93 protein-coding genes and 1 pseudogene (1 of these 94 running past the window's edge) are annotated in these 115,343 nt (G+C 70.8%); 48 read left to right on the top strand and 46 right to left on the bottom strand.

Going from position 1 to position 115,343, the window contains the following annotated elements; genetic code table 11:
* Both ACWEIJ_RS23360 and ACWEIJ_RS23355 read left to right on the top strand, forming a co-directional pair.
* A protein-coding gene (locus tag ACWEIJ_RS23360) for a P-loop NTPase fold protein (RefSeq protein WP_449839328.1) crosses the window boundary here: on the top strand, positions 1-4,293 show its 3' portion. It extends 99 nt beyond the left edge of the window; only the last 4,293 of its 4,392 coding nucleotides appear in the window; its start codon lies off the left edge, out of view; the stop codon is at positions 4,291-4,293.
* A 125-nt stretch (positions 4,294-4,418) separates the two neighbouring features.
* A complete protein-coding gene (locus ACWEIJ_RS23355; protein ID WP_449839327.1) occupies positions 4,419-7,508 on the top strand; it encodes a M14 family zinc carboxypeptidase in 3,090 nt (1,029 codons plus the stop codon).
* A gap of 120 nt (positions 7,509-7,628) precedes the next feature.
* On the opposite strand, the gene ACWEIJ_RS23350 is transcribed toward ACWEIJ_RS23355, so the two are convergent.
* Positions 7,629-8,855, bottom strand: a complete 1,227-nt coding sequence (locus tag ACWEIJ_RS23350) for a glycosyltransferase 87 family protein (protein WP_449839326.1) — start codon at positions 8,853-8,855, stop codon at positions 7,629-7,631.
* Positions 8,856-9,007: 152 nt separating this feature from the next.
* Complete coding sequence (locus ACWEIJ_RS23345; protein WP_449839325.1) at positions 9,008-10,234, bottom strand: aspartate aminotransferase family protein; 1,227 nt, start codon at positions 10,232-10,234, stop codon at positions 9,008-9,010.
* 77 nt (positions 10,235-10,311) lie between these two features.
* Here ACWEIJ_RS23345 and ACWEIJ_RS23340 point away from each other — a divergent pair, with 77 nt between their 5' ends.
* The 4 genes from ACWEIJ_RS23340 to ACWEIJ_RS23325 all read left to right on the top strand — a co-directional run bounded on the left by ACWEIJ_RS23340 (position 10,312) and on the right by ACWEIJ_RS23325 (position 16,084).
* On the top strand, positions 10,312-11,169 hold the full coding sequence (locus ACWEIJ_RS23340; protein ID WP_449839324.1) for a LysR substrate-binding domain-containing protein: 858 nt from the start codon (positions 10,312-10,314) through the stop codon (positions 11,167-11,169).
* A complete protein-coding gene (locus ACWEIJ_RS23335) occupies positions 11,166-12,137 on the top strand; it encodes a LacI family DNA-binding transcriptional regulator (protein WP_449839323.1) in 972 nt (323 codons plus the stop codon). Before ACWEIJ_RS23340 ends, ACWEIJ_RS23335 begins: the two co-directional genes overlap by 4 nt.
* A 100-nt stretch (positions 12,138-12,237) precedes the next feature.
* Positions 12,238-15,036, top strand: a complete 2,799-nt coding sequence (locus ACWEIJ_RS23330) for a glycoside hydrolase family 2 TIM barrel-domain containing protein (protein ID WP_449839322.1) — start codon at positions 12,238-12,240, stop codon at positions 15,034-15,036.
* Positions 15,037-15,079: 43 nt separating this feature from the next.
* On the top strand, positions 15,080-16,084 hold the full coding sequence (locus ACWEIJ_RS23325) for an LLM class flavin-dependent oxidoreductase (RefSeq protein ID WP_449839321.1): 1,005 nt from the start codon (positions 15,080-15,082) through the stop codon (positions 16,082-16,084).
* Between the two features lie 9 nt (positions 16,085-16,093).
* Here the strand turns inward: ACWEIJ_RS23325 and ACWEIJ_RS23320 are convergent.
* From ACWEIJ_RS23320 to ACWEIJ_RS23305, 4 genes and pseudogenes are all read right to left on the bottom strand, one after another.
* Positions 16,094-16,973 (bottom strand): annotated as a pseudogene (locus tag ACWEIJ_RS23320) (IS5 family transposase).
* Between the two features lie 47 nt (positions 16,974-17,020).
* A complete protein-coding gene (locus tag ACWEIJ_RS23315; protein ID WP_449839320.1) occupies positions 17,021-18,289 on the bottom strand; it encodes a lanthionine synthetase LanC family protein in 1,269 nt (422 codons plus the stop codon).
* Positions 18,290-18,324: 35 nt separating this feature from the next.
* A complete protein-coding gene (locus ACWEIJ_RS23310; RefSeq protein WP_449839319.1) occupies positions 18,325-21,579 on the bottom strand; it encodes an NACHT domain-containing protein in 3,255 nt (1,084 codons plus the stop codon).
* Positions 21,580-21,631: 52 nt separating this feature from the next.
* Positions 21,632-22,009: a hypothetical protein gene (locus ACWEIJ_RS23305; RefSeq protein ID WP_449839318.1), complete on the bottom strand. Its 378-nt coding sequence runs from the start codon at positions 22,007-22,009 to the stop codon at positions 21,632-21,634.
* Between the two features lie 388 nt (positions 22,010-22,397).
* Here ACWEIJ_RS23305 and ACWEIJ_RS23300 point away from each other — a divergent pair, with 388 nt between their 5' ends.
* Positions 22,398-22,967, top strand: coding sequence for a zinc ribbon domain-containing protein (locus ACWEIJ_RS23300; protein ID WP_449839317.1), 570 nt, complete (start codon positions 22,398-22,400; stop codon positions 22,965-22,967).
* A gap of 13 nt (positions 22,968-22,980) precedes the next feature.
* Here ACWEIJ_RS23300 and ACWEIJ_RS23295 read toward each other — a convergent pair whose 3' ends face one another.
* Positions 22,981-23,490 carry a hypothetical protein gene (locus ACWEIJ_RS23295; RefSeq protein WP_449839316.1) on the bottom strand — a complete coding sequence of 170 codons (510 nt, stop codon included), beginning with the start codon at positions 23,488-23,490 and terminating at the stop codon, positions 22,981-22,983.
* 92 nt (positions 23,491-23,582) lie between these two features.
* Here ACWEIJ_RS23295 and ACWEIJ_RS23290 point away from each other — a divergent pair, with 92 nt between their 5' ends.
* The 3 genes from ACWEIJ_RS23290 to ACWEIJ_RS23280 are packed head-to-tail and all read left to right on the top strand — an operon-like array spanning position 23,583 to position 29,573.
* Positions 23,583-25,130 carry a hypothetical protein gene (locus ACWEIJ_RS23290; protein WP_449839315.1) on the top strand — a complete coding sequence of 516 codons (1,548 nt, stop codon included), beginning with the start codon at positions 23,583-23,585 and terminating at the stop codon, positions 25,128-25,130.
* Positions 25,127-27,925: an ATP-binding protein gene (locus ACWEIJ_RS23285; protein ID WP_449839314.1), complete on the top strand. Its 2,799-nt coding sequence runs from the start codon at positions 25,127-25,129 to the stop codon at positions 27,923-27,925. The genes ACWEIJ_RS23290 and ACWEIJ_RS23285 overlap by 4 nt, the downstream gene beginning before the upstream one ends.
* A complete protein-coding gene (locus ACWEIJ_RS23280; protein WP_449839313.1) occupies positions 27,918-29,573 on the top strand; it encodes a C39 family peptidase in 1,656 nt (551 codons plus the stop codon). Before ACWEIJ_RS23285 ends, ACWEIJ_RS23280 begins: the two co-directional genes overlap by 8 nt.
* Before the next feature lie 3 nt (positions 29,574-29,576).
* Here ACWEIJ_RS23280 and ACWEIJ_RS23275 read toward each other — a convergent pair whose 3' ends face one another.
* Genes ACWEIJ_RS23275 through ACWEIJ_RS23230 form a run of 10 tightly spaced genes read right to left on the bottom strand, consistent with a single transcriptional unit; the run spans position 29,577 to position 39,964 of the window.
* Positions 29,577-30,275, bottom strand: coding sequence for a protein DA1 (locus ACWEIJ_RS23275; protein WP_449839312.1), 699 nt, complete (start codon positions 30,273-30,275; stop codon positions 29,577-29,579).
* The gene (locus ACWEIJ_RS23270; RefSeq protein ID WP_449839311.1) at positions 30,272-31,261 is read right to left on the bottom strand and encodes a hypothetical protein; all 990 of its coding nucleotides are present in this window, start codon (positions 31,259-31,261) and stop codon (positions 30,272-30,274) included. The genes ACWEIJ_RS23275 and ACWEIJ_RS23270 overlap by 4 nt, the downstream gene beginning before the upstream one ends.
* Positions 31,240-32,214, bottom strand: coding sequence for a protein phosphatase 2C domain-containing protein (locus ACWEIJ_RS23265; RefSeq protein WP_449839310.1), 975 nt, complete (start codon positions 32,212-32,214; stop codon positions 31,240-31,242). Before ACWEIJ_RS23265 ends, ACWEIJ_RS23270 begins: the two co-directional genes overlap by 22 nt.
* A gap of 32 nt (positions 32,215-32,246) precedes the next feature.
* Positions 32,247-32,987: a vWA domain-containing protein gene (locus tag ACWEIJ_RS23260; protein ID WP_449839309.1), complete on the bottom strand. Its 741-nt coding sequence runs from the start codon at positions 32,985-32,987 to the stop codon at positions 32,247-32,249.
* Positions 32,984-33,880, bottom strand: coding sequence for a hypothetical protein (locus tag ACWEIJ_RS23255; RefSeq protein WP_449839308.1), 897 nt, complete (start codon positions 33,878-33,880; stop codon positions 32,984-32,986). Before ACWEIJ_RS23255 ends, ACWEIJ_RS23260 begins: the two co-directional genes overlap by 4 nt.
* Positions 33,877-34,584, bottom strand: a complete 708-nt coding sequence (locus tag ACWEIJ_RS23250; protein ID WP_449839307.1) for a vWA domain-containing protein — start codon at positions 34,582-34,584, stop codon at positions 33,877-33,879. Before ACWEIJ_RS23250 ends, ACWEIJ_RS23255 begins: the two co-directional genes overlap by 4 nt.
* Complete coding sequence (locus tag ACWEIJ_RS23245) at positions 34,550-36,256, bottom strand: Hsp70 family protein (RefSeq protein ID WP_449839306.1); 1,707 nt, start codon at positions 36,254-36,256, stop codon at positions 34,550-34,552. The genes ACWEIJ_RS23250 and ACWEIJ_RS23245 overlap by 35 nt, the downstream gene beginning before the upstream one ends.
* Entirely contained in the window at positions 36,253-36,753 is a 501-nt protein-coding gene (locus ACWEIJ_RS23240) for a hypothetical protein (protein ID WP_449839305.1), read from the bottom strand. The genes ACWEIJ_RS23245 and ACWEIJ_RS23240 overlap by 4 nt, the downstream gene beginning before the upstream one ends.
* A 13-nt stretch (positions 36,754-36,766) precedes the next feature.
* Positions 36,767-37,168 carry a hypothetical protein gene (locus ACWEIJ_RS23235; protein WP_449839304.1) on the bottom strand — a complete coding sequence of 134 codons (402 nt, stop codon included), beginning with the start codon at positions 37,166-37,168 and terminating at the stop codon, positions 36,767-36,769.
* Positions 37,169-37,180: 12 nt separating this feature from the next.
* Positions 37,181-39,964, bottom strand: a complete 2,784-nt coding sequence (locus tag ACWEIJ_RS23230) for a hypothetical protein (protein WP_449839303.1) — start codon at positions 39,962-39,964, stop codon at positions 37,181-37,183.
* 575 nt (positions 39,965-40,539) lie between these two features.
* On the opposite strand from ACWEIJ_RS23230, the gene ACWEIJ_RS23225 reads away from it, so the two are divergent.
* Positions 40,540-43,581, top strand: coding sequence for a BTAD domain-containing putative transcriptional regulator (locus ACWEIJ_RS23225; protein WP_449839302.1), 3,042 nt, complete (start codon positions 40,540-40,542; stop codon positions 43,579-43,581).
* A gap of 16 nt (positions 43,582-43,597) precedes the next feature.
* Here ACWEIJ_RS23225 and ACWEIJ_RS23220 read toward each other — a convergent pair whose 3' ends face one another.
* Both ACWEIJ_RS23220 and ACWEIJ_RS23215 read right to left on the bottom strand, forming a co-directional pair.
* On the bottom strand, positions 43,598-44,371 hold the full coding sequence (locus ACWEIJ_RS23220; protein WP_449839301.1) for an ABC transporter permease: 774 nt from the start codon (positions 44,369-44,371) through the stop codon (positions 43,598-43,600).
* Entirely contained in the window at positions 44,368-45,321 is a 954-nt protein-coding gene (locus ACWEIJ_RS23215; RefSeq protein WP_449839300.1) for an ATP-binding cassette domain-containing protein, read from the bottom strand. The genes ACWEIJ_RS23220 and ACWEIJ_RS23215 overlap by 4 nt, the downstream gene beginning before the upstream one ends.
* Positions 45,322-45,505: 184 nt before the next feature.
* Here ACWEIJ_RS23215 and ACWEIJ_RS23210 point away from each other — a divergent pair, with 184 nt between their 5' ends.
* A complete protein-coding gene (locus tag ACWEIJ_RS23210) occupies positions 45,506-46,339 on the top strand; it encodes an SCO6745 family protein (protein ID WP_449839529.1) in 834 nt (277 codons plus the stop codon).
* Between the two features lie 10 nt (positions 46,340-46,349).
* Here the strand turns inward: ACWEIJ_RS23210 and ACWEIJ_RS23205 are convergent, their stop codons facing one another.
* Positions 46,350-47,510 carry a beta-ketoacyl synthase N-terminal-like domain-containing protein gene (locus tag ACWEIJ_RS23205; protein WP_449839528.1) on the bottom strand — a complete coding sequence of 387 codons (1,161 nt, stop codon included), beginning with the start codon at positions 47,508-47,510 and terminating at the stop codon, positions 46,350-46,352.
* 202 nt (positions 47,511-47,712) lie between these two features.
* Here ACWEIJ_RS23205 and ACWEIJ_RS23200 point away from each other — a divergent pair, with 202 nt between their 5' ends.
* The gene (locus ACWEIJ_RS23200; protein ID WP_449839299.1) at positions 47,713-50,472 is read left to right on the top strand and encodes a sensor domain-containing protein; all 2,760 of its coding nucleotides are present in this window, start codon (positions 47,713-47,715) and stop codon (positions 50,470-50,472) included.
* The gene (locus tag ACWEIJ_RS23195; RefSeq protein ID WP_449839298.1) at positions 50,469-50,666 is read left to right on the top strand and encodes a hypothetical protein; all 198 of its coding nucleotides are present in this window, start codon (positions 50,469-50,471) and stop codon (positions 50,664-50,666) included. The genes ACWEIJ_RS23200 and ACWEIJ_RS23195 overlap by 4 nt, the downstream gene beginning before the upstream one ends.
* A 1-nt stretch (position 50,667) precedes the next feature.
* Here the strand turns inward: ACWEIJ_RS23195 and ACWEIJ_RS23190 are convergent, their stop codons facing one another.
* Positions 50,668-51,294 (bottom strand): TetR/AcrR family transcriptional regulator, encoded by a 627-nt coding sequence (locus ACWEIJ_RS23190; protein ID WP_449839297.1) that lies wholly within the window; start codon positions 51,292-51,294, stop codon positions 50,668-50,670.
* Positions 51,295-51,384: 90 nt separating this feature from the next.
* Between ACWEIJ_RS23190 and ACWEIJ_RS23185 the strand changes: the two genes are divergently transcribed.
* Both ACWEIJ_RS23185 and ACWEIJ_RS23180 read left to right on the top strand, forming a co-directional pair.
* Positions 51,385-52,152 carry an SDR family NAD(P)-dependent oxidoreductase gene (locus ACWEIJ_RS23185; RefSeq protein WP_449839296.1) on the top strand — a complete coding sequence of 256 codons (768 nt, stop codon included), beginning with the start codon at positions 51,385-51,387 and terminating at the stop codon, positions 52,150-52,152.
* A 29-nt stretch (positions 52,153-52,181) separates the two neighbouring features.
* The gene (locus tag ACWEIJ_RS23180; RefSeq protein ID WP_449839295.1) at positions 52,182-53,990 is read left to right on the top strand and encodes a flavin-containing monooxygenase; all 1,809 of its coding nucleotides are present in this window, start codon (positions 52,182-52,184) and stop codon (positions 53,988-53,990) included.
* A gap of 7 nt (positions 53,991-53,997) precedes the next feature.
* Here ACWEIJ_RS23180 and ACWEIJ_RS23175 read toward each other — a convergent pair whose 3' ends face one another.
* Complete coding sequence (locus ACWEIJ_RS23175; RefSeq protein WP_449839294.1) at positions 53,998-54,315, bottom strand: winged helix-turn-helix transcriptional regulator; 318 nt, start codon at positions 54,313-54,315, stop codon at positions 53,998-54,000.
* Positions 54,316-54,379: 64 nt separating this feature from the next.
* Here ACWEIJ_RS23175 and ACWEIJ_RS23170 point away from each other — a divergent pair, with 64 nt between their 5' ends.
* Genes ACWEIJ_RS23170 through ACWEIJ_RS23145 form a run of 6 tightly spaced genes read left to right on the top strand, consistent with a single transcriptional unit; the run spans position 54,380 to position 58,008 of the window.
* The gene (locus ACWEIJ_RS23170) at positions 54,380-54,853 is read left to right on the top strand and encodes a group II truncated hemoglobin (RefSeq protein WP_449839293.1); all 474 of its coding nucleotides are present in this window, start codon (positions 54,380-54,382) and stop codon (positions 54,851-54,853) included.
* 14 nt (positions 54,854-54,867) lie between these two features.
* Entirely contained in the window at positions 54,868-55,686 is an 819-nt protein-coding gene (locus tag ACWEIJ_RS23165; protein ID WP_449839292.1) for a lipoyl protein ligase domain-containing protein, read from the top strand.
* A gap of 28 nt (positions 55,687-55,714) precedes the next feature.
* A complete protein-coding gene (locus tag ACWEIJ_RS23160) occupies positions 55,715-56,143 on the top strand; it encodes a hypothetical protein (RefSeq protein WP_449839291.1) in 429 nt (142 codons plus the stop codon).
* Positions 56,140-57,369, top strand: coding sequence for an NRAMP family divalent metal transporter (locus ACWEIJ_RS23155; protein ID WP_449839290.1), 1,230 nt, complete (start codon positions 56,140-56,142; stop codon positions 57,367-57,369). The genes ACWEIJ_RS23160 and ACWEIJ_RS23155 overlap by 4 nt, the downstream gene beginning before the upstream one ends.
* Positions 57,366-57,755, top strand: coding sequence for a hypothetical protein (locus ACWEIJ_RS23150; protein ID WP_449839289.1), 390 nt, complete (start codon positions 57,366-57,368; stop codon positions 57,753-57,755). The genes ACWEIJ_RS23155 and ACWEIJ_RS23150 overlap by 4 nt, the downstream gene beginning before the upstream one ends.
* Positions 57,742-58,008, top strand: coding sequence for a PRC-barrel domain-containing protein (locus ACWEIJ_RS23145; protein ID WP_449839288.1), 267 nt, complete (start codon positions 57,742-57,744; stop codon positions 58,006-58,008). The genes ACWEIJ_RS23150 and ACWEIJ_RS23145 overlap by 14 nt, the downstream gene beginning before the upstream one ends.
* On the opposite strand, the gene ACWEIJ_RS23140 is transcribed toward ACWEIJ_RS23145, so the two are convergent.
* Positions 58,000-58,158 (bottom strand): hypothetical protein, encoded by a 159-nt coding sequence (locus ACWEIJ_RS23140; RefSeq protein WP_449839287.1) that lies wholly within the window; start codon positions 58,156-58,158, stop codon positions 58,000-58,002. The two genes, ACWEIJ_RS23145 and ACWEIJ_RS23140, sit on opposite strands and share 9 nt — an antisense overlap.
* Positions 58,159-58,296: 138 nt before the next feature.
* Between ACWEIJ_RS23140 and ACWEIJ_RS23135 the strand changes: the two genes are divergently transcribed.
* A complete protein-coding gene (locus tag ACWEIJ_RS23135; RefSeq protein WP_449839286.1) occupies positions 58,297-58,929 on the top strand; it encodes a transglycosylase SLT domain-containing protein in 633 nt (210 codons plus the stop codon).
* A gap of 47 nt (positions 58,930-58,976) precedes the next feature.
* On the opposite strand, the gene ACWEIJ_RS23130 is transcribed toward ACWEIJ_RS23135, so the two are convergent.
* From ACWEIJ_RS23130 to ACWEIJ_RS23120, 3 genes are read right to left on the bottom strand one after another with little or no spacing between them, the layout of a single operon-like run.
* A complete protein-coding gene (locus ACWEIJ_RS23130; protein ID WP_449839285.1) occupies positions 58,977-59,963 on the bottom strand; it encodes a sporulation protein in 987 nt (328 codons plus the stop codon).
* Between the two features lie 28 nt (positions 59,964-59,991).
* Complete coding sequence (locus tag ACWEIJ_RS23125) at positions 59,992-61,047, bottom strand: hemolysin family protein (protein ID WP_449839284.1); 1,056 nt, start codon at positions 61,045-61,047, stop codon at positions 59,992-59,994.
* Positions 61,044-62,342, bottom strand: a complete 1,299-nt coding sequence (locus ACWEIJ_RS23120; RefSeq protein WP_449839283.1) for a hemolysin family protein — start codon at positions 62,340-62,342, stop codon at positions 61,044-61,046. Before ACWEIJ_RS23120 ends, ACWEIJ_RS23125 begins: the two co-directional genes overlap by 4 nt.
* A gap of 131 nt (positions 62,343-62,473) precedes the next feature.
* Between ACWEIJ_RS23120 and ACWEIJ_RS23115 the strand changes: the two genes are divergently transcribed.
* From ACWEIJ_RS23115 to ACWEIJ_RS23105, 3 genes are all read left to right on the top strand, one after another.
* Entirely contained in the window at positions 62,474-62,872 is a 399-nt protein-coding gene (locus ACWEIJ_RS23115) for a MerR family transcriptional regulator (protein WP_449839282.1), read from the top strand.
* 79 nt (positions 62,873-62,951) lie between these two features.
* Positions 62,952-63,275: a YciI family protein gene (locus tag ACWEIJ_RS23110; RefSeq protein ID WP_449839281.1), complete on the top strand. Its 324-nt coding sequence runs from the start codon at positions 62,952-62,954 to the stop codon at positions 63,273-63,275.
* Positions 63,272-64,495: an RNA polymerase sigma factor gene (locus ACWEIJ_RS23105; protein ID WP_449839280.1), complete on the top strand. Its 1,224-nt coding sequence runs from the start codon at positions 63,272-63,274 to the stop codon at positions 64,493-64,495. Before ACWEIJ_RS23110 ends, ACWEIJ_RS23105 begins: the two co-directional genes overlap by 4 nt.
* Before the next feature lie 308 nt (positions 64,496-64,803).
* Here the strand turns inward: ACWEIJ_RS23105 and ACWEIJ_RS23100 are convergent, their stop codons facing one another.
* Positions 64,804-65,286, bottom strand: a complete 483-nt coding sequence (locus ACWEIJ_RS23100; protein WP_449839279.1) for a MarR family winged helix-turn-helix transcriptional regulator — start codon at positions 65,284-65,286, stop codon at positions 64,804-64,806.
* A 109-nt stretch (positions 65,287-65,395) separates the two neighbouring features.
* Between ACWEIJ_RS23100 and ACWEIJ_RS23095 the strand changes: the two genes are divergently transcribed.
* Positions 65,396-66,316, top strand: coding sequence for an MBL fold metallo-hydrolase (locus ACWEIJ_RS23095; RefSeq protein ID WP_449839278.1), 921 nt, complete (start codon positions 65,396-65,398; stop codon positions 66,314-66,316).
* A gap of 4 nt (positions 66,317-66,320) precedes the next feature.
* On the opposite strand, the gene ACWEIJ_RS23090 is transcribed toward ACWEIJ_RS23095, so the two are convergent.
* From ACWEIJ_RS23090 to ACWEIJ_RS23040, 11 genes are all read right to left on the bottom strand, one after another.
* Positions 66,321-67,658, bottom strand: a complete 1,338-nt coding sequence (locus ACWEIJ_RS23090) for an FAD-binding oxidoreductase (protein WP_449839277.1) — start codon at positions 67,656-67,658, stop codon at positions 66,321-66,323.
* A complete protein-coding gene (tsrT, locus tag ACWEIJ_RS23085; protein ID WP_449839276.1) occupies positions 67,655-69,340 on the bottom strand; it encodes a tryptophan 2-C-methyltransferase in 1,686 nt (561 codons plus the stop codon). Before tsrT ends, ACWEIJ_RS23090 begins: the two co-directional genes overlap by 4 nt.
* Before the next feature lie 23 nt (positions 69,341-69,363).
* The gene (locus ACWEIJ_RS23080; protein ID WP_449839527.1) at positions 69,364-70,557 is read right to left on the bottom strand and encodes an acyl-CoA dehydrogenase family protein; all 1,194 of its coding nucleotides are present in this window, start codon (positions 70,555-70,557) and stop codon (positions 69,364-69,366) included.
* Positions 70,558-70,575: 18 nt separating this feature from the next.
* Positions 70,576-71,775: an acyl-CoA dehydrogenase family protein gene (locus ACWEIJ_RS23075; RefSeq protein WP_449839275.1), complete on the bottom strand. Its 1,200-nt coding sequence runs from the start codon at positions 71,773-71,775 to the stop codon at positions 70,576-70,578.
* 180 nt (positions 71,776-71,955) lie between these two features.
* A complete protein-coding gene (locus tag ACWEIJ_RS23070; RefSeq protein ID WP_449839274.1) occupies positions 71,956-73,245 on the bottom strand; it encodes an ATP-grasp domain-containing protein in 1,290 nt (429 codons plus the stop codon).
* Positions 73,242-74,510 (bottom strand): lysine N(6)-hydroxylase/L-ornithine N(5)-oxygenase family protein, encoded by a 1,269-nt coding sequence (locus tag ACWEIJ_RS23065; protein WP_449839273.1) that lies wholly within the window; start codon positions 74,508-74,510, stop codon positions 73,242-73,244. Before ACWEIJ_RS23065 ends, ACWEIJ_RS23070 begins: the two co-directional genes overlap by 4 nt.
* A 90-nt stretch (positions 74,511-74,600) precedes the next feature.
* Positions 74,601-75,836, bottom strand: coding sequence for an ATP-grasp domain-containing protein (locus ACWEIJ_RS23060; protein ID WP_449839272.1), 1,236 nt, complete (start codon positions 75,834-75,836; stop codon positions 74,601-74,603).
* Positions 75,833-77,050: an MFS transporter gene (locus tag ACWEIJ_RS23055; RefSeq protein WP_449839271.1), complete on the bottom strand. Its 1,218-nt coding sequence runs from the start codon at positions 77,048-77,050 to the stop codon at positions 75,833-75,835. The genes ACWEIJ_RS23060 and ACWEIJ_RS23055 overlap by 4 nt, the downstream gene beginning before the upstream one ends.
* Positions 77,051-77,194: 144 nt before the next feature.
* A complete protein-coding gene (locus ACWEIJ_RS23050) occupies positions 77,195-78,238 on the bottom strand; it encodes an NAD(P)/FAD-dependent oxidoreductase (RefSeq protein ID WP_449839270.1) in 1,044 nt (347 codons plus the stop codon).
* On the bottom strand, positions 78,238-79,758 hold the full coding sequence (locus tag ACWEIJ_RS23045) for a class I tRNA ligase family protein (protein WP_449839269.1): 1,521 nt from the start codon (positions 79,756-79,758) through the stop codon (positions 78,238-78,240). Before ACWEIJ_RS23045 ends, ACWEIJ_RS23050 begins: the two co-directional genes overlap by 1 nt.
* Positions 79,758-81,038, bottom strand: coding sequence for a lysine N(6)-hydroxylase/L-ornithine N(5)-oxygenase family protein (locus tag ACWEIJ_RS23040; RefSeq protein WP_449839268.1), 1,281 nt, complete (start codon positions 81,036-81,038; stop codon positions 79,758-79,760). Before ACWEIJ_RS23040 ends, ACWEIJ_RS23045 begins: the two co-directional genes overlap by 1 nt.
* Before the next feature lie 496 nt (positions 81,039-81,534).
* Here ACWEIJ_RS23040 and ACWEIJ_RS23035 point away from each other — a divergent pair, with 496 nt between their 5' ends.
* From ACWEIJ_RS23035 to ACWEIJ_RS23025, 3 genes are all read left to right on the top strand, one after another.
* Positions 81,535-82,161 (top strand): response regulator, encoded by a 627-nt coding sequence (locus tag ACWEIJ_RS23035; protein WP_449839267.1) that lies wholly within the window; start codon positions 81,535-81,537, stop codon positions 82,159-82,161.
* A 92-nt stretch (positions 82,162-82,253) separates the two neighbouring features.
* Complete coding sequence (locus tag ACWEIJ_RS23030) at positions 82,254-82,631, top strand: cupin domain-containing protein (RefSeq protein ID WP_449839266.1); 378 nt, start codon at positions 82,254-82,256, stop codon at positions 82,629-82,631.
* The gene (locus ACWEIJ_RS23025; RefSeq protein WP_449839265.1) at positions 82,628-82,951 is read left to right on the top strand and encodes a hypothetical protein; all 324 of its coding nucleotides are present in this window, start codon (positions 82,628-82,630) and stop codon (positions 82,949-82,951) included. The genes ACWEIJ_RS23030 and ACWEIJ_RS23025 overlap by 4 nt, the downstream gene beginning before the upstream one ends.
* A 62-nt stretch (positions 82,952-83,013) precedes the next feature.
* Here the strand turns inward: ACWEIJ_RS23025 and ACWEIJ_RS23020 are convergent, their stop codons facing one another.
* Positions 83,014-83,451 carry a hypothetical protein gene (locus tag ACWEIJ_RS23020; RefSeq protein ID WP_449839264.1) on the bottom strand — a complete coding sequence of 146 codons (438 nt, stop codon included), beginning with the start codon at positions 83,449-83,451 and terminating at the stop codon, positions 83,014-83,016.
* Between the two features lie 140 nt (positions 83,452-83,591).
* Here ACWEIJ_RS23020 and ACWEIJ_RS23015 point away from each other — a divergent pair, with 140 nt between their 5' ends.
* From ACWEIJ_RS23015 to ACWEIJ_RS23005, 3 genes are all read left to right on the top strand, one after another.
* Positions 83,592-85,376 carry an MFS transporter gene (locus ACWEIJ_RS23015; RefSeq protein ID WP_449839263.1) on the top strand — a complete coding sequence of 595 codons (1,785 nt, stop codon included), beginning with the start codon at positions 83,592-83,594 and terminating at the stop codon, positions 85,374-85,376.
* A 73-nt stretch (positions 85,377-85,449) separates the two neighbouring features.
* Entirely contained in the window at positions 85,450-86,370 is a 921-nt protein-coding gene (locus ACWEIJ_RS23010; protein ID WP_449839262.1) for a hypothetical protein, read from the top strand.
* 126 nt (positions 86,371-86,496) lie between these two features.
* Entirely contained in the window at positions 86,497-90,783 is a 4,287-nt protein-coding gene (locus ACWEIJ_RS23005) for an OmpL47-type beta-barrel domain-containing protein (RefSeq protein WP_449839261.1), read from the top strand.
* Positions 90,784-90,820: 37 nt separating this feature from the next.
* Here the strand turns inward: ACWEIJ_RS23005 and ACWEIJ_RS23000 are convergent, their stop codons facing one another.
* Positions 90,821-91,819 (bottom strand): zinc-dependent alcohol dehydrogenase family protein, encoded by a 999-nt coding sequence (locus ACWEIJ_RS23000; RefSeq protein WP_449839260.1) that lies wholly within the window; start codon positions 91,817-91,819, stop codon positions 90,821-90,823.
* Between the two features lie 104 nt (positions 91,820-91,923).
* Between ACWEIJ_RS23000 and ACWEIJ_RS22995 the strand changes: the two genes are divergently transcribed.
* On the top strand, positions 91,924-92,724 hold the full coding sequence (locus tag ACWEIJ_RS22995; protein WP_449839259.1) for a helix-turn-helix domain-containing protein: 801 nt from the start codon (positions 91,924-91,926) through the stop codon (positions 92,722-92,724).
* 20 nt (positions 92,725-92,744) lie between these two features.
* Here ACWEIJ_RS22995 and ACWEIJ_RS22990 read toward each other — a convergent pair whose 3' ends face one another.
* The 4 genes from ACWEIJ_RS22990 to ACWEIJ_RS22975 are packed head-to-tail and all read right to left on the bottom strand — an operon-like array spanning position 92,745 to position 95,783.
* On the bottom strand, positions 92,745-93,236 hold the full coding sequence (locus ACWEIJ_RS22990) for a cupin domain-containing protein (RefSeq protein ID WP_449839258.1): 492 nt from the start codon (positions 93,234-93,236) through the stop codon (positions 92,745-92,747).
* 6 nt (positions 93,237-93,242) lie between these two features.
* Entirely contained in the window at positions 93,243-94,211 is a 969-nt protein-coding gene (gene cysK, locus ACWEIJ_RS22985) for a cysteine synthase A (RefSeq protein ID WP_449839257.1), read from the bottom strand.
* Between the two features lie 22 nt (positions 94,212-94,233).
* The gene (gene epsC, locus ACWEIJ_RS22980) at positions 94,234-94,875 is read right to left on the bottom strand and encodes a serine O-acetyltransferase EpsC (RefSeq protein WP_449839256.1); all 642 of its coding nucleotides are present in this window, start codon (positions 94,873-94,875) and stop codon (positions 94,234-94,236) included.
* Positions 94,872-95,783 (bottom strand): DMT family transporter, encoded by a 912-nt coding sequence (locus ACWEIJ_RS22975; protein WP_449839255.1) that lies wholly within the window; start codon positions 95,781-95,783, stop codon positions 94,872-94,874. Before ACWEIJ_RS22975 ends, epsC begins: the two co-directional genes overlap by 4 nt.
* A 126-nt stretch (positions 95,784-95,909) precedes the next feature.
* On the opposite strand from ACWEIJ_RS22975, the gene ACWEIJ_RS22970 reads away from it, so the two are divergent.
* Positions 95,910-96,425, top strand: coding sequence for a hypothetical protein (locus ACWEIJ_RS22970; protein WP_449839254.1), 516 nt, complete (start codon positions 95,910-95,912; stop codon positions 96,423-96,425).
* Here ACWEIJ_RS22970 and ACWEIJ_RS22965 read toward each other — a convergent pair.
* A complete protein-coding gene (locus tag ACWEIJ_RS22965; protein ID WP_449839253.1) occupies positions 96,422-99,241 on the bottom strand; it encodes a BTAD domain-containing putative transcriptional regulator in 2,820 nt (939 codons plus the stop codon). The genes ACWEIJ_RS22970 and ACWEIJ_RS22965 overlap by 4 nt on opposite strands.
* A gap of 75 nt (positions 99,242-99,316) precedes the next feature.
* On the opposite strand from ACWEIJ_RS22965, the gene ACWEIJ_RS22960 reads away from it, so the two are divergent.
* The 11 genes from ACWEIJ_RS22960 to ACWEIJ_RS22910 all read left to right on the top strand — a co-directional run bounded on the left by ACWEIJ_RS22960 (position 99,317) and on the right by ACWEIJ_RS22910 (position 110,308).
* Positions 99,317-99,685, top strand: coding sequence for a hypothetical protein (locus tag ACWEIJ_RS22960; protein ID WP_449839252.1), 369 nt, complete (start codon positions 99,317-99,319; stop codon positions 99,683-99,685).
* The gene (locus ACWEIJ_RS22955; protein ID WP_449839251.1) at positions 99,669-100,160 is read left to right on the top strand and encodes a Chromate resistance protein ChrB; all 492 of its coding nucleotides are present in this window, start codon (positions 99,669-99,671) and stop codon (positions 100,158-100,160) included. The genes ACWEIJ_RS22960 and ACWEIJ_RS22955 overlap by 17 nt, the downstream gene beginning before the upstream one ends.
* Positions 100,157-100,588, top strand: a complete 432-nt coding sequence (locus ACWEIJ_RS22950; RefSeq protein WP_449839250.1) for a chromate resistance protein ChrB domain-containing protein — start codon at positions 100,157-100,159, stop codon at positions 100,586-100,588. Before ACWEIJ_RS22955 ends, ACWEIJ_RS22950 begins: the two co-directional genes overlap by 4 nt.
* A 326-nt stretch (positions 100,589-100,914) precedes the next feature.
* Positions 100,915-102,267: an aminotransferase class V-fold PLP-dependent enzyme gene (locus tag ACWEIJ_RS22945; RefSeq protein WP_449839249.1), complete on the top strand. Its 1,353-nt coding sequence runs from the start codon at positions 100,915-100,917 to the stop codon at positions 102,265-102,267.
* Positions 102,268-102,286: 19 nt separating this feature from the next.
* Positions 102,287-103,435, top strand: a complete 1,149-nt coding sequence (locus tag ACWEIJ_RS22940) for a hypothetical protein (RefSeq protein WP_449839248.1) — start codon at positions 102,287-102,289, stop codon at positions 103,433-103,435.
* A complete protein-coding gene (locus ACWEIJ_RS22935) occupies positions 103,432-104,979 on the top strand; it encodes an MBOAT family O-acyltransferase (protein WP_449839247.1) in 1,548 nt (515 codons plus the stop codon). The genes ACWEIJ_RS22940 and ACWEIJ_RS22935 overlap by 4 nt, the downstream gene beginning before the upstream one ends.
* Before the next feature lie 13 nt (positions 104,980-104,992).
* Positions 104,993-105,223, top strand: a complete 231-nt coding sequence (locus ACWEIJ_RS22930; protein WP_449839246.1) for an acyl carrier protein — start codon at positions 104,993-104,995, stop codon at positions 105,221-105,223.
* A complete protein-coding gene (locus ACWEIJ_RS22925; protein WP_449839245.1) occupies positions 105,220-107,217 on the top strand; it encodes an amino acid adenylation domain-containing protein in 1,998 nt (665 codons plus the stop codon). Before ACWEIJ_RS22930 ends, ACWEIJ_RS22925 begins: the two co-directional genes overlap by 4 nt.
* A gap of 45 nt (positions 107,218-107,262) precedes the next feature.
* On the top strand, positions 107,263-108,018 hold the full coding sequence (locus ACWEIJ_RS22920; RefSeq protein ID WP_449839244.1) for an esterase/lipase family protein: 756 nt from the start codon (positions 107,263-107,265) through the stop codon (positions 108,016-108,018).
* A complete protein-coding gene (locus ACWEIJ_RS22915; protein ID WP_449839243.1) occupies positions 108,008-109,672 on the top strand; it encodes a RecQ family ATP-dependent DNA helicase in 1,665 nt (554 codons plus the stop codon). Before ACWEIJ_RS22920 ends, ACWEIJ_RS22915 begins: the two co-directional genes overlap by 11 nt.
* 117 nt (positions 109,673-109,789) lie before the next feature.
* Positions 109,790-110,308, top strand: a complete 519-nt coding sequence (locus ACWEIJ_RS22910) for an RICIN domain-containing protein (RefSeq protein WP_449839242.1) — start codon at positions 109,790-109,792, stop codon at positions 110,306-110,308.
* 50 nt (positions 110,309-110,358) lie between these two features.
* Here ACWEIJ_RS22910 and ACWEIJ_RS22905 read toward each other — a convergent pair whose 3' ends face one another.
* Positions 110,359-111,051 carry a S1 family peptidase gene (locus ACWEIJ_RS22905; RefSeq protein WP_449839241.1) on the bottom strand — a complete coding sequence of 231 codons (693 nt, stop codon included), beginning with the start codon at positions 111,049-111,051 and terminating at the stop codon, positions 110,359-110,361.
* Between the two features lie 178 nt (positions 111,052-111,229).
* Here ACWEIJ_RS22905 and ACWEIJ_RS22900 point away from each other — a divergent pair, with 178 nt between their 5' ends.
* Positions 111,230-112,498 (top strand): hypothetical protein, encoded by a 1,269-nt coding sequence (locus ACWEIJ_RS22900; protein WP_449839240.1) that lies wholly within the window; start codon positions 111,230-111,232, stop codon positions 112,496-112,498.
* Between the two features lie 96 nt (positions 112,499-112,594).
* Positions 112,595-115,303 carry a GH92 family glycosyl hydrolase gene (locus tag ACWEIJ_RS22895; RefSeq protein WP_449839239.1) on the top strand — a complete coding sequence of 903 codons (2,709 nt, stop codon included), beginning with the start codon at positions 112,595-112,597 and terminating at the stop codon, positions 115,301-115,303.
* Positions 115,304-115,343 lie beyond the last annotated feature (40 nt).

Raw genomic sequence — 115,343 nt, 5'->3', positions numbered from 1 at the left:
GGCGTGCTGCGGCAGTTCGGGTACGAGTGCCAGACGCACCTGAACTTCACGTCGCAGCGGATCCGCGACACCGTGCGGAGGTCCATCGAGAGCACCGAACCCGGCGACCTCCTGATCGTGCACATCCTTGCGCACGCCACCGTCGACGACGAGGGGACCGTGCTGATCATCGGCTCCGACGGGAAACCCGGGACCGAGGACCTGCAGGACTGGGCCATGAACCTGCAGCACCCCGATCACGCCGACGTCCTGTTCCTGCTCGACCTGGCGACGAAGGGCGAAGTCGTTCCGGCCCACGAGGACGAGGAGCCGTCCGGACGAGCCTTGATCATCGCTGCAGTGACCGAGGCGAGGGCGTTCCACGGCGACTTCAGTTCGGCGGCGGCCAACGTCTTCGACGAACTCACGACCGGCACGGTGACCGCCAGCCTGAGGAACATCCCCGTGTCCTTCGTGGTTCGCGAGATCCGGCGGTGGATGGACGACCGGAGCGCCGCACCTGCCCGGACGTTCGCGACGATCGCCGGCACCGAACTCGATCCACCGTTCTTCCCGAATCCGCAGTACGAGCCGCCACGACCGGGAAGCGCCTGGTCCATCGCCACGATCGAACTGGACGGGGCGGTCGCCTTCGCCGTCGGTACCGACGACGGAGTCGTTCTGTGCGATGTGGACGGTGGGCCGATCAACCGGATCAGCACGGTCGCCACACCTGCCCTGGCTCACATCCCCGGCCTGAACGCGATCTTGTGCGGTGGAGCTGACGGCAGTCTGACCATCCGGTCGCTGCCGGGGCTTTCCGCCCTGACGAGACTGGAGTCGCACAGCCCGCTGGTCTACGACGTCGCCGCGACCGCCGTGCCCGGTCGCTCCTTGGCGGCCTCCGTCGGCGACGACGACACCGTCCGGTTGTGGGAGTTGCGGCCCACCACCAGGTTGCTCCACACCTTCAGGCTGCGCACGGACTCCGCCATCACGTTCATCGGCGCCGAGGACGACCCACCGCTGCTGGTCTGCGGCAGCGATGCCGGCGAGCTGGTGGCGTGGGACGTCAACACCTTCGACGAGGTGTGGCGGATTTCGCTGGACGCACCGATCCACGACCTCGTGGCCGGATCCGCGCTCGGCCTGCAGGTGCTCGTGAGTGTCCTCGCGAACGGCTCACTGGTCGTGGTGGACCAGGAGACCAGGCGAATCCTCACCGCCACGTCCGTCATCGGCAACGCACCCCTCAGCGCGGCGATTGCGAACAGTGGAACCGCTGTCGTCGGGGACAACAGCGGTCACCTCCACCTCGTCGACCTGCGGACAGCGGAAGTCCGCCTGCTGGAGGTCTTCGACGCGAGCAGCATCCATGCTCTGGCGATGTACGGATCCACGATCGTCGCCGCCACCGACGCCGGTCTCAGGACCGTGCCGTTCAGGCCCAAGGCGGAGCCGGCGCCCAGGGGTTACGCCGGATTCGACGCGGACGTGGCGACCGGGGTGGACCGGCTGGGCATCACCGGCGAGGTCAACACGTTGTGCGACCTGGTGCTGGCGAAGGAGATCACGCCACCGCTGTCGATCGGGCTGTTCGGCGACTGGGGCACCGGCAAGTCGTTCTTCATGGGGCAGATGCGGGACCGCATCGGGCTGCTCGCCGCCGAGTCGCGGACCGCCGGTCTGGAGGGGCGCGAGTCGGCGTTGTGCTCGCACGTCTGCCAGATCGAGTTCAACGCCTGGCACTACATCGACGTCGACCTGTGGGCGAGTCTCGCCGCCACGATCTTCGACCGCCTCGCGGCCGCGGACCCGGCGACGGTTTCCCGTGCCGTGCTGGAGGACCTGCCGTCGGTGCGGCAGGCGCACGACGACCTCCGCGCGCGGCGCCAGGAGATCCACGACCTGCTCGACGCCGCCGGCGAGGAGCTGAAGCGCCAGAGCCCCATCGGGGTGCGGGACGTGCTCACCACCGACACCGTCCGCCAGGTGGCGGGCCAGGCGGCGAACCAGGTCGACCGGGCGCTGGAGAAGGCCGGTGTGCCGAAGGACAAGGTGGCCGAGCTCGACCTGCGCGAGGTCGCGAGCACCGCCGGGACGCTGTGGCAGAACCTGCGGTTCGTGTTCCAGCGGACCAAGTGGCACCTGAGGATCGTGGTCTTCCTGGCCACGCTGCTGGTGGTGGCCGGGCCGCCGGTCATCGGGGTTCTCCTCGGGGACCGGCTCAACCCGTTCGTCACGGCCATCGCCTCCTACGCCGTCTTCGGCGTGACCGCGTTGCTGGCGGGCAAGCCGTACCTGCGCCGCGCGAAACGGGCGGTCGACGCGGCGAAGGACCTCGTCACGAGCGTCGACGAGCGGCGGCGGGCGCCGGTGGAGGCCCGGCGGGAGACGTTGCGGCAGCGCATGGTCGAGATCGACCAGGAGATCCTCGGGCTGGACGCGAAGATCAGGGAACTTCGCCGCGGCACGAGCATCAGCGCGTTCGCCGTCGAGCGCAACGGTGCAGGCAACTACCGCCGCCACGAGGGCATGGTGGCCACCCTCCGGCGCGATTTGGAGGAGATGAGCCGTCGCCTCACCGCGACCAACGCCAACGGGCAGGCCGCCGATCTCGAACGGATCATCCTCTACATCGACGACCTCGACCGGTGCCCGCCCCGCCGGGTCGTCGAGGTGCTGCAGGCCATTCACCTCCTGCTGGCGTTCCCGCTGTTCGTCGTGGTGGTCGGGGTGGACTCGCGCTGGCTGCTGCGCTCGCTCGACATGTTCCTGCGGGAGAACGGCGGCGGGGAGGACCCGCGCACGGCGTCGACCCCGCAGAACTACCTGGAGAAGATCTTCCAGATCTCCCAGTGCCTGCGCCCGATGTCGTCCACCGGCTACGCCGACCTGATCAGCGCCACCGTCGGCCGCCTCGAACCGGATCCCCTCACCCAGCCGGCCGACGCGCCACCTGCCGCCACATCCGAGGAGGCCGTGCCGCGACCGGCCACCGCCCCGGCGGAGGCTCCGCCGGCACCGGTCCGCCGCCCCGCTCCCCCGCCCGTGGCGGGCCGCGAGATCAGGGCTTACCGCGATCGCGGCGAAGTCCTCCACCTGCGCTTCGACTCCGCGACGACGCTGGAATCGGTTGACACGACCGGGGTTCTGACCCGCAGGTGGATGATGGGCGCCGACCCGCGCGAAGACCGCGTCACGCTCGTGGACGAGGCGATCACCTGCGCGGTTCCCGTGTCCGACGACCGGTTGCTCGTGGTGGGAGCGTCCGGTGCCGTGCTCGTCGGTGACGAGAAGCAGACCGTCAAGGCGGGCAACGGTCGGGTGACCCGCGCCGTCGGCTCGGCGCAGACCGGCCGGGTGGCGCTGGAGACCAAATCCGGTTGGTACGTCAGCGACCTGACGAACGAGACCAAGTTGCCAGGGGAGAGCGAGGTGCTCGCGCTCTCCCGTTCCTGGACGGTCGGACGGGACAACGCCGGACCCGTCGTGGCCAGGAACGGGAGCACCGAAGTAACAGTCGAGGTCGGGGGCTCGGCCATCACCGCGCGTGTGGACCCGTCCGAACGCTGGCTCGCTGTGCGCGACAACAAATCCGGGCTCCGCCTGCGTGACCTGACCAACACCGACACCCCCGAGATCACGCTCGATCACAACGCGATGTTCCTGGAGTTCGGCCCGCACAACGTGATCGCGGCCTCGGACGGGAGCAAGGTGTCGATCTGGGACTGCGAAACCGGAACGCTCCGCGCCGAGGTACCTGCGAAAGGCTACATCTCGGCCCTGGCCTTCTCCCCCGACGGACGCAGGCTCGCCACCGGCAACCGCGACGGCCGGGTCAGAACCTGGGTCGTCCACGACCACAAGCCCGCCGTCGACCTCTCCGCGGGCGCGCTGCGGCTCACCCGGGCCGAACACGCGATGATCATCGCGGTCCGCCCGTTCATCGAGACACCGCGATCGGCGAAGCGCCTGATCAACACCTACCGCCTGCTGCGCGCCGCGCTGACCGAAGCCGACCTGGCCGCGTTGCGGGACGACGGGCACAAGCCGGTGCTGCTCCTGCTCAGCGTCCTGCTGGGCGAGCCGGAGGAGGCCACCGAGTTCATGCGCGACCTGCTCGGCGACCGGCCGCTGCCGCCGGCCTTCACGTCCCTGATCCGGCGGCGCGGCATCACCGCGCCACCGGCGGGGCTCGAAGCCAAGATCGCCGAGATCATCACCGCCACCGGGATCACCAACGACACCGCCGACTACCGGCGCTGGGCCAGGGTCGTGGCGCGCTACTCGTTCCGCACCCTCGATCTGTGATCACGCCATCACCTCGCGCGACCGTTGGGCCGAACGAGTAGGGCCGAAAGGCTCGACCATGTAACGGCTGATCGGCGTAACGTCGGCGCGTCTTGCGTCGACCACGCACGCCCCGGAGGAACGCGATGAAGCGGTCCACGACACTCCTGTCGGCATTGGCACTCGTCCTCGGCGGTGCAGCGGCGTCACCCGCCGCGGCCGCACCCGCTCCCGACCCGCTCGACGTCTACGTCGCCCAGGTGACCCCGAAACAGGCGGGTGACCTTTCCAGACAGGGCTTCGACGTCGCCGCGGCCAGAACGTCCGGCGACGGCGTCGAGGTCGAGCTCGTCCTCGACTCGGCCCAGCAGAAGGACCTCGCCCAGCGCGGGATGGCGGCGAAGCTCAAGAAGACCAAAGACGGCAAGAGCACCCGTCAGCTCGCCGCCGAGCAGGCCGCCCAGGGCTACACCGTCTGGCGGTCCTACGACCAGCCCGGCGGCATCCGCGACCAGCTGTACGCGTTGGCGCGCGACAACGTCAACCTCGTCAAGCTGGAGGTGCTCGGCAGGACCGGGCAGGGACGGGAGATCATCGCGCTCAAGGTCACGCAGGGCGCCAACGGGCTGCGCGACGGCAGCCGCCCGGCGGTGCTGTACTCCTCGACGCAGCACGCGCGCGAGTGGATCAGCACCGAGGTGAACCGCAGGCTGCTCAACCACTACGTGAACCGCTTCAAGGCGGGCGACAAGGAGATCAAGGACCTCCTCAAGGACACCGAGCTGTGGTTCGTGCTCGTCGCCAACCCGGACGGCTACCAGTACACGTTCGACGTGGAACGCCTGTGGCGCAAGAACCTGCGCGACAACGACGGCAACGGGCAGATCACCGTGGGCGACGGCGTCGACCCCAACCGCAACTTCGACGAGCACTTCAACTACGACAACGAGGGTTCGTCGACCGCGACCGCGAGCGACACCTACCGGGGTCCCGCCGCCGCCTCCGAACCGGAGACCAGGGCGATGCAGGGCCTGATCAACCGGATCAAGCCGAAGTTCCAGACCAACTGGCACTCCTACGCCCAGCAGATCCTCTACCCGCAGGGCTGGCAGACCGGCTCGCCGGAGGCCGACAACCCGGTGTACGTCGCGCTGGCCGGTACCGACGCCAAGCCCGCGATCCCCGGCTTCGACCCCGGCATCAGCTCCGACGAGCTGTACGTGACCAACGGTGAGACCACCGACTACGCCGATGCCCACGCCGGCACCGTGGCGTTCACCCCGGAGCTCAGCGAAGGCTGCGACGGCTGCGGCTTCGTCTTCCCGGACGACGAGACGCTCGTCGAGGCCGAGTTCCAGAAGACGCTGCCGTTCGCGCTGTCGCAGGCGCGCTCCGCGCTCGACCCGGCCAACCCCAAGTCCTCGGTCGGGATCTCGGTCGAGCCGTTCTACCTCGACCAGGCCGACATCGACCCGGAGAACGCGCCGCTGTCCATGTTGGACTTCACCTTCGACGTCTCCTACGGCGATCCGCAGGAGGTGCGGGTGCTGGCCAAGAAGTCGCTCGGCGCCGTCACCGCGAAGTGGCAGATCGGCAACGGGCCGGTGCACAGCACGCCGACCACCGAGTGGACCGGCGGTGAGCGGTACGGCATCGGCAACGCCAACTACTACCACGTCGTGCGCGGCACGGTGACCGGCACGAACCCCGGTGACCAGGTCAAGGTGTGGTTCGAGGGCGGCGGCAAGGCGAGCAGGTCGTTCACCTACCGGGCCGTGTCCGAGTCGAACGACAAGGTGCTCGTCCTGGCCGCCGAGGACTACACCGGCGCCTCGCCCAACCAGGGCGTGACCGCGCCGAAGTACCTCTCGTACTACACCGACGCGCTCACCGCCAACGGCATCGCGAGCGACGTGTACGACGTGGATGCCAACGGCCGCAAGGCACCTGACGCGCTCGGCGTGCTCAGCCACTACAAGGCCGTCATCTGGTACACGGGCGACGACGTCATCACGCGCGAACCGGGCTGGGGTCCCGGCAACGCGTCGAGCCTGGCGCAGACCGAGCTGTTCGAGATCCGCGACTACCTCAACGAGGGCGGAAAGGTGCTCTACACCGGCAAGTACGCCGGGCACCAGTACGCCACGGGTCACGGCACGCAGCTCTACGACCCGTTCGAGAACAAGCAGTGCAGCACGTTGCCGGACGCGGCGCAGCGGTGCCGTCCGCTCGCGGGCTCCGGCGACAACGTCAACGACGTCCTCGAGTACTGGTTCGGTGCCGCGATCGTCAACGAGGGCACCGGCCAGGACGACAACGGCGTCCCGTTCTCGGTCGACGGCGTCGCGGACCCGTTGACCGGCATCTCGTTGAGCCTCAACGGTGCTGACAGCGCCGGGAACCAGGACCACACGGCGTCGTTCCTGACGACGAGCGGACTGCTGCCGGTCGACCAGTACCCGCAGTTCGCGAGCAACGTGGCCGCGGCCTGGGACCGCCCCGGCGGCCCGTTCGCGCCGCACGCCGGTGACCACTACATGTACTCGCAGATCAGTGACGTGTCGTACAAGCGGCTGACGCGCACGATCACCGTGCGCGCGGGTGGTGCCCACCTGTCGTTCTGGACGTCGTACGACACCGAACCCGAGTGGGACCACGTGTTCGTCGAGGCCCGCACCGCCGGTGGCGGCAACTGGACGACGCTGCCGGACCTCAACGGGCACACCACGACGAGCACCGGCCAGAGCTGCCCGGCCGGGTGGCGCGACCTGCACCCGCAGCTCGACCACTACCAGACGCTCAACGCCGACGGCACCTGCTCGCCGACCGGGTCGACGGGCGCGTGGAACGCCGCGTCCGGCGGGTCCGGTGGCTGGCAGAACTGGGACGTCGACCTGTCCGCCTACGCGGGCGGCCAGGTCGAGGTCTCCATCGCCTACGCGAGCGACTGGGCCACGCAGGGGCTCGGGGTGTTCGTCGACGACGTCGCCGTCACGACCGGTGAGGGCACGACGTCGTTCGAGTCCGGTTTGGACGGATGGGCCGTGACCGGTCCGCCCGCCGGAAGTGCGCCCAACGGCAACAACTTCACCCGCACCACCGCCGCCGGGTTCCCCGAGGGCGCGGTGGTGAAGACCGCCGACACCCTGTATTTCGGGTTCGGCTTCGAGGGCATCACCAACGCCGACGCCCGCAACCTGGTGATGGCGCGGTCGATGCACTACCTGCTCGGCTGACCGCCGGTGGCGCGGTCTCCGAGCCGCGCCACCGCCTGATCAGGCCTAACATGGACCCATGGGTACCACCCTGGAGCTGACCGACGAGGAGCTCGTCCTCCTGCGGCACGCGCTGCGCCACTACCTGTCGGAGTTCGGCCACGAGGAGGCCGACATCCTGCGGAAGGCCCGCGCGTTGCTCGGCAAGCTGCCCGCGCCGGCCACCAAGTAGCCGTCGGGGTCGCGGACATCGCCGCTCGTCGGCGAGCGATGCCGCGTGGCCTGGACCGCGCACCAGCCCAGGAAGGCGAGCGCCAGCCACACGTACGCGTTGCCGATCAGGTGCTGCCACCACGTCCACGCGAGCTCCCGATCCTCGGTCGAGGGCAGCAGCCAGTGCGGGCCCACCGCGAACACCGCCGCGACCGCGATCCGCACCCAGCCCCCGAGCACCAACATGGCGGGCGCGATCCACACCCAGTGGTGCGACCAGGACACCGGTGAGACCAGCAGTCCCGCGGCGGCCACGGCCAGCAGCGCGGTGAGGTCGTCGCGCAGCCGTGGCAGCGCGACCACGGTCACCGCCAGCACGACCGCGCAGATCGCCATCCAGACGTGCTCGGACGCCCCGAGCCGGAACAGCATCCCGCGCAACGACTGGTTGCCGGCGAAGGCGAGCCCGCCGACGCGGCCGGGGTCGAGCATCGCCGTGAACCAGAACTGCTTCGACTGGGCCGGTGCGAGCACCCAGCCGAGGAGACCGGCGCCGGCGAACGTGCCGACGGCGATCAGCGCGGGCCGCCACCGCCGGCGCGCCAGGAAGAACAGCACGAAGATCGCCGGCGTCAGCTTGATCGCGGCCGCGAGGCCGACGAGCAGGCCCCGCGGCCACGGCGTGCGCGGCAGCAGGCAGTCGGCGGCGACGAGCCCGATCAGCACCATGTTGACCTGGCCGAGGTCGAGACTGCCGCGCAGCGGTTCGAGCAGCAGACACGCGGCCGCCACGCCGAAGCCCGCCCACGGCACGGCACTCCTGAGCGCCGCCACGTGACACGCGGCCGTGAACAGCGCGATCCCGGCCGCCGTGAACAGGACCGCGACGAGCGGCACCGGCAGCGGTGACAGCCCGCTGAAGAGCATCGCCGCGAACGGCGGGTAGGTGAACGGCAACCCGAAGGGCGCCTTGAAATCCGGACCGTAGAGATCGGTCCCCGACCACCACGCGTCGCCGCCCGCGAGGTAGACCCGCAGGTCTAGCAGGCCGTCGCCGAAGCCCTTCGCGCAGACCCAGACGAGCACGCCCGTCGCGACCACGGCCCAGACCCGGCGCAGGTCGACCTGCGTGACAAAACGATGTTGACGCAGCACAAGAGAATCCCGTCCCCCAAGACGCCCGTCCCCCAGACGTTCGATGAGAACGAGCCTACTGCGGTCGGGGACGGCGCCGGATCGGCCCCCGGGATGGGAGATCATGGTCCTTCGGCCGACAACCCTCGCCGGCCTCATCCTTTCGGCCGAGGTCAGGCGGCGCCGATCGCCTCGTCGAGGATGCTCAGCCCCAGCGCGAGCTCCTCCTCCGACGCCGTGAGCGGTGGCGCGATCCGGAACACCCCGCCCATCCCGGGGATCTGCACGATGTTCATGTGCAGCCCGAGCTCCAGGCACCGCTGGGTGATCGGCGCGCTCAGCGACTCGTCCGCGATCTCCAGCCCCACGAGCAGGCCCCGGCCGCGCACGTCCGAGACCAGCGAGTGGCGTGCGGCGATGTCGTCCAGGCCGTTGCGCAGGAACGTCCCCAGTTTCGCGGCCCGCTCGTCCAGCCGTTCCTCGGCCAGCACGTCCAGCACGGTGTTGCCGACGGCGGCGACCAGCGGGTCCGACACGTGCGTGGTGAAGAACAGGTAGTTGCGCGCGTGCGCCTCCTCCTCGATCTCCGCGGAGGTGATCACCGCGGCCAGCGGGAGCCCGGCGCCCAGGGTCTTCGACAGGGTCAGGACGTCCGGCACCACACCGTCGCGTTCGAACGCGTACCAGGTGCCCGTGCGGCAGAGCCCGGTCTGCGCCTCGTCCAGGATCAGCAGCATTCCGCGTTCGCGGCACTTGGCGGACAGCGCCGCGAAGTAGCCCGGCGGCGGCTCCAGAATCCCGCCGGAGCTGAGAATCGGCTCGACGATGCACGCGGCCAGCGACCCCACTGACTGCGCGTCGACCAGGTCGAACGCCAGGTCCAGCTGCGCCTGCCAGTCACCGGACGGCGCCGGGATCGCGAAGTTGCCGGGGACGGCCGGGCCGTAGCCCTTTCGGCCGGCGCTGTAGGTCGCGGCCGCGGCGGCCGCCGTCATGCCGTGCCACGAGCGGGCGAACGACACCACCTCGTGCTTGCCGGTCACGAGCTTGGCCATCCGCAACGCGGCCTCGTTCGCCTCGGCGCCGGTGGTGAGCAGCTGCACCTTCGACAGCGACGGCGGCAGCGTGGCGGCCAGCCGCCGGGCGAGATCGACGACCGGGCGGCTGAGCATGCCGCTGAACAGGTGGTCCAGGTTCGCGATCTGGCGCCGCACGGTCTCGACGATGCGCGGGTGCGAGTGCCCGAGGATCGCGCTCATCTGGCCGGACGTGAAGTCCAGGATCCGGCGGCCGTCCTCGGTGAACAGGAAGCTCCCCGACGCGCTGTCGATGATCGCGCGGGTGAACGTGCCGCCGTAGCGGACGAGGTGGCGGTCGACGTCGTCCCAGAAGGTGTCCATGCGTTCGAAGCTAGGACTCGCCGAGCATCAGGTCCATCTCACATTTCCGCGCTCGCTGTTCGGAAATACTGCACAGCATGACGCTGAACCCGTGGCGCCTGCGCCTGCTCAGCCAGCTCGACGCGCTGGGCACGGTGCGGGCGGTGGCCCAGGCCGCGAACCTGAGCCCGTCGAGCGTGTCGCAGCAGCTCGCGGTGCTGGAGAACGAGACGCGCACGCAGCTGATCGAACGGACCGGGCGGCGCGTCCGGCTCACGTCGGCCGGGCTGATCCTGGCGCGGCGGGCGCGGTCGATCCTCGACCAGATGGACGCCGTCGAGGCCGAGCTGCGCGCCCTGGGCGAGGAGCCGTCCGGACGGGTCCGGCTGGGCGCGTTCCAGAGCGCGATCCACACCCTGGCCGTGCCCGCGGTCGCGCGCCTGCGCCACCCGCGCCTGCAGGTGGAGCTCGTCGAGCTGGAGCCGCACGCCAGCATGCCCGCACTGCTCGCCGGCGAGGTCGACGTGATCATCACGACGACCGACTTCGTGGAGCTGCCGGTGCCGCCCGACATCGACGTCGTGCCGCTCGCCGAGGACCCGATCGTGCTGCTCAGCCCGCCCGGCCAGGCGAAGAACGACCTCAGGGCCTGCAAGGACGAGCCGTGGGCGTTCGACGTCCCCGGCTCGTACATGGCGAACCTGGCGACGCGGCTGTGCCGGCAGGCGGGGTTCGAGCCGAGGGTCGTCGGCCGGTTCAGCAACTACATGCTGACGCTCAAGCACGTCGAGGCCGGTCTGGCGGTCGCGGTGCTGCCCGCGCTGGCCGTCGACGCGAGGTTCGACGTGATCACGAAGGAGCTGCCGGTGACCAGGAGGATCACCGCGGCCGTCCGGCGGGATTCGCGCGCCGCGATCACCGCGGTGCTCGACGCCCTGCATACTCCCAGAGGATGAGCCAGAGGATCACGATCAACGACGTCGCGAGCGCCGCCGGGGTGTCGCGGCAGACCGTGTCGCGCGCGCTCAACGACAAGGGCGAGATCGACGGCGAGACCAAGCAGCGCGTGCTCGACGCCGCCCGCGAGCTGGGCTACCGGCCGAGCCGCTTCGCCCGCGGCCTCGTGCGCCCCGACACCACGTCGATCGGCCTGGTCATCCCCGACCTGCTCAACCCGTTCTTCACCGAGGTCGCCGCCGCCGCGCTGGAGGCCGCGCGCGCCCGCGGCTGGCACGTCGTCGTGTACGACACGGCCGGCAGCGTCACGGAGGAACGCGGGACGCTGCAGGTCATCGGCTCGCAGGTCGACGCGGTGGTGGGTTACCTCAGCCTCCCGGCGGCCGAGCTGGACCAGCACACGCGCGGCATGCCGGTGGTGCTGATCGGCCGCGAGCACCACTCACCGAGGTTCAGCTCCATCCGGATCGACGGCGCCCAGGGCGTCCGCGCGGCCGTCGACCACCTGGTCTCCACCGGTCACCGCCGCATCGGCATGCTCGACCAGGTGAACCGCACCGGCCGGAGCGACCGGTACAGCTGGTTCCACGACGCGATGGCGGCGCACGGACTCATCCCGGACGCGGTCGCGGGCGCCGCGCAGTCGGTCAACGGCGGCGCCGAGGCGTTGGCGGAGCTCCTCGACCACCGGCCGGACCTCACGGCGGTGTTCACGTTCAACGACGTCATCGCGATCGGTGCCCTGCGCGCCGCCCGCCGGCTCGGCCGGGAGCTGGCCGTGATCGGGTTCGACGGGCTGCAGCTCGGCACCGTGGTCGACCCCGAGCTGACCACCGTCGGGCTCGACACCCGCCGGATCGGCGCGCTCGTGGTCGAGCAGGCGGCCCGGCTGCTGGCGGGCGACGAGCCGTTGTCCGGCGACGACCTGGTCGTGCAGGCGGCGCTGCTGCTGCGCGAGTCTGCCTGACCAGCTGTTCCAGTGCCCGGGGGTTGACACTCCCGCTCGTTCCGCCTCATGCTCGCGACATCCCGTGAACGTTCACGGGAACGCTCACGGCTCTCGGAGGGTGACCACCTTGCTGTCGTACGTCGAAGACTTCGGTCCGGGCACCGGCGCGCTGCCACCACGCGCCTTCTTCACCTCCGACGCCGCTTCCCTGTCGCTCGACGGGACCTGGCGCTTCCGCCTCTCACCGCACGCCGGCGCACCGCTCGGGGCGGAGCACGACGACTTCGACGACAGCGACTGGGACACGATCACCGTCCCCGGCCACTGGCAGCTGCAGGGCCACGGCTGTCCCGCGTACACCAACGTGGTCTACCCGTTCCCGGTCGAGCCGCCGTTCGTGCCGTCGGAGAACCCGACGGGCGACCACCGGCTGGTGTTCGACCTGCCCGCGGACTGGCCCGCCGAGCCCGCCGTGCTGCGGTTCGACGGCATCGACTCGTGCGGACTCGTGTGGCTCAACGGCGTCGAGCTCGGCGTGACGCGCGGCAGCAGGCTGCCCACCGAGTTCGAGGTCGGCCACCTGCTGCGCGCGGAGGGCAACGTCCTGGTGGTGCGCGTGCACCAGTGGTCGTCCGGCAGTTATCTGGAAGACCAGGACATGTGGTGGATGTCGGGCATCTTCCGCTCGGTCGCGCTGCTGTCGCGGCCGCGCGGCGGTGTCGCGGACTACCAGGTGCACGCCTCCTACGACCACGTGTCCGGACTCGGCACCCTGTCGGTCGACGGCGCGATGGTCACCGTGCCGGAGCTGGGCGTCACCGATCTCCCGGCCGGACAGTCCGTCTCGGTGCCGGTCGAGCCGTGGAGCGCGGAGAGTCCCCGGCTGTACGACGGTGTCGTACACACCGACGCCGAACGGGTGCCGGTGCGGATCGGGTTCCGGACCGTCGCGATCACCGACGGCGTGCTCACGATCAACGGTGCCCGAGTGGTGTTCCGCGGCGTGAACCGGCACGAGCACCACCCGCGGTCCGGCCGCGCGGTGCCGCGTGAGACCGCGCTCGCCGACGTGCTGCTCATGAAGCGGCACAACGTCAACGCCGTGCGCACCAGCCACTACCCGCCGGACCCGTACTTCCTGTCGTTGTGCGACGAACACGGCCTGTGGGTGATCGACGAGTGCGACCTGGAGACGCACGGCTTCGGCGAGCTGCAGTGGGCGGGCAACCCCAGTGACGACCCGCGCTGGGCCGAGTCCTACCTGGACCGCATGCGCCGCATGGTCGAGCGGGACAAGAACCACCCGTCGATCGTGCTGTGGTCGCTGGGCAACGAGGCGCACACCGGCCGCAACCTCGCGGCGATGGCGTCGTGGACCCGCGACCGCGACCCGTCCCGTCCGGTGCACTACGAGGGCGACTTCGACTGCGAGTACGTCGACGTCTACAGCCGCATGTACGCCTCGCACGCCGAGGTCGAGCAGATCGGGCAGGAGAGGACGCACGGGATCCCGTTCATGTTGTGCGAGTTCGCGCATGCCATGGGCAACGGGCCGGGCGGGATGCTGGAGTACCGCGAGCTGTTCGAGCGGTACCCCACCGTGCACGGCGGGTTCATCTGGGAGTGGATCGACCACGGGCTGGAGCGCGACGGGTCGTTCGCGTACGGCGGTGACTTCGGCGAGACGATCCACGACGGCAACTTCGTGATCGACGGGCTGGTGTTCCCGGACCGCACGCCCTCGCCGGGGTTGCTGGAGTTCGCCAAGGTCTTCGAGCCGGTGCGGATCACGGCGGCCGGGTCCGGGATCCGGATCGCGAGCCTCTACGACCACGTGTCGCTCGACCACCTGCGGTTCGGCTGGGTGTACGAGGCCGACGGGATCGAGGTGGCGAGCGGTTCGCTGGAGGTGCCGCCGGTCCCCGCCGGGCAACACGGCGAGGTGCCGCTGCCGGAACTGCCCGCGGTCACCGGCGAAGGCCTGCTCACCGTCCGGGCCTCCCTCCGCACCGCCACGACCTGGGCCGACGCCGGGCACGTCCTCGCCTGGGGCCAGTTCCCCGTCACCGAGCCCAGGCCCGCGAACCCGATCAACGGCGTCGAGCTGGTCGGCATCGGCGACGTCCTCTGGCTCGGTCCCGGCGAGTTCGACCCGGCGACCGGCCTGCTGACCCGCCTCGGCGACCACCCGGTGCACGGCCCGCGCCTGGACCTCTGGCGCGCTCCCACCGACAACGACCGGGGCTCCGAGCACCCGGACGAGAAGGCCTGGCGGGACGCGGGCCTGCACCGCCTGCAGCACCGCGTCATCGACGTCGACACCAGCGAGACGGCACTGGTCGTCCGCACCCGCGTGGCGCCGCCGAGCCGGGGTTTCGGCATGTTCGCCGACTACACGTGGACCGCGGACGGCAACCGGCTGCGCCTCCAGCTCGACGTCACCCCCGACGGCGAGTGGCCGTGCACGCTCCCCCGCCTCGGCCTGCGGATGGCGCTGCCGGGAACCTTCGACACCGTCGAGTGGTTCGGCGCCGGTCCCGGCGAGGCGTACGCGGACAGCCGCCAGGCCGCCCGCACCGGCCGGTTCAAGTCCACAGTGGACGAACTGCAGACGCCGTACGTCTTCCCGCAGGAGAACGGCAACCGCGCGGACGCCCGCTGGCTGCGCATCGGCGGCCTCCTGGTCGACGGCGAGCCGGTGTTCGACTTCACCGCCCGCCGCTGGACCAGCGAGGACCTCGACGCCGCCCGGCACACGACCGACCTGAAACCGCGCGACCACGTCCACCTGAACCTCGACCTCGCCCAGCACGGCCTGGGCACGGCGTCGTGCGGGCCGGGGGTGCTGCCGCAGTACCGGCTGCACGCGCGGAAGGCGACGTTCGCCGTCACGTTCCAACATGTGGACTTCGGCTGAGGCGCGACTAGCCTCGGCAGGAGGTTGATCGAGGAGGCGTGCGGTGCCGCGGAAGTCAGAGCCGTTGCGGAAGCTGGGTTTTCTCACCATCGGGTTGTTCGACGAGCACGACCCGGCGGCCGGGCACCGGTCCACGCTGGAGATCATCGAACTGGGCGAGCAGCTGGGGTTCGACAGCGCGTGGGTGCGCCACCGGCACCTGCAGTTCGGCATCTCCTCGCCGGTCGCGTTCCTCGCCGCGGCCTCCCAGCGCACCAGCCGGATCAGCCTCGGCACCGCCGTGATCCCGCTGGGCTGGGAGAACCCGCTGCGGCTCGCCGAGGACCTGGCGACCGTCGACGTGCTGTCCGGCGGCCGGCTCAACCCCGGCGTGAGCGTCGGACCGCCGATGTACTACGACGACGTCAAGCACGCGCTGTACCCGGAGACCGCCGACGTCGAGAACTTCAGCTACGACCGGGTGCAGCGGCTGCTGGACTTCGTGCGCGGCGAGAAGGTCACGGAGTTCAGCGGCACCAGGGGCATCGAGGTGTTCTCGGATCGCGTGCAGCCGCACTCGGCCGGGCTCGCCGAACGGATGTGGTACGGCGGCGGCAGCCTGCGGTCGGCGCGCTGGGCGGGCGAGCACGGCCTGAACCTGCTGTGCAGCAACGTGGTCCAGGCCGAGGAGTCGGAGAACTTCGCCGAGATCCAGCTCTCGCACATCCGCGCGTTCCGCGAGCACGGCGGTGGCCGGGTCTCGCAGGGACTCGTGGTGATCCCCACCGACTCGGCCACCCCGGAGCAGCGCGCGAAGTACCAGGACTACGTGGACCAGCGCACGGCCCGCACCGCCGCCCCGGTCGGGCCGCGCCGGTTCATGTTCGCCCGCGACCTGGTCGGCACGTCCGCGGAGATCGCCGAGCAGCTCTACGCGCACCTCGCCTTCTCCGAGGTCGACGAGGTGGCGTTCGCGCTGCCGTTCAGCTTCGAGCACGAGGACTACGTGCAGATCCTCACCGACCTGGCCACGAAGCTGGGCCCGGAACTGGGCTGGCACCCGGCCTAGAGCCTGTCCTCAAAGCCAGAGTGTGAGGGTGGCCAGGTCGATCATGGCTTGGTAGGACAGTGCGGTCTTGTCGTAGCGGGTGGCGATCGCGCGGAACTGCTTGAGTCGGTTGAAGCAGCGTTCGACGACGTTGCGGCGCTTGTAGATCACGGGATCGAAGGCGGGTGGACGGCCTCCGGCCTGGCCGCGGCGGGCCCGGTTGGCGCGTTGGTCTCGGCGTTCGGGGATGGTGGCCCGGATACCGCGACGGCGCAGCTGAGCGCGAATGGACTTGCTGGAGTAGCCCTTGTCCGCGATCACCCGCGCCGGACGTGTGACACGCCGGCCCGGTCGTATCGGCGGGAACCACACACCGGCCAGTACAGTGTCGAACATCGTGCAGTCGTTGGTGTTCCCGCCGGTCAGCACGGTGGTCAGCGGGCGGCCGTGCCCGTCGCAGGCGAGATGGATCTTGGTGGAGGGGCCGCCGCGGGACCGGCCGATAGCATGATCATCTGGTTCGGTCTGCCCGCCACACGACCCGCTCACCCCCTGTGTGAGCGCTCCGGCGGCGAGCGCCGGCCGCGTGCTGATGGGCGCGCACGATGCTGGAGTCGACCGAGACCTCCCGGTCCAGCTCGTCGATCGCCTCCGCGATCACCCGCACCTTGGACACCAGCATGGTCAGGGTGCCGTTGCGCGACCAGCGCCAGAACCGGTTGTAGACCGTCTTCCACGGCCCGTACCGCTCTGGCAGATCACGCCACGACACCCCGGTCTTGGCCTTGAACAACATCCCATTGATCACACGCCGGTCATCCACCCGAGGACGCCCTTTCGCGCCCGAGACCGGCAACAACGGCTGCAACGCCTGCCACTGCTCATCAGTCAGCTCATGCCTGCGCGCCACAAACCAAGATCAAAGCAGATCAGCCACACGACCTTTGAGGACAGGCCCTAGAGCGCCCACCAGGTGTCGATGCGCGGCACCGCGGTCTTGTCCCCCTGGGCGAAGCGGCCCGCGTGGAACAGGAACCCGGCGATGCCCGCCGCACCCGCCATCCAGCCGACGCCGGCGGGCAGCAGCGGTTCGGGGTTGCGGTGCTCGACGAACCGCCAGCAGACGCCGGATCCGTCCGGGATCGCCCGCTGCACCACCACGTCCGCGAGGTGCAGCGCGAACTCGGTGTGCTCACCGGCGTCGAGCAGCCGGTCGCCCACGCCCGCGGTGCCGCAGCAGCGGCCGTCGTTGTCCCAGAAACCCGGATAACGGCGTTCGGGCAGACCGGAGACGCGGACGCTGTGCAGACACCGGGCGTGCCAGTCCACGACCGGCACTCCGGCCACCTCGGCGACGCCGGCCCGTCCGAGCGCGGGCCACAGCAACGAGGTCCCGGTCGGCCCGTGACACCAGCCGTAGCTGAACGGCTCCATGTCCTCCAACGCCGGAATGCGCAGCGGCGCCCGGAAACCACCGTCGCTCGTGTCACCGAGCGCCACGAGGTGCGCCGCACCCGCGGCGGCCGCCTCGACGAGGTCGGCGCGCGCGAACTCGGCACCGGCCAGGGCCAGCGCGGTCGCGATGCCCGACAGGCCGTGCGAGAAGTTCGGCATCTCCCGCTGCACGATGCACGAGCGTGCCGGCACCTGACGCCAGTTGAGCCCGGCCGGCACCTCTTCCCGATCCGCCAGCACGGCCTCGGCCGCCACCTTGGCGAGCTCGTCGGCTCCCGCGACACCGTGCCGCTGCGCCCACACCGCGCCCAGCAGCACACCCGCCGAACCGAGCGTGAGGTCGTGGCAGCGCGCGCCCTCCAGGAAGCGCGGCGGGCCGTACCACTCCAGCGGCCATCCGTCCGAAGTGGACAGTTCGAGGAGTCTCGTGACGGCGGCCTCGGCACCCGGCGCGTCCAGCGCGGTCAGCACACCGATGGCGCTGACCAGTCCGCCGAAGAACGTGTAGTCGACGGACGTGCCGATGCCCGCGCGGACCTGCTCGGCGACGAGGTCCGCGAGGCGCTGCTCCTCGGCGGTCCACTCCCTGCTCAACCGGATCTCGGCCAGCGTGTGCGCCAGGCCGCCGATGCCGGAGTACATGCCGTCGCGGTCTTCCGGGTCCAGTTCACCGTCCACGGATCGCGGGATCCACACCGCGTCGTCGTCATAACGGATCTGATCGAGCACCCACCGCCAGGCTGCCTCGGCGGTCCCCCAGTACGTTTCCATGAGGCGATCATCCCATCGTCGAGGTGCCGGCACGCTCACGGCGCCGCCGGAAGTGCTTCAGCGAGGCCGTCCTCGTACCTGGCCAGCGCATGGCGCGTCGCACGGGCGCACTCGCCCTGGAACTCCGCGCGGCTCTGCGGTGCCAGGCGAACGAGCGCGTGCCGCAGCGTGCCGCTCCAGACCGCCACGACCTCCCGGTCCGGTTCGCGCAGGGCCAGCAGGCAGCCGAGAAGGTGGCGCACCTTCTCCTCCGCGGGCAGGTCGTGTGCGCGCAGCGCCACCTCCATCGCCGGGTCCGAGGTGACCCTGGCGCAGGTCGCGATCGCGGCGAACACCTCGGGATCGACCGGTCTCGCGTGCACGAGCCCCCACGCCAGGCGGCGGAGGTTCGCCACCGGCAACGGCACGGTGCCGTCGAGACGGTCCGCGGCGGCGGACACGAACTGCTCGCCGGCGAGCACCGCGACGAGGCGGATGAGCTCGGGTTCCAGCACACCGTCGACGGCCCGCAACATGAGCTGGGACAACGCGGGCCGCACGGGTCCCTGGATCAGGCCGGGGTCGAGCTGGAGCATGTGCAGCACGGTGTTCGTCGACGGTCCGACATCGGTCAGCCTGGCCGCCAGCGCGTCCAGGTCGTCCAGGTCGGGCGCGGTCTCGTCGCGGTACAGCTCGTCGTGCACGGCTTCCACCGCCTGCCGGACCCACGGGACCTCAAGCCCGAGCTGCACCAGCTCCGACCGCGCGGCCACCCGGACGCGCCGGTCCTGGTCGTGCACCGCGATGGAGAGCAGTGCCGAGACACCCGCGTCGTCGAGCTCCACACCAAGGCAGGCGGCGAGACCGAGGACCGCTGCTCCCCGGTGCACCGCGTCACCGGCACCGAGTGCCTCGGTCAGGTCGGCCAGAGCCGACCGGGCCGCCGTCCAGCCGAGCACCTGAGCCGCCGAGACCGACGCCGGGTTGCGCCGCCGGGCCGCGCGCAGCAACTCGACGTCGTCCGGAGTCAGGTCACGCAGCACGACGTGGTCGGGCCGCACGACGTGCAGTCCACGCGCCAGGCGTTCCCGGACCGCCGGCGCCGCGAGCTCCGGAGCGACCCGGTGCAGCGCGGCTGCGGCGCCGTTCGCGGTCCGCCGGTACACGATCGCGGCTCGCAACGCCGCGTGGCCCGCCGGCCCGCACCACGCCAGCGCCTGCCAGGTCGACGAGCGGTAGCCGTGTTCGTCGGCGGCCGCCCGCACCAGTTCGGTCAGCTCGGCCGGGTCCGCGGACGGGGTCAGCGCGAGCACCCTGGCGAGGTGTTCCGCGGACAGGAAACCCGCGCCGTACAGGCGCCAGACCCGCTCGGTGACCTCGGTGCGGGCAGCGGAACCGGCGCGGAACCCGGCGCCGGCCGCGACGAAGGCGGTCGCGAACCAGCCGAGCCCGTCCGCACCACCACAGGCCAGCCGCCGGACGACCTCGGTGACCACCCCGCCGCCCGTGTCGCCCGCGGCTTCGAGACCGAGCGCGAAGTCCAGCACGTCCGTCCACTCGGGACACGCCCAGGCTCGTCCGGCGACCAGCACCTCGACGTCCGAGGGTGGCAACGTCACCAGTTTCTCGGCTACGACGAACTGGTGCACGCTGCGGTGAATCCAGCCGATCGGCGCCGCGTCGTCTCCTCCCCACGGCACCAGCAGGCCGAACGCCCGCGTCGCGGCGAAGACCCGGCTCCGCTGGGTGGGCACCGAGCCCAGCGCCCGGTCGAGCACCGACTCGCACTCGTCCACCGGCACCGCGTCGCACCAGGCCGGGCGGTCGGTCGCCATGTGCCAGCCGAGCTCGCGGAAGGCGGTGCGGAACCGCCCGCGCAGCCCGGCGTCCTGCCGCAGCGCCGGGAACGGCGAGGGCGAACCCCTCTTCCACTCCAGCCGGTGAAAGCGTTCGACGACCTGCCGGTACAGTCCGCTGCGGTTCGTGGTCACCTCCTCGGTCTCGGCGACCCAGGCACAAAAGGCGGCCACCAGCGGAATGCCCGCGGCGGCGCGGATCGCCGACAGGGGTGCGAGCACCGGGTCCAGCCGGGCCAGCGGCACCTCGGCCCCGTTCAGCTCGTACCACCTCTCCCACAACGCGCGCACCTGCCGTTCGCTGAGGACCCCCAGCTCGAAGAACAACGTGCCAGGTTCGTCGTCGTCCTGGCCGACAGCGGCGAACGGGTCGGAGAACCCGGCCGGGCGCGAGGTCAGGAGCACCGTCGGGCCCCCACGCCCGCGCACCAGTCCGGCGAGGTGGGCCAGCGCCTCGGCGACGGCATCCCGGGATCCGTCGTCGAACACCTCGTCGTAGGCGTCCACCAGCACGTGCGCCCTGGCCGAAGCCGAGCTCAAGCGGCCGGCGAGATGCGTGCGCAACCGCACGTTGTCGCGCAGTTCCGGTGACCACTGGAGAGCCGCACGGGCAACGGCTTCCGGCGACGGCGTCGAGCGCCAGGTCTCCGCGAGCTCGTGCGCGTGCGCGAACAACGGCACCTCGGCGTCGTCGAGCGGTGCGCCGGCGTCCAGCGCCGCCAAGGCGGTCTCGCACAGTTGCAGACCGTGCCTCCGCAGCAACCAGGTCTTGCCGAACCCGGCGTCCGCGAGCACGACGCCGAGCCTCACTCCGCGCACGGCGTCCCGCCACCGGACCTCACCCTCCACCACGGTCGGCCGGTGCTCCGGCACCTCGTCGTGGACCTCGACCCGCCTCTCGTGGAAGCCGTCTTCCAACGACCGGTACGGCAGCCAGTCGCCGACCCCGCGCAGCCGGTCGGCCAATGCGACGAGGTACTGGCGCAGGTCCCGTTCCGTGGCGGTCATCAGTGTGCCGACCTGGCGTGTGATCACCGCGAGGTCGTCCTCCGCGTTGCGGTGGCGCAGCCGGCAGTACTGCGCCGCCTCCAAGCCGCGCAAGTCCTCCGGCAGGCGTGCCGCGGCGAGCCGGGGAGTGCTGTCGAGGAACACCGGGATGACCGTGATTCCCAGACGTCGGGCCAGCACCAGCTCGCGGCGCACCCAGTCGTCGTCCAGGTCGAGCCGGGGCACCCCGTGTTCGTCGCACGCCTCCAGCCACCGGTTGCCGATCACGGCCAGCACGACGACGCAGTCCGCCAGCCTCGATTCGATTTCCTTATCAAAGTCCACACCAGGAGGAATTGAGCGCGAAGCGAGGAAAACGTGTTCGGAACCGAAGACCGCCGCCAGCTCACGATCAACCAGAACAGCCGCGAAGTCACCGTCACCGGTCCGGTAGTTGATGAAGATCATGACCACTTCCGCACCGGTCGGGCAAAGTTGACAAAGTGTGGATGAATTGTGGTCAGGCGCCCTTCAACCAATTGGCGGCCGACGACGCGTTGCTCAGCTTGCGGGCCAGCGTCGCCTCCTTGCGCCACGCGAGCTGGGCGTGTCCCATCACGCCGTACCGGGTGGTCCAGTGCGACGTCCAGATCGACACGCCGCACTGCGACGTCCCGTTCGGAGTGAAGCTGACCGAGACCGTGGGCGGCCACTTTCGCAGTCTGGGCTTGAAGTTCAGGTGCCCGGCCCCCTCCTCCCGAGTCCACAGGACACCGAAGTGTTCGGCCACCAGCGCAGCCGCCTGCTGCTCGCTCAGCGCGGTCGTCACGTCCAGCTGAGTGCGCGCCCGCACCTGGACGAAGATGTTCCAGCCGATGACGACCACAACCACCAGCACCCAAAATGCTTCCACAATTCTCGCCTCCCTGTGCAGAACCTGACTGGTGCATCGCGGCCACCGTCCACAACGTTGCACCCGAAAAGTGGACAGTTTTCTCGCATCGCTCGGGTAACGTCATCGCACCGGCTGAACGAAGTGAGAAGAGAGCGCACGACAATCACGTCGGCGGCCGACCGGAGAGGTGACCGGGTTGATCAACTGCATCAGTTGCGGCGGGACTCTTCGCACCGGGGTGAACTACTGCACGAAATGCGGCGTGCGCGTCCAGACCGCCACCGCCTCGGCGCCTCCGCGGCCGGTTCCTCCGCTCTCACCGGCGCCTCCGCCACCGCCACCGCCCCGTGTGACGCCCGTGCCGCCAGCCGGTCGTCAACCCGCGTGGGCGATGGCCGCGTTCGCGCTCGTGGTGGTGATGGGACTCGTCGTTCTCGTGTTCTCCGTGGCCGCGCAGAACGACACGACCGAGGGCGCCGCGACCACGCCGGTGGCCGGAGGCCGGCAAACCCCGCCCACGACCTGGCCAGCCACGACCCGGACCACCACGCCGGTCACGACGACGACGGTCGACTCCGCCGACGCGGCGAAGGCCGCACTGGAACGGCAGCTCGCCGCCGACCGACCCTCCGTCGAGGCCGCGGTCGGCGTCTGGATGCCACAGCTGTCGTCGAAGAAGCTCGGGCTCGTCGTGAACGGCCAGAGCTACGGGTACCTGGAGATCTGGGCCGACCACCAGGCCATCAGGAGCAGGTACCCGGACGCGCTGCTGCTCTGGTCGGGTGAGTTCACGAGCTACGACGGCAAGGACTTCTGGGTGACCGTCGTGCCGCGCCCGTTCCCGACCGGCGCCGACGCGAACGCGTGGTGCGACGGCCAGGGCATCGCCCAGGACGACTGCTATGCGAAGCGCCTGCTGCACACAGGCACCTCCGCCGGCACCACCGTGCTGAGGCGGTGACATGCCGACACTGTCACCGCCACTGCCACGACCCGAGCATCGCCCACCAGTGCCACCGGTACCCGGCGGCGCTCGCGCGTGGAACCCTCAGCTCCCCGTGCAGCTGAGTGCCGTGCGGCGCGTCCGCGACGAGCCGCGACACCCGCTCTCCCCCGTGAAGGTCGAGGTCGACGACGAACGCGGACCGGCCGCCCACCAGCACCTGGCGCGACTCGCTCAGCACTCCCCCGTACAGCGCGGGAAGGTCGCGGACGACCGCACCCGTCGCGTCGAACGCGCCCGCCTGTGGCCAGAACATCGCGGTGGGCAGGAACTTGGTGTGCGGGGCCACCAGCGCGGCGATCATCTGGACGGACCTGTCCGCACCGGACCCGTCGATCAGACCGGGACCGTCGTCAACCGGAGACCACGGCCACGGGTACCCGAACTTGCACACGCCGGGAACCTCGACCCAGCCCTCCTTGCGCAACACGTCCGGGATCGCCTGCCAGGCGCCGGAGTTGAAGAACCTGCCGAATCCCACGACGACCTCCTCGCAGCGGCACGCGAGAACGATAGGCCTCGCACACGCTGTTGTGAAAGAGGCTGCGGCACAACTACTTCCGGAGGGTCATCGTGACGTCGCCGAGGAACGGGCTCGTCGTCGGCTGGCATCCGATCGAGCTCGGGGACCCACCACTCAGCCCGTTGTTCGACCAGCCACCCCCTGCCGCGGGTGCGGATCCCGCGCAGGCGAACGCCTTGTGGCGCAAGGACGTCGAGGCCGACCAGCGCCGGCTCGCCCGGCTGCATCAGAGCAGGCCGGCGTGGTACCCGGTCGTCGCGTGGGAGGACGTGCAGGTGCTGCCGGTGTTCGGCGGCACCCCCGCGCTGTGGGCCAAGCTGCTCACCACGCTCGCCATGTCCTGGATCGGGCGCGTGCGCATGGTGAACCTCACCCAGTCCGACCTCTTCGGACCGTTGCGGAGCATGGCTTCGGCGAGCGGGATTCCGGACGTGCGCTCGGACGTGCTCTCCGCACGCGGATCCACTGTGGACGTTTTCGGCAGGAGGACGCCGGACGAGCTCGCCGCTCTCGTGACGGACGTGCTGCGGCCCGCCCCGGGTGGTCAGGGGCGCAACGAAGCGTTGCGCGCCAGGCAGGAACTCGTGCGGGTGCAGAAAATGCTGGCGGTGCAGAACGACCTCGCCAGGCTGCGGGACGCGATCGCACTGCTGCTCGGGCATCCGCAGCGGTCCATCACCTCGGTCTTCGACCCGCGTGAGCAGGCGGAGCTGCGCGACTACCGCGCGGACGTCGTCGACCAGAACCAGCACGTGTCGGCACGGTTGAACGACCTGCACGGTGACCTGGACGGCCTGCTCGGCTTCGCCAGGGATCCGGCAAGAGCGAGCAGGACCACCGGTGCGGGCCCGTTCCGCGTGCGCACCTACGAGGTGGAGCGAGCAGGCAGCACGCACGACGCGGAGCTGGCGCGCGAGCTGTTGTCCCGCACCGCGACGCTGGCGTTCGCGGCGCCGTACCAACATCCCGACCTGCTCGTCGTCGCCGGGGCCGAGGCGCTGGCGCCCGAGGTGCTCGACGTCCTCAAGGGCACCGCCCAGCGCCGCAACAAGCAGCTGGTCCTGTTGTGGGGCCGGATCACCGACGACGCGAAGACCACCATCGGGCTCGGCGGCGTGGACTGCGCGTTGTTCGCCAGGCTGCCGAACCGGCAGGACGCCGTGTACGCCGCCGAGCACTTCGGCAAGGAGTTCACCTTCGTGGTCAACGGTTTCTCCTTGTCCGAGAACGAGACCGAGCAGTGGAACGAGGCCCACACGAAGACCGTCGGGGTCACGACGGGTACGACCCACAGCTCCGGCCGCAGCAGCTCGACCGGGCTCAACGGCGCGCTCAGCTGGGGACGCAACTTCGGCACCAGCTTGTCGACCTCGCTCAGCGTCAGCAACGCCACGTCGCACGGGATCGGAGGATCGGTCGGGGTCACGCGCCAGAGCAGCATCGGGCGCGTGCAGGAGCACGTGGTGCAGCCGGAGGTGTTCCAGCAGCTCGACGACGGCATCGCGCTCTACCGCCGCGACGTCACCGTGATGGTGGCGGTGTGCGATCCCGCCATCGCGAGCTCCGGACGCACCTCCCCCGCACCGTTGGGGCCGTGACCGTGCCGCCCCGGGAAGTCTCCCTGCTGACCCATCAGGTCCTGTCCGTACCGCGGCTGGACGGAGGGTTGCCGGAGCTGCGCACCAGGTTGCTGCCCCAGCTGGCGCTCGCACACGCGGCGGGCGACACGGTCGCGTGCTGCTGGATCCGCGTCCGCCCGAACGGCCGGTTCGCGCTGCTGGTGGGCGGGATCGCGGACCCCGCCGCAGTGACGGTGCCGTTCCCGCCCGGCGCGCGAGGAGCACCGCTGCAACCAGCACAGGTGACGCGCGCGACCGGACGGCTGGCCTGCTGGCGGACGGCCGAGGTGGCCCTGGAATGCCTGCCAGGAGAGGAGGACGCGCAGGAACCCGCGACAGCCCTCGACGACCTGTTCGGGCTGCTGCCGGACCGGCCGGCCGCAGTGCTGGTCGTCGCCGAGCCGTTGCCGGCGACGGCGCTGGAGGCCCGCATCTCGGCGCTCTCGGACACGATCGGCGATCTGGAGCGGCGCCGTTCCGGGAGGGGGTCCGAACGCATCCGGCTCGCCAGGGCGGAGGCGGAACTGGCGCACTTCGACCGCGCCGCGACACTCGGGGCGTGGCGCCTTCGCGTGTGGACCGCCGGTGACGACGAGGCGGTGTGCGACGCGGTCGCCGCGATGACAGGTGCCGGTGCGGATGCCGGAGGTGGTCCGCTGCGGGTGCGTGCCGCGCGCAAATCGGCACCCCGCACCGACCTCGCCTGGGCCGAGACCTGCGACGCGGGCACGCCCGCGGTGACGGCGCTGTGGCGGCCGCCGGTCGGCGAGCTGCCGGGGATCAGGGTTACCACCACTCCGGCGTTCGACCGCACTCCCGAAGCTCCAGCGGAGCTAGTGATGGGTCGCGTGCTGGACGCGACAGACACGCCGTCACTGCCGTTCGGTGTCGCTTTGGACAGCGTGAACCGGCACGTCTTCGTCACCGGCGCCACCGGTGCGGGAAAGTCGCAGACGGTGCGCACGTTGCTGGAGGCCCTGTCCGGCAAAGGGATCCCGTGGCTCGTCGTCGAACCGGCCAAGGCCGAGTACGCGGCGATCGCGGGCCGGGTGGCACCTGCGGAGGTCCTGGTGATCCGGCCGGGCACGCCGGACGCCCCACCGGCGTCGCTCAATCCGCTGGAGCCGAGCTCGATGGTCGTCAACGGCCAACGGGTGTGCTTCCCGCTGCAGACGCACGTGGACATGGTGAGCGCGCTCTTCACCGCCTCCTTCGACGCTCAGGAGCCGTTCCCGCAGATTCTCGCCCGCGCCCTGACGCGTTGTTACACGGCGGTCGGCTGGAACCTGGCGCTCGGCGCATCGCTCACCGCTGCGGTGGGCGTGCTGCCGCGGTGGCCGACCCTCTCCGACCTCCAGCGCCACACGCTCGCCGCGGTGGACGACGTCGGCTACGGCCCTGAAGTGCGGCAGAACATGCGAGGGTTCGTCAGCGTCAGGATCGGCAGTCTCCGCTCAGGTACACCCGGCAGGTTCTTCGAGGGCGGCCATCCGCTCGACCTCGGCGCGCTGCTGACGCGCAACGTGGTCTTCGAGATCGAGGATCTCGGTGACGACAACGACAAGGCGTTCTTCATCGGCTGCGTGATGCTCCGGGTGTTCGAGCTGCTCCGGCTGCGCGAGCAACACGGCTTGACCGCGCCGGGACTCGCACACGTCACGGTGATCGAGGAGGCGCACCGGCTGCTGCGGCATGTCGAAACCGGTTCCGCGGCCGCCCAGGCCGTCGCCCTGTTCGCGAACCTCTTCGCCGAGGTCCGCGCCTACGGCGAGGGCATCGTCGTAGCGGAGCAGATCCCGGCGAAGCTGCTGCCCGACGTGGTGAAGAACAGCGCCGTCAAGCTCGTGCACCGCTTGCCGGCCAAGGACGACAGGGACTTCGTCGGCGCGACGATGAACGTCTCCGACGAGCAGTCGGAGCACGTCGTGTCGCTGCCTCCCGGGGTCGCCGCGGCTCACGCCGACGGGATGGACCGGCCGGTGCTGGTCGCCGTGGACGCCACCGGACGGACCAAGGAGTCCCGCAGCCCTGCCGTCCTCACTCCTCCGGTCGGCAGACGCGGCGCCGGCTGCCCTCCTCGATGCGGTGCGGCACCGTGCACGCTGGACCGGATCGTGCGCGCGGAACACCTGCCGGACGGGCCGTGGATCTCGCTGTGGGCGGAGGTCACCGTCCTCGCACACGTGCTGGGTCAACCGCTCGGGTCCCTGTCGGAGCCGTTCCGGTCCCGCCTGCTGGGGTTGCCGGACTCACTGCTCGACTGCGCTGTGGGAGCGGCCTGTGCCGCGTCCGTCGACCGCCGCGGCGTGCACATGTTGCGCTGGTACGACCCACGCGACCTCACCGGCCGGGTGGCCGGGGTGATGCGGCAACTGTTGTCCGGCGCGAACGTCGGCGTGCCGGAACCGCGCTGGCGCGTCGGCCACTACCGCTGGGCCTGGATCCTCCGCGCCCTGCACGCCACCCCACGCCCCGGCGACGACGTCGAACGCCCACACCCGCGCACCGCCGCGTGGGCCACCGCCGGCTTCTCCCTGCCCGGAACGACGTGGGCCGCACAACGCGCGGATGCCCTTGCCTTTGCCAGGAGAGACCTGGTCCCCCAGGAAGGAGTCCTCGGCGGCGACCCTCCGGTCATCGACGACCTGACCGGTGTCATCTCCCGCGGCACCTCACCCGCCGCGCGCCTCAACAACGCGTTGGCCGAGATGGGACTCGACGCGACCTGGCCTGCGTTCCGGCTCCGCCCCCTCTGGAGGTCTGACGATGAGTGAGAGGTTCTTCGACCGGCCCGGCGAGGTGCCGGAGTTCAAGCCCGCTTTCAACCTCGAGGCGGTCTCGCCACAGCGCCGCGACGAGATCGACGAACTCCTCGAACCGACGCCAGCCGTCGCCTGGGAACCCCCTTCGCCGGAGAAGTCGCGACAGCTCGAACTGGAGCCTGCGCCGCAGGGACCGGCAGCGGAACTCCACCTCCCACCCGCCTCCGCTCACTTCGACCGGCAGCCGGTGCCCGGAGCCCAGGCCGGGCCGCTCGGTCACACCATCCCACCACGCCAGGACTCCGCACCACGCGACCGAACCGAACAACCCGGCCACCCCACACCAGACCTGCCACCGGAAACCACCCAGCCACCCGCCCACCCACTCGGTCAGGCCGCGGTGGGCGAGACCGTCGGGCTCGACCCAGCGCCGGCCGACCGAACCGGGCACCTCAACCGGCCGTTCCGCCAGGCCGCGCTCACCGGCACGTCCCACCTCGACCACGCATCTCAGGACCAGCCCGTCCCGGCCGTGCAGACCGCATTCGCCGACGCCATGCGGCGCTCCCCGGAACCCACGCCGTGGGACGACGTCCCGCAACCCGGCGACCACCCGGACCGAACCGCGGTTGGTGACCCCGTCCACCCGGAGCAGCTCCCAGCACCACAGGATCACGCCGAGCAACCCGGCCGGCCGACTCAGGTCGCCCCCGAACGACTCGACGACCACCCCACCCGACCGGACCCGGCGAGCGACACCGAACGCGGGAACGCCGGGACACCTGAACAACTGCCCGGCACCCAGGCCTCTTCCGCTTCGGAGCTAGGCGACTTCCTCGAAGACGACGACATCGAGCAGCTGACGCAGGCCACCCCGGACGAACCGTGGCAGCCGAGCACCTCGGGGGAAGACGGGTACGAGCGGCTGGCCCGCCTGATCGTCGACGACGTTCCACCGGACAGCCCCGCGCAGGACGCTGCGGACGACACCCTTGTCCAGCAAAAGCGCGAGCAGGGACTGAGCCGGATCAAGGCGCTCAAGGAGATCCCGGACGTGGAGATCATCGGCGATCCCGAGAAGTCCATTCCGGGCTGGCTCCCGCAGGGCCACAACGACCGCGGTGTCAAGCGCACGTGCGGCGTGACCACCGTGGCGCAGCTCGCCCAGCAGCAGGGTGTCGAGACCTCCGAGTCCGAGGTCCTCGACGCGGCTGTCGAGAACGGCCAGTACGAGATGGACGAGAACGATCCGCAGTTCTGGGGTGGAGTCAAGGCCGAGCACCAGATCGAGCTGCTCGAGTCGCTCGGGCTGAAGGGCACGCACCTGCACGACATGACCGTGGAGGACATCGCGGACCTGGTCGAGCAGGGGCACGGCGTGGCCATCGAGGTGAACTCACGCGATTTCCGGGACAGGTACAGCCCGGACCGTCCGTCGGACATGTTCGTGCACGACGACAGCAACCTCACTCACGAGAACACCAACCACTCCGTCGTGGTGACAGGTGTCGTGAAGATCAACGGAGAGGTGAACACGATCATCGTGAACGATCCGACCGGCAAGCCGGGAGTCATGCTGCCGATCGACGTCCTGGACGGGGGCTGGCGGAACCTCGGCGGGCACATGCTCGTCGTGCGGCGGCCCGAAGCAATGCCTTGACGGTCACGGCAGTCCTCCGGTGCGTGCGAGAGATGACAGCACAGCCGCCATCCCGTGCATGCGCACGCTGCCGTGCACGAGCCGGAAGCCCGCGCCGTACACGGGGTTCGGGTTGTGCCGCATCCTGTCCCGCAACGCCAGCGCGAACGGCGTACCGGCCTTCTTGAGCCAGGCGTAGGCGATCAGCTCGCACACGCCTTCCTCCAGCGCTTCGGTCCTGAGGCGCACGCTGTTCTCCGCCAGCCAGGCGTGGCCGAGCTCGTGTGACACCGTGCCACCGAACAGGTCGTGCGGCTGGCCTCCCAGCACCCGGATCACCGTCGCGCCCATTTGGTCGCCGCTGACGGCGATCTCGGTGATTCCCAACGGGAGCAGCGCGCCGCCCACGGCCGACCTCAGCCGTTCCCCGTCGGCGAGGACCACGCGAACAGGAGTGCGCAGTGTGAAGCCCAGTTCCCCGGCAGTGCGGCGGATGCCGGGCAACACGCGGCGAACGTCGTGCTGGGTGTCGACGGCGTCCACAGCGCACTCGGGACACCTGATCACGCCCGCGCCGAGGTCCGGCCACCCCTGCTCGCCGACGGCACGCGGCCGGGCGCAGCCGACGCAGAGACCGGACTCGCCGTGCTCGTCGCAGATCACCTGACCGCGCAGGGAGACCGAGCAGGACACCGGCTGCCGGCCGCAGACCGCGCACCTCACCGCGCCGGCACCCACCTGCCGGTCGCGGGGTCCCGCCGCCATCCACTGGTCACCGGACGCTGCTCGGACAGGCGCGGCGCGACGACCGGGTCGACGGCGTTCGAACTGCGACGAGGTGTCCGGCGTGCCAGGTAGCTGTACCAGGCGGCCGCGGCCGGCCGGTCCTTCGCCCGCGCGGAGAGCGACCGGGCCAGCAGGTCGTACCCGTCGGCATCCAGCACGTGACGAAGCCGTGCGGGGTCGCGGGCCGTCGAGGACTGCGGGCCGGGGCTCAGCGCGCGCAGCACGAACAGTCCGAGCTTGTAGACGTCGGTGGCCTGGGTGAGCACGAGGCCCTCCGGCGGGTCCCAGTCCGGCGCGTTGAGCTGCCGCACGACCGCGGCGCTGCCGCGAATCCGGACGGCGTCGCAGTCGACGAGCATCACGGTCGGTTCCGGTGCGAGGCGGAACAGCTCGTTCTTCGCGTTGACGTCGCCGAAGACGATCCCCTTGTCGTGCAGGAACGACAGCGCGCCGGCCAGGTCCCTGCACACCGCGAGCCGGTCCGCACCGGTCAGCGCGGGCATGCCGAGCCGGCCGGCGAGATCCGGTGCCACGAACAGGTTCTGCGCCTCCCGCGGATCCCGGCTGGACACTCCGCTGGGCAGCCGTCGCTGCTGGAAGAACGAGTCCGGGATCAACGGCATCACCACGCCGCTGATGTGGCCCTCCGACCGCACGACGCGTGCGGGCCACGCCGCGATCGTGTCGAGCCGATGGCGGTCCTTGACGTCGAGCGCGCTGCGCACCCGCACGATCGCCCGGAAGCCGTGCGGGGCCGACTGCTGGCCGAGATATGCCTTGTACACCAGAGGGCCGGAGACGTCGGGCAGGGTCAGGCCCGGCACGAGGTACACGACCGCCTGCCCGCCCTTGCCGATCCGGTCGCCCAGCCGGCCCAACTCGGCCAGGTCGACCTCGTCGTTCACGACCGGCGCACCGGCCACACCGCAACCACGGTGCGGTCGTCGTCGAAGGAACGCCGGCCGAAGTTCACCTGCGACGCGAAGGTGAGTGCCTCCGGCGGCTCGCTCCAGCAGGACGTGAGGAAACGGCCGACCTCACCCTCGCCACTGCCGAGCGCGTCGCCGACGCCGTCGGTCATCAGCACGAGCGCCTCCCCGTCCGCGATCCACGTCTCGACCGACGCGGGCAGTCGTTGCGGCACCAGGGGAACCGCCGCGGTCGCGGACGAGGCGATGACGCTGCCCTCGTTCTTCACCGGCTGCAGCGGAGTCCAGGGTCTCTCCTGGTCCGGGCGCAGCAGCCACGCCGAGGAGTCGCCGAACTGCATGACGTGCACGGGCAGCGCCCCTGGTTCGTCCGGAGCGAGATCCACCACCGCGAACAGAGCGGTCGCGGCGAGCGTCGCGGCCACCTGTTCCCGATCGGCCAAGGCCAGCTCCGCGCGCCCGTAGGACTCCACCTCGTCGGCGAGCAGGTGCAGCACCGCCGTCCAGTCGATCTTCTCCGGCCCGTCGCGCTCCAGCCGTCGCTCCAGCTCGGCGCACCCCGATCTGGCCACGATCTTCGCGGCGATGTGCGAGTGCGTGCCCGCCGAGACGCCGTCGGACACCGCCATGACGAGCCAGCGTCCGTCCTCGGTGACGAGGAAGGCGTACTCGTCCTGGCAGACGCGTCCGTAGTAGCGGTTCTTGAGGCCTCTCGCGGCCGCGGCCCGCAGGTCGGCCGACGGCGCGTCCGGCACCGGTAGCCGCGTCCCGTCGACGACGAAGTCGCTGCGGAACCGGAATCTGGCGTCCCGTTGGGTCACCACGGCGGACACGGCTCTGCCCGGGTCACCGACGCTGCACGGCCTCGCGCCGTCGTTCCACTCGACCGGGACGTCGTCCGGGTCCGCCGCGGCAGGGGAACCCGCGGCGTGCTTGCCACGTGACATGGGAATCTCCTCGAAGAGCTGGGGGTCGCCGATCACAGGAAGTCGTCGTCGTCCGCGCTGTAGGTGCTGATCCCGGCCGGCAGCTGAGCCGTGGTCGGCAGGACGATGCCCGACGAGCCGCCCGCCATGCTGTTGCCCGAGTTCACCACGCTCGACACGAGGATCTCCGCCATCGCCCTGATCGCCTCGGCGGCCGTGTTCCCCTTGTCCATCATGAACATCCGCATCTGCTTGGTGCCCGTGGCGGGGTGGATCAGCTGCTGCAGGACGCGCGGGTCGGCCTGCGCGACGCCGAACGGGATGAAGTTCGGGTACATCGGGAAGCCGATGCCGCTCTGCCGGTCGTACGCGGTCAGCTCCGCGAATGCGTCGCGCCATTCCTGTTCCTGGTCGGAGGGAGCCCCGTCGCTGAGGAAGAACACGGCGGGACGGTGGACGCTGTAGCTGTCTCCCTTCAGCTGCGCGACGTCGTCCTCGATGGTCTTGCGCAGCAACCGGAAAGCCGCGGCGTACGACGTTCCTCCACGCACCGCCAGCCCCGGGATCGTGAGCGACGGCTCAAGGATGTCGCACAGCGGCAACAGGACCCTTGCGTCGTCGGAGAAGTCGACGAGGCAGAACCTGACCTTGTCGCTGAGGATGGGGTTCTGGGCGAGCGCGTCGAGCAGTGCGGGCATGATGTCGTTGGCCGCGGTGATGCTCTCGCCGTCCATCGAGTACGAGACGTCGATGACGACGTAGAACGGCAGGAGCTTGGCTTTGTCTTCGCTCATCGGATGTTCACGCCTTCCGGACGGGTGAGTGCGCTGAGTTCCTCCGCCCGGTGGAGCAGCAGCTCCGGCCAGGCCGAGATCGAGGGTCTGCTGCCGGGATCCGCGCACAGCGATGCCCGCAGCAGCGGCATCAGCCGGGGCCCGAGCACGGCCGCGGCGCGTTCGGGGTCCCTGGTGTGGAAGTTCCTCGCCACCGCGCGCAGGACGACCAGGGCGGTCTTGTACACGTCGGACTGCTGGTTCTGGGTGCCGGGGAACAACGGGTCGTCCCAGCCGGGCGAGTTCGGTTGCGGAGACACGGGATCCGCGCCGCCCAGCCGGAACCCGTCGCAGTCGACCAGGTATGCGGCGGGGTCCGGCCCGGCCCGCCAGAGCACGTTCTTCACCGACGTGTCACCGAGCACGACCCCGTGCCGGTGCAGCATCGCGGCCGCCTCCGCGCAGCGAGCGAGCACTCGCAGGGATGTGGTGGCGTCCTGCTCGGCGATGCCCCTCCGGCGCAAGGCCACCGAGTCCGCGATGAGGAACTGCAACTCTCGCAGCACCACCACGTGCCTGCCTTCCGGCATGCGCATGCCGAACGTGAAGTCCTCCGGCACGCGTGGGAGCAGTGCGCCGATCGCGCGGTCTCCGGACACCAGCACCGCGCGCGGCCAGCACGCCACCGCGTCCAGCGCCACTCTGTCCACTTCGGACATGGAGCGGCGCAGGGCGACGAGGCGGGTGAGCGAGGCCGGGTTGATCACGATCTCGTCGTGGTAGCGCTTGACCACGAGATCCCGCGCAGGCCGCCCGCCGAGCGCGATCACCTCGGTCACCCTGCCCTGCCCTCCCTCGCCGAGCAGCGTCCCTTCCGTCACGTCCGTCGCCCGCAACACCGCCGGCACGTTCACAGCAGGTCCACCTCGTCGAAGCCCGCGGGCGCCGACCGCGGCAGCACCGGTGCGCCCGCGGTACCGGAGGCGACGACGCTGCGGATCACCAGGTCGGCGATCCCCGAGATCGCCTGCTCGACCGCCTCGCCGGAGCGGGCGGCGAAGCAGCGCGTGGTCGCCACCTGTGCCAGGGTCGCGGGACTGGCGTCGCCGATCGCGAACGACACGATCTCCGGGTGCCACGGCGAGCCGCCGTGGACCAGTCGGTCGAGCTCGGCCGCCCACACCGCCCGGCTGTCGGTCGGCTCCCCGTCGCTGATGAAGAACACCATCGGCCGCCACACCGCGAACTCGTCCGCGGCGAGCTGGGCGACGTCGGCCTCGATCGTCTTCGCCAGCAGCCGGAACGCCGACGAGTAGCTGGTGAGACCCGCCGGTGTCAGTGCGGGGATCTCGTCGACCGCCGCGATGTCGCACAACGGCAGCACCACCCACGCCGAGCCCGCGAAACCGATCACACCCACTCGCGCGGCATCGCTCACCACCGGATTCGCCCAGATCGCGTCGCGCAGCGCGGTCACCGAGTCGCGCATGGCGGCCGCGCGGTCGCCCGCCGCCATCGACGCGGAGAGGTCGCACACCAGGTAGATCGGCAGGATCCGGCACTCGGCGTGGCCGGACGCCGGTTCAGACGAGGAGGTAGGCGTACGAGCGGAGCGCACTGGAGAGCGCCTCCTTGCACTCGTCGACACCGGCGCCGCCGGCGTTCTCCAGGTCCACGCAGATGGCCTCGATCCGGGACGCCTCGTCGTCGTCGACGAACGGGATGACCTTCGTCCGCGCCCGCGTGGTGAGCGCGGCGACCTCCGGGTCACCGTTTCGCGTGGCCGCAGGCTTGGCACCACCACCGTTCACCGCGCCGGTGCCGATCGTCGTGCTGACGCGTTTGGCCAGCTCGACCAGCTTCGACCGGTCCTTGGTCACGCCCCACGAGACGTCGTCGCGCAGCAGGACGTTGCCGGTCCTGACGTCCGCGACGACGATGTGCAGGATGCCGTCGACGTTGTACTCGTAGGTGATGGTGAAGCGGTTCTCGGCCTGGCTGAGGCCGGGGTCGACCGGAATGACCCACTCGCGCAGGATCACGTTGTCCTCGTGGTCGACGGCCTTCTCGGGGTCGCCCTCGATGACGCAGATGCGGACCTCGTCCTGCCCCTGCACAGCGGGCAGGTAGGTGTCCGTCGCCTTGGCCGGCAACTGGTGGTTGCGCGGGATGAGCACGCTGAACCGCGACCGTTGGTGGTCGTCGTGCACCACCGTCCCGAGTGCGTGCTCGGTGGCCACGAAGAAGTCCTTGTCCAGCTGTCCCAGCAGGATCGCCGACGCGATCGCGGCGCCCTGCGCCACCGCCGTCATCGGGTCGCACCCACCGGCGGGCTCCCGGCCGAGCATCTCCGACACCATGGTGCGCGCCGCGGGGATCTTGCTGCTGCCGCCCACCATGACCAGCTGGTCGATCGAGGCGGGGCTGATCGACAGGTCGGCCAGGCACTGCTCGATCGGGCGGCGCACCTCGTCGAGGTGCGAGCTGATCGCCTTGACGAACATCGCCCGCGTGACCGGGAAGTACCGGCCGTCGGGCAGTACCACGTTCACCTCGTCCTGGGTGGACAGAAGAATCTTGGCGCGCTCCACCTCCAGCCGGAACTGCGACTGCTGCACCGGGCTCCACGACGGCCGCACCGGCAGGGCGGCCAGCACGGCCTGGCCGAACGCCTCGTCGAGGTCGATGCCGCCACTGCGCGGAATGCCCTTGGACGCTCGCTCGATGAAGACTCCCTCGATCGTCTCCAGCACGGTGACGTCGAGCGTGCCTCCGCCCCAGTCGAAGACCAGGACGTTCTGGTCGCGCGTCGCGTCGACGGAATAGGCCATCGCGGCGGCGGTCGGTTCGTTCAGCAACGCCTGCACCTCGATTCCGCCCAAGCCCGCGCACAGCTTGGTGCGGAACCGGGCCAGCCCGCGGCTGTTCGCGGGGATGGTCACGACCGCGCGGTCCACCGTGATGCCCGCCGAGGCGCCGCGGATGTGCCCGAAGAGCAGTGCGGCCGCTTCCTCGACGGACACCGAGTGACCGCCGATCTCCACGAACTCCTCGGTCGCGAACAACCGCTTGACGGCTTCCAGCTTGCCGCTGTCCATCCTCTTGCCGTGCCAGCCGAACCTGGTCTCACCGGAGGGCTCGATCCCCAGCACCGACGGCATGACCTTGTCGAAGCCCATCTCCTTCCAGGCCCCTGGCGGGTCGTCGATCGGCAGCACGTCCACCGAACGGCCGTTCCACTGGGCCAGCACGGAGTTCGTCGTGCCGAAGTCGATTCCGAACGGGTTCACGACCGCACCTCTTCCTGATCGCCGACGTCCATGCGCCGATGCGCGCCCTCGTTCACGTCCGGCATGGACCGCACCCGTTCCGCCTGGCCCATGACGATCGGCCGGCCGGTGATCGCGTCCACGTAGCCGAACCGCAGCACGCGCAGCCCGTCGCCCTGCCCGCCGAGCACGTCGTAGTAGCGCTCGTCCGCGGCGTCCTGAACCTTGACCAGCCCCGCCTGGTCCATCCACTCGCGCACGAGGTCGGGCAGCGCCTCCAGGTGACCGATGTCGAGCGCCTCCGCGAACCGCGCCAGTTGGTGCAGGTGCGTCATGCGGCTGCCCGCGGCCGCCACCACCTGCTTGCGCAGCCCCTCGTACGCCTCGGCCGACAAGCCGGAGGACGGGTCGCGCACGATCGTGGCGACCTCGATCTTCTCGATCGACCGGCTGATGCCGTCGACGAGCTGCTCGAGCCGCTCCAGGCGCGCTGCGGCTTCCCTTGCCCTGCGAGTCATCGGTTTTCCTCTCCTACCGCGGATATCCGTCGTCGAACCGGGTCAGCCGGGGCGTGACCGCGCCCAACAGCTCCCAGAGGTCGTCGGCCAGCCATCCCTCGACGACGTCCACATCGGACTCGCCCACCTCGGTCCTGCGTGCGAGCGGTCGTGGGGCGGGTGCGAACATGCCGGTCCGCCCAGGCTGAAAGACGCCGGGGTTGGCCGGCACGCGGAACTGGTCCACCGCGTCGGCCGGGTCGTCGTCGCGCTGCTGGATCTCGTGCAGAGCGCGGTTGAGGTCTTCGATGCTGACCGCGGCGTCGCCACCGGCGCGGCGGATCCGCCTGGCCGCACGGGCGAACGACCGGCGGGCCGTCGCGGCGTCCGCGCCGTAGTCGACGCCGAGCAGCAGGTAGGGATTGGGACTGTCCACAGCCGGCACTCCTCAGTTGCCCAGCACCCGGCGGGCCTTGGTTTCGAGTTCTCGCACGTGGTCGAGCAGATCCATCAGCAGGCTGCGCACGTCCTCGTGGTTCGCCGCGCGCAGCCACGGCGTCAGCTGGTCACGGACCCTCGTGCACATCTCGACCGTCTCGGCCACCTCGTGCCGGGCGAGGAACCACGCGTTGCTGCCCATCTGCGCCCGATCGAGCAGGTCGAGTGCGGCGTTGTAGTTGTCGATGCGCTCCTGGACCTCACGGGACCGCGCCTTGTAGAGGTTGAACGCGATGCGCCGCTGCGCGAGATCCAGAAGGGAGGACACCTTTTCCTGGTCCTCGGCCGGCAGCCCGGGGGCTGACCGCGTTGCGGCCGTGTAGGCGTCGACCAGGGAGTTCGCGATCTCCTCCTCCCGGTGCGTCACGTGGTACGTCAGCGTCGCGACCCCCAGCAGCAGGAGGCAGACCTGGTCGAACCGGCTCACACCGTGCAGTCGCTGAGCGAGTGCGAGTGCGACCACACCGGCGACGTTGTCGGGGTCGTCGATGTGCTCGAGCAGGTATTCCTTGGTCTGCTGCACCAGATCGTCACGTTCCTGCCTGATCCATTCCGGTGCGGAGTCCCAGTCGGTGACGGTGGCGAGCACGTCGACGATCGCGGTGTACATCTGCTCGCTCGCCCTGGCGCGGTAGAACGACGCTTCGAGCGAGTCGCGGTGCGGTGAGGCGGCCAGGCTCTGCGGGGCCCGCAGCCACTCGGCGTCGAAACGGGCCAGCACACCGGCGACCTCGCGGAACTCGTCGAGCCCGATCGGCTGTGTGATGATCGTGCGCAGCGGCTCGCGCAACATCGACGGCAGCTTGTCCGCGGCGAGGTCCTCGCCTTCCCAGTTCTTCGAACCGTCGCCCTGCCACATCCGCAGCGCCCGCATCGCGGCGTTCGCCCGCATCACCTGGGAGGGCGCTTCGCGCACCACCCGGCTCAGGTGCCGGGCCGCGAGCTCGCGGTCGAGATGTGCCGCGACGACAGCGATGTTGGCCAGCAACGAGACCGAGTACTCACCCTCGATCGCGGTCTCCAGCTCGGCGAGCGCCGCACCGTGCTGCCCCAAGTGGTGCAGTGCACACGCGAGCAGGTTGTGCGCTTCGTCCCGCACCGCCTCATCGGTGGCGTGGGCGAGGCAGTCGCGGGCCTCCTGCGCCGCACCCGTCCAGTCCGCGACGAACAACCGTTCCCGAGCCGCGACCAGGGACAGCCAGTCCGCGAACGCCGGGAACCGCCGGCGGACCGCCTCACCACGCACCACCGCACCCGCACCCGCACCGAGCACGTTCGCCAGCGGCTGCCACGTCGTGCGGTCGGCCAGCACCACCTCGTCCAGCGCGTCGATCGGATCTCCGGACTCGCCGGCCCGGCGCAGTCCGGTGGCCAGCCGCCCGGCGGTGTCGGCGTGCTCGGGAAGCACGTCACCCAGCCGTACGTCGTCAAGGCGGTTGTGCGTGAGGTCGTCCAGCACGTGCAGATGCCGGGACATCGCGCTTTGCGGTGCCTGCTCCCCTGCGTCGGCCACACCGCGTTCGTGCGCGCGGCGGACCCGTTCGTCGGCGTGGTCGACTTGGACGACCTGGTCGTCCGTCAACTCCTCCGGACTGGTCCGCGCCAGCAGGTAGACGAGTTCGCCCGGTTCCCGGCGCAGTGCACGGATCTGGTGCGAGGTCAGGACTCCCGCGTCGACCAGTCCGTCCACGACCGCGAGCGGTGCCGCGTCGAGATCGCTGCCGACGACCAGCTCTTCCACGGCCCTGGGCGAGCCGTGCACGGCCGCCACCCGGCCGCGCGCCCCGAGCAGCCGCGCGTCCTCAGGCTGGATCTCCGTCAACGCCGCGGAGGCGAGAGCGAGGAGGGGTGGGGGCGCGTCGACCAGTCCGGCCAGCAACACGACGTCCGCACGCCGTTGCGCCGGAGTGCAGGCGACGATGCCCACCGCTCGTTGGACGAGGCAGGCCAACGGTTCGCTCGGTGCGAAGGCGGCCAGGGCAGGCGCCAGCCGTTCGGCCGCACCGCGCACGCGGCGCAACTGACCCGCGAACACCGCGAGAACCGCGACCTTCTGCCGATACCGGTCCACGGGCAACGCCACCGCCGCCTCGACGACGTCCGGGACGTCACCTCGCCGCGCCGCCGCGATGAGCCGCAGCCAGGACTGCTCGGACTCGCCGAGTCCGCAGTGGACCACCAGATCCACGTGGCCGAGCCGCACGGCGTCCAACGCGAGCCGGCGTCCGGCGCCGGGATGCGACCGCGCGTGCCCGAAGGCGTGGTCGAACAGGGTCTGGGACGCCCACGGCAGGTTCACCTCGCGCGACCCCGCGGCGAGTGCGAGACGCAGCACCGCCGCAGCCGGGCTGAGCCACTCGCCGCTGTCAGGAGCGAGCGGGATCGGCACGGGCTTCAGCGAACCCGGATCGCGCTGCTCGATCTTGCCGTCGTGCAGGAGGAAGAGCGGCCCCGTCTCGCTCGTCCCGATCCGCATGGCGCGGCGCTTGCGCAGCATGCTCCGGTACTCGTACAGCAGGCCGATCGGATCCTGTGGCGGCATGGCGAGCAGATCACGCGCGCTGCCGCACTGGGCACATGATTCGTCCTGGGTGTAGTCGGCACCGCACGCCGCGCACATGCGCGCTGACGTCGAGAGCATCGCCGCCAGATGTGTCTGCCCGGCCGTACCCGCCAGCCGGGTCATCTCGCCGATGTCCGGCCCCCTGCCCGGCTGCTGCCGAGCCACCGGCACCGGGGCTCCCTGCTGCGGCGCGCTCGCCGCCGGCGCGAGACCGGTCGGCAGCCCGCAGTTCCCGCAGAACCGGTCATCGATTTCCGCCGGAGCCGAGCAGCCACGACAAGAACTGCGCCGTGGCAGAACGTTCAGGCTTTCTCCGGGCACGGCTCATCCTCTCCACACTGCACGGCGATGCGTCGAACCACGACGGCGAGGACCTTCGTCCTCTATTTGTCCGAAAATCTCTCGAACGATGTCCACTTCTGCCGGAACAAAGCAGTTCAGGCCGTCGTGAACATTCCTTTGTCCATTTCACGGCGACCAGCCGACCGAGCACCCGGTAGCACTCGACAGCTTTTACCTCTGCCCTAGGCGTCAATGTGATCGAGCAGTTGTCGCCGAGCGTTACGGCGAGCTTCGACGAATTCCCCGCATCACCCATTCGGACCCGCACCGGCACGTGCGGATAGAAAATACAAATGGAATTCCTTGATCAGCTGGCATTGGCCGGCGCCCAGGGTCGCGACGCGACCAGATGATCGGTTCGGCGCAGCGTCCCCGAGCGCGTCTGGAAAGCTGGAGGTGTGCGCGTGGCATTGCTGGGCCCGACGGCGGTCGAGGCCGATGACGGCACACCGGTCGACATCGGTGGTGCCCGCGTCCGCATGCTCCTGGCCCGGCTCGCGCTCGACCCCGGCCGGCCGGTGCCGACGACGACGCTGATCGACGACCTGTGGGGTGAGCAGCCGCCCGCGGACGCCTCGAACGCCTTGCAGTCGCTCGTGTCGCGGCTGCGCAAGGTGTGCCCGGACGTCACGTTGGAGCCCGGCGGGTACCGGCTCGCGGTCGCGCGGGAGGACGTCGACGTCTTCCGGTTCGACCGGCTGCGCGCGGCCGGTCGGCTGGACGAGGCGCTCGCGTTGTGGCGTGGTGAGGCGCTGGCCGACGTGCGCGAGGCGCCGTTCGCCGCGGCGGCGGTCGTGCGGCTCGACGAGGCCCGGCTCGCCGCAGAGGAGGAGCGGTTCGCGACCGGTGAGCTCGACGTCGCCGCGTTGACGGCGGTGCACGAGAAGCACCCGTTGCGGGAGCGCACGGCAGGGCTGCTGATGCGGGCGTTGTGCGCGCAGGGCAGGCAGTCCGACGCGTTGCGCGTGTACGAGGAGGTTCGCGGGCGGCTCGCGGACGAACTGGGCGTCGACCCGTCGCAGGAGCTGCAGGACGTGCACCTCGCGGCGCTGCGCGGTGAGCTGAAGCCGCGCGCCGCGGTCGACCGGTTGCCGGTGCGGCTCACCAGCTTCGTCGGGCGCGACGAGGAGCTCGCCCAGATCGCCGCGCAGCTCGGCCAGGCCCGGCTCGTGACGCTGGTGGGGCCGGGCGGCGCGGGCAAGACGCGCCTCGCCACCGAGACCGCGGCACGGCATCCGTTGCACGCCAAGGGACGCGTCTGGTTCGCCGCGCTGGCCGGCGTGCGCGCCCAGGAGGACCTGGCCGGCGCGGTGCTCAGCGCGTTCGACGTGACGTTCGTCGGGGAACCGCTGCGGCGGCGGGCCGAGGGCATGGACCGGATCGCGGAGGTGCTGGGCGCGGGCGAGTCGTTGCTGGTGCTGGACAACTGCGAGCACCTGATCAGCGGGGCCGCCGAGTTCGCCGCCGACCTGCTGCGGCGGGTGCCGAACCTGCGCATCGTCGCGACCAGCCGGGAGCCTCTCGCGATCGACGGCGAGTCGCTGTGCCCGGTCGGGCCGCTCGCGGTGCCCAACGGGCAGGCCGACATCGGCGGGTTCGGCGCGGTGCGGCTGTTCCTGGACCGGGCGAGTGCCGTGCGGCCGGGGTTCGAGCTGGACGAGTCCACTGTGGATGACGTGAAGCAGATCTGCCGCCGGCTCGACGGCATGCCGCTCGCGCTGGAGCTGGCGGCCGCGCGGTTGCGGTCGATGACGATCCGGCAGATCACCCAGCGGCTGGACGACAGGTTCCGGCTGCTGACCTCGGGCAGCCGCACGGCGCTGCCCCGCCAGCGGACGTTGCGCGCGGTCGTCGAGTGGAGCTGGGACCTGCTGACCGATGAGGAACGGCAGCTCGCCCGCCGGTTGTCGGTGTTCCCGGCCGGCGCCGACCTGGCCGCGATCGAGCACGTCTGCCACGACGACGCGCTGTACGTGCTCACGTCACTCGTCGAGAAGTCCATTGTGGACGTTTTCGAGCTCGAAGGCGAGCCGCGGTACCGGATGCTGGAGACGATCCGGGTGTTCGCGGACGAGCAGCTCGACGCGTCCGGCGAGAAGACCGAGATCCTCGGCCGGTTCCGGCGGTACTACCGGGACCTGACCGTGACGTGGGAGCCGCTCACCCGCACCGCCCGCCAGCTCGAGGCGATCGCGATGTTCGAGGCCGAGCAGGACAACGTCGTCGCCGCGTTGCGCGGCGCGGTCGACGACCGCGACGTGGAGCTGGCGGCCGACCTGCTCGGCGGCGCCTTCTGGTACTGGCTGGTCAAGGGGGACAACGAACGCGCGCAGCTGTCGGTGCGCGAGGTCCTCGCCCTGGGCGACGAGCTGCCGTTGCCGGAGGACCTGGCCGCCACGTTCCGGGCGATGCAGCTCATCATGACCGCCATCCCCAACCTGCCGGAGACGAAGCTGGCCGCGACGGTCATCGACGACTGCGTGCGCACCGGCGCCACGAGCAAGTACCCGGCGCTGGCGATCGCGTTGCCGATGCTCGCGTTCCTCAGCCAGAACCACGAGATGGCCCGCCGGGAGGTGGCGCGGGCGGCGGCGAGCGACGACGCGTGGGCGCGGGCGGCGGCGGACTGGGCCCTGAGCTTCATCCTGGTCGACGAAGGCGATCTCGACGGCGCCGAAGTGGCGCGTGACCGGGCGTACGACCAGTTCGCGGCGGTCGGCGACCGGTGGGGTTCGGCGATGACGCTCGGCATGAAGGCCGCGTTGGTCTCCCAGACCGGCGACAACGAGGGCGCCATCGCGCTGTACCGGAAGGGTCTCGCGGTGGCGCAGGAGCTGCGCTCCGCCGACGACGCGGTGCAGCAACGATGGCGGCTCGCGGTCGAGTACGCCCGGCTCGGCGACCACGAGACCGCGGCGCGCGAAGTCGCCGAGGCCGAGAAGTACGTCAACGACATCGGCAACGACCAGCTGTCGGTCATGATCGGCTACGCGAAGGCCGAGGTCTGGCTGCGGTCGGGGCGGCTGGCGGAGGCACGCGCCCAGAGCACGCGGTTGAAGCGGTCCGCCGGCAGCTCGGCCGTGCTGGCCCCGTTCGTCCGGGAGTGGTCGGCGAACCTCGACGGCCGGCTCGCGGTCGCGGAGGGCAGGCCGGACGAGGCCGAGGCCTGCGTGGCGATCGCGATCGAGACGACGTCGGACCGCGGCGACATGCCGGACCTGGCGTCGGTGACCGAACTGCTCGCCATCGTGCGGCACCGGCAGGGTCGCGACGAGGTGGCCGCACGGGTGCTCGCCCTGGCGCAGAGGATCCGCGGACGGCTCGATCTCGGCGACCCGGACGTGCGCCGGCTGGTCGCCGAGATCGGTGAACCGGAACCCCTCGCGCTCACGAAGGCCGAGGCGCTGCGGGAGATCCGCGCGGAGGCGGGCGTCGGCAGCGGCTGACGCCCGCCCCTCGGGCTCAGACCCGCTTGCGGTAGGCCCAGGTGGCCAGCGGGAAGAACACCGCGACCGCCGCGACCATCCAGACCAGCGAACCGGTGAGCGGCCCGGCGATCGGACCGCCGTTGAGCAGCCCGCGCAACGCGTCCGCCATCAACGTGACCGGACTGATGTCCGCCCACGCCTTCAGCCAGCCCGGCATCGTCGAGGTGCCGACGAACACGTTGCTGCCGAACGTCAACGGCATGATCAGCACGAACATGATGCCCTGCACGGCCTGCGGCGTCTTGAGCAGCATGCCCACGAACACCGACGCCCAGCAGAAGCACAGCCCGAACACGATCGTCAGACCGGCCGCGACGAGCAGCTCCACCGGGCCGGTCTGCACCCGGAAGCCCATCACCGCGGCGACGACCAGCAGCACCACGATGCACACCACGTACCGCACGATGTCCGCGAGCACCGCCCCGATCAGCGGCGCGGACCGCGCGATCGGCATGGCGCGGAACCGGTCGAACACACCCTTGGACACGTCGGTGTTGAGCTGCACGCCCGCAGTCATGCTGGCCTGCAGGATGTTCATCACCATGATCCCCGGCACGAGCATCTGCAGGTAGCTGTCGGTGCTGCCCGCCAGCGCGCCGCCGAAGAGGTACGTGAACATCACCAGGAACACGATCGGCGCGATCGTCACGTCCGCGAGCTGCTCCGGGTTCTTGCGGATCTTCAGAATGCCGCGCCAGCCGAGCGAGAGCCCGTGCCGCACACCCCTGTCGAACGCGATGGCGGTCATGCCAGGCTCCTCTCGGGCTCGCGCTTGCCGGTCAGCGACAGGAACACCTCGTCGAGCGACGGCAGCCGCAGCGCCAGCTCGTCCGCGGTGATCCCGGCCTCGTCGAGCTTGCGGACCAGCGTGGACAGCAGCACCGGGTCACTGACCGGCGCGGTCAGCAGGCCGGTGTCGTCGTCCCGGTTCGGCCGCACGCCGGTGAGGTCGCCGAGAATCCGTTGCACCGCGTCGAGATCGCGCAACGACGTCGGCCGCACCTGCAGCGTCTGCCCGCCCACGCGCCGCTTCAGCTCGTCCGGCCGTCCCTCGGCCACCACGCGGCCGTGGTCGAACACCGTGATCGTGTCCGCGAGCTGGTCGGCCTCCTCCAGGTACTGCGTCGTGAGCAGCACCGTCACGCCGTTCGCGACGAGCTTGCGGACCACGGCCCACACCTCGTTGCGGGCGTGCGGGTCGAGCCCGGTGGTCGGCTCGTCCAGGTAGAGCACGGACGGGTTGCCGACCAGGCTCGCCGCGAGGTCGAGCCGCCGACGCATACCCCCTGAGTACGTCTTGGCGGCCCGCCCCGCGGCGTCGGTCAGCTCGAACTGCTCCAGCAGCTCGGCCGCCCGTGCCCGCGCCCCCGTGCGGCTGAAGTCGAGCAGCCGCGCGAGCAGCACGAGGTTCTCCGTCCCCGACAGGTCCTCGTCCACGCTCGCGTACTGCCCGGTCAGCCCGATCAACGACCGCACGGCCCTCGGGTCCTTCACCACGTCATGTCCCCCGACCGTGGCGTGTCCCGCGTCCGGGCGCAACAGCGTCGCCAGCACCCGCACCGCCGTGGTCTTGCCCGCGCCGTTCGGCCCGAGCACGCCCACGACCTTCCCCTCCGGCACCTCGAGGTCCACCCCGTCCAGGGCTTTCGTCTCCCCGTAGTGCTTGACCAGGCCTTCAGCCCTGATCGCCAGCGACATCGTTCCTCCCTGTGTCGGGAGAACCATGCGCCCGGCCGCTGGCAGCACGCGCACAGCCCGCTGTCAGCCGCTGGCAGCGGGCGAAATTCTGCAAATCGAGCACGGGACGCTGTCGGATCCGGTGCGTGCCGTTCGTGGAGTGGGTGAGCGGCCCGCACCGAGGGCCATGACCACAGGGGATCAGATGTCGCACCAGGAACCCGTCGCCCGCCGCATGTTCGACCTGATCGAGCCGATCGGCATGGTGCCCTTCATCGCCGACGAGTCGGACGAGGCCCTGATGGCGCTCGGCCTGCGCAACCCGTGGGACGCCTACTTCGCCGGCCGGGCGGCGCCGTTCGGGCCGACGGTGCCGGCCGAGGTGGTCCACGCCGTGTTCTACAACTTCGCGCCCGGCGAGGTGGCGCGCCACCTGCCGAAGATCTGGGACCTGACCACGCCGGAGGCGGCGCTGGAAGCCCGCGAACGGGGCTGCGTCGCGGGGATGCGGCGGATCCTCGGCGAGCTCGCCGACGACCCCGTCGTCGCGCCCGCCGGGGAGCTCCTGCTGCGCGCGGCGACCAGTGCGCCGGTCGAGGGGCGCGCTCTCTTCGCCGCCCTCCGCGCGGTTGCGGTGCCGGAGGAACCCGTGGCGCGGTTGTGGCACGCGGCGACCCTGCTCCGCGAGCACCGCGGTGACGGCCACACCGTCGCGTTGATGGCCGAGGGCATCGGCGGCACGGAGGCCCACGTGCTGCACGCCCTGTCCACCGACCTGCCCGCGCACGAGTTCGGCCGGGTGCACCACCTGCCTGCCGCGCAGCTCAACGCGGTCATCGACGGCATGCGCGCCCGAGGCCTGGTCGGGGCCGACGGCTGGCTCACCGCCGAGGGCCGGGCCGCGAAGGAACGCGTCGAGGGGCTCACCGACCGGCTCGCGGAGGCGCCGTACCGCGTCCTGAGCCCCGCCGAGCTCGACCTTCTCGTCACCGGCCTCGCACCCGTCTCGGCCGCCCTCAAGGCCGCGTTCCCCTGGTAGCGGCCCGGCGTCACGCCGGCGGTGCCAGCACGACCGCCGAGTTGTGGCCGCCCATGCCGAGCGACGACTTGATCGTCACGCCGTCGCCGACCGGGGTGAGCCCGTCGAGCAGTCCCGGATGCCCGGCCGCGACCACCGGCGGGGCCGGGATCACGCCGCGGTCGTAGGCCATCGCGGTCACCGCCACCTCGATCGCCGACGCCGCGCCCTGGCAGTGGGCGGTCAGCGGCTTCACCGAGTAGATCGCGGTGTCCGAACCGAACAGCTGCTCCAGCACGGCCGCCTCGGCGGCGTCACACTGCGCGGTGCCGGGGCCGTGCGCGTTGAAGTAGCGCACGTCGGCGGCGCTCACCGCGGCGTTGTCCAAGGCGTCGGTGAAGCACGCCATGATCTGGTCGAGCCGCGGGTCGATCGACGTCACGTGGTAGGCGTCGTGCGACATCGCGCCGCCGAGCGTGACTGCGTACGGATGCGTCGCACGGCGCGAAAGGACGAACGCCACGGACGCCTCCCCCATCACGAAACCTCTGCTGCCCTGCTGGAACGGACGGCAGGCGTCGAGCGGCTCGGCGTCGACGACCGCGACGCCGAGCCGGACGAAGTGGGCGATGTTCTCCAGCGTGAGGGAAAGATCCGTCGCGACGAACACGACGTCGTCGACGATTCCCGCGTCCAGCCAGGCTTTTGCCGTGATCAGGCCGGCATTGCCGGACGCGCACATCGCCGAAACGTTCATCGCGGGACCGTGGAAACCGTATTCCTGCATGAACGTCGACATCGGCGTGGACGGCATCAGCGCGAGGTAGTCGTGCACCGGCAGTTTTCCGCCGCGGGTGACGTAGAAGTCGCGCCACAGGTCCACTTCGCCCAGCACGACCGCGTGCAAAAGGCCGACCCGGCGACCCGGCAACCAGCCGCGGGTGCCCGCGTCCTCAATGGCCTCTCTGGCCGCGGCGCGCATCGCCTGCGCGAACCTGCTCGGTCCGTCCGCCGGATCACCGCCCTCCCCGACACAGGCCGCCCAGACGGTGTCACCGGGGAAACTGCCCAGCTCGGGGACGACCACGGCGGCGGGCTTGCCGCTCACCAGACCCTCCCAGAGCGACTCGCGGCGCCACCCGTACGCGCTCACCACGCCGATTCCGCAGATACCCACACCCCGCCCGACCATATGCAGCTCCCCCACACCGAGGGCCGACACCTCGCCTTCAGCGTAACTGGCTCAACCACCCCCGGTGGAGAAAAGATCTGTCTACAATGGACATTGGAGCTGGCCCCTGATCACTCGGCGGACCCGGCCACGGGATATAACGGCACATCATGTTCACGCCAGACGGATGCGGCTCTGGTCCAGTGTGTAGTAGGTATTCACGATGGCAACGCCACCGCGAATACGAGGAAACGTCGGTTCTGGGGGCCGCGACGTGAGCGAACTGATCGGCGACGCCGAGTTCGACCACGACGTGGTGGCGGATCTCGTGCTCGCGGTCGGCGCCGCCGTCGTGTGGTGGCTGGACCTCGGCACGGACCGGCTCGGCTGGATGCCGGGCCTCGACGCGGTGATCGGCCTGCCCGGTGCGGACGCCGACGCCGTGCGGGCCCGGCTGGCCGAACTGACCGCGCCGCTGACCGTGGCCGCCAGGGCGACGGCGACGTGGCAGGACTTCGAGCTGGAGCAGCCCCTGCAGACCCCGGCCGGGCTGCGCTGGCTGCAGTTCAGCGCCCGTGTCTCGACCCGCGGTTCCGCGCCGGCGCTCGTCGGCGTCGTCGCGGACGTGACGCGCCGGCACGCGCAACAGCAGGAGCTGGCGGACCTCGCCGACCGCTACCGGCTGCTGGTCGAGCTCTCGCCCGACGCGATCGTGGTGCACGAGGCAGGCCGGCTCGTGTACGCGAACGCGGCGGCGGTCCGGTTCGTGCGTGCCGGTTCCGACGCGGATCTCCTCGGGCGGCCGATCACCGACTTCGTGCACCCCGACTCGCAGCAGGACATGTTGCAGCGGATCGCGAAGCTGACCGAGCCGGGCGCGGCGAGCGACCCGGCGGACGCCGTGCTGGTCCGGTTCGACGGCGGCACCACCGACATCGAGTCGGTCTCCGTGCGCACGACGTGGGAAGGCAGACCGGCGTTCCAGGTGATCATGCGGGACGTCACCGAGCAGAAGGCGTCCGCGGCGGCGCTGTCGTACCAGGCGGCGCTCGTCGCGCACGTCAGCGACGCGCTCATCGCGACCACGTCCGACGGTGTCGTGACGAGCTGGAACCCCAGCGCCGAACACATCTACCGCCGCCGCGCGGCCGAGGCGATCGGGCAGCCCATCGGCCGGGTCGTGGGGGCGCCGCTGGACCCGGCGGCGGCGCTGGAGGCGGGCGGGGTGGTGCAGGCGGAGCACCGCAGGTCCGACGGCGAAGCCCTGGTGGTGCGGGTGTCGGTCGCCCCGATGGCCGGCGGGTACGTGCTGATCTGCGCGGACGAGACCGCGCGCAGGCGCGCCGAGCACCACTTCACCGCGGTGGTCGCCGCGATCGAGGAGGGCGTGCTCGTCGTCGGCGCGACAGGCCTCGTCGAGTCGGTCAACCCGGCGGCCGAGCGGATCCTCGGCGTGCGCGCGCGAGACGTGATCGGCAAGCCGACGTCGCTGACGAACCTGCACGACGAGGCCGGCCAGCCGCTTCCGCACGCGCAGTTCCCGTCGGCGATCACGAGGACCACGGGCCGGCCGCAGCACGGGCGGATCGTCGGCGCGCGCCGGCCGGACGGCAGCCGGGTCTGGTTGTCGTTGAGCGCCCGCGCCCTCACGCCGGACGGGAAGCTGCCGTCGGCGACGGTCGTGTCGTTCACCGACATCACCGAGCGGCGCATGATCGACAGCCGGCTGGAGCACGACGCGACGCACGACGCGCTGACCGGCCTGTGCAACCGCACGGTGACCATCAACCGGCTCAGCCCGGCCGCTCGGACGCACCGGTCGGGGCTCACCGCGGTGCTGTTCATCGACCTGGACAAGTTCAAGGTCATCAACGACTCGCTGGGCCACAGCACCGGCGACGAGGTGCTGCGCGTCGTCGGCGCACGGCTGAGCCGCAGCACCCGCCGCGGTGACGTCGTGGGCAGGCTCGGCGGCGACGAGTTCACCGTCATCGCCTACGGGGTGGCCGACGCGGAGGAGGCGACGGCGCTCGCCGACCACATCCGCGCAGAGCTCACCAGGCCGATCCCAGTGCGGGGCCGGCAGCTCCACGTCGACGCGAGCGTGGGCATCGTGATCGCCGAGCCCGGCGACCCCCGCGACGGCGCCGACCTGCTCCGCGACGCCGACCTCGCGATGTACCAGGCCAAGACCAGGGGCCGCGGCCGCATCGCGTTCTTCGACGTCGAGCTGCGCGAACGCATCCAGCGCCGGCTGCAGCTGGAGCAGGACCTGCGCACGGCACCGCTGGGCGGCCAGCTGTGGCTCGCCTACCAGCCGATCGTCGACCTCCGCACGGATCAGCGCACGGCCGTCGAGGGCCTGCTGCGCTGGACGCATCCCCGCTACGGCCACATCCTGCCGAGCGAGTTCATCACGCTCGCCGAGGAAAGCGACCTGATCAACATCGTCGGCGCGCACATGCTGCACACCGCCACCCGTGAGATCGCCGCGCACGCACCGGACCTGCGGCTGACCGTGAACCTGTCGGCCCGCCAGCTCGACGACCCGTGGCTCGTGTCCGCCGTCCGCAACGCCACCCACAAGGCCGGCCTCGCCCCGAGCTCGTTGTGCCTGGAGATCACCGAAAGCGCCCTCATGCGCGACCCGGCCCTCGCCGCGCGCACCCTCGCGGCGTTGCGCGACCTGGGCGTGGGGCTCGCGATCGACGACTTCGGCACCGGCCACTCATCGCTCGCCCAGCTGCTCACCCTGCCGCTGGACACGCTCAAGATCGACCGTTCCTTCACCGCGGGACTGGGCGCCTCCGACGAGGCCGAGGCGATCGTCACGAGCATCATCGCCATGGCGCACGCGGTCGACCTGACCGTGATCGCCGAGGGGGTGGAGCGGGTGGAGCAGATGGAGATCCTGCGGGTGCTCGGGTGCGACCAGGCACAGGGTTTCCACCTGGGCAAGCCGGTGCCGGTGGCCGAGCTGTGAGATCCGTCAGATCTTCGTTGCATCACGCCGACGAGGAGGCCATCGACCACGACCCCGTCGCCGGTGCCGTGCCCTGGGCCGTGGCAGCCGCGCGGGAGCAGTCGGGCGAACCGGTCCACTGGGTTATGCCGCGCGCGGACCTGGCGGCGCGGCGCTTCGACCGCGCGTGCACCAGCATCTTCCGCAACCCGTGAGCTACGCCGGGAGGCCCCGCGCGGCGATCAGCAGGGCGGCCGCGGTCGCCGAGCCGAGGGATTCCCGGGTGTCCGCGTCGCACGCGTAGTGCTCCACGGCGACCCGCAGCGCGCCGTTGATCATGGCCGCCTGGATGGCGGTGGTGAGGTCGGGTTCTGACAGGCCGGCGCGGTGGGCGAGCGCATCGGCGAATGCGGGCTCGGCCTCCCGGTGCGCCTCCAGCCAGACCGCGCGCAGGCCCGGTTCGGTCCGGGTCAGCCGGACCAGGTTCAGCATCGCCGCCGTCTCCTCCGGCTGCTGGACGTGCCCGGCGGTGAGCATGCCGACGAGGTCGGACACGTCCTGGCCGTGGCGCCACGACCGCAGCTGGGCCGCCGTCTGCTCGATTCCCCTGGTCAGCAGCGGCATGACGCAGCTCTCCTTGTTCGGGAAGTAGCGCCACAGCGTGCGCGCGGAGATGCCCGCCTCCGCCGCGATGTCCTCGGCCGAGGTGTCCGCGATGCCCTTGGCCAGGAACAGGCGCACGGCCGCGCGCGCCACCTCCAGCCTGGTCTCCGCCTTGCGCCGTTCGGTCAACGGCGGTCGTCCGGTCCTGCCTGACGCGCCGATCCGCTCATGTGCGGGCATGCCACCTCCGTCCGGGGTCTCGCCACATCCTACTTTTTGTCTTCATCTGACATTGTGGCACTCACTGCCAAAAAGTTGTACGGTGCATCTATGACCTCACACAGCAACCTGGACGGCCGCAGCGTCATCGTCACCGGAGCCGGATCGGGAATCGGGAGGGCCGCAGCCCTCCAGTTCGCCCAGGCGGGCGCGAAAGTGGTGGTGGCCGACGTCAACGGCGACGCCGCCAAGGCCGTCACCGAGGAGATCACCGCGGCCGGTGGCACGGCGGTGACCGCGGCGGGCGACCTGACCGATCCCGCCGTGGCCGACGAGGTGGTCGCGGCGGCCGTGGGCGCGTTCGGCGGCCTGGACGTCCTGGTGTGCAACGCCGGGATCATGGACTCGATGACCGCGGCGGCGGACGTCACGGACGCGGAGTGGGAGCGCGTGATCGGCGTCAACCTGACCGCGCCGTTCCGGCTCACCCGCGCCGCGTTGCCGCACCTGCTCGCCAAGGGCAAGGGCGCCATCGTCTACACAGCCTCGGAAGCGGCACTGCGCGGCAGTGCGGCCGGCGCCGCCTACACGGCGTCGAAGACCGGCCTCATCGGACTCACGCGCTCGGTCGCGGCGATGTACCGCGATTCCGGTGTCCGCGCCAACGCCATCGCTCCCGGCGCGACGAAGACCGGCATCTCCGTCACGCCCGACCCCGCCGGGCACGGACCGCAGGTCGTCGGCAGGTACCTGGCGAACATCGGCCGGGCCGCCGAGGCCGAGGAGCAGGCGAACGCCATCGTCTTCCTCGCCTCGGACGCCGCCTCGAACATCACCGGCGTCGTCCTCCCGGTCGACAACGGCTGGTCCGCGGTCTGACCACCTCCGCTGCCACGAAGGGAAGTCCTGTGCTCTCCGTTTCCGACGAGGTCCCGGAAGACCTCGGCTTCGACCCCGACGAGCTGCGCGCCAGGTACCGGGCCGAGCGGGACCGCCGCCTGCGCCCGGACGGCGCCGCGCAGTACCGCGACGCCGCGGGCGAGTTCGGCTACTACGCCGCCGACCCGCACGCCGAGCCCGGCTTCACGCGCGAACCGCTGCACGACGAGGTGGACGTCGTCGTGATCGGCGGCGGCCTCGGCGGCCTGCTCGCCGGCGCACGGCTGCGGCAGGCGGGCGTCGGGTCGATCCGGGTGGTGGAGAAGGGCGGGGACTTCGGCGGAACCTGGTACTGGAACCGCTACCCCGGCATCCACTGCGACATCGAGTCGTACGTCTACCTGCCGTTGCTGGACGAGCTCGGCCGCGTCCCGGAGTGGAAGTACTCGCCGGGCGAGGAGATCCGCCGGCACGCCCAGGAGATCGGCAGGCACTTCGACCTCTACCGCGACGCGTGCTTCCAGACCGCCGTCACCGAGCTGCGGTGGGACTGCGACGCGGCCGGGTGGATCGTGTCCACCGACCGCGGCGACCGGATGCGGGCGCGGTACGTGGTGGTGTCCAACGGGACGCTCGACCGCCCCAAGCTGCCCGGCATTCCCGGCATCGAGACCTTCACGGGCCACACCTTCCACACCAGCCGCTGGGACTACGGCTACACCGGCGGCGACGCGAGCGGCGGCCTGCACGGGCTCGCCGACAAGCGCGTGGCGCTGATCGGCACCGGTGCCACGGCGATCCAGGTCGTGCCCCACCTGGGCCGCGACGCGCAGCACCTGCACGTCTTCCAGCGCACACCCTCCACTGTGGACTACCGGGGGAACCGGCCGACCGACGCCGAGTGGGCCGCTGCCCTGCGACCGGGGTGGCAGCGGCAGCGGATGGAGAACTTCCTCCACATCGTCAGCGGCGGCGAGGCCGACGAGGACCTGGTGGGCGACGCCTGGACGGAAAGCGCCCGGCTGCTGCGGAAGCTGACCGCGGGCGGAACCCAGGACTCGCTGACGCCGGAGGAACGCGAGCGCGCCGAGGAGCTCCTCGACTTCCGCAAGATGAACCAGGTCCGCGCCCGCGTCGAGGGCATCGTGCGGGACGCCGACACCGCCGAGCTGCTCAAGCCCTGGTACCGCTACGCGTGCAAGCGGCCGACGTTCAGCGACGAGTACCTGCAGACCTTCAACCGCCCCAACGTGACCCTCGTCGACACCGCGGACCACGGCGGCGTCGAACGCGTCACGGAGCACGCGATCGTGGTCGGCGACCGCGAGTACGAGGTGGACTGCATCATCTTCGCGACCGGCTTCCAGGTGGGCAGGTCGGACATGATGACCGGACGGCTGCCGGTGTACGGGCGTGGCGGCACGAACCTGTTGCAGCACTGGAGCAACGGGCCGCGCACCCTGCACGGCTTCTACACCGACGGCTTCCCCAACCTGCTCGTCGTGGGAGCGGTGCAGAACGCCTCCTCGGTGAACTTCACGCACGTCCTGGACGAGCAGGCGAGCCACCTCGCGGCCGTCGTCGCCGAGGCGGGCAAGCGGGGTGCCCGGTGGGTCGAGCCGAGCGCGGAGGCCGTGGAGGCCTGGGTGTCGGCGCTCGGCCAGAACTCCGACGAGCTCTACCGGTTCCACCTCGAATGCACGCCCGGCTACTACAACAACGAGGGCAAGCCCGTGCCGCGCCGGGGTTTCGCCGAGGGCGCCGCCGCCTTCCACGCCCTGCTCGGGCAGTGGCGGGAGAACGGCGGTATGGACGACGTCATGGTGATGGCCGAGTGAGCTGCGGTCATGCCTCGGCGATGACCACACCGGTGCGGGCGGCACGCGCCACACCCCAGTCGTAGAGCGCCTGGAGCGCGGGTTCCAGGCTCCTGCCCTCCTCGGTGAGCGAGTACTCGACGCGCGGCGGCACCTCGGTCCGCGCGACGAGGCCCGCCTCCTGCAGTTCGCGGAGGCGTTGCACGAACATCTTCTCGCTGATGCCGGGCACCTTGCGGCGCAGCTCGCCGTAGTGGTGCGGGCGTTCCTTCAGGTGGGCGAGCACGACCGCCCGCCACTTGCCGCCGATGACGTCGAGGACGAGCTCGACCGGACAGTGGTACATCAGGCGCTCCTCACCAAAAGGTGCGTACTTGCCGGGTGTCGCGGGTGCTGCTGGAGTTGGCGTCGTGATCAACGACCAGTCAACACCCTCGCTCTACACCTGGGCAGGCGGCGCGGAGGCCCTGCTGCGGCTGACGGAGGCGTTCTACCGGCGCGTGGCCGAGGACGAGCTGCTCGCACCGGTGTTCGCCGGCATGGATCCCGGCCACGCGCGGCACGTGGCGCTGTGGCTGGGCGAGGTGTTCGGCGGGCCCGCGACCTACACCGCCGAACGGGGCGGTTACGAGTTCATGCTGTCCAAGCACCTCGGCCGGGCCATCACCGAGCAGCAGCGGCGGCGCTGGCTGAACCTCATGATGGACGCGGCGGACGAGGTGGCGCTGCCGGACGACCCGGAGTTCCGCGCCGCGTTCGTGTCCTATTTGGAGTGGGGCACCCGGTTGGCGGTGCACAACTCGGCGCCCGGCGCCACGCCGTTGCACGGGGCACCGGTGCCGAAGTGGGGCTGGGGCGTGGCGCCGCCGTATCTGAAGGGGTGACGGACAATCGTCGCGTGCCCAACGCGAGGAACCCCGACCGGCTGCTGGTCTCCGGAAACACCGTCGACGCGGTCACCGACCTGGTGATCCCGGCGCTGCTGCTGCGCGCGCCCGAGGCGGCGTGGTCGGAACTGGTCCACCTCTACGTGCCGTCCGGTCCCACGGTCGCGTTCAGCGGCCGTGACCTCCGTTCCCCCGGCATCGCCGCGGCCACCAGGGTGGCGCGTGCGGCGGGCTTCGAGCCGGTGGTCCGGTCGCCCGGTGGGCGGATGGTCGCCTACGACGACGGCGCCGTCGTGATCGACCACCTCGACCGCACCACGGACATCCGGCACGCGGGCAGCGCCACCTTCGCCGCGAACGCCGAGAGCCACGTGCGCGTGCTGCGCGGACTCGGCGACGTCGACGCCCGCGTCGGCGAGGTGGACGGCGAGTACTGCCCCGGCGAGTACAGCATCAACGTCGCGGGCACCGCGAAGGTCGTGGGCTCCGCGCAACGGGTCACCGCCACCGGTTCCCTGTTCAGCACGGTGGTGCAGGTCGTCGTCTCGGACCGGGTGCGCGCCGTGCTCACGGACGTGTCCGAGGCGCTCGGCTACGACCTGCGACCCAGCTCCATCGCGGGTCTCGCCGACTACGCCCCCGCGCTGACCGCCCACGAGGTCGCCGCGGCGCTCGCGTCCGACTACCGGCGCCGGCTCGGCCTGACCGACGGGCGGCTGCCGGCGGACGTGGTGGCGCACGCGTCGAGCGTCAAGGCGAGTGTCGACGGCGTGGCGCCGTTCCACGTGGACGACTGGACGCGAGCGCACCCCGCACCTCACCGGTTTTGAGAGCGCCCGCACCGGGTATGGCGTGATCGTGCGTGGCTGGATCGTGGCAGGGCTGGCAGCGGTAGCGGCGATCACCGCCGTGATCGTCGACCTCGTGCCGCCCACAGAGGACGGATACCGGTCGACGGTGCTCACCAGCGCCCGCGACGCCCGCTCCGCCGTGGTCACCGCGGCACAGCTCGGTGACGCCGCCCAACACGGCCGCGTCACCACGCTCTTCCTCGACTCCGCCGTCGAGGACGCCCGTGACGACGTGTCGGCGGCGATCAGCGACCTCGTCGACGCGGACGTGCCCGGACCGGGCTCGCGGGAGCTGCGCGACCGGGTGCTGCCGCTGCTGACCGAGTCCTCCGCCCGGATCAACGACGTCGCGACGGCCGGAGACGACCACGAAGCACTCGCCGCCGCCACGAACGACCTGCGGCGGCTGGCGGACGCGCTCGGCGGTGTGTCGTGAAGCGGCTGTTCTCCATCACGCTCGGCATCCTCACCGCGATCGGCGGGTTCGTCGACATCGGCGACCTGGTGGCGAACTCCGAGACCGGGGCGCGGTTCGGCATGCGGCTGGCCTGGGTCGTGGTCGTCGGTGTGATCGGCATCTGCGTGTACGCCGAGATGTGCGGACGGGTGGCGGCGGTCAGCAACCGGCCCGTGTTCGACCTCGTCCGCGAACGACTCGGGCCGCGCATCGCCCTGGTGAACCTCCTCGGCTCGTACCTGGTCACCCTGCTCACGCTGAGCGCGGAGATCGGCGGTGTCGCGCTCGCCGTCGAGCTCGCGACGAGTGTCCACTATCTCCTGTGGGTGCCGATTGCCGCCTTTGTGCTGTGGGTCGTGTTGTGGCGGGTCAAGTTCGAGATCATGGAACGCGTGTTCGGGCTCGCGGGGCTCGCGCTCGTCGTGTTCGTGGTCGCGTTGATCAGCCTGGATCCGCCGTGGGGCGACCTCGGCCGCCAGCTCACCGAGCTGAGCCCGCCCGGCGGCGAGAACTGGGCGACGTACGGGTTCTTCGCGGTCTCGTTGTTCGCCGCCGCGATGACGCCGTACGAGGTGTTCTTCTTCTCCAGCGGCGGTGTCGAGGAGAAGTGGACACGACGCGACCTGATCACCTCACGGCTCAACGTGTTCGTCGGGTTCCCGTTGGGCGGCCTGCTGTCGCTGGCGCTCATGGCGTGCGCGGCGGTGCTGTTCGAACCGGTCGGGGTGCGCGTCGACAGCATCAGCCAGACCGCGCTGCCGGTCGCGGTCGCGCTCGGCAAGCTCGGTCTCGCGGTCGTCATCCTCGGCATCTTCGCCGCGACGTTCGGCGCGGCGCTGGAAACCGGGCTGTCGGCCGGGTACACGATCGCGCAGTACTTCGGCTGGCAGTGGGGCAAGCTGGTGCGGCCGCGCGAGGCCGCCCGCTTCCACACCGTCGTGCTCGTCAGCATCCTGCTCGGCGTCGCGATCCTGCTGACGACCGCGGACCCGGTCACGGTCACCGAGATCTCGCTCGTGTTCAGCGCGGTGGCGCTGCCGCTGACCTACCTGCCGATCCTGGTGGTCGCCAACGACCGCGACTACCTCGGCGACCAGGTCAACGGCAGGCTGACCAACGCGCTGGGCGTGACCTACCTCGTGATCATCCTCGTCGCGGCGGTGGCCGCGGTCCCGCTCATGATCGTGACGGGGATGGGCGGATGACCCCTGACCCGCTGCGCGTCGACTTCCACCTGCTGGACCGGCAGGTGGTCGACCTCGACGGCCGCATGGTCGGCAAGGTCGACGACCTCGAACTGGCCGCCGGCGACGACGGTGTGCTGCGCGTCGTCGCGATCCACATAGGACACCACGCACTCGGCCTGCGGATCGGTGGCGTCGTCGGGCGCACGATGGCGGCCGTCGCACGCCGCCTGCACACCAGTGGTGACCCGCAGCCGTTGCGCATTCCCTACGAGGTGGTCAAGAACGTCGGCAGCGCCGTCGAGCTGTCGGTCCGCCACGAGCTGCTCGACACCCCCGCGCTGGAACTGTGGTTGCGGGACAACGTGATCGGCCGGATCCCCGGAGCGAACCATGCTGGCGAGTGACTACCTCGGCCGGGTCGTGCACGACGGCTCCGGCCGCGAGCTCGGCCGGGTCGCCGACCTCATCGCGCACGTCGGGCAGGACGGCGTGCCGCGCGTGACCGGCGTCCTGATCACCCCGCGGTGGCGCGGCCGCCTGCTCGGGTACGAACGCCCCGGCGTGCAGGGACCGTGGCTGCTGGAACGGCTCGCCCGGTGGCTGCACCGCGGCACGCGCGAGATCCCGTGGGACGAGATCCGCTGGCCGTCAGCGTGACCGGGTGAACCGGCGCGGCAGCGCACCGCGCCGGGTGGCCAGGTGGTCGTTGAGGCAGCCGATGAGCACGGTGGCGGCCAGCAGGGCGAGCACGTGGTCGCCACCGATGGCGCACAGGCACACCAGCGTCGACCACAGCAGTAACCTCATGTACTGAGGTTACGAGCCGCACCAACGCATTTACCCCCGGAGTTGGGCAAGGCTTGAGGTGCCCGTCACACGTTCGGCAGAGTCGCTACGATGGCGCCGGAGCTTCGAACGTCAGGAGTGCGTGATGGGCAAGCCGGCATGACCGCTCACGCCGGCCGGTTCGCGGTCCTGCTCGTCGCCGCGGCCGTCAGCGCCTGCACGGCGAGTCCGGCTCCCCCGGCGCCTCCGGTGACCACCACGTCGGCCCCGGCCCCGGTCACCTCGTCCTCGGCCGCCCCGGACGAACAGGACCCGAAGCGCTACGCGGCACAAGTCCGGCAACACGCCACGGCCGCGGGAGTGAGCGCGCAACTGCTGATGGCGATCCTCTACAACGAGTCGTACAAGCCGCACGACCCGGCGCTGGAACGGGCCTGGCAGAAGATGGACCCGGACGCGGCGTTCGGCGTGGCGAACATGCACAAGGCCGCGTTCGACGAGACCAAGCGGGGCCGCGACTTCGCTTCCCGCGACTGGCAGGAACTGCCGGACGACCCCGCCCTCGCGGTCGCCGCGGCGGCCTGGCACGTGCACGACCTCGCCGCGCAGCTGGCGCAGGCGAAGACCGAGGCCTACACCCACGAGGAACTGCTGGCACTCGGGTACAACGCGGGTGCGAGCACGATGCTGGCGGTCACGCGGGGCGCCGAGCCGAACGGCCAGGCGAAGTCCTATGTGGACAGGTTGCGGACGAACTGGACGAAGGCCGAGGAAGCGCTCCGCACCGGGTGAACGCCCGGCTCAGGGGGCACGTCCCCTGAGCCGGGCATCGGGTCACCTCACTCGTCGAAGGCGAAGTCCCCGCCGTCGTCCTCGAAGAACTCCTCGACGACCTCGCCGAGCACCATGCCGCCGACCACACCGGCCGCGCCCGCGGCGATCATGCCGCCGACGCCGGGACCGCCGCGGTGGTGACCGCCGTGGTGACCGTGCTGGTCGTAGCCGTGGTGACCGTAGGCCGGCTGGCCGCCGAACGCCGGGTTGTACCCCGCGTGGCCGCGCTGGGCGACCTGCGCGAGCCAGCCGTTGATCGCCGACGCCCAGTCGGTGGCCGGAGCCTCCTGGTGCGACACGCGGAAGTGCCCGAACGCGTCACCGCCCGAGCGGAACATGCCGCCGCGCTTGTCGGCCTCCAAGATCACGTACAGCTCGTGCGGGTTCGCCACGAAGGTCAGCTCGACCTCGTTGATCTGGCCGGCGTAGTGCGCCGGCGGGAAGAACTCGATCTCCTGGTAGAAACCGAGCTCCTGGGGCACGCCGTGCAGGCGGCCCGCCTCGACGTCGGCACTTCGGAACGTGAAACCGAGCTGCCCGAACGCGTTCAGCACCGCGTCCTGCGCGGGCAACGGGTGCACCAGGACCGGGTCGAGGTCGCCCTTGTCCGGGGCGCCCGCGATGACCAGCTCGGTGCGCACGCCGACGGTCATGCCGGGCAGCTGGCCGCCGCCGACCGCGGTGATCGGGGTCTCCCACGGGATCGGCAGCTGGAACGGAATCGCGAGGAACTGGCCCGCCGGGACGCGCACACCCTGCTGCACGATCATCCGGAAGAACTCGGAGACACCGCCGTACTCGTGGTCTCCGTGCTCCACCTCCACCCGCGTCACCAGCGACAGCACGACCTGGCCGATCTCAGCATCCGCGGTACCGCCCTGGATGCGCACCTGACCGGTGATCACCTGGCCGGGCACGGCGTGCGGCGAGTCCAGCACGGTGTCGACGGACGGTCCGCCGACACCGAACGCGCTGAGCATCCGCTTGAACAAGTCTCCTCCTGAGGGGACTGGGTGTGAGTTAGTTCTGGCGCACCGCAACGCGCGGTGCGTCGGTCTCGTCGTCGAAGTCGCCGATGAGCTCTTCGAGCAGGTCTTCCAGTGCGGCGATGCCGATCACGCGGTCGTCGGCGCCGGACACGAGTGCGAGCTGCGCGCGGTCGGCGCGCATCGCGGTGACCGCGGCGGCGACCGGCATCGAAGCGGACAACGTCAGCACCGGGCCCATGAGTTCCCGCGCCGCCGGATCGGTTCCGGCGGCCGTGGCGCGCATCGCCTCGCGGATGTGCACCAGGCCGACGAACTCGCCGCGCAGGTTCGTGACCGGGAAGCGCGACCGTCCACAGTGGAAACTGCGCCGTTCGATCGCGCGGGCGGTCGTGTGCTCGGTGACGGTCGAGGCCCGCGCGATCGGCACCATGACCTCGCGCAGCGTGGTCTGCTGGACCTGCAGCATGCGGGTGAGCAGGCGCTGCTGGTTCTCCGGGATGAGCCCGTGCTCGCCGGACTGGCGCACGAGCATCCGCAGGTCGTCCGGCCGGTGGGCCTGCGCCAGCTCGTCCTGCGGCTCGACCTTCATCAACCGCAGCAGGCCGTTCGTCGTCCGGTTCAGTCCACTAAGGAGCCAGCGGGCCGAGTGCGCGAACGCGCGGAACGGCAGCGCCAGCAGCAGCGCGGAGCGTTCCGGATGCGAGATGGCCCACGACTTCGGCGCCATCTCGCCGACCACCATGTGCAGGAACACCACCAGCACCAGGCTGATCGTGAACGCGATGCCGTACGCCACCGCGTCCGGCAGCCCGGCGAGCCTCAGCAGCGGCTCGAAGAGGTCGGCCACCGCCGGTTTCGCCAGTGCGCCCAGTCCGAGCGTGCACAGCGTGATGCCGAGCTGGGCACCCGCGAGCATCAACGACAGCTCGCGCACACCCGCGACGGCCGCGCGGGCCGCACGGGAGCTCTCCGCGTCCTGCTCCAGGCGGTGCCGCTTGGCCGCGATCAACGCGAACTCGGCGGCGACGAAGAAGGCGTTGAGCGCCAACAGGACCAGCGAGATCGCGAGAGACGTTCCGGTGCTCATCGGACCTCCTCCCGCACCCGTGCCGTCAGCACGACGGTGTCCGGCACGTTGCGCGTCACCGCGGCCACGAGCAGCGTGACGTCACCGGCCTCCACCTCGTCGCCCACCTCGGCGGTGCGGCCGAGCCGGTGCAGCACGAGGCCCGACACCGTGTCGTACGCGTCGTCGCCCGGCAGCGACACACCGGTCGCGTCCTCGATCTCGTCGAGCCGCATCCGGCCCGGCACCTGCCACTTCGTGTCGTCGACGCGTTCGATCGCGTCCTCGGTCAGGTCGTCCTCGTCGTGGATCTCGCCGACGAGCTCCTCCGCGAGGTCCTCCAGCGAGACGACCCCGGCGAACCCGCCGAACTCGTCCAGCACGCACGCGAGCTGGCGCCGCTCGGCCCGCAGCCGTTCCAGCACGGCCGGCAGCGGCAACGTCGCCGGGACGACGAGCGCGGAGGAGGCGATGTCACCGATCGGCGTGACCGGCCGTTGTTCCGGTGTCAGGGTCAGCACCTCGGCGAGTCCGACGACACCCCGGAGGTCGTCCAGGTCCCGGCCTGCCACGGGAAAGCGCGAGTGACCGGTGGCGAGCAGTTCCACCACGCGCGACGCGGGCTCGTCGAACCGCACCGACTCGACGTTCACCCGCGGCGTCATCGCCTGCTCGGCCACCAGCTCGCGGAAGTCCAGGCCGCGGTCGAGCAGCCGCGCCAGCTCGGGGTCCAGGTGCCCCTGCTCCCCCGCGTCGCCGACGATCTGCCTGAGGTCCTCGGGCGTCGCGCCCTGCGGCAGCTCCTCCACCGGTTCGATGCCGATGGCGCGCAACAGCCTGTTGGCCGCCGCGTCGAACAGGCGGATCACCGGGCCGGCGATCCTGAGGTAGACCAGCGTCGACGAGGCGAGCCACTTCGCGAGCGGCTCGGGCTTCGCGATCGCGAGGTTCTTCGGCAGCAGCTCGCCCAGCACCATCTGCACGACGGTCGCGAAGACCAGCGCCACGGCCATCGACAGCGGCACACCGACCGAGGCGGGCAACCCGAGCAGGTTCACCAGGCCCGTGCCCAGCAGCGGTTCCGCGACGTAACCGGCCAGCAGCGCGGTCACCGTGATGCCGAACTGCGCGCCGGACAGCATGAAGGACAGCTTCCGCGTCACCAGCAGCGCGCGGTCGGCGGCTTTGTCGCCGGACTCGGCCAGCTGCCGCAGCCGGCCCCGGTCGACCGCCATGTAGGCGAACTCCTGGGCCACGAAATAGCCGGTGGCGAGGGTCAGAGCCACGATCGCCAGCAGGCCGGAGAAGATCAACATGCCGCACCCGCGGCGGTGAGAACGTTCAGCCGGGCTCGCCCCGGCGTACTACTGCAGCCGTCTGTGTCGGCTTCGTCAGGCATGGACCAACAGTAGCACGTGGCACTGTATGGTTTACGGAGGAGGTGCACGTGACTGAAGCGTTGCTCAAGATCGGCGAACTGGCCGCGCGAGCCGGCGTCAGCATCCGCACCGTCGACTACTACACGACGCTGGGGCTGATCAGCCCGGCGCAGCGCACCGCGTCGAACTACCGTCTCTACTCCCCCGCCGACGTGGACCGGATCCACCTGGTTCAACGTCTGGAGGTCCACGGAGTTCCCCTGGAGGAGATCTCGACGGCGCTGAGCGCCCGGCAGGCCGACGTCGCGGCGATCCTCGGCCGCGTCGACACCGACCTGCAGTCCCTCCAGGCCGCCGCGGACGCCGCCTCGCCGGAGCTGCAGGGCCTGCTCGCGGTCATCGCGACGAGGGTGCACTCGTTGATCACCATCGCCCTGCAGATCTCGCCGGACACGCTGCTGCCCTGAAAGATCTTCGGCGGAGATTGTCGGATCGGGGGCGTGGTCTTCGTAGCAGTGGTGAACGACCACGAGAGAGGATCTGCGGATGCGCTACCTGGTTTCTGTGATCGACGACAACGAAAACCCCGGCAGGACGGACACCCAGCCCGCCATCAGCGAGTTCAACGAGAGGCTGATCGCCGAGGGCTACTGGGTCTTCGCGGGCGGGCTCGCGGACACCGCCACGGCCACGGTCGTCGACAACCGCGGCGAGCAGGCGGTGTTCAGCGACGGGCCGTTCGTGGAGTCCAAGGAGTACCTCGCCGGCGTGTGGGTGTGGGAGGCCCCTGACCTCGACGTGGCGCTCAAGCTCGCCGCCGAGGCGTCGAAGGTCTGTCAGCGCAAGATCGAGGTGCGGCCGTTCCTGTGATCGACGTCCGGGACGCGGTCGCCCTGGCCCACCGCGAGGAGTGGGCCAGGGTGGTCGCCGCGCTCACCAGGCGCTTCGGTGACCTCGACCTCGCCGAGGAGTCGGCGGCCGAGGCGTTCGCGACCGCCGTCGAGCGGTGGCCTGCCGACGGCGTGCCGCCCAACCCCGGTGCCTGGCTGACCACCACCGCCACCCGCAAGGCCATCGACCGGATCCGGCGCGAGAACAAGCGCGACGACAAGCAGAAGGAGGCCCGGATGGCGTACGACGACGACCCGCCCGAGCCTCTCGGCGTCATCGACGACGACCGGCTGCGGCTGATCTTCACGTGCTGCCACCCGGCGCTGGCGATGGAGTCGAGGCTGGCGTTGACGCTGCGGATGGTCGGCGGCCTGACCGTGCCCGAGATCGCCCGCGCGTTCCTGGTCGCCGAAGGTGCCGTGGGGCAGCGGATCACCCGCGCGAAGGCCAAGATCAAGGCGGCGCGCATCCCGTACCGGGTGCCGTCCGCCGAGGACCTCCCGGCCCGCGTCACCGGGGTGCTCGCCGCGCTCTTCCTCGTGTTCAACGAGGGCTACCTGGCCACCGGCCCGGACACCGATCCCGTGCGGCAGGACCTGACCACCGAGGCGATCCGGCTCACCCGGCTCATCCACGCGCTGCTGCCGGACGACGGCGAGGTGACCGGGCTGCTGGCGTTGATGCTGCTCACCGAGGCCCGGCGGCCCGCCCGCGTCTCGAACGGCGAACTGGTCGCCCTCGACGAGCAGGACCGCGGTGCCTGGGACACGGCGATGATCGCCGAGGGCCACCGGCTGGTGCGCGAACGCCTCGCCACCGGGGTGGCGCCGGGCCGCTACCAGGTGCTGGCCGCGATCAACGCCGTGCACACCTCCGCCCGCGACATCCGCGACACCGACTGGTCGCAGATCCTCGCGCTCTACGACCTGCTCGTCCGCCTCGACCCGTCCCCGATCGTGGCCCTCAACCGGGCCATCGCCCTCGCCGAGCTCGACGGCCCGGAGGTGGCGCTGGCCGCCGTAGACCGGCTGGCGGACCGGCTGGACGGCTACCACCCGTTCCACGTCACCCGCGCGGACCTGCTGCGGCGGCTCGGCCGCAGCGAGGAGTCGCGGGCGGCCTACGACCGGGCGATCGAGCTGGCGGGCAACACCGCGGAGACGGCCTACCTGGCCCGTCGCCGCGACCAGCTGCGGTGACGGGCCAGCCCCAGGTCATTTCGCCCATGGCGACCTTCGCGCCGATGATCATGCCGGTGGTCCGGGTAGCGCCTCGGTCAGGGCCGGGCCGTCCACAGCGGACGCCAGTTCCTCCTCGAAGGCGAGGAGGTGCTCGCGCGCGTTCGCGATGGCGGTGACGTCGGCCGGTGCGCCGGGCAGCCGGTGCCCCCCGCACGACCAGCTCCGGGCCGAGCGCCTCCACGGACGAGACCTCGCTTCAGGTCACGTCTGCCCCGCACAGGCGACTGTCTGACACAACAGCATCTTCCTGCGCGGGGTGTTCCCGGTCACGCCAGCAGGTCCCGTGCCGCGTGGCTGAGGATCCGCAGGTCCTCCGCGAACCGCTCGCGGTGCGCCTCCGGCACCGGTTCGACGAAGTAGCGCCTGATGTTCTCCAGATGCACCCGCGAGGCCCGCACCGCCGTCTCCTCCCCCGCCTCGGTCAGCCGGACGAGCCGCCCGCGCCGGTCGTCGGGGTCGGGGGTCCGTTCCACCAGCCCGGCCGCCTCCATCCGGTCCACCAGTCGCGTCACGCCGCCGCTGCTGAGCACCTGCTCCCGCGCGATCACGCCCATCGGCAGTCCCGGTTCGCCCGCGCGGCCGAGGATGAGCAGCACCTCGTACATCAGGTGGCTGATCCCGCACTCCGCCTCGATCGCCCGGCCCAGCACGTGTTCCAGCCGGGTGGCCGCGCCCTGCAGCCGGCCGAAGGACACGATCAGCTCGTGCCGGGCCGCCTCCGCCGCCGTCGAGATCGGAGCCTCGTCCACCACGCGCACCACCCGTTCGTCACCTCGCCGTCGCCGACTGGATCATCGTCGATGCGGCGGCCCCTGTCGCGTGGCCAGCGCGACCGGGCCGCCGGTTAGGTTGTGCGCCATGACCTCGCAACCCTCGCTGCAGGAAGTCGCACCCGGTGTGCACGCGTGGATCCAGCCGGACGGCACGTGGTGGATCAACAACGCGGGCGCCGTCCACTCCGGAGGCGAAGTCGTGCTCGTCGACACGTGCGCGACCGCCCGCCGCACGCGGCTCTTCCTCGACGCGGTCGACGCGGCCACGGGCGGGGCGCCCGTCCGCCTCGCGCTGAACACTCATCTGCACGGCGACCACGTGTACGGCAACGCGTTGCTGCCGGACTCCACCGTGATCGTGGCGCACGAGCACACCCGTCAGGGCATCCTGCAGGACTTCATCCTCGCCGCGACGCCGCCGGTGTGGTCGCCGGCGCCGCAGTGGGGTGTCGACGCGGTCCGCGCCCCGACGCTGTCGTTCCGCGACGAGGTCACGCTGTACGCGGGGACGAAGCCGGTCGTGGTGCGGCATCCCGGTCACGCCGCCCACACCGCCGGCGACGCGGTGGCCTGGCTGCCGGAGGAACGCGTGCTGTTCGCCGGTGACCTGGTGTTCCACCGGGTCACGCCGATGATCGCGATGGGCTCGCTGGACGGCGCGCTGCGATCGCTCGACTGGCTGGCCGCGTTCGAACCGGCCGTCGTGGTGCCCGGCCACGGGCCGATCGTGACCGGGGCGGACTTCGCCGCGGTGCTCGACGAGCACCGGCGGTACTACGGGTTCGTGCGCGACACGGCCGTGGCGGGACGGGAGAAGGGCTGGACGCCGCTGGAGGCGGCGCGGGAAGCCGATCTCGGCGAGTTCGCCGATCTGCCGGACGCCGAACGCCTGGTGCTCAACCTGCACCGCGCCTATGCCGACGCGGACGGGGTGGAGATCAACGTGACCGCCGCGCTCGGTGACGCCATCGCCTACCACGGCGGTCCGCTGGCGTGTTCGGTGTGAGCGCTCACACCGCCTGGGAGAACCGGAAGAACCGGTCCGGGTCGTAGCGGCGCTTCACCTCGGCCAGCCGGGCGAGGTTCGGTCCGTGGTAGGCCTGCCGCCAGTCGGCCAGGTCGGGGTCGGTGAAGTTCAGGTACGACGCGTTGTCGGTGTGCTCGGCGATGTCCTCGTGCAGCGCGGTCAGCCACTCCAGGTTGTCGCGCACCACCTGCGGGCTGTCCGACGACGTCCACGAGGTGTCCAGCGACACCAGGAACAACGCGTCGCGGTGCGGGAACGCGGTCTCCGTCACGCCGACCGCGTTGATCGCGCCGCCCCAGCCGAACAGGGCCGCGCCGCCGCCGTCGGGATTGCTGCTGCCCGGCCACTTCCCGACGGCCGTGACGAGCGTGCGCACCGCTTCTTCCGGCAGTGGCACGGAGGTCGTGCGGGTGCGGCCCGCGAACGCGCCACCGGCCGTCTCGTGGTGCACGTACTCCACGGCCTCCCAGTAAGTCCGGTCCTCGATGTCGCAGCGGAACGGGCGGGTCGCGGTCAACGGGGCGAGCAGCGTGCGCAGCTCGTCCGCCGAACCCAGGTGCCAGCCGATCACGGACACCATGCCGCCGCTGGTGAGGCCGATGCGCAACGACAGCGCGTCCGGGGCGGTGCGCTGGATCTCCTGCGCCACCAGCAGGACGTCGACCGCGTGGCCGAAGTCCCACAGCAGCAGGCAGGTCGCGCTGTCCACGACCGGACGGGCCTGGAACGTGAACGAGGTGTTGACGCCGAAGTTGCCGCCGCCACCGCCGCGGCACGCCCAGAACAGGCCGGGGTTCTCGGTGGCCGAACACGTCACCGTGCTGCCGTCGGCGAGCACGACGTCGGTGCTCACGAGCGCGTCGCAGGTCAGGCCGAACGCCCGTGACACCGCCGCCACTCCCCCGCCCAGGGTGAGGCCGCCGACGGCGACCTCGTCCGAGTTGCCCAGCGGGAACGCGATGTCGTGCGGCCGCAACGCCTCGTACAGCGCGCGCATCCGCGTTCCGCCGCCGACCGTGACCAGGGCCGTGTCCGGATCGACGTGGACGTCCGCGAGTCCGCGCAGGTCCAGGACCAGTCCGGTGTTGACGGACGTGCCGGCGTAGCTGTGGCCACCACCACGGGCCACGAGCGGCACGTCGTTCTCCCGTGCCCACCTGATGGCCGTGCCGACGTCGTCCGCGGCGGCGACGGACAGCACCGCCGCCGGGACGATGTCGGCGTAACGGTCGTTGAACGGCTTGCTGCCCGACGTGAAGCCGTCGTCGCCGGGCAGCAGCACCCGGCCGCGGACCTGGGCCGCGAGGCTGTCGAACGTCACCGGACGACCCCCGCCAGCAGGGCCTCGCGCAGGATCTCCTCGCGTTCCCGCCAGTGCGACCAGAACGCGCCCTTGTAGCCGAGGCTGGTCAGGCCGATGAGGAACGGGTTGTCGGCGTAGTTGTTCTCCGACTCGCTCATGCCCGCGAGCGTCGGCAGCATCACGCGGTGGTGGTCCGCCGGGTCGACGAGCGACCACAGGTACTCGACCGTGCGCGACCAGCGGCCGTTCGGATCGGTGTTGGTGCCCGCGTCCTCCAGCAGGTCCGGCGAGAAGTAGCAGACGAGCCGGAACTCGCCGCGCTCGTCGAACATGAACTGCCGCTCGTACTCGACCAGGTTCGCGCACATCGACAACGGCTTGAGGACGATCGGCCCGGTCGCGGTGTTCGACTGCAGGCCCGGCATCGTGCGGACACCGGCGCACTGCTCGGCGAGCGAGATGCCGAGCGGGTGGTGCGGGAAGAGCCGCAGCCCCAGCGAGAACGCGGTCACCGTCGCGTCCAGCGCCATGAACGCCCGCACGCAGTCGCGCATCGTGTCCCAGGTCTCGCCCGGCATCGCGAACAACGCCTCGACCATCGTCTTGATCCCGCGCTCACGGCACAGCCGCACGAGCCGTTCGGTGTCCTCGAACGTGTAGTACGTCGTGCCCTTGCCGGTGACCTTCCAGTTCGCCAGCACGTCCGCGCGGATGTGGTCGCTGCCGACGTTCACGCCCTGGCAGCCCGCCGCGGCCAGCAGATCCGCGAACTCCTCGTCGAACGGCGAAGGCTGGCAGTACACCCACAACCGCAGGTCGTTCAACGGGTTGGCGGCGCTGGCGTGCTTGCGGCGCACGATCTCGCGCAGCACGTTCTTGGCGTGCTGGATCGACAGGTTGAACTCGCTGTCGGTGGTGTGCTGGTCGAGAATCCCCTGCGCGGCGAGGGACTGCATCTCGTCCACGACGGCGGCGACGTCCCGGCGGGCCACGGCACCGCCCTTGGCGTCGGGCTCGACGCAGTGCGCGCACCGGTACACACAGCCGGACTTGGTCAGGATGCCCGCGAGACCACCGCGCCGGTAGTACTCGCCGTTGTCCACCTTGTACTTGTCGCCGGATCGCCTGACGTACGTGCCGGCACCGTCGACCTGCCACGTCTTGACCACGGTCGGCCCGACCAGCGGGCGCGGGGTGAGGATGCCGGACGTGCGGACGATCCCGTCCGGGGTGTTGCGGATCAGACCGTCCACAGTGGCCGGATCGCGGCCGGTGGCGAGTGCGTCGGCGAGGTCGACGACGATCACCTCGCCCGGCCCCTTCACGCCGAAGTCGACGCCGAAGTAGTCGACGAGTGCGAACGGCATCGTGGAGAAGCCGATGCCGCCGGCGACGAGCGGCGCGTCCGTCAGCCGGGTGATCTCGGTGATGATCTCCTTGTGCTCACCGACGAACGGGCGCTGCTCGAACGCGTACACGGTGTCGGTGTTGCGCACCGTGATGCCGACCAGCATCGGTTCGCGAGTGGTGAAGTACTCCGTCAGGAACGTCTTCCAGTCGTCGCGGTGGAACGTCAGGTCCACCACCTCCACCTCGAACCCGGCGCTCTCCAACGACGTGGTGAGCACGTCGAGCGCGTAAGGCGCGATCGGCGGATGCACCTTGTTCGGGTTGACCAGTGTTACCAGGCCTCTGCTCATCGGTTTTCCCCCGCTGGTCAGGACTAGACGATGCCGAGGGCGATGCCGAACTCGGGCTTGGCGTTCAACAGGTAGGCGCCGGCGGACTGGAGGATCCGGTCCTGCGCCGCGAGGTGCTGGCAGATCGTGGCCGTGTCGCGCAGCCAGCGGTCCATCGGCGACGACCGGTGGATCGACCACGTCTGCAGCAGGTCGAACAGGCGGTTCACGATCGAGCGCGACATGCGGAACGCGTGCACCCACGACAGCGGGCAGGCCGCGCGGTCGATCGGGTCGAGGTCGTCGAGCGTGCCACCGGCGGCGAGGACCTCCCACTGGCGTTCCAGCGCGCCGTAGACGCCCGCGCGGGTGGCGTTGAAGTCCGCCTCGCACTCCGCCAGCGTCACCTGCACGCGCCAGATGTCCGCCCAGTCCGTGCCCGTCATGCGGTCGACGCGCTTCAGCACGCATTCCCGGGCGTAGTCCAGTGCGGCTCGCGCGACGCCGAGCGAGACGCCGCACATCGTGCGGGTGAACGCGTCGGGCTGGGCGAGCGGCCCGCGGCGGCCGCGCACGTTGTCGAAGCTGAACGAGTGCTCCTCCGGCACGAAGACGTCGGTCATCGTGTAGTCGCAGCTGCCGCTGCCGCGCAGGCCGGTGGTGTCCCAGTTGTCGATCACCTCGACCTGGTCGCGCGGCACGAGGAACTGGCGCGACTCGTGCGGGTTGCTGCCGTCCGGGCTCGCGTACTTCCGCCCGTCCTGGTAGACGAAGCCGCCGGAGATCACCCAGTCGGCGTGGCCGATGCCGCTGCCGAACGGCCAGCGCCCGCTCAGCCGGTAGCCGCCGGGCACCTTCTCGGCGCGGCCGGAGGGTTGCAGCAGGCCGGCGACGATCTGGTCGGGGTTCGGGAACATCTCCTTCGCCACCACCGGGTCGATGAACTCGGCGTAGATGCCGGTGTTCGACCCGATCATGGAGCACCAGCCGACCGAGGCGTCCCCGTAGGACAGCGCCTCGACGACCTCCAGCTGCTGCATCGAGGTCAGTTCCAGGCCACCCCAGTGCTTTCCGAAGCACATGCGGAAGACCCCGTTGTCCCGCAACGTGTCCACGATGTCCTGCGGCAGGTGCCGCAGCTGCTCGATCTCGGCGGACCGTTCGCGCAGCGACGGCGCCAGCGCCTTGGCGCGCGCGATGAGCTCTGCCGCGGTCTGCGCCGCGGGCGTCCTCGTCATGGTCACCCTGAACTCCCCCTACTTGACGATGCCGAGGCAGATGCGGAACTTGGGCCGGCGACCGAGCAGGTACGCGCCCGCGGACTCGAGAATCGCGTCCTGCGCCGAGAGGTTCTGGCACATGGTCGCGGTGTCGCGCAGCCAGCGGTCCATCGGCGAGGACCGGTGGATCGACCATGTCTGCAACAGGTCGAACAGCCGGTTGACGATCGAGCGCGACGTGCGGAACGCGTGCAGCCACGCGATCGGTGACGCGGCGCGTTCGTTCATCGTGAGGTCGTCGAGCGTGCCGCCGGACGACAGGACCTCCCACTGCCGCGTCATCGCGGAGTAGACGCCGTTGCGGGTGGCGTTGAAGTCGGCCTCGCACTCGGCGAGCGTCACCTGCACGCGCCAGATGTCCGCCCAGTCGGTGCCGGTCATGCGATCGACGCGCTGCAGCACGGTTTCGCGGGCGTGGTCCAGCGCCGCCCGCGCGACACCGAGCGGAACACCGCACAGGCTGCGCATGAAGGATTCGGGCTGTGCCAGCGGGTGCGGCTCGCAGCGCGGGTTGTCGAACGTCAGCGTGTGCTCCTCCGGCACGAACACGTCCGTGATCCGGTAGTCGGAGCTGCCGGTGCCGCGCAGGCCCGTGGTGTCCCAGTTGTCCAGGATCTGCACCTTGTCCCGCGGCACCAGGAACTGGCGCGACTCGTGCGGGTTGCTGCCGTCCGGGCTCGCGTACGGCTCGCCGTTCTCGAACACGAACGCACCGGACATCACCCAGTCGGCGTGGTGGATGGTGCTGCCGAACGACCATTGGCCGCTGAGCCGGAACCCGCCGGGCACCTTGTCCGCGCGCCCGGCAGGGGCCAGCACGCCGGCGGTGACCATGTCCAGCCGCGGGTAGACCTCGCGCACGACGTCCGGTTCGAGGAAGTTCGCCAGCAGCCCGGTGTTCGCGCCGATGATGCCGCACCACGCGGCGGACGCGTCGCCGTACGCGAGTGCCTCGGCGACCTGCGTCTGCTCCATCGAAGTGAGCTCGGGACCGCCCCACTCGCGGCGGAAGCACATGCGGTGCACGCCGGTGCCGCGCAGCAGCTCGACGACGTCGGGCGGGAGATGTCCGGCCGCCTCGATCTCGGCCGACCGCTCGCGCAGCACCGGCGCGAGGGCCTTGGCGCGGGCGATGATCTCGGTCGCCGTGCGGGGCTCGTCGGCCACCGTGGTCATGTTGTCGCTCCTCAGAGTCGTCACTCGTCCACACCCCCAAGCCCGGCAAGCGCGAGGGCCGCGTCAGCGACCGTGGCCATCTGTTCGCTCCTCACGCCCGTCACTCGTCCACGTCCAGAAGCCCGGCTGCCGCCAAGGCCGCCTCAGCCACCGTGGACACCTGCTCGCTCCTCACGCCCGTCACTCGTCCACGTCCAGAAGCCCCGCGGGCATCGCGAAAGGCGCGTCGGGGTCGGCGGGCCCGACCGGTTCGGTCTCCAGCTCGACCAGGGCGGCGGCGGTCTCCAGCCGCTCCAGGCAGGTCTGCATGTCGTCGGCCTCGCACACGACGAACGAGTGCCGCGCCAGGTAACCGCCGGGCGGCAGGCGCAACGTCGTGCCGGGCTCGCACATCGGCGAGGTCGCGACCAGGCCGGGTGCCTCGGCCGGCAGCGTGATCGACTTCAGCAGGCAGTCCTGCTCCGGGATGCCGAAGCGGATGCCCGCGACGCGGCGGTGCGTCGGCGTGATGTCCGGCCGCTGCCCGGTCGTGACGTCGAACAGCACCTCGCCGGGCTCGATGCCGGTGGCGGTGCGGCCGAGGAACGGGATGAGGTCGCCGCCGAGACGGCCGTTGATCTCGATGATCAGCGGGCCGCGGTCGGTCAGCCGCACCTCGCTGTGCGTGATGCCGTTCTCGATGCCCAGCGCCTGATGTGCCTTCGCCAGGTGCCGCATGAGGTCCTGGTCGTCGAGCAGCGGGTCGTTCGCGTCGACGACGTGCCCGACCTCCTCGAAGTACGGGTGGTCGCTGGAGTGCTTGCGCGCCACGAACATCGGCAGGTACTCGCCCTTGTGGACGGCGCCGTCGACGCTGATCTCGGGGCCGGGCGCGTAGCGCTCGACGATCGCGCTCGCCCGGTACGGGCCGGGGTCGACCTCGCTCGCCGACAGCGCGGTGTGGAACGCCTCGTCGAGCTCGGCCTCGTCGGTGGCGAAGACGACGCCGATGCTGGCACCCATCGCGCGCGGTTTGATCACGACCGGGTAGCCGATCCGTTCCGCCGCGGCACGGGCCTGCTCGACGGTGGTGGTGAGCTCGAAACCGGGCTGGTGCAGGCCCGCGGCGGTGAGCACGGCACGGGTGCGTTCCTTGTCGCGGCAGCCGCGCACGCCCGCGGCGGACAGGCCCGGCACGCCGAACTCGGCGGCCAGCAGGCCCGCGTCGAGCACCAGCGGTTCGTCCCAGCACATCAGGCCGACGACGTTGCGGCGGGCCACGACCTCGCGGGCGGCGTCGCCCATGACGTCGGAGTCGAAGACGTTCGCGACGATGATCTCGTCGAAGTACTGGCGCTGCCAGGTGGGCTTGAGGTTGTTGATCAGGACCAGGTCGATGCCCGCGGCCTTGGCGCGCCGGGCGATCGGCGCGACGAGGTACTCGCGGTAGACCTTGAGGCCGCTGCCGATGACGAGGATCGCGGGGTTCATGCCTTCACTCCAGTGCGGCGGGCGAGGAGGTCGGTGAGGATGTCCTGCGAGCGGTGGGCGATGACGCTGATCAGCGAGTCGGCGATGCCGTGCGTCTCCTCGTTCACGCCCTGCAGGTACATGGCGCCCCAGGCGGAGTCGCCGAGGTCGACGCGGTAGCAGCGGCTGACGTTGATCTCGGCGAGGCCGGCGCGTTCGGCCAGGTCGCGGACCAGCCACGGCATGCGCGGGTCGTAGCCGGTGCCCAGCAGCACGAGGTCGCAGTGCAACGGCTCGACCTTGCCGCTCATGCGGTCGCGCAGGTCGAGGACCACTTCGTCGTTCTCCACGCGGGCGGCGACGACCTCGGTCATCGGCCGCACCCACGAGCGCTGCGGTCCGAGCGTCTTCTGCTGGTAGAGCATCGTGTAGAGGTTGTCGAGGAACTCGGGCGCGAGACCGGCGTAGTTCGTCAGGCGCATCTCGTCGAGGATCTGCCTGCGCACCTCGGGCGGGCTGTCGTAGAACTCGTCGACGAACGACGGGTAGAACAGCTCGTTCACGAACTTGCTGTGCTGGTAGTTCTGCAGGCCGATCGACCGGACGACCATGGTCACCTGGCTCTCGGGCAGGTTCTGGTGCAGCGCGTAGAACATCTCGGCCGCGCTCTGCGCCCCGCCCACGACCACCGCGCGCACCGGCTGGTCCTTGGGGATCTGCGCGATCCTGGTGCGGTACTGGGCGCTGTGCACGATCCGTTCGGCCGGCAACTCGCCGAACACGTCCGGGATGCGCGGGTCGCGGCCGCCACCGACCACGAGGTCGCGGCACCGGATCCGGTCACCGTCCACGAGGGACACCTCCCAGCCCGTGATCGTGCCGTCGTCCGACCGGGTCGGCTCGATGCTCTGCGCGCGGGAGTCGTAGCGGATCTGCACGCGTTCCAACGACTTCGCGGCCCACTGCAGGTAGTCCGACAGCTCCCAGCGGAACGGGCTGAAGGTGCCGAGGTTGCAGAACTCGTCGAGCCGTCCCTGGGAGTGCAGGAAGTTGAGGAACGAGAAGCGGCTGCGCGGGTTGCGCAACGTCACCAGGTCCTTGAGGAACGAGACCTGGCTGCGCGCCCACGGCATGAGCAGGTTGCGCTGCCACTTGACGTCCGGGCTCTGCTCCAGCAGGAGGGTGCTCTCCGCCAGGTCCGACTCGGACTCCTCGATCGCGACGGCGAGCGCCAGGTTCGCCGGTCCCGCGCCGATCGCCAGAACGCCGACTTCTCGGTCAGTCACAGTGCCCCCTCGATGGTTTCGCGGCCGAAACTGAAGCTAGACAACGGAGTTCCCCGAGAAGAAGAGGAACCGTTCCCGACCGGCCGGGAATTACCGGACTTCGATGTGGACGGTCGCGGCCGCGTTCTCCGCGCGGCGCAACGCTTCCGCGGCCGTGTCGCCGGTGGCCATGACGATGCCCGCGCGGTCCCACGAGCTGCGCAGGCCGTCGAACCGCTGCCCCGGCGCGACCGTCACCTGCAACAGGTGCACGCCGTCGAGCTGCCGGGCCTCGTCCACGCCCTCGACGCTCTCGACCTGGCCGGGCTCGATCGTCAGGAACCGCACGGCCGCACCGGCTTTCGCCCGTGCCGGCAGGTCGCTGGGCGGGTCCTCGCCCTTGAGCACGGCGTAGTAGCAGCGCAGCAGCTCGACGGGATAGGCGAGCTGGATGACGTCCAGGATGCCGTCGCCCGCCAGCCTGCCCGCGCACTCGACGAGGTGCGGGACGCCGTCGGAGACGATCCACTCGCAGTGCACGATGCCGTCGCGGAACCCGGTCGCGTCCACCACCCGCGCCGTCTCCTCCTTGAGCAGCTCGTCGAGCTCCGCAGGGATGTCCGCCGGCACGATGTGCGCGAGCTCGACCGGGCGCGGGCCGGGGACCAGTTGCTTGCCGGTGACGTTGGCCCACAGCGGTTCTCCGCCGCGCACCAGCATCTCGACGCTGAACTCCTCGCCGTCGACGAACTCCTCGGCGAGCATGGAGAGCTCCATCGGCCGGTCCGGGACGAAGACACCCTCGTCCTGCGCCGTGCAGTGCGCCCAGGCCCGTTCGACCTCGTCCGGGTCGTGGATCACCTGCGTGCCCACGGACGCCTGCCGGTTCGACGGTTTGAGCACGATCGGCCCGCCGCGCAGGAACGCCAGGACGTCGGCGGGGCTCGTGACGCGGACGCTGGCCGGGTTCGGGATGCCGGCGGCCGCCGTGACGCGGCGCAGCAACGCCTTGTCCCGCATGATCTGCGCCGCGCCGAACGTCGCACCGGGCAGCCCGTAGCGTTCAGCGAGACGGGCGGCGAACGGGGTGGCGTACTCGATCGCCGGGACGACCGCCGCGGGATCGAGGTCGCGGTAGGTGTGGAAGAACTCGTCCGCCTTGCCCTGCGTGAGGTACTCCCACTCGATCAGCCCGCGGACGAAACCGACGCCCTCGATCTGGTCGCGCACGTGCCGCTTGCGCACCACGTCCGGTTCCTCGACGTAGATCACCGAGTCGTCCGGCTGGAACTCCGCGACCAGGCCGATCGTGACGCCGACGAAGCCGACGACGATGACGGGCTTCATGCCGCACCCGCCTCGACGGGTTCGTTCACGACGCGGACGCCGTACACCGCGAGCAGCCCGGCCACGCCGTTGACCAGCGCGATCACGATCCAGAACGCCCCGCCCAGGGAGTTGAACGTGAACACGCCGAACAGCGGTCCGATCGCGGACGCGAGCCCGATCACCGCCTGCATCGTGCCGATGTAGCGGGACTTGTAGGCCGCCGGGAACTTCGCCGGGTGCGCGAACATGGTCGGCCCGGCGATCATCAACCCGCTCACCGCGAACACCGCGCCGAGGACCACGAACGTCCCGGACTGCACGGCGAGGGCGTAGAGGACGAAGCCGAGCGAGTTCACCAGGTGCCCGGCGAGCACGGCCACGTGCGCCGGGATCTTGACGATGTACGACGTGATCTTCAGCTCGCACGTGATGAGCACCAGCGACGAGATCGTGAGCACCGCGCTGTAGAGGCCGGTCGGGTACTTGTCCGCGACGATCTCCAGCGGCAACGCCGTGGTGGACTGCGCGTACGCGATCGTGCCGAGGAACACCGCCGCCAGGTAGGCGAGGTACTTGCGGTCACCCGCCATCCGGGCGTACGCGGTCCGCGCGTCCACAGTGGACTTCTCCTCGTGCTCCTCCTCCGGTGCCTCGACGCGAGGCAGCAGCGAGTACGCGAGGAGCGCGTACAGCAGCGCCGTGGCGCCGTCGAGGTAGAAGAGCAGGTCCCAGTCGACGAGGATCAGGCCCGCGGCGATGAGCGGGGCGAGCGCGGCGCCGGTGTTCAGCGCGATGCGCATCATCGAGAACGCCATCACCTGGTGCTCTTCGGGCATCAGGTCGCTGAGCAGCACCGCCGCGGCCGGCCGGTACGCCTGCGTCACCAGACCCGCGAGCCCCACCACGACGAACAGCACCACCGGCATCTTGGCCACGAACGGGATCGACGCCACCAGCGGCGCGGACGCCAGCATGGCCGCGGTGATCGTCGTGCGCGGCCCGAGCCGGTGCGTGAGCTCACCGCCGAGCAGCGTGCCGAAGATCGACCCGACGCTGTAGGCGGCGAGGCACAGGCCGGCGATGCCGACCGCGTCGCCGCGGAAGGTCAGGTACAGCAGGATGAACGTCTGGACGAACGCGCCGAGCTGGTTGATCAGCACGCCGCCGAGGAGGTAGCGGACTGGTGCGGGGGTCGCGCGCAACGTGGCGAACACCCCGTTGTTGTCGGACATCAGGTTGCCTCCTCAGGGGCGTTGACTGCAGGTTCGGCGGCCTGTGCCGAACCGGAACTGCTGCTGCCGGACATCACGCGGCCTCCCGAGTGCGCCCACGATGTGTGGCTGCGAGTGGTGCCGGACTGGACCCGCTGCCCAACCTCATGCCGCCTCCCCGAGCGCCCCGAGCGCACCCACGATGTGCGCGGCCACCAGCGGCGCCGACGCGAACCCACTGCCACCGCAAGCCGCCCGCGCCCACACCGCCGGAGCCACCTCGGTCAGCAGCGCCCCACCCGTGACGGCATCGGTGGCGTAGTGGCAGTGCTTCACCGCGACGACGGTGTACCTGTCCACATCGGACACGATCGACGCGGCGAGCAACCGGTCGACCCACCTGTGGTCGAGCTCGTCGCCGTCGACGGACTGCACCTCCCGGCAGACCGCGTCCGAGCTGATCTTCAGCAGCGTGCCGTCGCCGGGCGGCAGCAGCCACGCCCGGCCGTCGCGGCCGAGGCGGCCGGCGCCGGGTGCGTTCTCCCACCACCGCATCAGCGCCTCCGGCGGTCGCAGGTAGACCATCGTCTGCCGGTGCAGCCGCACCGGGACGTCGACCAGTTCCGCGGTCCAGGGACCCTCGGCGACCAGCACCAGGTCCGAGCGGAGCGTCACCCCGCCCTCGACCTCCACGCGTCCGGTGTCGACGGCGGTCACGCGGCTGTTCGGCCGCAGCGAGACCCGTGGGTGTTCGATCAGCCAGCGCACGGCCGCGACCAGCGCGCGGGTCGCGAGCAGCACGCCGGCGTCGGCCTCCAGCACGCCGGTCGCGTCGTCGGGGAACACCAGGTGCGGCAGCTTCTCCGGCTCCAGTGTCTCGACGGGAAGCCCGCACGCCGCCGCCTGCGCCGCCATCACCGCGGCCTGGGCGCGTGGCCACGCCGTCACGATGCCGACGCGGCGGTAGAACCTGGTGTCCAGCAATGACTCCAGCTCCAGCCACCGCCGGTGGGCGGTGACGCGGGCGAGGGTGGCGTCCACGTCGTCCGGGACGAACGTCCGGATCGCGCGGTGCTGGTCGAACGACGTGGACACCGGACTGGGGATGCTGCCGCGGTCGAGGACCGTCACCCGGTGCCCGGCGAGCGCGCACTCCACCGCCGTCACGAGGCCGGTGACACCCGCCCCGACGATGACGACCTTGGCCATCACTCGGGGAGTTCCGGCAGCGGGCGGGGTGTGAACTCCTGCGCGTCGAACAGGTCCGGGATCGTGGTGTCCGGCAACGCCGAGGCCGCGAGGTCGGTGAGGATCGGCGCGGCGCAGCGCAGGAACACGTCGACCTCGTGGCAGAAGTCGCCCGCGTTCGTGCCGGTGAGCGGGAAGGCGTCCAGGCGGGCGAGCTGCTCGGTGAGCGTGAACGCCGCCGCCGTGACGCTGAACCGCCGCACGTCGTAGGCCCCGGCGAAACGTTCCACCATCAACCGGGCGGCGGCGCGGGACCGCGCCGAGACGGGCTGCGGCGTCGGCGGCAGCGCGTTGACCTTGGCCGCGATCCGGTTCCACGGCGCCACCAGGCGCGACGACGTCACCTCGGCCATGGCGGCGCGGGTGAAGTTGGTGCGCTGGAACTCCGGGCTGGTCGAGGCGAGGTAGAACCGGATGAGGTCGCGCGGGACGCCCTCGTTCAGCAGTTGCTGGCCGGTGACGAGGTGGCCGCGGCTGGTCGAGAACTTGTCGTTCTCCAGCTCGTAGAACTCGTTGGTGACGAACTGCTCCGGCAGCACGTACTCCTCCAGCGCCAGCAGCATCGCGACACCGGCGACGGCGAACGCGAAACCGGCGTCGGAGCCGAAGAAGTAGACGACCTCGGTGTCGCCGAACCACAGCTGGTCGTCGCTCTCCAGCACCTCGCCGCGGCGCCCGGCGGCGAGCGCGGACGCGTGGATGCTCCACGTGATCGTCTCGGTGTCGGAGTAGATGACCTGGCCCGCGACCTCGGGGAACGGCGCGGGGATGCCCCAGGAGATGGGCAGCGTGATCGGGTAGTCCGGCAGCGGCCGCGCCAGCATCTCCTCGATCATCCGGGCGAGCCTCGGCCGCAACGTCGGCGCGTGCCGCGCGAAGAACTCCTCCAGGCCCGCCCGGTACTCCTCGACCGGCAGGACCAGCACCTCCGCGTCGCGCAGCTCGACCGCGGCATCCGGGTCCAACGTGGACCTCGGGTCGACGAGCTCACCGGAGGCGACCCAGTGACCGCAGCCCTCGCACAACCCGGCGCAGCCGTCGGTCAGGCACACCGGGCAGCCGCCGCGCACGTACGCGTCGGTGAGGAACTCCCCCGTGGACGGTGAGTACGGGAACTTCACCGCGCGCAGCCGCAGTTTGCCCGCGCTGTGCAGGCGGTCGAAGAACGTGACGACCGTCTTGACGTACCGCTCGTCGAACCGCACGAAGCCGTCCGCCTCGATGCCCATCGCCGCGAGCGACACCTCGACGTCGCTCGCCGACTTCTCGCGCAGGTCCTCCGGCCGCACGCCGAGGCGGCGCGCGGTGGTGACGATGTAGTTCTGCGTCGAGTGGATGCCGGTGCCGAACAGCACGTCCCGGCCGGTGGCACGGGCGTACCGCGCGCAGATGTCGGCGGCGAGGAACGGTCCGGCGAGGTGACCGAGGTGCAGGTCGCCGTTCGCCGTCGGGCCGGGGGCGATCACCAGCAGCTTGCCCATCACGCACTCCTCAGCTCTGCGGCGCCCCGGCGGGCGAGCAGGTCGTTGACGATGTCCTGGGAGCGGTGCGCGAGCACGCTGATCAGCGAGTCGGACATGCCGTGCGTCTTCTCGTTGACGCCCTGCAGGTACAGCGCGCCCCAGGCCGCGTCACCGATGTCGACGCGGTACTGACGGCTGACCGCGATGTCGTCGAGCCCGAGCCGGCCCGCCAGATCTCTTGCCATCGCGGGCATCCGCTGGTCGTAGCCGGTGCCGAGCACCACGAGGTCGCAGCGCACCGGGTCGACCTTGCCGGTCCTGCGGTCGCGCAGGTCGAGCACGATCTCGTCGCCGTCGGCCCGCGCGGCGGCGACCTCGGTCATCGACCGGACGCTGGAACGCTGCGGTCCCAGCATCTTCTGCTGGTACAGCATGGTGTAGAGCTCGTCGAGGAACGGCGGCGCGAGGCCCGCGTAGTTCGCGAACCGCATCTCGTCGAGGATCTGCGCGCGCACCTCCTCCGGCGTGTCGTAGAACTCGTCCACATAGGACGGGAAGAACGCCTCGTTGACGAACTTGCTGGTCTGGTAGTTCTGCAGGCCGATCGACCGCACCACCATGGTGACCCGGCTGTCGGGCAGGTCGGAGTGCAGCGCGTAGAAGATCTCGGCCGCGCTCTGCGCGCCGCCCACGACGACGGCGTGCAACGGCCGATCCTTCGGCACGTCACCGATGCGGTCGAGGTACCGCGAGCTGTGCACGACCTTCTCGGCGGGCAGGCCGGCGAACACCGCGGGCACGTGCGGGTCGCGGCCACCGCCGACGACCAGGTCGCGGCACCGGACGACGTCACCGTTCGCGAGCGTCACGGCCCAGCCGGTGATCACGCCGTCACCGCCGCGCACCGGCTCGATCCGTTGTGCGGCGGCGTTGTAGCGGACGGAGACCCGTTCCAGCGACGACGCGACCCACTGCAGGTAGTCGGACATCTCCCAGCGGTACGGGTGGAACGTGCCGAGGTTGACGAACTCGTCGAGCCTGCCGTGGTCGTGCAGGAAGCTCAGGAACGAGAACCGGCTGGTCGGGTTGCGCAGGGTCACGAGGTCCTTGAGGAACGAGACCTGGCTGCGCGCCCACGGCATCAGCGTGCCGCGCTGCCACTTCACGTCCGCGTGCTGCTCCAGCACGAGCGTGTCGGCCGCGAGCTCCCGCGCACCGGACTCCTCGATCGCGACCGCGAGGGCCAGGTTCGCCGGGCCCGCGCCGATCGCCAGTACGCCAACGTCTTGGACAGTCACACGTCCCCCTCTGTTCGTCCCCGAGTGGCGATCCAGAGGCTAGGTAGCGGCGCTTCCCAACAGGTAGGGGAACTGTTCCCGATCAGATGGGCAAACACGATTTCCTTGCGGGGACAAAGAAGTGCGGAACCGGTTCACCGAGAGTGATCATGCACGTGCTCACCGTGCGTCACCCGTTGCCCCCGTCGATTGGGCCGCTTCGCCGCACGGACGCGCCGATTGCCGGAACGCCACTACTCCGGTCGTCATCGGCGACCGGCAGCATGTTGGGCCGAACGAGTGAAAACAGCGTTTTCGACATCGCGACTTCCCCCGGCGGGGCGATATACCCTACGGCCGGTGCCGCTCTTTGGGGGAGATCAGGTGACCGCTAGGGAATGACACCGACAGCCTTTTCGGGGGAAGACCGATGACTCAGACAGAACACGCGGCGCTACCGACGCTGCGCCGGGGCCTCGACCTCGCCGTGCTGCACAGACCTGCCACGATCACCGTGGTGCTGGCCGACACGCAGCCCGCCATCAGGCACGGCGTCCGTTCCGTGATCGAGCGCGTGGACGGCGTTTCCGTAATAGGTGAAGCTTCTACTTCTTCCGAGGTGCTGGCGGAGACAATGCGGTGCCAGCCGGATGTGCTCGTCATCGACGTGGACACCATCGGAGCGGGAAACTGCCTATTAGTGGAACAAATAGCGCGCTCATGCCCCGAAACGGGCATCCTGGTCTTCAGCGCCCGGGATTGCGACACGACCCTCGTCGACGCGATTCGGGCGGGCGCCCGCGGCTATTTGTTGAAGAACGCCGACCCGGACCAGATCGTGCGCGGCATCCAGGCCGTCGCGGCCGGCGAGTTCCTCATCGGGAAAACGATTGCCGCCCGTTTCGGAGCCCTCCTGCACCCGGCCGCGGACCGGGCGCCCTACCCGTTCCCCCAACTCACCGGCAAGGAGCGGGAGGTGCTCGACCGCATCGCCGCGGGCCGCTCGAACGTCGCCATCGCACGCGAGTTCGCGCTGGCGTCGAAGACCATCAGCAACCGGGTGTCCGCGATCTTCGCGAAGCTCGGCGTCGCCGACCGGGCCGAGGCGATCGTCCTGGCCCGCGACGCGGGACTGGGGCGGTAGTTCCTGGCGCGGAAGGGAAAACGTCCCCTGTCGGCGGGGAAACCCGTGAACCTACGCTCCGCGTCGTCGCCGAACGTCGATCGGAGTTGGGGATGCCGACAGACCACGTGGAGTTCCGCAGGAGCGAACCCGCGCACCTCGTCCGCGAGCACGGGCTCGACCTGAAGCTGCTGCACCCGTGGCCAGGACTGGCCACGCCGTTCCGCGGCGCCTGGTGCGTGCTGCGCCCCGGCGACCGCACCGACACGCACCAGCACCGCGAACAGGAGCTGTTCATCGCGCTGGCGGGACGTGCCGAGGTGGTCGTGGGCGAGCACACCCACGAGCTCGCGGCGGGTGACCTGATGCTGATGCCCGGCGACGTGAACCACCACGTCCTCAACCCGCACGAGGAGGACTTCTCCTACTACGCGATCTGGTGGGACGGCGTCATGGCGAAGGAGTACCTGGCCGAGGAGGACCTGACGTGATCGACTACAACGGCCGCCGGTTCCGCAAGCCCGACAGCGACCCGCACACCGTCGCCGAGTACCACCAGGAGGGCGACCTGGTCTGGGCCGACTTCGCCGGTGGTGCCGTCCGCCGCGGCTCGATCGCGGGAACGCGCGCGCCGGACGGCACCCTCCACATGGGATACACAATGGTGCTCACGAACGGTGACGTGATCTGCGGGCACACGGTGAACACGCCCGAGTTCACGCCGGAGGGACGGCTGCGGCTGCGGGAGGAGTGGGAACGTTACGGCCCGCACGCCGCGGCCGGCACCTCCTACCTCGACGAGGTCGGCTGACGCTGCCGCATTGGACTCCATCCCCGGGTGAGTCCAATGTGGACCTCGGCCGCGTGTAGGGGTTACGCGTAGGGGTTGCGCCCGGAAAGGCCGCCGACCCGGCACGGACCGTTCGCCGCGTCACGGCAGATCACGACGCCCATGTAGGTGATCGTGTCGCCGCTGATCGACCACTTCAGGTTGTTGTAGGTGGTGTAATCCTCCTTGTCGCAACCGGAGTAGTCGTACCGGCGCGTCGGCGTCGTGTCGGGGTGCAGCGACCCGTTGTAGAACAGGAAGTAGGCGTAGACCGGCTTCGCGTCGCAGCCCCAGTCCGACACGATGAGGTCGATGTTCGTCACCGAGCTCGGCCCGGCCCAGTCGAACGTCGCCCCGGCGTACCCGTAGTCCTGTCCCGAGTAGATGAACTCCTGCGCCGCCGCACCGGCCGGCGGCGTGGCGACGACGATCGCCGAGAGCGCTACCGCGACCGCGGCCGCTACCCGTCTTGCTCTGCGCACTGTGGCTTCCTCCCCTGTTGGCCCGCGTGGAACGTTCCGGAAGCTAACAGCGCTCACCGCACCTTCAGAAGCTTTTGCGCGCAGGTGCAATACCTCCCCGCCCGGCCGGGTAACCACGGTCCGGCCGCGGAGGGGACCCCATGATCGAGACAACGCGTGCACCCGCACGCCGGCTGCTGTTGACCGTCATGTGCGTCGGCATGTTCCTCGTGCAGCTCGACGTCACCATCGTCAACGTCGCGCTGCCCGAGATCGCTTCCAGGCTGCACACCGGCGTCGAAGGCCAGCAGTGGGTCGTCGACGGGTACGCGGTGGTGCTGGCGAGCCTGCTGCTCGCGGGCGGCACGCTCGGCGACGTCTTCGGTCACAAGCGGGTCGTGCTGGGCGGGCTGGGCACCTTCGGCGTGGCGTCGCTGATCTGCGGGGTGGCGCCCGGCATCGGCGTGCTGGTGGCCGGACGGGCGCTGCAGGGACTCGGTGCGGCGCTGCTGCTGCCCGGCACGCTGGCGGTGATCACCCGTGCGTTTCCCGGCCGTGCCGAGCAGGCCCGCGCGGTCGGGGTGTGGGCCGGGGTGTCCGCGCTGTCGCTGCCGGCTGGGCCGCTGCTCGGTGGGGCGCTGGTGTCGTGGCTCGGGTGGCGTGCGGTGTTCCTGGTGAACCTGCCGATCATCGCGGTGGCGGTGCCGGCCACCGTCCGGCTTGTGCGGGAAGTGCGGTCGGGCGGTGGCGGAGTGGCGGCCGTGTCCGCTGACCGGCTCGGCGGACACAACGCTAGTGCTGCTGCGGTGCCCGCCGACCGGCTTGGCTGGCGCAACCCTGAAGCTGCGGTCGTGTCCGATGACCGGCTTGGCGCGCGGAACTCCGGTGCCGCCGCTGTGTCCGGCGACCGGCTTGGCCCGGGCAACTCCGGTGCCGCCGCTGTGTCCGGCGACCGGCTTGGCGCGCGGAACTCCGGTGCCGCCGCTGTGTCCGGCGACCGGCTTGGCCCGGGCAACTCCGGTGCCGCCGCCGTGTCCGGCGACCGGCTTGACCGACACAACTCCGGTGCCGCCGCCGTGCCCACCAGCGACCGGCTCGCCAGGGGCAGCATCGACGCGCCCGGTGCCGCGCCCGTCTCAAACGCGCCCGGCCGGCAGGACACCGGCGCCACCACCCGACGACTCGACGTGCCTGGTGTCGCACTGGCCACCCTCACCCTGGCCGCGGCCGTCTTCGCCGTGATCACCACCGGACGGGGTGACGCGCCGCTGACCGCGTGGAGTGCCGCAACGCTGGCAGCGCTGGCGCTGGGCGGCTTCCTGTGGTGGGAGCGCCGGGCCGCTGATCCCGTGCTGCCGCTGAGCTTGTTGCGCCGCAAGGCGTTCGCGGGTGCCAACCTCGTCGCCGCCGCGATGAACTTCGTCGGCATCGGCACGATCTTCGTCACGACCCTGTACCTGCAGACGGTCCAGCGGCACGCGGCGTTCGTGGCGGGGGCGATGCTGCTGCCGTTGTTCGTGCCGCTGGCCGCGCTCGCGCCGGTCACCGGGCGGCTCACCGGGCGGTTCGGGCCGCGGGTGCCGATGGTCGGCGGGCTGGTGGTCGGTGCGGTGGGGTCGCTTGCGTTCCTCGGTCTTGGCCCGGAGTCGGGTTACCTGCGGTTGCTGCCGGTTCTGGCCGGCCTCGGTGTCGGTATGGGGCTGCTCACCGCCGCTGTCGTGGCGGCTGCCGTTCGTTCGGTGCCGGCGGAACGGGCCGGGCTGGCCAGCGGGGTCAACAACACCGCGCGTCAGGCTGCCGGTGCGTTGGCGGTTGCGGTTTACGGAGCTGTCGCTGGGGCGCCCTCGGCCGGGGGCGCGTTCACCGGCGGGTTGCACGTCCTCGGTGTGGTCGGCGCGGTGACGTGGCTGGGTGCCCTTGGCTTGACCTTGCTGACGATCGAGTGACAGGGGTGGTGGGGATTGTTGAACGATTCTACGATCTGATTGTTCAACGATCCTGCGATGGTGCGAGGCCGCGATGGACCTTGTGTGGTACGTGAGCTACGGGTCGAACATGCACGCCGACCGGTTCGCCTGCTATCTCGCGGGCGGCACCCCGGACGGTGGCACCTGGAGCTATCCGGGGTGCCGCGACACCACCGAGCCGCGGCGGACGCTGGGCTGTTCGGCGCGGGGCGGGGTGTACTTCGCCACCGTGTCGCCGGTCTGGCGGGGCGGGCGGGCGTTCTACGACCCAGACCTCCCCGGCTCCACCTTCGTGCGGGCCAACCTGATCACCGCGGAACAGTTCGGCGACGTCTTCGACCAGGAGATGTACCGCGCCCCCGGCACCACCCACCTCGACCTGCGCGAGGTGCTGCGGCACGGACGGACCAAGCTCGGCCCGGGCCGCTACGAGACGCTGCTGCACCTCGGTGACCGCGACGGCCACCCGATGCTCACCTTCACCGCGCCATGGACCTTCGGCGAGGAGCCGCTCGTAGCGCCGTCGGGTCCGTACTTGCGCATGCTCGGCCACGGCCTGCTCTCGGCACACGACTGGACCCTGCGCGACACCGCCGACTACCTGAGCCGTCTGCACGGCGTCGCCGGCGTGTGGTCGCCGGACGAGATCATCCCGATGCTGTACCCGTACGTCGTGCTCGGCCGTGCCGCGACACCCGACGCCACGAGCACCGTCACCGGGGCAGGAGATCCCGACGACCTGCGCCGCTGGTTGCACGACCTTGCCGAGAAGCGCGGGATCCGGCGGCTCAGGGTCGACGGCGACGACGCCACGCACCGGCGGTTTCTCGAGAGCGGGCTCGCCGACGAGCTCCACCTGCACGACGGTCAGGTCCTGAGGCGTCACCACGTCCAGCGATGGGAAGTCCGCGAGCACCCGGAGTGCGGAGGTCCCGGCCGGGCCGGGACCAAGGTCCCCAATTCCACCGGTTGAGCCTTCCGGAGTAACGGTGCGTGTCCGTCTTCCGACACGAGGACCGTATCTGCACCCGTACATCGGACCGGTGACAACATGTGGGAGAGACCCCGTCGAGGATTCACAGCGGTAGTCGTCGGTTCGGTGCTGGTGCTCGGGGCGCCTGCCGCGTCGGCCACGAGCTTCAGCGATCCCGCGATCACCTTCAGCGGTGACGGCGTCACGGCGAGCGGGGTGTTCTACGCGAGGTCCGGCAAGCAGGTCAGCCTCGTGGTGCACACCGCGAACACCGCCAAGTGCGTCGACGTCGCCAATCTCCCCAGGCAGACTTCCACCAACGGCGCCACCACCTGGACGTTCCCGCTCACCACCCCGAACGGCGCGGACGGTGTGCAGGCCAAGGCGGTGACCATCGGCGAGGGCTTCAACGCCAACAACTGCACCATGAAGACGGCCTCCACGACCGCCTCGTACGTGCTGGACAACACCGGTCCCGCGGTCACGGCATCGCTCAGCCCCGCCCCGAACGCCGCCGGGTGGAACAACGCCAACGTCACCGTGTCCTGGGTCGCCAACGACGGCACGGGTGTCGGTGGCGGCACGACGAGCGCGCCCACGACGATCTCCGGTGACACCGGCGGTCAGACGGTCACGGGCCACGCGACGGACGCGCTCGGCAACGCCGGGCCCGACTCGTCGGTCGTCGTCAAGCGCGACACCGCCAAGCCGTCGATCACCGGCACCCGCACGCCGGCCGCGAACACCAACGGCTGGAACAACACCGACGTCACCGTCGGGTTCACCTGTTCCGATGCGTTGTCGCTGATCAAGAACTGTCCCAGCGCCACGACACTGACCACCGAAGGCGCGAACAAGTCGGTCGGCGGAACGGCCACCGACAACGCGGACAACACGCAGAGCACGACCGTCGGCGGCATCAACATCGACAAGACGGCGCCGTCGGTCACCGCGACCACGAAGCTGCCCAACGGCACCCCGTACGTGCCGGGCACGTGGACCAACCAGAAGGTCACCGCCGTCTTCGCCTGCACCGACTCGCTGTCCCAGGTGGCCGAATGCGCCTCCGACGCGGTCCTCAACGGCGAGGGCGCGGACCAGACGGCCAGCGGTTCGGCCAGGGACTTCGCGGGCAACACCGGTACGGCGAACGTCACGAACATCGACATCGACAGGACCGCGCCGGTCACGAGCGCGACCGCACCGCAGACGGCGTGGAACAACACCGACGTCACCGTCGCGTTCTCCGCGAGCGACGCGCTCTCCGGTGTGCGCGAGACGCACTACAAGGTCAACGGCGGCGCGGCCCAGACCGGCGGCCAGCTGACCCTGAACGCGCAGGGTACCTACGCGGTCGAGTACTGGAGCACGGACAACGCCGGCAACACCGAGGCCGCGAAGACCGTCACCGTCAACATCGACAAGACCCCGCCGACGATCACCCACACCCAGTCCCCCGCGGCCAACGCGAACGGCTGGCACAACGGCGCCGTCACCGTCACGTTCACCTGCGGCGACAGCGGCGGTTCCGGCGTGGCGAGCTGCGGTCCGGACAGGACGGTCAGCGCGGAGGGCAAGGACCAGGCCGTCACCGGCACCGTGACCGACAACGCGGGCAACACCGCCTCGGACCCGGCCACGCTCAGCATCGACACCACCAAGCCCACCATCACGCCGACGGTCCACGGCACCGCGCAGAACGGTTGGTACAACACGGACATCACCGTGTCGTACGAGTGCGATGACGCACTGTCCGGTGTGGACTCCTGCACCGCGACGCAGACGCTGGGCGAAGGTGCGAACCAGACCGCGACCGGCACCGCGACCGACGCGGCGGGCAACAGCGCCACCGCGAGCGTCACCGGAGTCAACGTCGACAAGACCGCACCGGCGCTCACCGGCACGCCGAGCACGGCCGGCTGGAGCCGCGAGGACGTCACGGTCACCTGGGCCTGCACCGACACCGGCTCCGGCGTGACGGGCGTGCCGGCGCCGAGCACCGTCACCGGTGAGGGCGCCAACCTGTCCGCGTCCGCCACCTGCACCGACAAGGCGGGCAACACCACGACCACGACCGTGTCCGGCATCCGGATCGACCGCGCCGCACCGAACACGACCGCGAGCGTCGCGCAGCCGTTCAGCAGCGGCTGGTACGCCGACGGCGTCGAGGTCGCGCTGTCCGCGGCGGACGGCCTCTCCGGTGTCGGCCAGACGCGCTACCGCGTCGACGGCGGCGCGGACCAGCCGTACTCGGGTCCGTTCACGTTCACCGCGAGCGGCAAGCACGTGCTCACGTACTGGAGCACCGACCAGGTCGGCAACCAGGAGAGCGCCGAGGGCAACGAACTGGCTCTGTGGATCGACACCGCCGCGCCGACGATAGCCGGCAGCCGCACGCCCGCCAACGGCCACGGCTGGAACAACACCGACGTCGTCGTCTCCTTCACCTGCGACGACAGCCAGTCCGGTACGGCGAGCTGCGGCGAGCCCGCCGTGGTCACCGCGGAGGGCGCGGGCCAGAGCGTGACCGGCACCGCCGTCGACGGCGTCGGCAAGAGCACGTCCACGACGGTCGGTGACATCAACATCGACCGGACCGCGCCCGTGCTCACCGGATCCCCGACGACCGGCTGGCACAACTCGGACGTCACCGTGCACTGGACCGCGATCGACGGACTGTCCGGTGTGGACGAGACAACACTGCCGGCCGACAGCGTCATCACCGGGGAAGGGCGCAACCTCGCGTCCGGCGCCGTGACGGTGAAGGACAAGGCGGGCAACGAAAGCGCACCCGCGTCCGCGACCGGAGTGCAGATCGACCGCGCCGGCCCCGTGATCACCGGCGGCCCGATCACCTCGCCGAACGCCGCCGGCTGGTACCGCGACGAGGTCGTCGTCGACTTCGCCTGCGCCGATCCCAAGCTCGCCGACGGCACCGACGGCTCCGGTGTCGCCACCTGCCCCGGCAGCGCGGTGCTGAAGACCGACGGCGCCGGCCAGTCCGTCACGAGCGGAGACGCCACCGACACAGCGGGCAACACCACCAAGGGCAAGACCGTCGGCGGCATCAACATCGACGGCACCGCGCCGAGCACCAGCAGCGACAACCAGTGCACCAAGTCCAACGGCTGGTGCACCGGCTCGACGGCGAACGTGGTGCTGACCGCGACGGACGCGCTGTCCGGCGTGCAGGAGCTGCACTACAGGATCGACGGCGGCGCCGAGCAGGTCGCCGCGGGCGCGAGCAAGACCGTCTCGGTCCCGCTCGACGGCAGCGGCGCGGGCACCGTCACGTACTGGGCCGTGGACAAGGCAGGCAACACCGAGGCCGCGAACTCGGTGTCGTTGAAGTGGGACAACATCGCCCCGGCGGTCACCCACACCACCTCGCCGGCCCCCAACGCCGACGACTGGAACAACAGCGACGTGACCGTGCACTTCAGCGCCAAGGACGACGACACGGGTTCCGGTCTGGACAACGGATCCGTCACCCCCGACGTCGTGATCACCACCGACACCGGCGGTCAGACCGTCACCGGTTCGGCGAAGGACGTGGCGGGCAACGTCGGCACCGACTCGGTGACGATCAAGCTCGACAAGACCAAGCCCACGATCACCGGTGAGATCACTGGCGGCGCCAAGCCGTGGTTCACCGCACCCGTGAAGGTGCACTTCACCTGTGCTGACACGGGATCCGGCATCCCGGCGACCGCCTGCCCCGACGACGTCGTGATCAGCGCGAACGGTGCGGGCCAGTCGGTGACGGGCACGGTCACCGACCGTGCGGGCAACAGCCAGAGCGTCACGGTCGGCGGCATCAACGTCGACACCCAGGCCCCGGTCATCGAGTCGGTCAGCGTGGCCGACGGCGCGGTCTACCGTTTCGCCGCGCCGGCTCCCGCGTGCACCGCCACGGACGCGGTGTCCGGTGTGGACAGTTGCGTCGTCGTGGTGGCAGCGCTCGCGGATCCGGGCGCGTGGTCGTTCACCGCCACCGCGAAGGACAAGGCGGGCAACACCAGCACGCGGTCCGGGAGGTACCAGGTCCAGCTCTACGACTTCAGCGGTTTCCTCCCGCCGATCAACCCCGCCGGTGGCCCGACGAGCGTGTTCAAGGCGGGCAGCACGGTGCCGGTCAAGTTCCAGCTGCGCGACGGCTCCGGCGCCGTGGTGGCGGCACGGACCGCGCCCCAGTGGCTCGTGCCCGTCCGCGGCGGCGTCCTGACCTCCTCGGTCAACGAGACGGTCTCCACCGACGCGCCGTCGACCGACGGCTCGTTCCGCTGGGACGCCACGGCACAGCAGTACATCTACAACTGGCAGACCAAGGGGCTGACCGCCGGGTACCTCTACCGGATCGGCGCGAAGCTCGAGGACGGCCAGACGTTCTACGTCACGGTCGGCCTGAAGTGACCGGCGACCGGTGCCGGCGGCCACCCGCCGGCACCGGTCAGCCGACCGTGATGACCACCTTGCCCAGCGGCTGCTCGTCCTCGTAGTACCGGAACGCCCGCACGGCGTCCTCGAACGCGAACTCCCGGTCCAGCACCGGCCGAAGACCGCCGGCCTCGATCGCGCGGTTCATCGCCCGGAACTGGGCCTGACTGCCGACGGCGATCGACCGCACGCTCGCACCGGAACCGAACAGCAGCCTCGGATCGAGCGCCGGCACGTCACCACCGACGAACCCCACGAGCGCCACCTCCCCGGCCACCGCCACCGCGCGCAGCGACTTCGGCAGGTCGCCGACCACGTCGACCACGCGGTCGGCCCCGCGGCCATCCGTCAGTTCGCGCACCTCGGCCGCCCAGTCCGGGGTGCTGCGGTGGTTGAGCACCTCGTGCGCTCCCAACGCCTTCAGCCGACGCGCCTTGTCCTCGCCGCTGGTGGTCGCGATGACTCTGGCGCCGAGCAGGGCGGCGAACTGGGCCGCGAAGAGCGAAACACCACCGGTGCCCAACGTGACGACCGTGTCGCCCGCGCGCACACCGGACAGCGCGTTCCACGCCGTCACCGCGGCACACGGCAGCGTCGCCGCCTCGGCGAACGACAGGTGCCGCGGCACCGGCACCAGCGCGGATTCGGGCAGCACCACGAGCTCGGCCAGCATCCCGTCCAGCGACCCGCCGAGCTGAGGCAGGTGCTCCGGCCCGAACGGGCCGTCCAGCCAGCTGGGGAACAGCCCCGCGGTGACCCGGTCGCCGACCTGGGTCCGGTGCACGCCCGGTCCCAGCGCCACCACCTCCCCGGCGCCGTCCGACACCGGGACCAGGTCCGGCTTGACCGGGAGCACGTAGGTGCCGCGCAGCACGAGGAGCTCCCGGAAGCTGAGCGACACCGCCCTCACCGCCACCAGCACCTCACCCGGTCCCGGCACCGGCACGCGTTCCTCGCGCAGCGTCAACCCGTCGATGCCCGCACCGCTCGTGGCCCGCCAGCTGCGCGTCATTTCACTCACATCTGTCATGAACCGATCTTGTGACCTGCCGTGACGCCGGACAATTCCCCGCGGGGAATGGGCACGCGCCACCACGACCGGCTAGGAAGGACCACGTGCCCACGATCGAGAACCACACCGCCCTGGGCAGCGAGCTGCGCCGGTGGCGCGACGCGCGCCGCATCAGCCAGCTGGAGCTGGCTTCGAGGGCGGGCACCACCCAGCGGCATCTGAGCTTCGTCGAGACCGGGCGCTCGCTGCCCGGTCGTCCTCTCGTGCTGCGCCTCGCCGAGTCGCTGGACCTGTCGCTGCGGGAGCGCAACGCGTTGCTGGCCGCGGCCGGGTACGCACCCGCGTTCAGCGAGACCGACCTCGACGACCCCCGCATGCGCCCCGTGCGGGAGGCGCTGCACCAGGTGCTCACCGGGCACATGCCCTACCCGGCGCTGGTGGCGGGCCCGCTCGGGCAGCTCGTCGCCGCCAACGACGCCATCGGCCTGCTCACCGAGGGCGCCGCGCCGGAACTGCTGGCCCAGCCGGTCAACATCTGGCGCCTGGCGCTGCACCCGGACGGCATGGCCGCCCGCGTGCAGAACCTGGCCGTCTGGGGCAGGCACGTGATCGAGGGCCTGCGCGCCAGGGCGGTCCGTCATCCCGATCAGCGGCTGGGCGAGCTGATCCGCGAACTGTCCGGGTACCTGCCGGACGCGCCACCGCCCGGCAGGGACTACCTCGGTTTCGCGGTCCCGTTGCAGCTGCGCACACCGGACGGCACACTGCGGCTCCTCACGACGCTGACGTCGTTCGCCACCGCCGTCGACGTGACGCTCGCCGAGCTGCACCTGGAGGCCTGGCTGCCCGTCGACGAGAGCACCGCGGACATCCTCCGGCGACGAGCAGCCCGCGTGCGGGAGTGAAGGCGGACACCCTCAGGCCGTCAGTGCCGGCCCCACCCCGGCACGGTGCCGTCGATGTCCACTTCGAACTGGTCGTACTTCGCCATCAGGGTCAGCAGCTCGTCCTCGGTGGGCTTGTTGCCGTCCGCGTACATCTCGGCGAGGCCGCGGAAGTACTCCTCGCGGTTGAGCGCGGGGGTGAAGATGATGAGCATCTTGGCCTGGTCCTGGTACGGGTTGCGGAACCCGTGCGACACCCCCATCGGCACGTTGACGTACGTGCCCGGCGGCGCGGCGAACGTCTTGCCGTCGAGGTGCAGCTCCACCATGCCGTGCAGGACGTAGAACGCTTCCAGCTGCTCGTTGTGCACGTGCGGCGAGGCGCCGGGGGCTCCGGGGTCCATCCGGTGCTCGTACAGGCCGAGCTTCCCGTCGGTCTCGCTGCCCTGGGCCTTGAAGGTGGTGTGGGTGGTGGTGCCGATCTGCACCGACTCGCCCTCGCCGGGCAGCAGGATGCGGGACAACTGCGTCATGTCTGTTCACTCCTCGTTGATGGCCGAGCCGGCAGCCGGGTCGTCCTGGTTGAACCACGACAGGTACCGCTCGCCCGTGTCGGGGAACACGGTGACCAGGTTCCTGCCCGCGTACTCGGGGCGGGAGGCGAGCACGCGGCAGGCGTGGGCCGCCGCGCCGGAGGAGACGCCGACCAGCAGTCCCGCGGTGCGCGCGAGTTCTCGCGCCGTGCGGAAAGCGTCCTCGTTGGACACCGGCAGGACCTCGTCGATCAGGTCGACGTCGGTGGTCGGCGCGACGAAACCGCCGTTGAGGCCGGGGATGCGGTGCAGGCCGCCCCACCCCTGGCTGAGCACCGGGGAGTTCTCCGGTTCCACCGCGACCACGCGGATCGCGGGGTTGCGCTCCTTCAGGTACCGCGCGGTGCCGCTCAGCGTGCCTCCGGTGCCCACGCCGCAGACGAAGACGTCCACCTCGCCGTCGGTGTCGTGCCAGATCTCCGGTCCGGTGGTCGCGTGGTGCGCGGCGACGTTGTCGGAGTTCTCGTGCTGGCAGGCGAACCAGGACCCGGGCCGTTCGCGGTGGATCTCCTCGGCCTTGGCGATCGCCGCCGCGTAGCCCTGTTCGTACGGCGTCAGCACGATCTCCGCGCCGAACGCGCGCAGCAGCTGGAGGCGCTCGGTGGTGGCGCTGTCCGGCAGGACGATCACGCACCGGTATCCGCGGGCCGCGGCGATCGCCGCGAGGGAGATGCCCGTGTTGCCCGACGTCGCCTCGACGATCGTGCCGGAGCCCCTGGTGAGCTGTCCGCGCTGTTCCGCGCCGTTGATCATGTAGAGCGCGGCGCGGTCCTTCACGCTGGACAGGGGGTTCGCCATCTCCAGCTTGGCGTGCAGGTTGGCGGTGGTGACGCCGAGGTCGAGCCGGACGAGCGGGGTGCCGCCGATCAGGTCCTCGACGGACCGGGCGAGCGGCTGGCTGAGTCGGGTGTTCACGAACGCTCCGATCGGTTGGTGGTCACCAGCTCGGGAAGACCGCCGCGCCCTTGTGCCGCTGGCCGGCGACCACGACGGACTGGCGCGGCCTGGCGGTCTTCGCCACGCTGCGGCTCGACCTCAGGTTCGGGATGGAGAACGGCGCCAGGACGCGCGAGTCCGCCGGCACGTCGCGGATCACGAGGGCCTGCGCGCCCACCACGGAGTCGTGGCCGACGGTGATCGGGCCGAGCAACGTCGCGTTGGCGCCGACGACCACCCGGTCACCGAGCTTCGGGTGCCGCCGGGCCCCTTCCGGGCGCTGGTTGTCGTGCCACCACCCGACCGCGCCGAGCGTCACCTGGTGGAAGATCGTGACGTCGTCGCCGATGACCACGGTCTCGCCGATGACCACGCCGGCGCCGTGGTCGATGAAGAAACCGCGACCGATCTCGGCACCGGGGTGGATCTCGATGCCCCCGGTCAGCAGCCTGGCGACGACCATGACGAGCCGGGCGCTGCGCCGGTGCCCCCGCAGGTGCAGCCAGTGCGACACGCGGTGCCCCCAGACCGCGATCACCGTCGGGTGCAGCAACGCCTCGCTGCGCGACGCGATCGACGGGTCGCGGTCCAGGACCACGTCCAGGTCCGCGGTGAGCACGCGGAGCAGCGCCCTCGGGGTCACCGGGAGGCCCCCGCGTTCACCGGGTCGCTCCTGCGCAGCTGCCCGAGCCGGTTCTCCGCGTAGGCCACGCCGACCAGCACCACGAGACCGCCGGCCAGGAGGTTCCACGTCACGGGCTCGCCGAGGAACAGCACGCTGATCAGCACCGCGAACACCGGCACCACGTAGTTGACCGCCGACGCGGTGGTGGCGCCGACGTCCCCGATCAGCCGGAAGTACAGCACGTAGGCCAGACCGGTGCTGACCAGGCCGAGGACGACGATGCTGAACATCACCGAGCCGGTCAGGGCGGGCACGCGCCAGTCGAGGAACGGGGTCACCAGCGCCTGCAGCACCGCCGCCGAGACGAGCTGCGACGCGGCCAGCGACAACGGGGCCAGGCCGAGCGGCGAGAGGAACTTCCGGACGTACACGAACCCGACCGCGTAGCTGACCGCCGCGCCGAAGCAGGCAATGCGGCCGCTGAGCGAGCCGAGCGACTCGTGCCACGGTCCGATCACCAGCACCACGCCGACGAAGCCGATCCCCAGACCGATCGCCTTGCGCGCCGTCGCCCGTTCGGTCGGCAGGGCGGCCGTGGCGAGCGCCAGCGTCAGCAGCGGGCTCGCGCCGATGAGGACGCCCGCGATGCCGGCGCCCGTGGTCTTCTCGCCGTAGGACAGCAGCAGGAACGGGATCACGTTGCCGAACAGGCCGGCGGCGCCGATGTGTCCCCAGACCTGCGCGGACCTCGGCAGCGCGACCTTGCGGACGGCCACGATCGTGAGCAGCACCGCCGCGCCCAGGACGAGTCTGCTGAGCACGAGCTGCCCCGGTGTCAGGCCTTCCAGGGACACCTTGATGAAGGTGAAGCTGCTCCCCCACAGCGAGGCCAGCAGCAGGAACCGGGCGACGGATGCCTTGTCCATTGCATCTCGATTCGGGTCATCAGTCAGTAGTCCGGCCAGTTCAGCAGGTGCGGCTAGGGCGCTGGTAGAGCCGACCGCGCAGTTGCCCGCCGGGCGCTCCCGCCGATCTTGGTTAGGCTGGCGGTCGTGTTCGGGAAGAAGAAGCGCGCGGGTGGGCTGCCGCGCTGGGCCGGCCCGTTCTACCTGGCCGCGGGCGCGATCACGCTCGTGTGGGCGGGCGTGCTGTTCAACGACTTCCTGAGCGCGCCTGCCCGCTGCCCGGACACCAAGGCGCGCTGCGGCGCGTTCCTGACCACCTCGTTGCGGCAGTACACGCTGTCCTGGGTGGTGTTCGACATCGCGCTGGCGGCGATGCTGGTGGTCACCGGCTGGCTGGCCATGCGGCGCCGCGACCACGTGCAGTTGCCCGCCGCGGTCACCGGCGCGCTGTTGTTCGTCGACGCCTGGTTCGACACCATGTCCAGCCCGCGCCGCGACCGGCCGCTGGCCTGGGCCCAGGCGTTGTTCGTCGAGCTGCCGCTCGGCGTGCTGTGCCTGTGGATCGCCGGGCGGGCCGAGCGCAACCGCAGGCAACGCCTGGAGAACGCGTTGCGGCAGCTGGCCGAGGCCCAGCAGGACGAGCCGAGCGCGGACAGGACCTAACCGGCCCGTTGCGCGATGCGGCCCGCCGCGTGGTGCAGGTTCTGGCCGCGGTAGAGGTCGATGGCCTCCTGCCAGCACTCCTGCGCGCGCTCGTGGTCGCCGAGGTCGCGGTGCGTGTCTCCCAGCGCGGCGAGCGTGCCCGCCTGCCGGTAGGTGTTGTCGAGCTCCCGCCACAACGCCAACGCGCGCCGGTGGTGGTGCAGCGCCTGGCGGTGGTCACCGGTGTTGCCGGCGATCGCGCCGAGGCTGTCCAGGCTGTCGGCCTGGCCGTAGACGTCGTTGTGCCGCACGCACAACGCCAGCGCGGACTCGCTGAAGCGGCGCGCGCGGTCGTGGTGGCCGAGCCGGGTGTACGAGGCGCCCATCAGGCTCAGGACGCGGAACTCCCATTGGGTGTTGCCGAGCCGCCGGTACAGGTTCCTCGCCTCGGTGAGGTGCACGAGTGCGGCCAGGTCGTCCTTCTGCCAGTTCAACGCCATCGCCAGCACGAGGTGCGCGCCCGCCTCGCCGAGCGTGTCGCCGATCCGCGCGGACAGCGCCAGCGACCCCCGCAGGTGCAGCAACGCCTCCTCGTCGAGGCCCAGCGGCGCGTACACCAGGCCGAGCCGCCGGTGCGCGCGGGCCTGCACGGCGAGGTCGCCCAGCCGTTGCGCGGCGGCCAGACCCGCCTGCCAGGACGTGATGTTGTCGTGCAGGTGCCCGCGCCGGTAGTGGTAGTTGTCCAACGACCAGGCGAGCTGCCACACCGCCGTGTCCCAGCCCGCGTGCTGCGCCGCGGTCCGGGCGGCGAGCACGCAGCGGTGGTTGGCGTCGAACCACGTCATCGCGTCCGCACTGCTGGACAGCGGGTGCGGGACGCAGTCGGCCGCGTCGAGGGTGATCGGCGGGTGTTGCTGGTCGAGCAGCCTGCTGCCGTTGTGCGCGGTGTGCAGGTAGTAGTCGACGACCTGCCGCACCGCTTTGTGCCGCAACGCTTCCGGCTCGTCGGTCACCGCCACGGCCTGGGCGTGCTGGCGGACCAGGTCGTGGAACCGGTAGCGGCCGGGCGCGGGTTCCTGCAGCAGGTGGTCGTCGACGAGGCTCTCCAGCAACCGTTCCGCCTCGGCCAGGTCGATGCCGGCGAGCGCCGCGGTGGCGCGGGCGTCGAAGTCCGGGCCCGGATGCAGGCCGAGCAGCCGGAACACCCGTTGCTGCGGCGCGTCGAGGTGCTCGTAGGACAACGCGAACGCGGCCGCCACGCTGCGGTCCCCCGCTTCGAGCTCGGTGAGCGGGAAGTGCGCCTGGCGCAACCGGTTCTCCAGATACCGTGCCGTCCACGCGGGACGGGCGCGCAGCCGGGCGGCGGCGATGCGGATCGCCAGCGGCAGGTATCCGCACAACGCCACGACCTCGTACACCGCGCACAGGTCGCGATCGCCGCCCGCGACACCGGTGAACAGGGCGACCGCGTCCTCCTCCGGCAGCACGTCCAGCGACACGACCTGGGTGGCGTCGAGGTCGACCAGGCGGCGCCGGCTGGTGATCAGCGTCAGGCTGCGCGACGTGCCGGGCAGCAGCGGACGGACCTGCGCGGCGTCGGCCGCGTTGTCCAGCACGACGAGCACCGAACGCGTGGCCAGTTCGGCCCGCCACAGCGCGGCCCGCGCGTCCGGGTCCTGCGGAATCCGTTCCGGCGGCACACCGAGCGCCCGCAGCAACGTGTCCAGTGCCGTCATCGGCGAGACGGGCGGCTGGTTCGACGCGTGGCCGTGCAGGTCGATGAACAACCGGTCGTGGTAGTCGTCGGCGAACCGGTGCGCCGCGTGGACGGCCAACGTCGTCTTGCCGACGCCGGCCATGCCGTCGATCGCCTCGATCACCACGGCCTGCCGTCCCGTGGCCCGCGCGGCCGCGAGCAGGGTGAGCTCGGCGTCGCGGCCGGCGAAGTCCGCGATGTCACCGGGGAGGTCGTCGCGGGCCGGTTCGTCCGGTGCCGCGGCCGGCACGCCGAACAGCCGGGCGTCGTTGTCCAGCACCTGCTGATGGATCTCCGCGAGCCGCACCGAAGGGTCGAGCCCGAACCGTTCGACCAGCACGGTCCGGGCGCGCAGGTAGACGTCGAGCGCCTCGGCCTGCCGGCCCGCCCGGTACAACGCGGTCATCAGCTGTCCCCACAGGCGTTCCCGGCCGGGGTGCTGCTCGGTCAGTGCGGTCAGTTCCTCGACGAGCACCCCGCCCGCGCCGGTCGCCAGGTCGGCGTCGACGCGGTCCTCGACGGCCCCGAGGCGCAGGCTCTCCAGCCGGGCGGCCTCGGTGCGCAACACCGACGTCGCGGTGAACTCGCCGTACGCGTCACCCCGCCACAGCGTCAACGCGAGCGACAGGTGTTCGGCGGCGTTCGCGGGCTGACCGGCGGACAGCGCGTCCCGACCCGCTTCCACGAGCCGTTCGAACCGGCGGGCGTCCACGACGTGCGGTTCCAGCTTCAGCACATAGCCCGCGGGATGCGTGACGATCAGGCGGTCGAACGCGAGCGCGCGGCGCAGCCGCGAGACGTAGCTGCGCACGGTGCGATGCGCGTCGGGCGGGGCTTGCGGGCCCCACAACGCGTCCACCATCGTGCCGACGCTCGTCACCCGGCCCGCGTTCGCGGTCAGCACCGCGAGCAGCGTCCGGATCCGCGGGCCGCCCAGGTCGAGCACCTCGTCGTGCACGCGCACCTCGAACGGGCCCAGCACCTGGAACTGCGGCTGTGCTGCGGCGAAGTCCGTTTCCACGCTGTAGAAGGAGATCGTCGGGAGGGCGGGGATACCACTGCGCCGAAACTGCCGGTCCACGCCATCACGGCTCCTTCACCGCACGGCTGGCAGAATGCAACCCCGGTTGCACCACCTGGCGGAAGGAGTGTCCAGATGCTCAGCTGGTCCACCGTCGCCTACGGCGCCGCGCTGTCCGCGGTCCTGGCCGCCGTCCTCGTCGCACTGCTCGTGCCACGACGCCGGGTCGGCGTCGTGCTGACCGCGGGCCTCGCCGCCGGGCTCGGAGCGGCCGCCTGGAACGCGATCCTCAACACCGTGCACGCCCCCGGTTTCTTCACCGACGCGCCCATCCGGGCGTTCCCCGTCAGCTGGCAGGACACCGGCAGCGGCGTGTTCGCCGTCGCCGTCGCCGCACTGCTGCTCGGACTCGGCCCGCAGGGCGGCGACTCGGGCCGGCGGGTCGCCGTCGTCGCGCTGCTCGCCGGGATCGCGGCCCTGGTGGTCGATGTCTACCTCTACTGACCAGCCCGGCACGTGGGTGCTGCTGTCCCACCGGATGCCGCGCGAGCCGTCGACGCCGCGGATCACCGTGTGGCGCAAGCTCAAGCGGCTGGGCGTCGCGCAGATCTCCGACGGTCTCGTCGCGTTGCCGGCCGATGCGCGCACGCGCGAGCAGATCGACTGGATCGCCGAGGAGATCGTCGACAACGGCGGCACCGCGACGGTCTGGCTGGCCCGGCCCGCGAGCATCGGCCAGGAGCGCGACCTCGCGCGGGCGATGGCCGATGCGCGCGCGGCCGAGTACACCGCCGTGCTCGAAGAGGCCGCGCGGGCGACGCGGCTACCGGAGGCCGACCGGCAGCGCGTGATGCGCAGGCTGCGGGCCGAGCTGCGCCGCATCCACCGCCGCGACTACTTCCCTCCCCCGCAACGCAACGCCGCCATCCGTGCGGTCAACGCGCTGCACCCCGACCACGGCCAGAGGGACACCGCATGAAGTGGGCCACCCGCGCGGGCATCCACATCGACCGCGCCGCCTGTGCCTGGCTGATCCGGCGGGTGATCGACGCCGACGCCGAGTTCGTCTTCCTCACCGACCCGGCCGGGGTGCCCGTCGGCGCCACGCCGTTCGACATGCGCGGCGTCGAGCTCGGCCACCACGGCGGCGACTGCAGCTTCGAGACGATCCTGCGCCGTTACGAGATCGGCGATCCGGTGCTGTGGCGCATCGCCGAGATCATCCACGAGGCCGACCTCGACGACGAGCGCTACGACGCCCCTGAGGCGCGCGGCCTGGACGTGGTGCTGCGCGGCCTGTCGATGATCGGCGACGACGAGCACACCCTGGCGGTCGCCGTACCGATCTTCGACGGGCTGTACGAGTACTTCCGCCGCGAGGGGATGCTCGGCCGCGAACCGTCCTGACCGGCCATTGTAAAAACGTTGGCATCGGCATGCCCTATGACTGCCCGCCAGAGCGCTAAACAGCTCGTAAGCGGATGAGCCATCAATGCACGAGTGCCCATTTGTGAACCAAATGGGAATCACAACAATCGGTCGAACAACACTGGGCCGACGACCGTAGCGTGCAGGTTTCCTTGTTGTATGGCAAGCACAAAACCGCAGGTGAAGTGCCGTGGCGAATTCTTGTAGCTCAACTATCGACGAGTTAGCATTCCTGCGGCTCGTACCGGGTAACCACGGTTGCACTAGGTTTCTTTCCGCCTGCCTTCACCCGCACGGAGGACGCGATGAACTTGGACCGCCGCCAATTGCTGTTCACGGCTGGTGCGGCCGGAGCAGCGCTGGGACTCGGGCTGCCCGCCACCGGGCACGCCGACCCGGAGGTCACCGGCGACGGCGAGTCGTGGCGACGTCTCTTCGTGCTCGACCGCGACCCGTTGTTCATGAACGTCGGCACGGTCGGCTCGCCACCGCGGGCGGTGCTCACGGCGGAAACGGACGAGCTCAACCGGGTGGCACGGCAGGCGGCGAGCAACTACCACGGCACGTTCCTCGACGTCCGCACGCAGGTGGCACCCGGTTTCGGTTGCGACGCCGACGAGCTGTGGATCTCCGGCAACACCACCGAGGGCGTCGGCACCGTCCTCAACGGACTCGCGCTGGGCGCCGGGGACGAGGTGCTGACCACCAACCACGAGCACCCGGCGGTGAACACCCCGCTGGCGATCCTGCACAACCGCCGAGGCGTGGTGGTCCGCCGCGTCGCGTTGCCCGTCGGCGACGACCAGCGCGCCGAGGACTACGTGACGTTGTTCGAGAAGGCCATCACCCCGCGCACCAAGGTGTTGCTGTTCTCCGCGCCGATCTTCCGCACCGGCACGATGCTGCCGATCCGCCTGCTCGCCGAGCTCGCGCAGCGGCACGGGTTGATCAGCGTGTGCGACGGGGCGCACGTGCCCGGCCTGTTCGCGTACCGGTTCCGCGAGCTCGGCGTGGACTTCCTCGCGGGCTCCGGCGGGAAGTGGCAGTGCGGACCGGCCCGCACCGGCGTGCTGTACCTGCGCAACAAGGTGCTGCCCGCGTTCAACCCCAACCCGCTGCCCGAGTTCTGGCCCTCGGTCACCTCGACGCAGGACTACCCGGACGCGGGCCTGCCGCCGCGCAGCAACACGAGCACCGCGTCCTACGACATCGCCGCGCTGCTGCAGGACGTCGGGAACCCGAGCCTGGCACAGATGACCGGCTTCACGACCGCGTGCGCGACCTGGGACCGGCTGGGCCGCAAGAAGATCCAGGACTACTCGATCGGCCTGGCGAACCGGCTGAAGGCGGGCGTCGCGCAGCGGTGGGGCGCGGGTGCGCTGTACAGCGCCAAGTCGGACCCGCGGCTGCTCTCGGCCATGACGGCGTTCAACCCGTTCGCCCGGCCGGAGGACGTGCTGGACAAGGCCAAGGCCGACGCGTTCGTCGCGCGGCTGCACGACGAACACCACATCACCATCCGGAACACGATCGTCCCGGTGATCGGCTCGCCGACACCGCACTACGCGATGCGCGTGTCGACGCACCTGTTCCACCGCCGCGGCGACGTCGACCGGTTCGTCGACGCGGCCTGGCGGCTGTCCAGGGCCATGGCCTGATCCGGCAAGGGGGGAACCGATGGCGACCGCAGTGGCGACCGAACCGCAGGACCGGACGGGCAGACCGCCCGGGAAGCGCCCGGCCCTCATCTACCTGCTCGTCGTGGTGGTGCTGGCCGGAGCCGTGTTCGCGGCCGTCGGCGTCGCCAACGCCAGGCTCAATCCGTACGTGTACGACGACAACGCCATCGCCGAGGTCGCACAAGGCATGGCCGACGGGAAGAACCTCGCCAACTACGATCCCAACCTCGACCTGCGCAAGGTCCGCAAGGCGACGATCGAGCGGATGAGGACCACCCCGGACGTCGTGATCTTCGGCGGCAGCCGGTGGCAGGAGGCGCGCTCCGAGCTCGTCCCCGGCGGGCACACCGTCTACAACGCCTTCGTCAGCAACGACCAGGTCGAGGACATGCTGGCGTTGACGAACATCCTGGACAAGGCGGGCCGGCTGCCGAAGACGATCGTGTTCAGCCTGCGTTTCGTGTCGCTGCAGGCCATTCCGGAACGCACCACCTACGACTGGAAGGGCTGGGAGTCCGACTACGCGGAGATGGCCCGCCGCCTCGGTGTTCAGCCGGTGTCCTACGCGGACAGAGCGCCGGTGCAGCAGGTGTCCGGGCAGTACTACTTCCCGGACGTGTTCAGCCGCTGGCTGCAGGTCGACGCGGCCAGGTCCGATCCGAAGCTCACCTCCGAGGCCGAGACGCAGGACCTCGACGTCATCGCCGCGGACGGGTCGCTGCACTGGTCCCGCGCCAGCCAGGCCAAGTTCACGCGGAAGTTCGTGGACAAGGCCGTCGACGGCGAGATCCTGCGCGCCGGGCCGACCCGTCCCGGCATCGACCGCGGCGCCGTCGAGCTGATGGGCAGGCTGGTCGACTGGCTGAAGGCCAAGGGGGTCAAGGTGTTCGTCGCGCAGTCGCCGTACCACCCCGACTACTGGCGGCGGATCCAGAGCTACCCGTTCGGCAAGACCCTGCGGGGCCTCCAGGCGGTCGCCACCGAGCTGCAGAACACGCACGGCGCTATCGCCTACAACCACTACGACCCGGCGGGCTTCCCGCACTGCGTGCCGGAGAACTTCGTCGACCACATCCACCCGACGTGGAAGTGCCTGCAGGACGTGTTCGCCGACATGCCCGACCTGGTGACCGGGGTGAAGAGATGACGCTGACCTTCACGTCCTACGTGTTCCTGCTCGGCTTCCTGCCGGTCGTGGTCGCGGGCCACCACCTGCTGAGCCGGGTCTTTCCCGACCAACGGCCGGCGCTGGGCTGGCTGGTGATGGCGTCGCTCGTGTTCTACGCCTTCCAGGGCTCCGGGTTCCTGGTCGTCCTCATCGGATCGGTCGTCTTCAACTTCCTCGTGGCCTGGTGGATGAGCACGCGCGAGGCCGGAAGCGGTTCGCGCCGGCTGTCACTGGCGGTCGGGCTCGTCGGCAACCTCGTGCTGCTCGGCACCTACAAGTACACCGGGTTCCTCGCCGACAACCTCAACGCGTTGCTCGGCACGCATCTCGGCAAGGTGACCGCGGCGTACCCGATCGGCCTGTCGTTCTACACGTTCATCCAGATGGGCTTCCTGATCGACTCCTACGCCGGCCAGACCAAGCGCCCGGATGTGCTGCGCTACGCCCTGTTCGGCACGTTCTTCCCGTACGTCACCGCAGGTCCGCTGGTACGGCCCAACGAGGTGCTCGGCCAGCTGGACACCCCGGTGCGGGAGCGCACCGGCACCACGCAGATCGCCGTGGGCGCGACGATGTTCGCGATGGGCCTGTTCAAGAAGGCGGTCCTCGCCGACAGCGTGGCACCGTACGCGGGCACGCTGTTCACCTTCGCCTCCGGCCACGACGACATCGGCGTGGCCAACGCGTGGCTCGGCATGCTGGCCTACGCGCTGCAGCTCTACTTCGACTTCTCCGGCTACACCGACATGGCGCTGGGCATCGGGTACGCCCTCGGCATCCGCCTGCCGCTCAACTTCAACTCGCCGTTGAAGGCCACCAGCATCATCGACTTCTGGCGCCGCTGGCACATGACGATGACCCGCTGGTTCACCGACTTCGTCTACACCCCGCTGACCGCGAACCTGATGCGGCGCAGCATGACCAAGGGCCACTCCACCGCCGTCCGGGTGCTGCTGGTGCTGTGCCTGCCGGTGATCGTCACGTTCCTGCTCGTCGGGCTGTGGCACGGCGCCGGGTGGGGGTTCGTGGTCTGGGGCGGCATCCAAGGCGTCGCGATGGCGGTGAACCTCGTGTGGCGCGAGGCCAAGCTGCGCATGCCCGGCGTCGTCGGCTGGCTGCTCATGATGATCACCTTCGTGGCGTCGCTGACCTACTTCCGCGCACCCGGCCTCGCCACCGCCAACACCGTCCTGGCGGCGATGTTCGGGTTCGGCCCGTCCGGCGCGCCGACCGGCCAGTTCTTCGGCACCACCAACCTCTTCGGTGCGATCACCGTGACGCCCGTCGTGCTGTGGGTGCTCGCGCTACTGGCGATAGCGGTGTTCTTCCCGCGCAACACCCAGCAGATCCTCGGCCGCCACGAGGTGGGCCTGCCCGCCATCGCCCAGCTGCCGGACAAGCCGTCGAAGATCCGCCTGGACTGGCAGCTCAACCTGCGCTGGGCCCTGCTCACCGGTGCCGCCGCGGCGACCGCGCTCGTGTTCGCCGGCGGTCCGTCGCCGTTCCTGTACTACCGGTTCTGAGGGGAGCCGAACCATGACGTTAGCCGAGGTGTTCGCCGAGGTCTTCGAGGAGCCCGCGGACAGCTTCACCGACGAGTCCGACCAGCAGACCGTGCTGAACTGGACCAGCATGCGGCACGTCGCGCTGCTCGTCCGGATCGAGAAGGCGTTCGGCACCCGCTTCACCAACGCCGAGATGGCCACCATGCGGTCCATGGGCGACATCCGCGACGCGTTGTCCCGCAAGGGAGTCGACGCGGCATGACCGTCAGGTTGCCGCTGGTCGCCGATCCCGCCACCGTGCGGGACCCGGTGACGTGCAGACGCCACCGGGAACTCCCCGAGGCCGTCCGCCAGGCGTTGACGAGCCACGACGTGCCGCTGCACGTCGTGCTGGCGACCGCGTTCGCCCGCGTGGTCGCCGACTGGTCCGCCCAGTCGCAGGTCCACTTCTCCGTCCCGCCGGACCGGACCGTCATCGTGGACGTGGATCCGCGACGGTCGTTCCTCGACTGCGCGCGCGACGTCCACGCCCAGCTCCCGGTGCCCGCTTCGGCGTTCGCCATCGGGACCTGGCTGGTCCACCGCGTCGAGGACGGGCTCACCTGGGACACCGCCGACGCGCTGTTCGCGGCCGGCGTGGTCGACAGCATGATCGCGGCGCACGAGACCCTGTTGCGCACCCTGGCCGAGCGCCCGTCGGCGTGGCTGGGACCGGCACCCGAGTGCCTGCCGCCTGACCAGCTCCGCCTCCGCGAGAAGGTCAACTCGACCGGTCACCCGTTCGACGACCTGCTGCTGCACGAACCGTTCTGGGAGCAGGCGGCCAGGACCCCGGACGCGGTGGCGGTCACCGGTTCGCGCTCCCTCACCTATCGCGAGCTCCGCGCAGGCGCCGCGCGGCTGGCGAGCCGGGTGCGCGGGCACCGCATGGTCGCCGTGATCATGCGCAAGGGCTGGGAGCAGGTGCCCGCCGTGATCGGCGCGCTGGCCGGCGGTGCCGCGTACGTGCCGATCTCCCCCGACCTTCCCGCCGAACGGCTGCACCACCTCCTGCGGCACGCGGAGATCACCCTCGCCCTCACCCAGCCCGACGTGGTGGAAGGCCTGCCGTGCGAGCACGTCGAGGTCGACGCCGACGTGCTGACCGGCGAGGAGCCGGCCGTCGAGCGGCCGCGAGCTCCCGGCGATCTCGCCTACGTCATCTACACGTCCGGCTCGACCGGTCTGCCCAAGGGCGTGATGATCGACCACCGCGGCGCGCTGAACACGGTCCTCGACGTCAACCGGCGCTTCGGCGTCGGCCCGGCCGACCGGGTGTTCGCGCTGTCGTCGCTGAGCTTCGACCTGTCCGTCTACGACATCTTCGGCCCGCTCGCCGCCGGTGGCGCCGTCGTCGTGCCGGGGCCGGGAACCGAACGCGCGCCGTGGGAGTGGGCCGACCTCCTGGCCGAGCACGGGGTCACCGTGTGGAACAGCGTGCCGGCCCTCGTGGAGATGCTGGTCGAGTACAGCGCGGGCCGCGAGCTGCGGTTGCCGGACTCGCTGCGGCTCGTGCTCATGAGCGGTGACTGGATCCCCGTGTCGCTGCCGGACCGCATCCGCGCACTGTCCACACCGGACATCACGCTGATCGGCATGGGCGGTGCCACCGAGGCGTCGATCTGGTCGAACCTCCACGAGATCGGCGAGGTCGACCCGAGCTGGCCGAGCATCCCCTACGGCACGCCGTTGGCGAACCAGTTCTTCGAGGTCCTCGACCCCGCCCTGCGCCGCAGGCCCGACTGGGTGCCCGGCGAGCTGCACATCGGCGGCCGCGGCGTCGCCATGGGCTACTGGCGCGACCCGGAGAAGACCGCCGCGTCCTTCATCACCCACCCGGTCACGGGTGAACGGCTGTACCGCACCGGCGACCTCGGCCGGTACCTCCCGGACGGCAACCTCGAGTTCCTCGGCCGCGAGGACTTCCAGGTCAAGATCAACGGGTTCCGCGTCGAGCTCGGCGAGATCGAGGCCGCGCTGCTCTCCCACCCGGACGTGACCGGCGCCGTCGTGGTCGCCACCGGCAGCCGCGGCGGCAAACGCCTCGTCGCCTACGTCACCCCGGCCCGGGCCGACGCGGACACCCTGCGCAGGCACCTGGAGGCCAAGCTGCCGCCCTACCTGGTCCCGGAGCGGATCACCGCGCTCCCCCGGTTCCCGCTCACCCACAACGGGAAGGTCGACCGCGCCGCACTGCCTGACTGCGCCCAAACGTGATCCTGTCCTGGGTTTGCCCGCGCCCCGCCGGGCTAACTCCCGACCATGAACCTGCAACTGCTGGCGCGCGAACACGTGGCCGTCGCCGCCCTCACCATCCCGCGCCTGCTGCGTCACGCCGTGTGGCGGGACGCGAACCCCCACGAAGGCGCCGGTCTGGGCGTGGTGCTGGTGCCCGGCTTCGGCGCGAACGACTTCAGCCTCACGTTCGCGACCACCTGGCTGCGCGACCGCGGTTACGTGCCGGCGGGAGCGGGTGTCGGGTTCAACGTGGGGTGCACGTCGAAGCTGGTGGACCGGATCGAACGGCGGTTGGAGGAGCACGCGGAGGCCACCGGTGGCCCGGTGGTGCTGCTGGGGCAGAGCCGGGGTGGCGGGCTCGCCCGGCTGGCCGCCGCTCGCCGGCCGGACCTGGTGTCCGGGCTCGTGATGCTGGGCAGCCCGGTGCTCGACCCGCTGGGCGCCCACCCGCACGTGCTGCTCGCCGCACGGGCGCTCGCCAGGCTGTCCGAGCTCGGCGTGCCGGGCCTCATGACCGCCGACTGCCTCGGCGGCACCTGCTACGAGGACAACGTCCGGGCGGGCACGGCTCCGCTGCCGTCCGAGCTGCCCGCGTTGTCGATCTATTCCAAGTCGGACGGCATCGTGCCGTGGCGGCTTTGCCTGGACCCGTCCGCCGAGTGCGTCGAGGTGCACAGCACCCACACCGGCATGGGCCTCGACCCCGACGTCTTCCTCGCCCTGCGCCCGCGCCTCGCCGCGTGGGCCGCCCAGCGCTACGACCTGCGCCATGCCGGATGACGACGACCTGCCCAGAACAGAGGAGCTGCCCAGAACGGACGAGCTGCTCAGCACGGCGGAGGAGGTCTTCGGCTGGACCGAGCTGCGTCCCGAGCAGCTGCTGGCCATGCGGCACCTCCTCGACGGCCGGGACGTGCTGGTCGTCATGCCGACCGGTGCCGGGAAGTCCGCCATCTACCAGGTTCCGGCGATCCTGCTCGACGGGCCCACCGTGGTCGTGTCGCCGTTGATCGCCCTGCAACGCGACCAGGTCACCTCGCTGCGGGCCACCACCGCGCCGCCGGCCGCCGCGATCAACTCGGCCCAGCCGGCGCAGGCCAACGAACGGATCTGGCGGGAGTTCGCCGAGGACCGCACGGAGTACCTCTTCCTCGCGCCCGAGCAGCTCGCGAACGCCGGCACGCTGCACCGGCTGCACCAGGCGCGGCCGTCGTTGTTCGTCGTGGACGAGGCCCACTGCGTCTCGGCGTGGGGGCACGACTTCCGGCCCGACTACCTGCGGCTGCGGCACGTGATCGACCGGCTGGGTCATCCGCCGGTGCTCGCGCTGACCGCCACCGCGAGCGGTCCGGTCCGCGACGACGTCGTCGAGCACCTCGGCCTGCGCGACGCCACGGTGATCGTCGCCGGGTTCGACCGGCCGAACCTGCACCTGGCCGTGCGGTTCTGCACCGACGCCGACGAGCGCGGGCGGATGGTCGTCGACTGGGTGGCCGAGCGGGACGGACCCGGCCTGCTGTACGTGCCGACGCGCAAGGACGCCGAACGGTACGCCGCCGAGCTGGCCGCACGGGGCGTGGCCGCAGCCGCGTTCCACGCCGGCATGAAGGCCGACGACCGCAGACGGGTGCAGGACGGCTTCGCGCGTGACGAGTTCGCTGTCGTCGTGGCCACCTCCGCGTTCGGCATGGGCATCGACAAGCCGGACGTGCGGTTCGTCGCGCACGCCGCGACACCGGGCTCGCTGGACGCGTACTACCAGGAGATCGGGAGGGCGGGCCGCGACGGGGAACCTGCCGAGGTGATCCTGTTCCACCGTCCGGAAGACCAAGGGCTGCAACAGTTCCTGGCCGCCCGCAGGCTCGACCGCGAGTGCGTGCACGAGGTCGCCGCGGCGGTGCGACGCCGGCGGGCCGGGCTCGCGATCACCGACCTGGCGCGGCGGCTGGACCGCTCCCGCCGCAAGGTCACCGCTGTGGTGAACCTGTTGGAGGGCGCGGAGATCGTGCGCACCGACCACGACCGCGTGTGGTACCGGGAAGGCGCTCCCCCGCCCGCCAAGGCCGTCGCCGCGGTCGCCGGGCAGGCCGAACGCCAGGCGCGGCGCGACCGTTCCCGGGTCGAGGTGATGCACCAGTACGCCGAGGCACGGGACTGCCGCCGCCGGTTCCTGCTCGGCTACTTCGGACAGCAGCTCGACGAACCGTGCGGCAACTGCGACATCTGCGACGAGGGTGGGTCGACCAGGGGTGGTGGCCACTCGCCGAACGTCGTGGTGCGCCACGAGCAGTGGGGCCGCGGCACGATCGTGCACCAGGAGGCCGACCGCCTGATGGTGCTGTTCGACGACGTCGGCTACAAGACGCTGTCCCTGGCCGCGGTCAGCGAGACCGGTGTGCTCGTGCGGGACGACGGCCGGCCGCTGTCCGGCTGACCGCTGTCCGGTACCGGCCATTGGCCGCTAGTTCCCTTATGTGGCAACGCATCCGCTGCCTAGCGTCTGCGGCGCCCCAGTCGGGGGAACCATCCACAGCAGTTGGGAGTGCCACGCATGCTCACCAGACTCGCCCGCGGCGCCGCCGTCGCCGGCCTGACGATCGCCGCGCTCGCCGCGACCATCGCACCGGCCTTCGCCGCACCGGGCGCGTTCTACGCCGAGATGATCAACCGCAACAGCGGCAAGTGCGCCAACGTCGCGCACGGGTCGGACGACAACGGCGCCTGGATCCAGCAGTTCCACTGCGACCACACGCCCGCGGCGAAGTTCCTGTTCATCCAGAACCGGGACGGCTACTACGAGATCCAGAACCAGAACAGCCACCGGTGCATCGACACCGAGTACGGCTGGAGCGGCAACGGCGCGCGCACCCAGCAGTTCAACTGCAACGGCAGCCTCACCCAGCAGTGGCAGCTCGTCGACCTCGGCAACGGCTACCACAACATCGTCCAGCGGGCCGGCGGCCGGTGCATCGACGTGCCGTACGGCACCACGGACGACTGGGTCCCGCTGCAGCTCTGGAACTGCGTGGCCGGCTCGGCACAGGAGCAGTGGCGGCTGAACATCGGCTGACCGAACGGACAGCGCCGCGCACAGCTGTGCGCGGCGTTGTCCTCACGTGACTACCGGCCGCCGGGGCGGATGCCGGTGGTCTGCTGGATCCACGCGGCCCGCTGCGGGATGTTCTGGTACGCCACGGTCAGCCGCGACGGGTCGCCGCCACCGCCGACCGGTCCCGTGCAGGTGCCGATCTCCTGGCCGTTGTAGGTCATCGGGCCGCCGGAGTCGCCGAAGTAGGCCTGGCCGTTGATCGGGGCGCCGTTGATCGTGCCGCCGACCGCGACCACGCGCAGGTTCGCGGTCTTGATCGACTGCGCGAGCGGGCCGCCCGGTGCGGAGATGCCGCCCCAGCCGTAGATCTGCACGGTGGCGCCCATCGGCGGGGGTGTGGCGGCGTAGGGCAGGTAGGTGCCTGGACCGGCGGACGAGGCCAGCTTCTTCAGCGCCACGTCACCGTTGGTGTAGTCCGACACGACCCGGATGCTCCGGCCCTGGCCGAGCCGCTGGCTGCCCACGCGCACGCTGCCACCGCGGCCGCAGTGGGCGGCGGTGAGCACCCACAGCGGGCCGATCACCGAACCCGAGCAGAACCCGCCGTCGACGCTGACCTGCGCGCCCCAGGGGGCACCGCCTTCTGGCACGGTGCCGCCGCCGATGATGTCCGGTTGCACGTCGCTCGCCTGGGACTGAGGGACGGTGCCGAGGCCGGCGAGCAGGGCGGCGCCGACGATCACGCTCATCAATTTGAGCCGCATTTACCTTCTCCTGGAACAGGAAACGGGGGCAGGGACACCGCGGCGAATGCGTCCGAGAACTGACGGGCCCATTGTGCGCACATCGCGGCCGGTGGCGACCGATCCGAAAATCCGAGAAAGCCCGTACGCCCGAACGGCCTCATGCCCTGACCGCCGGAACACCAGTAGCGTCCCGGACATGAGACGACTGCTCAGTGTCGCGTTGTCGTTCGCTCTCGTCGTCGCGGCCGCACACCCCGCCGCCGCCACCGACGACGAGTCACCGTTGCCGGGCTACACGATCAGCAACCCGCCGCTCACACCGGCTGTGGTCGGTGGCAAACCGGCGACGGTCATCCAGGGCGTGCACAGCCACGCGGGCTATGTCATCGAGGTCCCGCCGAACTGGAACGGCCGGTTGGCCCTGTGGGCCCACGGCTATCGCGGCACGGGCAAGGTGCTGACGGTCGACGCCCCGCCGTACGGGCTCCGGCAGCGCTGGCTGGACGAGGGCTACGCGTGGGCCGCGTCGTCCTACTACGACAACGGTTACGACGTGAAAGCAGGCGTCACCACCACTCGCGAGCTCGCGACGTTGTTCGGCCGGAAAGTGCAGCGGCCCAAGAAGGTCTTCCTGGCCGGCGTGTCCATGGGCGGGCACGTGATCGCCCGCTCGCTGGAGCAGTACCCGGGCTTCTACGCCGGTGCCCTGCCGATGTGCGGCGCGCTCGGCGACCACGAGCTGTTCGACTACTTCCTGAGCTACCACCTCGTCGCGCAGGCGTTGACCGGTGTCCACGCCTACCCGCCGCCGGCGGACTACCTCACCGCCGTGGTGCCGCGCATCGAGCAGGCGCTGGCCGGCCACGACGACCAGTTCCGCGCCATCGTCACCACCCTGTCCGGTGGCGCCCGGCCGGGCAGCGCGGCGGCGTACGCGTACTGGCAGGACTTCCTGTTCAACCTGGTCACCTCGCCCGCGAGCGACAGCCTGGCCGAGAACCCGCTGCAGATCGCCACGAACATCACCGCCCGATACCGGCCGAACTCGCCGGTGAACGTCGACCGGTCGGTGCAACGGGTCCGGGTCGCGAACCCCGTCGCCCGCTACACGCCCGCGCTCACCCAGATCCCCGCGGTGCTGGGCCTGCCGAGCGCGCCGGTCGTGACGCTGCACGGGGTCGGCGACCTGTTCGTGCCGTTCTCGATGGAACAGGACTACCGCGCCGACGCGGCCCGGTTCGGCCGCACGGAGCTGGTGGTGCAGCGGGCGATCCGCACGGTCGCCCACTGCGAGTTCTCCCCCGCCGAGGTCGGCGCCGCGTGGCGGGACCTGACCTCCTGGGTGGACGGGGGCAGGCGGCCGGCCGGGGACGACGTCCGCCGCACCGACGACCCGAAGTTCGGCTGCCGCTTCACCGACCACGACGCCACCGGCGGCACGAGGGGGCTCTTCCCCGCCTGCTGACAGAGGTCCACGCGCTGTTCCCTGCGAAGTCCGGCGTGTCACGATCTCGGTCCCGCGCGTGTTCTGACAACGTTGTCTACCCGAGGAAGGAAGGTCATGTCCGGTTCCCTGCACCGATCCGCAAGACGTTCGTTTCCCCTGCTCGTCGCCGGTCTGCTGGCCGCGGGCGTGGTCACCGCCACGCCCGCCGCGGCCGCGACGCTGAACCTCACGCAGCACGTGAACCCGTTCATCGGCACCGACAACAGCAACTCGCCCAACCCGGTGCCCGGCGGCGCGGGCGGCAGCACCTATCCCGGTGCCGTGGTCCCGTTCGGCATGGTGCAGTTCAGCCCAGACACCCCGACCGCCTCGCCGTCCGGTTACCGCTACAGCGACACGAGCATCGAGGAGTTCAGCCTCACCCACTTCAACGGCGCGGGCTGCCGGAACAACGAGGACCTCGGCATCCTGCCGGTCACCGGCGCACTCGCCACCTCCCCCGGCACCAACTGGACCGCCTACGCGGGCGCGTACACGAAGGCCAACGAGGCGGCCGCGCCCGGCTATTACAAGAACCGGCTCGACACCTACAACACCGGCGTCGAGCTCTCGGCCACCAAGCGCACCGGTCTGATGCGGCTGACCTACCCGAGCACCACCACCGCACGCGTCCTGGTCAACGGCAGCCGCAGCGCCACGGGCAACCGCAGCGGGTCGCTCGCGATCAACGGCCGTCAGCTCACCGGGACGTTCACCGGCGGCGGCTTCTGCGGTTCGGCCAAGACCTACCAGCTCTTCTACGCCATCGAGTTCGACCGCGCGCCGACCGGTTTCGGCACCTGGCTCGGCGACGCGGTGACCGACGGGTCCGCGAGCACCAGCGGCGTGAACTCGGGCGGCTACCTCACGTTCGACACGTCGGCGAACCCCGTGGTGCAGCTCAAGGTCGGCCTCTCGTTCGTCAGCGTCGCGGGCGCGCGGGCGAACCTGACCGCGGAGAACCCGGCCTTCGACTTCCCCGGCGTCAAAGCCGCGGCCGACACGGCGTGGAACGACGTCCTCAACCGCGTGCAGGCGACCGGCGGCAGCACCGCGGACCTGCAGAAGTTCTACACGGCGCTGTACCACGTGTTCCAGAACCCCAATGTGGCCAACGACGTCAACGGCCAGTACCGCGGCTTCGACCAGGCGGTGCACACGGTGACCCACACCGTCTACCAGAACTACTCTGGCTGGGACATCTACCGCTCGTGGGCCTCGCTCATCGCGTTGCTCGCACCCGCGGAATCCAGTGACATCGCCAAGTCCATGGTCCTCGCCGGACAGCAGGGCGGGCTGCTGCCCAAGTGGTCGCACAACAGCAACGAGCACTTCGTGATGACCGGCGACCCCGGCCCGATCATCGTGTCGAGCCTGTACGCGTTCGGCGTGCGCGGTTTCGACACCACGGCCGCGCTGACGTTGATGGACAAGAGCTCCAACGGCGGCACCACCCAGGGCCAGACGATCCGCGGGCGCCAGTCCGGTTACCTCAGCCGCCACTACGTCACCGAGGACCCGTCGGACTCCCTGGAGTACTCGGCGTCCGACTTCGCCGTGGCGCAGTTCGCGAAAGCTGTTGGCGACACGGCGAAGTACAACACCTACATGACCCGCGCGCAGTGGTGGTCCAACGTGTACAACCCCGAGTCCGGCTACGTGCAGAAGCGCAACGCCGACGGGTCGTGGGCGTGGCCGGTCACCCCGGCGAGCCCCACCGGGTACACCGAGGGCAACGCGTCGCAGTACACGTGGATGGTGCCGTGGAACTACGGCAGCCTGATCACCCTGATGGGCGGGCCGAAGACGGCGATCCAGCGCCTCGACCACCACTTCACCCAGCTCAACGGCGGCCTGAGCCTGCCGTACTTCTACATCGGCAACGAACCGGAGCACGGCGTGCCGTGGGCGTACCACTACGCCGCCCACCCGCAGGGCACGAGCGCGGCGGTGCGCCGGGTCATGACCGAGTCGTTCACCACCGCGGCCGGCGGCCTGCCCGGCAACGACGACCTCGGCGCCACCTCCGCGTGGTACGTCTGGGCCGCACTCGGCCTGTACCCGCCGACGCCGGGCTCGGACGTGCTGGCGTTGCACGGGCCGTTGTTCGGCTCGATCACGGTGTCCCGCCCCGGCGGCATGCTGCAGATCAACGGCACGGGCGCCGGGCCCGCCGCCCAGTACGTGCAGAGCTTCGCCCGCAACGGCGTGGCGTCGAGCCGGACGTGGCTGCGCTACGCCGACATCGCCGGCGCCACGACGCTGAACTTCGGCATGGGCACCACGCCGAGCAGCTGGGGCACCGGCGCGGCGGACGTGCCGCCGTCGTTCACCGACGGCTTCACGCCCCCACCGCCCGCGCCCGCCCTCGGCCCGAACCTCGCGCTCGGCAAGCCCGCCACGGCGTCGGCCCCGTGCAACGCGAACGAAGCCGCGGCCAAGGCGTTCGACGGCAGCCTGACCGGCAAGTGGTGCTCGCTGGCAGCCGGCACCAAGTTCCTGCAGGTGGATCTCGGTTCGGCGCAGAACGTGTCGTCGTTCGTGCTCAAGCACGCCGGGCTCGGCGGTGAGAGCACGGGGCTCAACACCGGTGCGTACGCGATCCAGACGTCGCTCGACGGAAGTGCCTGGACGACGGTCGTGGACGTGTCCGCGGTGCGCGCCAGCCGCGGCTACCACCCGATCACGCAACGGCAGGCGCGGTACGTGCGGTTGAACGTCACCACGCCGGCGAACAACGGCAACACCGCCGCGCGGATCTACGAGTTCGAGGTCTACCCGTAACGGCGTGGGGCCGCGAGCAGGCCATTTTCCAGATCTGAAT

The sequence above is a fragment of the Lentzea sp. NPDC004789 genome (genome assembly GCF_053601075.1).
Note: the sequence above shows the minus strand (reverse complement) of the source record. Positions and strands in the feature narration are given on the sequence as shown.

Coding starts and splice junctions, on each gene's coding strand:
- ACWEIJ_RS23355 (WP_449839327.1), top strand. CDS start 4,419: ATGAAGCGGTCCACGACACTCCTGTCGGCATTGGCACTCGTCCTCGGC.
- ACWEIJ_RS23345 (WP_449839325.1), bottom strand. CDS start 10,234: ATGGACACCTTCTGGGACGACGTCGACCGCCACCTCGTCCGCTACGGC.
- ACWEIJ_RS23340 (WP_449839324.1), top strand. CDS start 10,312: ATGACGCTGAACCCGTGGCGCCTGCGCCTGCTCAGCCAGCTCGACGCG.
- ACWEIJ_RS23335 (WP_449839323.1), top strand. CDS start 11,166: ATGAGCCAGAGGATCACGATCAACGACGTCGCGAGCGCCGCCGGGGTG.
- ACWEIJ_RS23315 (WP_449839320.1), bottom strand. CDS start 18,289: ATGGAAACGTACTGGGGGACCGCCGAGGCAGCCTGGCGGTGGGTGCTC.
- ACWEIJ_RS23310 (WP_449839319.1), bottom strand. CDS start 21,579: ATGATCTTCATCAACTACCGGACCGGTGACGGTGACTTCGCGGCTGTT.
- ACWEIJ_RS23300 (WP_449839317.1), top strand. CDS start 22,398: ATGGCCGCGTTCGCGCTCGTGGTGGTGATGGGACTCGTCGTTCTCGTG.
- ACWEIJ_RS23280 (WP_449839313.1), top strand. CDS start 27,918: ATGAGTGAGAGGTTCTTCGACCGGCCCGGCGAGGTGCCGGAGTTCAAG.
- ACWEIJ_RS23265 (WP_449839310.1), bottom strand. CDS start 32,214: ATGTCACGTGGCAAGCACGCCGCGGGTTCCCCTGCCGCGGCGGACCCG.
- ACWEIJ_RS23260 (WP_449839309.1), bottom strand. CDS start 32,987: ATGAGCGAAGACAAAGCCAAGCTCCTGCCGTTCTACGTCGTCATCGAC.
- ACWEIJ_RS23240 (WP_449839305.1), bottom strand. CDS start 36,753: ATGACTCGCAGGGCAAGGGAAGCCGCAGCGCGCCTGGAGCGGCTCGAG.
- ACWEIJ_RS23220 (WP_449839301.1), bottom strand. CDS start 44,371: ATGACCGCCATCGCGTTCGACAGGGGTGTGCGGCACGGGCTCTCGCTC.
- ACWEIJ_RS23215 (WP_449839300.1), bottom strand. CDS start 45,321: ATGTCGCTGGCGATCAGGGCTGAAGGCCTGGTCAAGCACTACGGGGAG.
- ACWEIJ_RS23210 (WP_449839529.1), top strand. CDS start 45,506: ATGTCGCACCAGGAACCCGTCGCCCGCCGCATGTTCGACCTGATCGAG.
- ACWEIJ_RS23205 (WP_449839528.1), bottom strand. CDS start 47,510: ATGGTCGGGCGGGGTGTGGGTATCTGCGGAATCGGCGTGGTGAGCGCG.
- ACWEIJ_RS23200 (WP_449839299.1), top strand. CDS start 47,713: ATGGCAACGCCACCGCGAATACGAGGAAACGTCGGTTCTGGGGGCCGC.
- ACWEIJ_RS23190 (WP_449839297.1), bottom strand. CDS start 51,294: ATGCCCGCACATGAGCGGATCGGCGCGTCAGGCAGGACCGGACGACCG.
- ACWEIJ_RS23185 (WP_449839296.1), top strand. CDS start 51,385: ATGACCTCACACAGCAACCTGGACGGCCGCAGCGTCATCGTCACCGGA.
- ACWEIJ_RS23175 (WP_449839294.1), bottom strand. CDS start 54,315: ATGTACCACTGTCCGGTCGAGCTCGTCCTCGACGTCATCGGCGGCAAG.
- ACWEIJ_RS23150 (WP_449839289.1), top strand. CDS start 57,366: ATGACCCCTGACCCGCTGCGCGTCGACTTCCACCTGCTGGACCGGCAG.
- ACWEIJ_RS23145 (WP_449839288.1), top strand. CDS start 57,742: ATGCTGGCGAGTGACTACCTCGGCCGGGTCGTGCACGACGGCTCCGGC.
- ACWEIJ_RS23140 (WP_449839287.1), bottom strand. CDS start 58,158: ATGAGGTTACTGCTGTGGTCGACGCTGGTGTGCCTGTGCGCCATCGGT.
- ACWEIJ_RS23135 (WP_449839286.1), top strand. CDS start 58,297: ATGACCGCTCACGCCGGCCGGTTCGCGGTCCTGCTCGTCGCCGCGGCC.
- ACWEIJ_RS23125 (WP_449839284.1), bottom strand. CDS start 61,047: ATGAGCACCGGAACGTCTCTCGCGATCTCGCTGGTCCTGTTGGCGCTC.
- ACWEIJ_RS23120 (WP_449839283.1), bottom strand. CDS start 62,342: ATGTTGATCTTCTCCGGCCTGCTGGCGATCGTGGCTCTGACCCTCGCC.
- ACWEIJ_RS23110 (WP_449839281.1), top strand. CDS start 62,952: ATGCGCTACCTGGTTTCTGTGATCGACGACAACGAAAACCCCGGCAGG.
- ACWEIJ_RS23095 (WP_449839278.1), top strand. CDS start 65,396: ATGACCTCGCAACCCTCGCTGCAGGAAGTCGCACCCGGTGTGCACGCG.
- tsrT (WP_449839276.1), bottom strand. CDS start 69,340: ATGAGCAGAGGCCTGGTAACACTGGTCAACCCGAACAAGGTGCATCCG.
- ACWEIJ_RS23080 (WP_449839527.1), bottom strand. CDS start 70,557: ATGACGAGGACGCCCGCGGCGCAGACCGCGGCAGAGCTCATCGCGCGC.
- ACWEIJ_RS23075 (WP_449839275.1), bottom strand. CDS start 71,775: ATGACCACGGTGGCCGACGAGCCCCGCACGGCGACCGAGATCATCGCC.
- ACWEIJ_RS23070 (WP_449839274.1), bottom strand. CDS start 73,245: ATGAACCCCGCGATCCTCGTCATCGGCAGCGGCCTCAAGGTCTACCGC.
- ACWEIJ_RS23060 (WP_449839272.1), bottom strand. CDS start 75,836: ATGAAGCCCGTCATCGTCGTCGGCTTCGTCGGCGTCACGATCGGCCTG.
- ACWEIJ_RS23055 (WP_449839271.1), bottom strand. CDS start 77,050: ATGTCCGACAACAACGGGGTGTTCGCCACGTTGCGCGCGACCCCCGCA.
- ACWEIJ_RS23050 (WP_449839270.1), bottom strand. CDS start 78,238: ATGGCCAAGGTCGTCATCGTCGGGGCGGGTGTCACCGGCCTCGTGACG.
- ACWEIJ_RS23045 (WP_449839269.1), bottom strand. CDS start 79,758: ATGGGCAAGCTGCTGGTGATCGCCCCCGGCCCGACGGCGAACGGCGAC.
- ACWEIJ_RS23030 (WP_449839266.1), top strand. CDS start 82,254: ATGCCGACAGACCACGTGGAGTTCCGCAGGAGCGAACCCGCGCACCTC.
- ACWEIJ_RS23015 (WP_449839263.1), top strand. CDS start 83,592: ATGATCGAGACAACGCGTGCACCCGCACGCCGGCTGCTGTTGACCGTC.
- ACWEIJ_RS23010 (WP_449839262.1), top strand. CDS start 85,450: ATGGACCTTGTGTGGTACGTGAGCTACGGGTCGAACATGCACGCCGAC.
- ACWEIJ_RS23000 (WP_449839260.1), bottom strand. CDS start 91,819: ATGACGCGCAGCTGGCGGGCCACGAGCGGTGCGGGCATCGACGGGTTG.
- ACWEIJ_RS22990 (WP_449839258.1), bottom strand. CDS start 93,236: ATGACGCAGTTGTCCCGCATCCTGCTGCCCGGCGAGGGCGAGTCGGTG.
- ACWEIJ_RS22975 (WP_449839255.1), bottom strand. CDS start 95,783: ATGGACAAGGCATCCGTCGCCCGGTTCCTGCTGCTGGCCTCGCTGTGG.
- ACWEIJ_RS22960 (WP_449839252.1), top strand. CDS start 99,317: ATGCTCAGCTGGTCCACCGTCGCCTACGGCGCCGCGCTGTCCGCGGTC.
- ACWEIJ_RS22955 (WP_449839251.1), top strand. CDS start 99,669: ATGTCTACCTCTACTGACCAGCCCGGCACGTGGGTGCTGCTGTCCCAC.
- ACWEIJ_RS22950 (WP_449839250.1), top strand. CDS start 100,157: ATGAAGTGGGCCACCCGCGCGGGCATCCACATCGACCGCGCCGCCTGT.
- ACWEIJ_RS22945 (WP_449839249.1), top strand. CDS start 100,915: ATGAACTTGGACCGCCGCCAATTGCTGTTCACGGCTGGTGCGGCCGGA.
- ACWEIJ_RS22940 (WP_449839248.1), top strand. CDS start 102,287: ATGGCGACCGCAGTGGCGACCGAACCGCAGGACCGGACGGGCAGACCG.
- ACWEIJ_RS22935 (WP_449839247.1), top strand. CDS start 103,432: ATGACGCTGACCTTCACGTCCTACGTGTTCCTGCTCGGCTTCCTGCCG.
- ACWEIJ_RS22930 (WP_449839246.1), top strand. CDS start 104,993: ATGACGTTAGCCGAGGTGTTCGCCGAGGTCTTCGAGGAGCCCGCGGAC.
- ACWEIJ_RS22925 (WP_449839245.1), top strand. CDS start 105,220: ATGACCGTCAGGTTGCCGCTGGTCGCCGATCCCGCCACCGTGCGGGAC.
- ACWEIJ_RS22920 (WP_449839244.1), top strand. CDS start 107,263: ATGAACCTGCAACTGCTGGCGCGCGAACACGTGGCCGTCGCCGCCCTC.
- ACWEIJ_RS22915 (WP_449839243.1), top strand. CDS start 108,008: ATGCCGGATGACGACGACCTGCCCAGAACAGAGGAGCTGCCCAGAACG.
- ACWEIJ_RS22910 (WP_449839242.1), top strand. CDS start 109,790: ATGCTCACCAGACTCGCCCGCGGCGCCGCCGTCGCCGGCCTGACGATC.
- ACWEIJ_RS22905 (WP_449839241.1), bottom strand. CDS start 111,051: ATGCGGCTCAAATTGATGAGCGTGATCGTCGGCGCCGCCCTGCTCGCC.
- ACWEIJ_RS22900 (WP_449839240.1), top strand. CDS start 111,230: ATGAGACGACTGCTCAGTGTCGCGTTGTCGTTCGCTCTCGTCGTCGCG.
- ACWEIJ_RS22895 (WP_449839239.1), top strand. CDS start 112,595: ATGTCCGGTTCCCTGCACCGATCCGCAAGACGTTCGTTTCCCCTGCTC.